Genomic DNA, 87,040 nt, shown 5'->3' with positions numbered 1-87,040 from the left:
TTCGGCCGTAGGGGGGAGCGCGGATCGGAGAAACGCGAGGTATTTATTGAACAGCACCTCGTGCTGGAAGCGGGCCTCGAAGCCAAGCGTGACGTCGGTGCGGTGGGTGATGATCATGAGGCGCTTTCGGTCGACGGTGACGAAGTTGTACTCGTTCCACGGCAGGCTTTGTTCGTGGTGGATGGGGTTTTCCCAGTTAAGTAGCTTGATCGCTGCGATAAAGGCCATGGCCACGGGGCCGATCAGGAACAGCAGTGATCCGGTGAGTATGGCTACGAACACGAACAGCATGATCACTGCGATGGCGATGCCTTTGAAAAGGGAGGAGGCGAAGTCAGGGTAGTGGAGGTAATACTCTACGAGGGCGTGGTGGGGGGTGATGGTGTAGTTGTAGATGGTTTTTTGGCGAACGCCTAACGCAATAATGTATAGAGCGGCACCGGCAAATGTATACACCAGAAATAAAACTTCAGAAGGATTCTCGAGAAAAATTTTCCGGCCAAGCCATATATTAAAGCCCAGCATGATGGCGCATATAACAACGGTGCCTACTTCACCAAGTAGTATTTCGTTAGGGGATCTCGCCATGGTTTTTATTGACCAGTTTAAAATATCTTCACCAATGGATGTTGGGTTGGGCGCTTCAAGAGTTTTTGAGTTTTCAACCATGCTGTTTATGTTGCTCGGCAAAGTAGGAGTCGAGTTTTTGAGGGTCACGGTTTTATTCCGTTATTTCGAGAGTTAAGACGTTGGCTTGTTCGGATGACTTTGTTTCCAGCTCGCTGTCTGAGAGTCCGTCGATCACAAACTTGCCTTTATGACTAAGCTCTACTTGGAAGCGATAGCCTTTATTTGGTTGGCCTGATTTGACCAAGCTATCGGGATACCATAACTTAAGTTCCAGATATGTTGCATCTTTCTCAAGAGGTAACCAGGTTTCCCAGATAATACTTTCACCCTCAGGAGGCATAAGCGGAAATGTGAGGTCCTCATAAGCATTACCGGCGGGCTGATTGAAAAGCACTCCAAAACTGTCGGCCTTTTTGAACTGGCCTCGTGCCAGAAACGGCTCCTGCACCGGAAAGTCTATCTTTTCTACCGGGAGCACGGCCCATGGACGTTTGCTGCTAATGATAGTGAAGTGCACAGTTTGCCCGCGTATCGCGCTTGGCAGAAGAATTTGCACCCCCGCACCGTATTGTACTGGAACGCTGTAGTAATCTCCCTTTCCGAGATAGCGGCTCTCATCACGTGTGGTGCTCTTCACATAAATCTGAGGACTAAGCTGTATAGTAAGTAAGGCAAACTTCTCTTCAAGTTGGCCTTTCTTGCTTGTGGAGTATCGATATTCGATCGACTTTGACCAGCTGCATTTTCGCAGCCACCATCCTATGCTGTCTTGTTTGAAGTGGTTCAACGCCATTGTTGCGAGTAAATACACGGCGCCTGTCAGTAATAAGGCGACACTAAACCACGGCGCCATCGCAAAAGCAGTGAGAAAACTCGATGGGAAAAGACCCGCAATAAGTTGTACAGTGCTGCCTAGCCCCATCATGGCTACCGATGCAATCTTTATCTCCGTAGCTATCCTGTCTTCATTTGTTTTTACCTTGGCCAGATCATCCCATATATCTATCGCTTCGAGCGTAGCCGCTACTATCCCCAATCCGCCCATCGCCACCATCGAAACCCTGAACCCACTTACCGCATCACCCCATGCGACATTGCCCTTAGCCCTCCAATAACCCGCAGAACGATCCAGAATCCCGACATTCTTGCCGTCAATCAGCGCCGGCGTCGCATCTCTGATAACCGCCCACGGCGCTTCAACAAACACCGCCATCAGCAAGTTAAAGCTGTACCCCAACCCATAGGTCACCTTGCCGATGTCCTTGGCGCTGAAGTCTCCGTCCCGAGTAAGGTCGCGATAAGTGAAGGCGGTGTTGATGAAGTTGAGCATGATCACGCCCCAAGTGATCGAGCCGGCAGTGCCGCCCAGGCTTTCGCTCCAGCGTTTGGCGGTGTTCAGCCAGTCTTTGGCGATGGCTTTGCCGGACTGGAAGTGCAGGCGAATCTCGTCCTGCAATTGCTTGGCGTATTGGTTGTTCTGATAGTCGAGCAGGGCGGGCATGTTCAGTTCGTGCAGGCGAAGTTTTTGCTCGAGGGTGCGCAGGTTGCTTGCGATGCTTTTGCGGGGGTTGTAAGCGGTGGGATAGAGCCAGCTGCGGCGGGTATCGCTGATCTGCTTGTTGATTACCTGCCACTCACTGATCCAGCTTTTCAGCTTCGCGAGCATTGTGTGATCGATCGCAATACGCGCCTTCGAATCGAGCAGGATCTGGCCGATCAACAGTGTGCGAATCAGTGCAACGATGTTCTGCTGCTTGCCCACCGCCAGACGGCTGTCTATGGGCACCCAGGCCAGCAGGATACTTTCGAACGTCGCTTTGCCTGCGTTGCTGGCCAGTTGGCCAAGTGCTTTGAAGGTGTCCTGAACGGGTTGTTTCAGCGCCTTCATCCACGGCTTGTCGGCAAAGCCCTGATGATTGAGTGTGCTGTTGAGTTCGCCGATGCGGGTGGCCAGATTGGTGGCGTCACCCATACCGTTCAGGAGCGCGTTGGCCTCCTGGTGCAGCGCGTGTTTGAGCGACGGTGAGACGCCGTAGCGCAACGTGCCAAACAGACTGCTGTCGTTGGTTTCCTGCTCGGCGAGCCAGGCGCTGGCGGCGCTGTCCTGAGCGTAGATGATCTGCAGATTGAGCATGACCGTTTGCAGGTACAGCAGGCTTTCAGGGTGGGTGGTGTCGACAAACAGCTTGATGGGTTCCGTGCCCAGATGGGTCGACCATTGTCGGAAATCGCTTTGCGTGTCACGCACCTGTTGCAGCAGTGTTTCGCCTGTCTGCAGGTGCTGCTGAAGGTACTGACGCGCACCTGTCAGATCGACCTCGCGCCGCCATTTTTGGCGATCCTTCCAGGCTTGCAGAGCCTCGTCAGAAGGCGCGCTGCCGTAACGCATTTCAATCGATCTGCGCATCTCCGGACTCTTGAAAATATCCGGCAGCAATAGCACGCCTCCGGGAGCGGTGTTGTTGCCGATCTGCTCCTGTTCAAAAATGCATTGTTCAAAATAGGCTTCGACGTCGCCCAGGTACTGGTGGGTAAGCGCCGTATTGCCGCGCACCGATGCGGGCAGTTTTTCCGGTTCGCTTTCAGCGCCACACAGTGTGGCAACGGTCTGGGCGATCTGGATCTTGTGTTCGTGCTCGGCTTGCCAGTTACGATAAGCGGCCTGATCAGCGGCCAGTTGCATGCCCAGATCGTTGAAAATGGCCAGCGGGTCATCAAGGGCAATGAGCAGAGAGCTGTCCTGGTGTTCAACACTGCCCTGCCAGAAAACGTCAGCGCCGATGGGCGAAGACAGCGGATTGGCTTCCTCGCTGAAGGCCTTGGAGGTGGGAATCGCCGAGTCTGCAAAACGGTCATCATCAACCACATGCTCCTTGTCGATGTCCGCCACCGCTTCTGCAATACGCTTCAACGGCAAGGTATCCGGCTCGGCCATGGTCATGCAGTAGCGCTTCAGATCCAGCGCTTTCATCCATGACGCGCGGCTTGCCGGATTCGAGCGCAGGTGTTCGCAGATTCGCCACGTCCATTGCTGCGCAGAAAAGGCGATGTGAAGCCGGTTGTTCCGCGGATAGAGCAGGAAGGGTTTGCCATCGTCGGCACCGCTTCGCCGGTCACTGCCGATCTGTGCGTCTGTCCAGATGATGCGGCTCAGATGACCGTTGGCAGCTGACGAGACGTATTCATGAAAGGTCCCGGCAGTCTCGTCATAGACATACACGTAACCGTCATACAGTTGGCGAAGGGTATAGGTGCGTGTTTTCAGCTTCGGCATCACCGCCCATCTGCTGCCCTTGAGCAGCGGCTTCAGCTTCTCGGGCGCGGCATCGTAGCGCGAGCGGTCCAGCGCATAGCGCACTGGCACGATGGCGACGTCAGGCCCTCGGAAGGGACACAGGCTGGTGGCCGTGGCGGGTGTTTTGGCGAACGTTGCCGCACGTCGTTGAGTATGTGTACCGGATTTGTCGGTCATGCATGGAATCTCTGCGCAGAAACGGTCGATATCGCCCGCTGTATGCAGAGATGCATTCCAAGATATGTGCCGACTGTCTCTTTATCCATAAAAAACAAATAGATAGAGATTTAAAGCAAAGATACCGAGTAAATAAACGTGAAATAGTGCGCAAACGTCTGCGCACCTGCGCGGACTCATGCATGTGTGCTGCATCGCTTTGAATATAGAGCCTGGCTCGTTAAGCCCCGGCCATCGGGTGTGCAGAAGTTTGCGCACCTATGTTTTGTATGCAGCCTTTAGCTGAGTAAGTATCGTGTCTGTCGAACCCACTCACCCCCATTCCGCAAATAAAGCACGATACCCGCCCATCGCTCATATCAAGGAATGATCCATGTCGCTGGCTATCGTCCATAGTCGTGCTCAGGTCGGGGTGAAAGCCCCGGCGGTTACTGTTGAAGCGCATCTGGCCAACGGCCTGCCGGCCCTGACGCTGGCGGGGTTGCCGGAGGGGGCGGTCAAGGAAGGCAAGGACCGGGTGCGCAGTGCCATCCTCAATTCCGGGCTGGATTTTCCGGCGCGGCGGATCACGCTCAACCTTGCCACGGCTTATTTACCAGGAATGGCGGACGGTTCGATCTTGCTATTGCGCTGGGTTTGCTGGAGCCGGATGCGATCGCCCGGGCGCTTGTTTATGCGATCGAGTAGCCGGGATGGGGCGGATGTGAGCCAGATTATGGTGTGGCCTACGGGGGTGCTTATTGGGGGGCAGGCCTGACTAAGGTGAGCAGGGCACCGTTGAGGGCGGTGTCGTGATGAGCTGTTCAAGTTTGATCTCGACCAACCTGGCATTGTCTCGTTCGCTCGTCCTGGTTTTGATCGGCTCTTTTGCGAACCCTCGCTGATGGTAGAAATCGATGGCAGGGGCATTGCTCTCCAGCACCCAGACGACAACTCTGGTGCGACCAGCGGATTGAAAGAGAGGCATCACATGGTCGAACAGCTCTCGCCCAATGCCTTGGCGTGTGTGCATTGGGCTGACATAAATGGCCTGTACTTCCGCGACGCCGCGGTCTTCGGGATGTTCCCTGTCAGCCCCCGTGGCCATCCAGCCCAAGACCCGGTCTAACCTGTCGACTTTGACGTACAGGTCCAATTCGCCCGAAGCGATCTCCTTGGTCCAGTGGGACAGCCTCGCCTCAAGCGTTATCCGATTGATATAGGCAGAGGGAATGATGCCCTCATAGGCACTTCTCCATGACTCCAGATGAATCGTCGCTATCTGCAACGAGTCCTCGGGAAGGGCAAGGCGGATGCTCATATCAATGCTCCTGCTCGGTGTGTTTCAGCATTTAAAGCAATATTTATGGCATTTCTACGTAACCAAAACATATATCCGTCTTTCTCGCCCCACTTACACCCTGTATCCATTCCTCCCTCACCCCCACCCCGCAAATAAAGCACCATAACCGCCCATCGCTCATATCAAGGAATGATCCATGTCGCTGGCTATCGTCCATAGTCGTGCCCAGGTCGGGGTGGAAGCCCCGGCGGTTACTGTTGAAGCGCATCTGGCCAACGGCCTGCCGGCCCTGACGCTGGTGGGGTTGCCGGAGGGGGCGGTCAAGGAAAGCAAAGACCGGGTGCGCAGTGCGATTCTCAATTCCGGGCTGGATTTTCCGGCGCGGCGGATCACGCTCAATCTTGCGCCGGCTGATTTGCCCAAGGATGGCGGGCGGTTCGATCTGGCGATTGCGCTGGGTTTGCTGGCCGCCAGCGGACAGGTGCCGCTGGTGGCGTTGCAGGATGTTGAGTGCCTGGGCGAGCTGGCGTTATCGGGGGCGATTCGGCCGATTCAGGGGGTGCTGCCCGCTGCGCTGGCGGCGCGTGCGGCGGAGCGGACGCTGATCATCCCGGCGGTTAACGCTGAGGAAGCGTGCCTGGCGTCGGGGCTGCGGGTGATTGCGGTGAGCCACTTGCTGGAGCTGGTCGCGCATTTCAACGGGCGCACGGTGATTGCGCCGTATCAGTCCGGCGGTTTGCTGCATCAGCCCAAGCCGTATCCGGACCTCAGCGAAGTACAGGGCCAGACCGCCGCAAAACGTGCGCTGGTGATTGCCGCTGCCGGGGCGCATAACCTGCTGTTCAGCGGGCCGCCCGGCACCGGCAAGACGCTGCTTGCCAGCCGCCTGCCGGGTTTGTTGCCGCCGCTGGACGAGCACGAAGCGCTTGAAGTGGCGGCGATTCAGTCTGTCGCCAGCCAGGTGCCGCTGACCAGTTGGCCGCAGCGGCCGTTTCGCCAGCCGCATCACTCGGCGTCCGGGCCGGCGTTGGTGGGCGGTGGCAGTCGTCCGCAACCTGGCGAGATCACGTTGGCGCATCACGGCGTTCTATTCCTTGATGAACTGCCGGAGTTCGATCGCCGCGTGCTGGAGGTTTTGCGTGAGCCGCTGGAGTCCGGGCATATCGTGATTTCCCGGGCGCGGGATCGAGTGCGCTTTCCGGCGAGGTTCCAGTTGGTGGCGGCGATGAACCCGTGCCCCTGTGGCTATCTAGGTGAGCCGACCGGGCGCTGCCGATGTTCCACCGAGCAGGTGCAGCGCTATCGCAACAAGTTGTCCGGGCCGCTGCTGGACCGGATCGACCTGCACCTGACCGTCGCCCGCGAAGCCACCGCCCTCAACCCGGACCCGACCACCAGTGAAAACACTGCCAGTGCCGCAGCCGTGGTCGCTGAGGCGAGAGACCGCCAGCAACGTCGTCAGGGCTGCGCCAATGCGTTTCTCGATCTGCCGGGGCTGCGCGAGTACTGCGCGCTGTCCAGTGTCGATGAAAGCTGGCTGGAGACGGCGTGCGAGCGTCTGACCCTGTCGTTACGCTCGGCGCATCGATTGCTGAAGGTGGCGCGGACTTTGGCGGATCTGGAGCAGGTGGACGCGATCAACCGTAGCCATCTGGCCGAAGCCTTGCAGTATCGGCCTTCAACCAATTGATGGCCGCAAACGCAAAAACTCGCCGTCAACGATCAAGTCGACGGCGAGCCTTGTGGGCCGCTAAAGAAGCTTACATGCTGCTATAGAACGGGAAGATACCCATCAGCAGCGCGGCAACCAGGATGCACATGCACACCAGAATCGCCCATTTCAGGGTGAAGCGCTGGTGGTCACCGAACTCGATACCGGCCAGAGCCACCAGCAGGTAGGTCGAAGGCACCAGCGGGCTGAGCAGGTGGACCGGCTGACCGACGATCGAGGCGCGGGCCATTTCCACCGGGCTGATGCCGTAGTGGGCAGCGGCTTCGGACAGCACTGGCAGTACGCCGTAGTAGAACGCGTCGTTGGACATGAAGAAGGTGAACGGCATGCTCACCAGCGCGGTGATCACGGCGAGGTACGGGCCCAGCGCATCCGGGATCACTGCCAGCAGGCTTTTCGACATCGCGTCGACCATGCCGGTGCCGGACAGGATGCCGGTGAAGATACCCGCAGCGAAGATCAGGCCGACCACCGCCAGCACGCTACCGGCGTGGGCCGATACGCGGTCCTTCTGGTCCTGCAGGTTCGGGTAGTTGATGATCATCGCGATACTGAACGCGATCATGAACAGGACCGGCAGTGGCAGCAGGCCCATGATCAGGGCGACCATCAGGGTCAGGGTCAGGGCAGCGTTGAACCAGATCAGCTTTGGACGGCGCGCGTCAGGAAATTGTGAGACGCTGATTTCGCTGTGGTCGACTTCATCACCCTGCAGGTGCAGTTCACCCAGACGGGCACGCTCGCGTTTGCCGTAGAAGTAGGCAATCGCCAGGATCGCAATCACACCTGCCAGCATGGCGGGGATCATCGGTACGAAGATGTCGGAGGCATCGACGTGCAGGGCACTTGCCGCACGAGCGGTCGGGCCGCCCCAAGGGGTCATGTTCATCACGCCGCCGGCCAGAATGATCAGGCCGGCCATGATGCGCGGGCTCATGCCGATGCGGCTGTACAGCGGCAGCATGGCGGCAACGCAGATCATGTAGGTGGTGGCGCCGTCACCGTCGAGGGACACCACCAGCGCCAGCACGGCGGTACCGACCGAAATGCGCATCGGGTCGCCCTTGACCATTTTCAGGATCTTGCGCACGGCTGGGTCGAACAGACCGGAGTCGATCATCAGCGCAAAGTACAGAATGGCGAACATCAGCATCACGCCGGTCGGCGCCAGCTTGGTGATACCTGCCAGCATCATCGGGCCGATCTGCGACGCGAAGCCACCGAACAGGGCGAAGATGATCGGCACCAGGATCAGGGCGATCAGCGCAGTCAGGCGCTTGCTCATGATCAGGTACATGAACGCAATAACCATGGCAAAGCCAAGGAAAGTCAGCATGGGAATACTCCAGACGTAATACGGCTACAGAACGCGAAATGAACGAATCAGCTCAGCAGATCGGTACGTGGAGTGGGGGCGCAAGGAGAGTGTGGAACGAGAAGTCAGCAAGCATCGGAATCACCATTATTGTTGTTAATTGGGCCTGAAACACCTTGGAGTCCGTTCCTGGCTAACCGGTCTTTTTGCCGGAAGTGGGCTGATGCTAATTGTCCAAGCTTTCACCGACCTTTCATTCGCCAGTTGCGGGAATTTTATTGTCAAAGGGGTTATAGGCATGCACAGGAGAGGCACGGATGAGCGAGATACACTCGGGTGGCTGCCATTGCGGCGGGCTGCGTTACCAGTTCGATGCGCCGTTGCGCGACATCGCTCATTGCCACTGTTCGATCTGCCGACGCACTTCGGGTGCGACGGTCGTGACCTGGATAAGCGTGCCGCTGGCTTCGTTCAAGTGGCTGACCGGCAGCCCTTGCACGTATGACTCCTCACCCAGTTGCGTGCGCTATTTCTGCGGCAAGTGCGGCGCTCACCTGGCGTTGTTCACGCGCAACAGCCCGGACGACATCGACGTCACCATTGCGACGCTTGACCGACCGGAGCTGGCCGCGCCCTCTCGACACATCTGGATAGAGAACCGGCTTCCCTGGCTGCGTCTTGATGAGCACCTGCCAGGGGTTGAAGGCGAGCCCTTCTGAGGTTTGAGGGGACAGTGCCTGGGCGGGAGCCGTAGGCACTATTCGCGTACTGGATCCGTAGGTTACTTGCTGAACTGCGACGCCAGTTCGCGCAGCAGCACTTCTGCCTCGAGCACTTTTTTCACCGATTCGTTGGCCTTGTCGCGAGTCAGGCCCAGGCGTTCGAACAATTCGTCCGGGATATCCTGTTCGGGACCTGAGCCAATACCGTTGGCTCGCAGCAGGCGCACCGCCAGATAGACCAGGTTGGCATAGACGTGATGCTCACCCTTGTAGTGCGGGTCGTGCTGGAAGCGCAATGCGATGGCGAGCTCATCCGGCATGTCCCAATAGCGCATCAGCCAGGCCCCGATCTGCTCGCGGCTGATGCCCAGCAGATGCTGCTCGATAAAGCTGTGGTGCAAATGCGGGTTCACTTCCAGCTGACGGCAAATCAGGGTGAAGTGCGGTGGAAACACGTGTGCCAGCAGCAGGTAACCGAAGTTGTGCAGCAAACCGGCGAGGTAGCTCAGGCCACCTTCCGGCCGGCTGGCGCGCGGAATGGCGCGGGTCAGGCCTTCGATGACGGCGGCGGTGTAAATCGATTGCTGCCAGTATGGCGTGGTCTGTTGTGGCTGATCCTTGGGCAGGCTCAGGGTTTTGCCCAGTGCGAGGCCCAGCGCCAGATTGATCACCAGATCAAAGCCCAGTACACGGACGATTGCGTCTTCGACCGAACGAATCTTGCCGGTCGACGCGTAATACGGCGAAGCGGCCCAGCTGACGACCTGAGCGGCCAGCGCAGGATCGGTTTCGACGACGCCGGTGATGTCATCGATGGTTGCATCGGGGTCGACGCGCAGTTTGATGATTTTCTGCGCAGTGCCAGCCAGCGGCGGAATCTCCAGAGTCGCTTCCAGACGCTGCTGGATGCGGCGCGCCGTGAAGGCATGCATGGCCTGGGTGATTTCTGCAGGATCGTCGTCAGGACGATCGAGGTTCGGCCGGATCGCCGCCACCGACTGACCGAAGTGCGCCGCACTGGCCTTGCTCAGCATGCCCTTGAAGTCCTCGCTGCTGATTTCCAGCAGAACACCGGGTTCACCCGAACCCACCAACAAGGTTGGCTCCTGAAGCAGGCGTTCGTCGTAAAGGCAGGGTGAGCTGGTCAGCGCCGGAAGACCTGGCAGTACGCGCAGGTTGTGCTTGGTCAGCATGCGTTCCAGTCGCTCGTGCGGCACTGCGGTCAGTTGGCGGCCGGTCAGCTCGGTGATGCGGGAGAGGTCGAGCAACTGGCTTTGCGGAAACAGGATAAGCAACGCACCGACAGCATCCTCGACCAGCACAGCCTGCACCTTGCGCGCTGGAGGGAGGTTTTTTTCGTCCACGACTTCGTTGTAGCTGATAGCCAATTTTTCAAGCAACTGCCGGATTACCGACGGCGCATGGTGCGGATCATTGACGTGAGCGACTTCTGTCATGAGCTATGTCCAAATTCCTACATTTTCTGAAGTATAACCACGTTATTCGATTTGGGTCGCACGCGGTTTACAAAGCGTAGTCTGAATCACACCTGGCCATACTGCTGGCCATGACGCAGCCACCTGTCGAGTAGCGGGCTGACGTGTTGCGGCCAGCGCTCCAGCAGGGCCTGAGCCGCGTCGCGTACGGCCGGTAGCAGGTCTGCGTCGCGCATCAGATCGGCGACCTTGAATTGCAGAAGGCCCGTTTGTCGGGTACCGAGCATTTCACCGGGGCCACGCAGTTCGAGGTCTTTTTCGGCGATGACGAAACCATCGTTGGTTTCGCGCATGATGCCCAGCCGCTGCCGTCCGATCTGTGAAAGAGGCGGATGGTAGAGCAGCACACAATGGCTCACTGCGCTGCCGCGCCCGACGCGGCCGCGCAACTGGTGCAATTGCGCCAGGCCAAGACGTTCGGGGTTCTCGATGATCATCAGGCTGGAGTTCGGCACGTCGACACCGACTTCGATGACCGTCGTTGCCACCAGCAATTGCAGCGCACCCTGCTTGAACTCGGCCATGATCGCGGCTTTTTCTGCGGGCTTCATGCGCCCGTGAATCAGCCCGACGCGCACGTCACCCAGCGCACTGCTCAATTCTTCGTAAGTGGTTTCGGCAGCCTTGCAGGTCAGCTCTTCGGATTCCTCGATCAGCGTGCATACCCAGTAAGCCTGGCGACCTTCTGCGCAGGCGGCGCGCACCCGCTCCACGACTTCCAGGCGGCGGCTGTCGGCAACCAGCACGGTATTGACCGGCGTCCGCCCGGGTGGCAGTTCGTCGAGGATCGAAGTGTCCAGGTCGGCGTAGGCACTCATGGCCAGCGTGCGCGGGATCGGTGTAGCGGTCATGATCAACTGATGCGGGCACATCAGACCGCCAACGCCCTTTTTGCGCAGCGCCAGGCGTTGCTGAACGCCGAAGCGGTGCTGCTCGTCGATGATCACCAGCGCCAGGTTCTTGAACTGCACTTCGTCCTGAAACAGCGCATGGGTGCCGACCACCATGGGTGTGCCGCTGGCGATCTGCTCCAGAGACGCGACGCGTGCCTTGCCTTTGAGCTTGCCCGCCAGCCATGCCACACCCACGCCCAAGGGCTCGAGCCAGCGCTGAAAGTTGATGTAGTGCTGCTCGGCGAGAATCTCGGTGGGCGCCATCAGCGCCACTTGATAACCCGCTTCCAGCGCTTGCAAGGCAGCCAGCGCGGCAACCACGGTCTTGCCCGAGCCCACATCGCCCTGAATCAGCCGCAGCATCGGCTCAGGCTGGCTCAGGTCATAGGCCACTTCCTTGCCGACACGCTGCTGCGCGCCGGTGGGGGCAAAGCCAAGGTTGGCGAGAAACTGTTTCGGCAGTTTTTTCGCAACGGGCAATGCCGGTGCGCGCTGTGAACGCAGGCTTTCGCGCAGGCGCTGCTGGGAAAGCTGGTGGGTCAGCAGTTCTTCGAAAGCCAGCCGGTGTTGCGCCCAGTGATGCCCGAGGGCCAGCTCCTCCACGTCGGCATCGGCTGGTGGGTGATGCAGGTAGCGGATCGCGTCATCCAGCGGGGCCAGCTGATAATCGCGGGCCAGCTCTTCAGGCAGCCAGTCCGGCAGGCTTTTGGGGCCGAGCATCGCCAGGCTCTGCTGGCACAGCTGGCGCAGACGCTGTTGGGTCAGGCCTTCGGTCGTCGGATAGATCGGCGTGAGGGTCTGTTCGACGGGCGCGGGCTCATCACCGGTAATCGCCCGATATTCCGGGTGATAAATTTCCAGTCCGGAAGCTCCGGGACGCGCTTCGCCGAAGCAACGCAGGTGCGTGCCACGCTTCATGCTTTCTTTCTGGGCATTGCTGAAGTGATAGAAGCGCAGGCTGACGACCCCGGTGCCGTCGCCCAGCCGTACCAGCAGGCTGCGACGCTTGCCCATCACCACATCGGCACCGCTGACCACGCCTTCGATAACGGCATCCTGACCAGGACGCAACGCACCGATCGGTACGATGCGCGTGCGGTCCTGATAACGCAGCGGCAGATGGAACAGCACGTCCTGCAGGGTTTCCAGCCCGACCTTGGCCAGCTTTTCTGCCATCGCTTCGCCGACACCCTTGAGCGCCGTGACCGAGACCCTGGAAAGCTCGCTCATTTCTGTTCTGCCTAGCTAGCGACTGTTTTCGGACGTGCCACCGAGCACAGACGTGCAGAGTCAGCGAGGATTTCGATGGCTTTGGGTCTCGGGAAGCTTGCACGCCAGGCGATGGCGACCGTGCGGAAAGGCACGGGCGGCGTCAGCGGGCGGACTTCGATCACGCCGGGCGCGTAGTGATGGCTGTCGACTGCCGACAGCGGCAGGATCGAAATGCCCAGCCCGGAGGCGACCATGTGCCGAATGGTTTCCAGCGAGCTGGACTCTACCGTGGTGTGCTTGGAACCTTCGTTGCCTTTGCCCAGCGTCGGGCAGGCTTCCAGGACCTGATCACGGAAGCAGTGACCTTCGCCCAGCAATAGCAGGCTCTTGTCGTTGAGCGCCGAGGCATCGATGGTCTCTTTCTGAGTCCAGGGGTGGTCGGCCGGCATCAGGACGGAAAACGGTTCGTCGTAAAGCGGCAGGGTCAGCACGTCGGCTTCGTTGAACGGCAAGGCGATGATGACGGCATCCAGCTCACCGTTGCGCAGCTTGTCGCGCAGCACATGCGTGAAGTTTTCTTCGATGTACAACGGCATCTGCGGAGCGACCCGGTGCAGTTGTGGGATCAGGTGAGGAAACAGGTAGGGGCCGACGGTATAGATCGCGCCGACTTTCAGCGGGGCAGTCAGCTGGTTCTTGCCGGCCTGGGCCAGCTCGCGGATACCCTGGGCCTGCTCCAGCACTTTCTGTGCCTGCGCAACGATGCCTTCACCGACCGGTGTCAGGCGCACAGCGCTCTTGCTGCGCTCGAAAATGAGCACACCGAGTTCGTCTTCGAGTTTTTTGACACCCACCGACAGCGTTGGCTGGCTGACATGGCAGCGTTCCGCCGCATGGCCAAAGTGCTGCTCCTGGGCGAGCGTAACGATGTAGCGCAATTCTGTAAGAGTCATAACGTGCGTCCATGAAGTTGCGACCCCAGCATAGCGGGTGCGATCGATAGACGCACGTTATCAGAAGTACTTATGGGTAACAAAAGTACAATTCAGCGTTTATCCAGTGAATAAACGAACGGTGCGAGGATTTCAATGGTGCCGTTGTTGAGGATTTCCTTGGGCGGCTTGGGCAACGGTTGAGCGCGACGGATCATTTCCATGGTCGCTCGATCCAGTGCCGGGCTGCCTGAACTGTTGGCAATCGAGTAGGAAAGCACGTTGCCGTCAGCGTCCACCACGAAGCGCAAGCGAGCAACACCCTGCATGCCGCGACGACGCGCATCTTCGGGATACTTCTTGTACTTGCCCAAGTGACTCAGCAGATCACCCTGCCAGCTTGGCAATGCATTGCTGGGTGGCGAAGGCGCAGGAGCAGGCTTGGGTGCAGCCGGTTTTTCCGGTTGCGCCGTGGTCGGCGGTGTATCGACCGGCTTTTCGTCGGCAGGCTTTTCCTTGGGCGGCTCAGGCTTCTTCTGCGGCTTTGGCGGCTGCGGTTTGGGCTTGGGCTTCTCTACCTTCTTGGGCACCACGATTTCCGGCTTCGGCGCCTGCACGACTTCCGGTACCGGTGTCGGCTCTTCCGGGGCTGGCGGCGGAGGCGGCTGAACGACCTTCGGTGGTGGTGGCGGCGCGGGCTCGGGCAGAGGCGCAAGCTCGACCATCATGGCTGCCGGTGGTAGCTCGATCGCCTGAGAGGCGGGCCAGCGAACGGCGATGATGATTGCGATGGCGTGCACGGCCAGCACCAACAACAGACTACCGCTATAGCGCGTCAGTTTTTGGCGCGTACTGATCATTTCTTACCAGCCGTCTCAAGACCTACCAGACCGACCTTCAGGTAACCCGCACCCCGAAGCGTGTTCATGACGTCCATCAGATCACCGTAATCCACGCCCTTGTCGGCCTGGAAGAAGATCGTGGTGTCTTTCTTGCCCTTGGTGCGGGCGTCCAGCACCTGACCGATCTGCTCGCGGGCAACCTTCTCTTCGCCCAGATAAAGGCTCTTGTCGGTTTTAACGCTGAGAAAGATCGGCTTCTCGGGTCTGGGCTGCGGTGTGGCGGTAGACGCTGGCAGGTCGACCTTGATGTCCACGGTCGCCAGCGGCGCAGCCACCATGAAGATGATCAGCAGCACCAGCATGACGTCGATGAACGGCGTCACGTTGATTTCATGGTTCTCGGCGAGATCGTCGCCGCCTTCGTTAAGATGCAGGCCCACGTGTTAGCCCACCTTGACCATGTGCGGTTGTTGTTGATTGCGCTCGGACGGCTCTGGCAGATGATCCAGGTCGCGGCTGACCAGCAGCAGGACGTGCGCCGAGGCATCGGACACCTGAGCCTTGTAACCGGCGATGGAGCGGGCGAATACGTTGTAAATCACTACCGCAGGGATCGCAGCGACCAGGCCCAGCGCTGTGGCCAGCAGGGCTTCGGCGATGCCGGGGGCGACCACGGCGAGGTTGGTGGTCTGGGTCTTGGCGATGCCGATGAAGCTGTTCATGATGCCCCATACCGTACCGAACAGACCCACGAACGGCGCAGTCGAACCGATGGTTGCCAGTACGCCGGTGCCCATGCTCATGTTGCGGCCACAGGCGGCGACCAGACGCTCGAGACGGAAGCTGACACGCTCCTTGATCCCTTCGCGCTCACGGCTGTTGGCCGACAGGCGCATCTCTTCGAGGGCGTCGTGCACCAGCAGGTGCGCGAGGGTGCCTTCCTTGCTGGCGGTGGCGCTTGCTTCAGTCAGGGAGCGGGCTTTTTTCAGGTTGACGATTTCACCGCGCAACCGGCGCTTGGCGCCCAGCAGTTCGAAACCCTTGGAGATCCAGATGGTCCACGTAATGATCGAGGCGATGGCCAGACCGATCATGACTGCTTTGACCACGACGTCGGCATTCTGATACATGCCCCACGGCGACAGGTCATGCGCCATGCCCAGGCTGTTGTCTTCGGCGGCGGGCTCCATGGCCTGCACGGGGGCTGCAGCGTCAGGTGCGGCAGGTGCCGTCGCTGCAGGTGCGGTGGATGTCGCAGGGGCAGCGGTCGGAGCCGATTGATCCGCGAGTGCCATGGGGACGAACATCAGGCTCAAGACAAGGGCTGCGATACTGCGCCATGCACGAGGCAGGCGAGGCATCTGGGTAGGCGAAGCGATTGATTGAATGCGTTTCATGCTGGCCGGACCTGAGAGGAAAATAGGGGAGGGTTCCAGTGCGTCGCTCGGTACTGTCGACGCCTATGGGGAACGAACGGACTGGCATTATTGCAAATCGTTCTTGTTAACAAAAGTAATACAGTATCTTTTTTTACATATTCGCCCGAACGCTTGCCTGTCGATGAGCGTTTTTAACGATACTGACACCGCCTTTTCTGGAGAGACCGAATGACTGCTCCTTCGCTTCTGATCGCCGGCTGTGGCGACATTGGTGCGCGACTCGCTACTCGCCTGCTGCCTCACGGCTGGACCGTGCATGGGCTGCGGCGCACTGTTTCCGAGCTTCCTGCCGGTGTTCACGGTGTGGCGGGCGATCTGTTCGAGACGCAAAAGCCTGCCCAATGGCCTGCTGCGGCACTGGACTATGTGGTGTATTGCGCGACCCCCTCGCAACGTGACGAAGCGGGTTACCGGATGGCTTACGTTGAGGGGCTGCGCAATGTGTTGAGCTGGCTCGAGCAGACCGGGCAGCGGCCAAAGCGCTTGATCTTCGTTTCAAGCAGCGGTGTTTACGGTCAGCAGAATGGGGAATGGGTGGATGAAACCTCCGCCACCGAGCCCACCAACTACACCGGCACCGTGATGCTGGAAGCCGAGCAGGTCGCCCTGAACAGCGGGCTGCCGGCCACGGCGGTGAGACTGACCGGTATTTACGGCCCGGGTCGCAGTGACCTGTCGAACCGGGTCCGCCAGGGGCACAGCGTGAGGATCGATCCGCCGGTCTACGCCAATCGCATTCATGCCGACGATGCGGCCGGCTTGCTGGAACACCTGCTACTGGCGGATCAGCGCGGCGTGGCGCTGGAGAGTTGCTATCTGGGCGTCGATGACGATCCGGCCGCGCTGGCCGATGTGGTGGCGTGGATACGTGAGTATCTGGGGGTGACCGAATGGTCGGAGGAGGCCAGCGTGCAGCGCGTGGGCAGCAAGCGTTGCAGCAATGCCAGGGCGCGGGCATTAGGATGGTCGCCGATTTACCCTGACTATAAAGCAGGTTATGCGGCTTTGCTGGGCTAAAATAGAGGTCGATCAGGAGCGCCGTGAAAGGCGCTCCTGATACCTGAATCGCTTATTGCTGTTCGAGCAACCAGCGACGTGGGCCTGGACGCAGCTCGGGCATCTGGTCCGCACCGGCGTTGTTCACAGCCTGGAATATCTCCAGCTGCTTGCCTTTGCGGGCGAAGATCCACGGGTTGCCTTTCTCGGCTTTCTCCAGCCACATGCTGTCGTATTCGCCGCTCATGGCTGCACAATCGCCTGCCAGGCAGAGCGCGTAACGATCGTTTTCCGGAAGCCCCTGCACACTGCCATCAGGCATGAATTGCACGGTACTGCCCTGACCATCGCCCTCGACGACCGTCCATTTGCCGCCCATGTACGCGCCATACAGGGCTTTCTCGAAGCTGCTGCCTGGCTGAGCGCCATCCGGGGCCGGATCTTCGGGTTTCTGGAAGTGCTGTTCAGGACCCGATTCGCTGGCCGCCTGGACCAGTTCGTCACCCTTGACGCTCAGGTCTTCGAAGAAGTTGCCGTAGAAGTCGATGTGCAGCTTGCCTTCCGCAGCGCTGACAATCTTGCCTTCGCCCAGCTCGAAGCCATTGGAGTAAATGGCCTGATTGGCCTTGGAGTTGATTTTCCACTCCAGATTGGGACCGTTGGCGAGCAGGGCCTGACGCAAGTTGCCTTGCTTGACGGCGGCGTCGATGGCGGTCTGGTTGATCCAGGTGCCGTCCGGATTGCGGTCGGCGTGGCTGGCGCAGCCGCCCAGAATGACGGCGAGCAGCGAGATGGCGAGCGCGGAGCGCATAACGGATTCCTTCCTTCAGGGAGAACGGAGCGCAAGGCACGCTCCGTCGGGGATTTATTCGATGACGAGAATCGCGTCCATTTCAACCTGGGCGCCACGCGGCAAGGCCGCAACGCCGATGGCTGCACGGGCCGGATAAGGCTGAGTGAAGTAGGTGCTCATGAGCTCGTTGACCTTGGCGAAGTGGCCCAGGTCGGTCAGAAAGATGTTCAGTTTGACGATGTCCTTGAAGGATCCGCCCGCCGCTTCGGCAACCGACTTCAGGTTTTCGAAAACCTGCGTGATCTGGGCTTCGATACCCTCGACCAGTTCCATGGTGCTCGGGTCCAGCGGGATCTGTCCGGACATGTAGACGGTATTGCCAGCTTTGATGGCCTGTGAATAAGGGCCAATGGCCGCAGGGGCTTTATCGCTGGTGATGACAGTCTTGGTCATGAGAACTCCTGATAGTGGGATGGCCTACGCGCGCATCCGGGTGATGCGTGTGACACCGGTCAGGGCGCGCAGTTTCTTGATCACACGAGCCAGGTGCACACGGTCGTGCACGCTGACCACCAGTTGGACCACGCTGATGCGACCATCGCGTTCGTCCATGCTGATTTTTTCGATATTGCCGTCCGCCGCATTGACGCTGCTGGCCAGCAGCGCGATCAGGCCGCGCTGATGCTCGAGTTCGACACGCAGCTCGACGTTGAATTCGCCCGTCACGTCCTTGGCCCAGGACAGCTGGATGCATTTTTCCGGGTTGTGGCGGATTTCGCTGATGTTGCGGCAGTTGTCGAGGTGCACAACCATGCCCTTGCCTGCAGACAGGTGGCCGACAATCGGGTCGCCCGGAATTGGCGTACAGCATTTCGCGTAGCTGAGCACCAGACCTTCGGTGCCACGAATCGCCAGCGGACCTTCCGGGCTCGGCAACTGATCGCCTTCGCCCAGCAGGCGGCGGGCAACGACATAAGCCATGCGATTACCCAGGCCGATGTCTTCGAGCAGGTCTTCCAGCACTTCAACCCGGTATTCGTTGAGCACCAGTTGAATGCGTTCCTGGCCGATCTTGTCGAGGCTGCATTCAAAGCCGTTGAGGACCTTGTTCAGCAGGCGCTCGCCCAGATTGATCGACTCGGAGCGGCGTTGCAGTTTGAGCGCGTGACGAATGTGCGTGCGCGCCTTGCCGGTGACGACGAAGTTCAGCCAGGCCGGATTCGGACGTGCGCCGGGAGCGCTGACAATCTCGACGGTCGAGCCGCTCTGCAGCGGTTCGGAGAGTGGTGCCAGTCGGCGGTTGATCCGGCAGGCAATGCAGCTGTTGCCGACATCGGTGTGCACCGCGTAGGCGAAATCCACCGCTGTGGAGCCTTTGGGCAGCTCCATGATTCGGCCTTTGGGCGTGAAGACGTAGACCTCGTCCGGGAACAGGTCGATCTTGACGCTTTCGATGAACTCCAGAGAGTTGCCGGCACGCTGCTGCATTTCCAGCACGCCCTTGACCCACTGTCGGGCTCGGGCGTGAGTGCCCTTGGGCTGCTCGTCATCACTGGATTTGTACAGCCAGTGTGCCGCGATGCCGTTGTTGGCCATTTCTTCCATTTCGCGGGTGCGAATCTGGATCTCGATAGGCACGCCGTGCATGCCGAACAAGGTCGTATGCAGAGACTGATAGCCGTTGGCCTTGGGGATCGCGATGTAATCCTTGAAGCGACCGGGCAGCGGCTTGTACAAATTATGTACAGCGCCGAGCACGCGATAGCAGGTGTCGACCTTGTCGACGATGATTCGGAACGCGTAGACATCCATGATTTCGTTGAAGGCGCGACGCTTGCCGCGCATCTTCTTGTAGATGCCATACAAATGCTTCTGCCGCCCACTGACGTCGCCTTCGATACCATCGACGGCCAAGCAATGACTCAGGGACTCTTCGATCTTGTTGACCAGTTCCTTGCGATTGCCCCTGGCGCGCTTGACCGCCTGGTTGATTCGCGAGGAGCGCATCGGGTACATCGCCTTGAAGCCCAGGTCTTCGAATTCGATGCGCACACTGTGCATGCCCAGCCGATTGGCGATGGGGGCATAGATTTCGAGGGTTTCCTTGGCGATGCGCCGACGCTTTTCGCCGGACAGGACTTCTAGCGTGCGCATGTTGTGCAGGCGATCGGCGAGCTTGACCAGGATGACGCGAATGTCGCGCGCCATGGCCATGGCCATTTTCTGGAAGTTTTCCGCCTGGGCTTCGGCCTTGGTCTCGAAGTTCATCTGGGTCAGTTTGCTGACCCCGTCGACCAGTTCCGCGACGGTCTCGCCAAACTGAGCGCTGAGCGCTTCCTTGGCAATCCCGGTGTCTTCGATAACGTCATGCAGCATCGCAGCCATCAGGCTCTGATGGTCCATGTGCATGTCGGCAAGAATATTCGCCACCGCAAGAGGATGAGTGACGTAGGCTTCACCACTGCGACGGCGCTGGCCATCGTGGGCTTGTTCGGCGTAGAAATACGCTCGGCGGACCAGATTGACCTGGTCCTTGCCGAGGTAGGCCGACAGTCTGTCGGCGAGGGCGTCTATGCTCGGCAAGGCGCTACCCCTTGCCAATGGCTTTTACCCTGCGCCGTACTACGTCGACCTGGCATAGGCTTAGACGGCCTCGTTGGACTCGTCCTCGAACGCTGCGAACAATGGTTCATCTTCAACGATTTCAGCTTCTGCGATTACAGAGTAATCCATCACGCCAGCCGCGATTTCACGCAGGGCCATAACGGTAGGCTTGTCGTTTTCCCAGGCCAGCTTTGGTTCTTTGCCGCCGGTTGCCAGTTGACGGGCACGCTTGGTAGAGAGCATGACCAGCTCAAAGCGGTTATCCACGTGTTCTAGGCAGTCTTCAACGGTTACGCGGGCCATGGGTATTCCTCGTAGCAAATGCGGATGCGCGATGCCCTGATGGGCGAGCGGACTCGGTAGTTTACAAGCGGACAGCACCAGTCATCAAGCGGCATGCCACCAACGGCATGCTTTTAACCTGTTGCCTGATGCCTGGAAACGGTTCGATCAAGCCAGCAACTCCTGAAAAAGCTCGCTGTATTGCTCTTGCTGATGCTGTTGAGTCAGGCGATTGGCGCGGAAAATCGCCTTGAGGTCTTCCAGCGCACCGGCGAAATCGTCATTGACCACCACGTACTCGTACTCGTTGTAGTGGCTCATTTCGCTGACCGCTTCACGCATCCGGGCTTCGATGATCTCGTCGCTGTCCTGGCCGCGATTTGTCAGGCGCTGGCGCAAGGCCTGCTGGGTCGGCGGCAAAATGAAGATGGAGCGGGCCTGCGGCATCTGCGCGCGCACTTGACGAGCTCCCTGCCAGTCGATTTCCAGAATCAGGTCGTGGCCTTCGTCCAGCGTCTGCTGCAGGTGGCTCTGCGACGTGCCGTACAGATTGCCGAAGACCTCGGCCTGCTCGAGAAAGTCGCCGTGCTCGATCATGCTCAGGAACGTGGCACGATCGACGAAGTTGTAGTTCACGCCGTCCACCTCGCCGGGACGCATGGCGCGCGTGGTGTGCGAAACAGAGACGCGAATCTTTGCCTGCGCGCCGTGCTGAGGCTCTTGCTGAGCGTCCATCAACGCCTTGACCAGGCTGGTCTTGCCCGCGCCGGACGGAGCGGAAATGATGTACAGGGTGCCAGTGATATGGGTCATGTCAGGTTCAGCCTTACTCAATATTCTGCACTTGCTCACGCATTTGCTCGATCAACACTTTGAGGTTGACGGCAGCCTGCGTGCTGCGTGGGTCGAAGGCCTTGGAGCCCAGTGTATTCGCTTCGCGGTTAAGCTCTTGCATCAGGAAATCAAGGCGGCGTCCTGCCTGGCCGCCAGCCTTGAGTACGCGACGCACTTCGGTGACGTGTGTGCTGAGGCGGTCCAGTTCTTCGGCGACATCGCTTTTCTGTGCCAGCAGGACCATTTCCTGTTCCAGACGCTGGGGGTCTAGTTCGGCTTTCATGTCGGCAAAGCGATCCAGCACCTTCTGACGCTGGGCTGCGAGCATCTGCGGCACCAGTGTGCGCAAGGTGGCGACTTCTTCGACGATGGAGGACAAGCGTTCGTCGAGCAGCCGGGCCAGGTCTGCGCCTTCGCGCCCACGCCCGCTTTTCAATTCGGTCAGCGCATCATTGAACAGCTTCAGGGCCTCGCTGTTCAATACCTGCGGATCGCTGGCATCGGCGACCAGCACGCCCGGCCATGCCAGCACCTCGAGCGGGTTCAATGCAGCAGGCTGTTTGATCAAGCCGGCAACCGACTCGGCTGCGGCGATCAATTGGCCTGCGCGTTCAAGATCCACCTGCAGCGGCTTGCCGGCGGTTTCCTCGACAAAGCGCAGTGTGCATTCGACCTTGCCGCGCGACAGGCCCTGCCGCAGCGCTTCGCGAATCGCGCCTTCCAGGTCGCGGAACGACTCCGGCAGGCGCAGGTGCGGCTCGAGATAGCGGTGGTTGACCGAGCGCAGTTCCCAGCTCAGTGTGCCCTGGGCACCGGCCCGCTCTACTCGGGCAAAGGCAGTCATGCTGTGCACCATGGGAAATACCTCTTGGTTCGCTTTCAAAGCGTGGTTCGGTTCATGAGCGCGCAGAAGTGGCGGTCATGGGCGTCGTGAAAGCCGGCTGGCTGCAGAGGCGCAGGATTGTAGCGCAGTGCGGCGCAGGCTCCCAATCCGACAGTGTGACAAGTGACGCAAGGCGTTGTTTTACCCGGCATCGGCGCGTCGAAAGCCTTGATCCAGGGCCTTCTGTTTGCGCTGGATCGGCATTGACGGCTTTTAGAGATGCCCAGCGGCAGCTGTGGCCTCTATAATGCCCAGCAGTTTTCCGTCTCAGTACAGGTATCCCAGATGAAACGTCCAAGTGGTCGCGCCGCCGATCAGCTCCGCTCGATCCGCATCACCCGCAACTACACCAAACACGCCGAGGGTTCTGTACTGGTCGAGTTTGGTGATACCAAGGTGATTTGCACCGTCAGCGTCGAAAACGGCGTACCACGCTTTCTCAAGGGGCAGGGCCAGGGTTGGCTGACTGCCGAATATGGCATGCTGCCACGCGCCACTGGCGAGCGTAACCAGCGCGAAGCCAGCCGCGGCAAGCAGGGTGGTCGCACACTCGAAATCCAGCGCCTGATCGGTCGTTCGCTGCGCGCTGCGCTGGACATGTCCAAGCTGGGTGACGTCACCCTGTACGTCGATTGCGATGTCATTCAGGCTGACGGTGGTACTCGTACAGCTTCTATTACCGGTGCGATGGTTGCTCTGGCAGATGCGCTGAAGGTGATCAAGAAGCGCGGCGGCCTGAAAGGCGGCGACCCGCTCAAGCAGATGATCGCGGCCGTTTCGGTCGGCATGTATCAGGGTGAGCCGGTGCTCGACCTGGACTACCTCGAAGACTCGGCTGCTGAAACCGACCTGAACGTGGTCATGACCAGTGCAGGCGGTTTCATTGAAGTTCAGGGTACCGCTGAAGGCGCGCCATTCCAGCCTGAAGAGCTGAACGCGATGCTCGCGCTGGCGCAAAAGGGTATGACCGAGTTGTTTGAATTGCAGCGTGCCGCGCTGGCCGATTGATATAAAGGAGCACTAATGATGAATGACAGTCTGCAGCCCTTGTACAAGCCCAGCAGGGAAGTCTGCCAATGGGCGATGTTCTGTCATTTGTCTGCCCTCATCGGGCTGGTATTTCCCTTCGGTAATCTGCTTGCGCCACTGATTTTCTGGCAAATGAAAAGAGAGTCGGACCCGTTTATCGACTCGCAAGGCAAGGAAGCGCTGAATTTTCAGATTACCGCTGCGATTGCAGGCCTGGTCTGCATAATGTTGATGTTCGTGGTCATCGGCATCGCTCTGTTCATGCTGGTATGCCTGGGCGCGTTCATACTCACGGTTATTGCCGGAGTGAAGGCCAACAACGGGCTGAATTATCGCTATCCGTTCACGTTGCGTTTTATTAAGTAACGCCACACGCGAGCAACGCAAAAAGCCGACTTCGATGTCGGCTTTTTCGTGTTCGCTGTCTGTCTGGTATCAGATAGTCAGGGTCCAGTCGTAATCCACGATCAGCGGTGCGTGCTGCGAGAAGCGCGGCTGGCGTGGCAGACGGGCACTGCGCACGAAGCGGCGCAGGCCTGGCGTCAGGATCTGATAGTCGAAGCGCCAACCCAGATTCAGCATCTCGGCCTGCTCGTTGTCCGGCCACCAGCTGTACTGGTCACCTTCACGGCTGACTTCACGCAGGGCATCGACGTAGCCCATGGTGCCGACGATCTCGTCCATCCAGGCGCGTTCGGGCGCGAGGAAGCCGGGCGACTGCTGGCTGTCGCGCCAGTTCTTGATATCGAGCTTCTGCTGCGCCACATAGAGCGATCCGCAGTAGATGTATTCGCGACGCTTGCGGCGCTGCTTGTCCATGTACTTGCCGAAATCGTCCATGAGCTTGAATTTCTGATTCAGGTCTTCATCACCATTCATCCCCGACGGAAAGAGCAGGGTAGCGATACTGACCTTGTCGAAATCTGCTTGCAGGTAGCGCCCGTAGCGGTCGGCCGTCTCGAAGCCGAGGCCGCTGATTACCGCCTTCGGCTGCAACCGCGAATACAGCGCCACACCACCCTGAGCGGGAACCTCGGCTTCGCAGGCATAGAGGAAGTAACCATCCAGCTGAAAGGCTGGATCGTCCAGTTCAAAGGTGGAGGCGCGGGTGTCCTGTAAGCAGATGACGTCGGCATTCTGAGCTTGCAGCCAGCTGAGCAAACCACGCTCGACCGCAGCCTGAATGCCATTTACGTTCACACTGATGATCCGCATAAATGGCCCCAAAAATCACGTGCGTGTATGATACCCGAGCTCTACCTAATTAGCTAAATCCGTGGTATTCGGAGCTTTTTTCATGCAGGCGTATCAACGCGATTTCATTCGTTTTGCCATCGATCGCGGTGTTCTGCGCTTCGGTGAGTTCACTCTCAAGTCCGGGCGCACCAGCCCGTACTTCTTCAATGCGGGGTTGTTCAACACCGGTTCCGCACTGGCGCAACTGGGGCGTTTCTACGCAGCAGCCGTGGTTGAAAGCGGTATTGCCTTCGACGTTCTGTTCGGTCCGGCCTACAAGGGCATTCCGCTCGCATCGGCCACTGCCGTGGCGCTGGCCGAGCATCATGACCGTGATCTGCCATGGTGTTTCAACCGCAAGGAAGCCAAGGCGCATGGCGAGGGCGGCAGCCTGGTGGGCTCCCCGCTGGCAGGTAATGTGCTGATTATCGACGACGTGATCACTGCAGGCACTGCGATCCGTGAGGTCATGCAGATCATCAAGGACCAGAACGCGACAGCTGCCGGCGTTCTGATCGCGCTCAATCGTCAGGAGCGTGGCAATGGCGAGCTGTCGGCGATTCAGGAAGTCGAGCGTGACTTCGGGATTCCGGTGGTGAGTATCGTGTCGCTGAATCAGGTGCTCGAGTTCCTGGCCGACGATCCGCAGCTCAAGCAGCATCTGCCTGCTGTCGAAGCCTATCGCGCGCAATTCGGAATCTGAGGACGTGCCTATGGCAGTCGGCGGCAAGGCATGGGTTTCGGTTTCAGGCTCGCTGAGGGTTTTGCGGGGCTGGATTGCTGTGGTCATGCTTGCGCCCATGCTCGCTCAGGCGGCCGACGCGCCTGAACCCCGTCTTTATCGCTATGTCGACAGCCGCGGGGTGACAGTGATCGACACGCAGGGCGTGCCGCCGGACTATGTTGGCAAAGGCTACGAAGTGCTCAACAGTCGTGGCAGGGTGGTTCAGGTTGTACCACCTGCGCCTACGGCTGAGCAGATTCGTCAGTCCGAGGCAGACAAGCGCCAGGCCGCCGCCGATGCACAGTTGCTGAGCCTGTACAGCAGTGTCGCGGAGGTGGACCGCATGAAGGCCCGCAAGCTTGGCGAACTGGATGCGCTGGTTGGCGTTGCCCAGGGTAACATTCAGGGGCTGGCGGCCCAGCAGCGCAGTCTGCAAGGCCAGGCCGCCGATCTTGAGCGGGCAGGGCGTCCTGTTCAGCAGGCACTTGTCGAGCAACTGAACGACTTGCGCGATCAGCAGCAGAAACTGCAAGCCGATATCGCCGGGTATCAGGCCGCACGCGTAAAGGCCGAAGCAGACTTCGCCGTCGATCGCGCACGCGTCCAGCGGCTGACTCAATGACCGGACGCAAAGCGTCCAGAAGTGCGTGTCCACGCGTAGCATGGGCACGATAGTGTTCTCCCGGGTACGTTACGCTCGCGATCCCCCAGACACCTATCGTTTCTCACGCTCCAGCGTGGGAATGCATTTCGTGACGCTCCGCGTCACAAATCTGCGCCGCGCCACACATTCAGGATAGGACGCAGAGCGTCCAGAACGGCATACCCACGCGGAGCATGGGCACGATAGCGTTCTCCCAGGCACGTTACGCTCCGTGATCCCTCGGATACCTATCGTTCCTCACGCTCCAGCGTGGGAATGCATTTCGTGACGCTCCGCGTCACAAATCTGCGCCGCGCTACACATTCAGGATAGGACGCAGAGCGTCCAGAAGTGCGTGTCCACGCGGAGCATGGGCACGATAGTTAAGCGCTCGTTCCGCGCGCTCGATGTGGGTACGGATAGCGTTCTCAGTCATCAGCCAACAAAAAGGCCCCGTGAGTATCAGTTCACGGGGCCTTTGGGTGTTACGCCTGAATCAGTGCCGCTTGCGGTTGGTGATCTGGGTGCCGACACCGCTGTCGGTGAAGATCTCCAGCAGGACCGCGTTGGGCACTCGACCGTCGATGATGTGCGAGCTGTTGACCCCGCCCTGAACCGCTTCCAGCGCGCAACGAATCTTCGGCAGCATGCCACCGTAGATGGTGCCGTCGGCGATCAGGCCGTCGACCTGCTCGGTGGTCAGGCCGGTCAGGACTTCGCCCTGCTTGTTCATCAGGCCGGCGATGTTGGTCAGCAGAATCAGCTTCTCGGCCTTGAGGGCTTCGGCAACCTTGCCTGCGACCAGGTCGGCGTTGATGTTGTAGGACTCGCCGTCAGGGCCCACACCGATAGGCGCGATGACCGGAATGAAATCCCCTTTGACCAGCATGTTGAGCAGTCCGGTGTTGACCCCGACCACCTCACCGACCTGACCGATGTCGATGATTTCGGGCTTGGTCATTTCCGGCGTCTGGCGCGTGACGGTGAGCTTCTTCGCACGAATCAGCTCAGCGTCCTTGCCGGTCAGGCCGATCGCGCTGCCGCCATGACGGTTGATCAGGTTGACGATGTCCTTGTTGACCTGGCCGCCCAGTACCATCTCCACGACATCCATGGTTTGCGCGTCGGTAACGCGCATGCCGTCGATGAAGTGGCTCTCGATGGACAGGCGCTTGAGCAGATCACCGATCTGCGGCCCGCCGCCGTGAACCACCACCGGGTTGATGCCCACTGCTTTCATCAACACGATGTCGCGCGCAAAGCCGGTTTTCAGCTCTTCGCTCTCCATGGCGTTGCCGCCGTACTTGATAACCAGCGTCTTGCCGACAAAGCGGCGAATGTAAGGCAGCGCTTCGGAAAGGACCTTGGCTACATTAGAGGCGGCATCGCGTTCGAGGGTCATTCAGGGCTCCAGTCAAAAGGAAAAACAATCAAAATGGCAGGTCGAGGTCCGGCGCAACTTTCTTGAGTTCTGCGTGGAAAACGTCCTTGATACGCTGCAACTCGGCCTCGGTTTCGGCTTCGAAGCGCAGCACCAGTACCGGCGTGGTATTGGAAGCGCGAACCAGACCCCAGCCCTTCGGATAGTCCACACGGACACCGTCGATGGTGGTCAGTTTGGCGTCGCCCCACTGCGCATCCGTTTCAAGGGCCTTGATGATGCTGAACTTGGTGACATCCGTCACCTTGATGTTGATTTCAGGCGTCGAAATATCGTTCGGGAAGGTCTCGAACAGGTCTTCGGCGTTGGCCGACTCCTGGCTGAGGATCTCCAGCAGACGTGCTGCGCTGTAGATACCGTCGTCGAAACCGAACCAGCGTTCCTTGAAGAAGATGTGGCCGCTCATTTCGCCTGCCAGCAGCGCACCGCTTTTCTTCATTTCTTTCTTGATCAGCGAGTGACCGGTTTTCCACATCACCGGACGACCGCCATGTTCGCTGATCAGCGGAGTCAGGCGGCGTGTGCATTTGACGTCGAAAATGATGTCTGCACCGGGATTGCGCTTGAGCACGTCCAGCGCGAACAGCATCAACAGGCGGTCCGGGTACACCACATTGCCTGCGTTGGTCACGACACCGACACGGTCGCCGTCACCGTCGAAGGCCAGACCCAGGTCGGCGCCGGTTTCCTTGACCTTGGCGATCAGGTCCTGCAGGTTTTCCAGCTTGCCCGGATCCGGGTGGTGGTTGGGGAAGTTGCCGTCCACTTCCGCGAACAGGGAAATCACTTCGCAGCCCAGCGCTTCGATCAGTTGCGGGGCGATCACGCCTGCCGCGCCATTGCCGCAGTCGACCACGACCTTCAGTTTGCGCGCCATGACGATGTCGTTCTTGATCTGCTGGAAGTAGCGATCAAGGATGTCGACCTTGGTGATGCTGCCTTTCTGCGACGTCAGGTTGTTGGTCTTGATGCGCTCGTGCAGCGCCTGGATCTGCTCGTTGGCGAGGGTATCGCCCGCGATGACGATCTTGAAGCCGTTGTAGTCCTTGGGGTTGTGGCTGCCGGTGAGCATGACACCGGTCTTGCCTGCCAGCACGTTGGCCGCGTAATACAGCGCAGGCGTTGGCACCAGGCCCACATCGCTGACATGACAGCCACTATCGTGCAGACCTTGAATCAGTTGCTGTACCAGTTCAGGACCGGAGAGGCGACCGTCGCGGCCAACGCTGACGTTGGGTTCGTTCTGCGCCAGGCTTTCGGAGCCAATGGCGCGGCCGATCCAGTAAGCCGTTTCAGCGTTGAGGGTGTCCCCGACCACGCCACGAATGTCGTAGGCGCGAAAAATAGTCTCGGGAAGGTTGGGTGCCACGGATGCTGGGCTGTTCATAGAGAGGTTATGCTCCGATCTCAGGAAGTCCTGGTTTTCGTCGAGAAGGTCGATATCAAGGATATCGGTATCTTGAAACAGCGGATCGGTCCAGTCGGTGCGTGATGCGGCCACGGTGGACGAAGCACTGCCTTTGGCAATATCTGCATCGCGCTGCTCGCCCGCAGCCAGGACAGACGCTGCCTGAGGCTGACTACGAAGCGAGACACGAGCAAGGGCCTGAGCCAGACCACTAAGTGCCGGGAGGCTCAAACCGAAGGGTTTGACGGCTTTTCCACGCGAGAGTTCTTGGAGCAGCTGATCCAGTTGCCGCGCGTCGGCGCAAATACGCTTCTGCAGGGCCCGTTCATTACGGTGCAAGCCAAGCAGCACGCCCGCTGCAGCGATAATCAGTGCCAGCAGCAGAAGCATCATGGACGGCGAGGTTTTCAGCCCGGGACCAGGCGTGAACTCGAGTTTCCAGCCCGGATAACCGGTATCGAAGGCCTGGGGCTTGCCTTCATCGGCCTGACCGCGCTGCAGGAAAACCTGAGCGGGTCCGCTGCCGAACTGCTGGCTGAGCACCACTTGCCCGGCATCGGCAGGCAGCGCCGGCAAGGCGTTGAGCAAGCGCTGCAGGTCAAAGGCCAGCAGCAACGTCCCCACCACCGGCTGAGTGGCAGCGGCACGCACAGGCGCGGCGCTGTAGATCAGCCAGCGCTCGCCTACCTTGCGCGCCTCCGGGGCGACGGCCTCACCTTGTGCGGCCTTGTTGAGCATGTCCAGGGTGGCGAAACTGACGGGCAGTGCGCCTTGCGTATCCACATCGGCCAGCCCCTTGGGGTAAAGCCGAGCGCCGGAGAGGCCGTCCCACTTGGTGAATCGATCCTGAGCGGCTGGCAGGGCAGAGGCATCGTTGCTCTGCAGCGTCTGGACAAGTGCTGCACTGGAGGCTGCCGACTGGGTGTCGGCGTTGATCTGACGCAGCGCCAGACCCACCGCTGCCGCCTGGCTGCCGCCCCAGGCCTGGACAAGCGGGTCTTGTTGCCGGGGGCCGGTGATCAGAGCGATCCAGACCAGTGCTGCAGCGATAAGCAAGCCGATGGCGGCAGGCACCAGGCCAGGGGCAAGGCCTTTGAGGCTCGCAGCCGGAGGCGAGTTATCGGTGGGTACGGCGTGCTGTAAAGCGCTGTGTTGATTACCTTTCACCGACCTCTCCCTGAGCCTTGCCCCGAACCCGGATTATGTGCCGAATGGCGATCAATGGCTGCCGGAATGACCGAAGCCGCCAGCGCCACGCTGACTTTCGTCGAACGTTTCAACCAGCTCGAAGTGCGCCTGTACGACCGGCACCAGTACCAGTTGGGCGATGCGCTCGCCGACTGCGATGTTGAAAGCAGTCTGGCCGCGATTCCAGCAGGAGACCATCAGTTCGCCCTGATAATCCGAGTCGATCAGGCCCACCAGATTGCCCAGCACGATGCCGTGTTTGTGGCCCAGACCGGAGCGCGGCAGGATCAGCGCGGCAAGGCCCGGATCGCCAATGTAAATCGACAGGCCTGTAGGGATCAGCAGGGTCTGGCCGGGCTCGAGGAGCGTGTCCTCCTTGAGCATGGCACGCAGGTCCAGGCCAGCCGAGCCGACAGTGGCGTAGGCCGGCAGCGGGAATTCGTTGCCAATGCGAGGGTCGAGGATCTTGGCTTGTAGAGCGTGCATTCGTAGTTAAACCTGATTCATGCGGTCGGCGATAAAAGTGACCAGCTGGCGAGCGATCTTGGCCTTGCTGGTCTGAGCGAAAAGCGTTGCGTGCAACGCCCGGTCAATCACGCTGCAGGCGTTTTCCTCACTGTTGAAGCCGATGCTCGGGTTAGCGACATCGTTGGCGACAATCAGGTCGAGGTTCTTGTCCTTGAGCTTGCGGGCAGCGTAGTCGAGCAGGTGTTCGGTCTCGGCGGCAAAGCCGACACTGAAGGGGCGATCCGGGCGGGTTGCGATGGTCGCCAGAATATCCGGATTGCGCACCATCTGCAGCAGCAAGCCGTCACCGTTCGAAGGATCTTTCTTCAATTTGTGCGGGGCAACGACTTCCGGGCGGTAGTCGGCCACTGCGGCAGAGGCGATGAACAGGTCGCAGGGGATGGCTGCCTCGCACGCCGCCAACATGTCGCGGGCGCTGACCACGTCGATGCGCGAGACGCGATCAGGCGTAGGCAGGTTGACCGGCCCGGTGATCAGTGTGACGCGGGCGCCGGCCTCTACAGCCGCTTCGGCCAGGGCAAAGCCCATTTTTCCGGAGCTGTGGTTGGTGATGTAGCGCACCGGATCGATGTTTTCCTGGGTCGGGCCTGCGGTGATCAGCACATGCTTGCCGGTCAGGGTCAGGCGCTGGAAGCAGTCGGCCGCGCACTGGGCCAGGTCGTCGGCCTCCAGCATGCGTCCGAAGCCGACATCGCCACACGCCTGACTGCCGGACGCCGGCCCGAACACGCGAAAGTCGCGTTCTTCGAGCAGGCGGGTATTGGCCTGCACCGAGGCGTCACGCCACATCGCCTGGTTCATCGCCGGGGCAATGGCGACAGTCGCGTCGGTAGCCAGCACGATGGTGGTCAGCAGGTCGTTGGCGATGCCTTGCGCCAGGCGCGCGATGAGGTCGGCGGTGGCCGGTGCGATGAGGATCAGATCGGCCCACTTGGCCAGTTCGATATGGCCCATCGCGGCCTCGGCGGCCGGGTCGAGAAGGTCCAGGTGCACAGGGTGCCCGGACAGGGCCTGCATGGTCAGAGGGGTGATGAACTCTGCTCCGCCCCGGGTCATGACCACACGCACTTCAGCGCCCTGATCGCGCAGGCGGCGGACCAGCTCAGCGCTCTTGTAGGCCGCGATGCCGCCGCCGACGCCAAGAACGATGCGTTTTCGATACAGCCGCTGCATAGACCTGCCTTTTTGGTCGAGTGAACACACGACGGCCATGACGCCTCCCCAGGCCAGATCGTCGTGCAAAAAAGATGGGCTAAGATAGCACAGCGACCGCACCGGAACAGCGGTGCCCAATCACATGGAGGTGCTATGAGTATTCGCAGTTGGCCCGCGGCTGAACGCCCCCGGGAACGCTTGTTGGAGTTGGGGGCGGCGAGCCTTTCCGACGCCGAGTTGCTGGCTATCTTTTTACGCACCGGCGTGGCCGGAAAAAGCGCTGTAGACCTTGCGCGTCATCTGTTGAATCAATTTGACGGGCTCAGACCGTTACTGGATGCGGATCTGACAGTATTCACCTCGCAGCTGGGGCTCGGGCCCGCCAAGTTCGCTCAGTTGCAGGCGGTCATGGAAATGGCGCGTCGGCACATGGCCGAGTCCTTGCGTCGGGAATCAGCGCTGGAAAACCCGACCCAGGTTCGCAGCTATCTCAAGGCCCTGCTGCGGCATGAGCCGCACGAAGTTTTCGGCTGCCTGTTTCTCGATAACAAACACCGGGTCATGACCTTCGAGATCTTGTTTCGCGGGACGATCAACGCGTCCTACGTGCACCCGCGTCAGGTGGTGAAACGAGCGATGGCGCACAACGCTGCCAGCCTGATCCTCTGCCACAACCATCCTTCCGGTATCACCACGCCCAGCCGTTCCGACATCGACCTGACCAAGCGCCTCAAGGAGGCACTGATGCTGGTGGATGTTCATGTGCTTGACCACGTGATCGTGGGAGACGGCGAGCCACTTTCGATGGTGGAGCGCGGCTTGATGTAGGGAGTTTTGCGAAGAGCTGACGCAGAGCGATGGGCACGATAGGGCGGCGCTCGGATTATCGTTCCCACGCTCTGCGTGGTAATGCCGGTCTGGACGCTCTGCGTCCGGTCTTCAGGTGAGCCGTGCCAATGCAGGGCATTGGCGCGACGTCATACAGAAAGGTCGAGGTCAGTCTGGCGACTTACTTGACCTGCACCTTGTAGAAATCCTGCCTGCCGAACGGGCTGACCTGGTAACCGGTGACGTCCTTGCGCACCAGGGCTGCAGCCGTCGGGTGGGCGAGGGGGAGCCACAGTGCCTGCTGCTGAATTTGCTGCTGGGCCTGGTGATACAGCTTGCTGCGCTTGGCCTGGTCACTGACTGATTTACCGTCTGCGATCAGCTTGTCCAGTGTCTTGTCGCAATAGCGGGCGAAGTTGGTGCCCGATTGCACAGCTGCACACGAGAACTGCGGGGTCAGGAAGTTATCCGGGTCGCCATTGTCGCCCGCCCAGCCCATGAACAGCAGGTCATGCTCGCCAGCCTTGGCGCGGCGAATCAGCTCACCCCATTCAATGATCTTGATCTCGGCATTGATGCCGATCTGTTTCAAGTCAGCCTGCAGCAATTGAGCGCCCAGGCTCGGGTTCGGGTTCAGCAGGCTCCCGGAAGGTCGCGTCCAGATGGTGGTCTTGAAGCCCTCTTTCACACCGGCCTTGGCCAGCAGCGCCTTGGCCTTGGCAACATCGTGCTGATAGCCAGGCAGATCCTTGGCGTAGCTCCAGGTGTTGGGCGGGTAAGGACCATTGGCCTTTTCAGCGGTGCCTTCGAACACGGCTTTCAGGTAATTGTCCTTGTCGAACGCCAGGTTGATGGCCTGGCGAACTTCCGGCTTGTCGAACGGCGGGTGCTGGCTGTTGATCGCGACAAACGCGGTCATGAACGCTTCAGTCTTCTCGACCTTGAGCGAGTCGTCCTTGCTGGCTGCCTGAATATCCAGGGGTTTGGGCGAGAGCGCTATCTGGCATTCGTCCTGACGGATTTTCTGCAGGCGCACATTGGCGTCCGGAGTGATGGCATACACCAGTGTGTCGATGTCGGATTTGCCGGCGAAGTAATCGTCGAACGCCTCATAGCGCACCGCGGCATCTTTCTGGAAGCGCTTGAACACGAACGGCCCGGTGCCGATCGGCTGGCTGTTGAGTTTTTCCGGCGTGCCCGCCTTCAATAGCTGCGCGGTATATTCGGCTGAATAGATCGAGGCGAAACCCATGCTCAGCGTGGCCAGGAAGGTCGAGTCCGCGTGGTTGAGCGTGAAGCGCACGGTGTGTGCATCAGGCGCTTCGATGCTCTTTATCAAGGCGGGCAACTGCATGGACTGCGCATGCGGGAAACCGCTCTGGGCGATCTTGTGCCACGGGTTCTGCGGGTCGAGCATGCGCTGGAAGCTGAACAGCACGTCATCCGCGCTCAGCTCGCGCGTCGGCTTGAAATAGTCGGTGGTGTGAAATTTCACTCCGGGGCGCAGCTTGAAGTTGTAAGTCAGTCCGTCTTCGGAGACAGTCCAGCTTTCCGCCAGGCTCGGCACCAGCTTGCCGCTCTTGGCATCGAAGTCCACAAGGCGGTTCATCAGCACGTCGGCCGATGCGTTGGTGGTGGTCAGCGAGTTGTACTGTACAACGTCGAAGCCCTCGGGGCTGGCTTCGGTGCAGACCACAAGGTTCGATGCCTGGGCAGCGACGGGAAGCAGGAGTGGAACGAGCAAAAAAGGGAGTGCAGCTAGGCGCATGGCGTTATTTCCTGTTCAGAAAGGGCCCCATCTGCCGGCGCAGTCTGGTGAGGGACTAACCCTAGACCATGTACTGGCGCAGAACAATCGTCACGGCGCGACGAGCGGTCGATTTGCCTGTGCCCCCGCTGTGCTTGAGCATACCGCTGCGCGAGGCGCGATCATTCGGGTCAAAGTGCTTTGCCTGTTGTTGTGCCAAAGGCTTTCTGGTATAAAGCAGCGCTCTTTTCTAGGGGCCCGGTTCCTTCACTGTAGGTGTAGCCGGTAAGACCCTTAAAGAAACGCGGCGCCTGGCGCCAAATGACTGAGAGATTAAGCGGCCAACCCATGCCGGGTTGGGCATGTGGTTTTAGAGGGCTGAGGCATGTCGAGAGTATGTCAAGTTACCGGTAAGGGTCCGGTGACTGGGAATAACATTTCCCACGCAAACAACAAAACCCGTCGTCGTTTCCTGCCAAACCTGCAGCATCACCGCTTCTGGGTTGAAGGCGAGAAGCGTTTTGTTCGTCTGCGCGTATCTGCTAAAGGCATGCGTATCATCGACAAGCGTGGCATTGAAGTTGTGCTCGCTGAACTGCGTCGCGACGGCAAAATTTAAGGGAGAAAATCATGCGTGAATTGATCCGTTTGGTGTCGAGCGCTGGTACAGGCCATTTCTACACCACCGACAAGAACAAACGTACTACCCCGGATAAAATCGAAATCAAAAAATTCGATCCGGTTGTACGCAAGCACGTGATCTACAAAGAAGGCAAAATCAAGTAATTGATTCTGTCGGCTACAAAAAAACCCGCCTTGGCGGGTTTTTTTGTGCCTGCGTCCCTGGCGTAGCTGCCAGGGCGTTACTTATTTATCTGCAGCCGCTTCGAACACCACATAAATCTTGCGGCATGTTTCCAGCACCTCCCAGGTGCCCTTGAAGCCTGCCGGAATCACGAATCGGTCGCCTGCGCGCAGGGTTTTCGCGTTGCCCTGCTCGTCGCGCAGGACTGAGACACCCTGCACAATCTCGCAATACTCATGCTCTGAATAATTCACCTGCCACTGCCCAGGCTCGCCATTCCAGACGCCCGCACTCATCTGTCCGCAGGGGCTGTTGTAGTGGTTGTAGAGGGTTTGTGCCGGGTCGCCCTTGAAAATCTTTTCCGGTGCAGGGCGATAGTGCTCCGCAGCGGTGCTGGCTTCACTGAAGTCGACGATGCTTTCGATGCTCATGATGGGCCCCTTGTCCTGAATGCGTTGAAGGTTTGACGTGCGTGCAGTGCGTTAGTGCCTCGGCGCGCGTGCGGAGCTGTTTAATAAAATCAACATAAAAGCACCGTAGCGGCTATTTATGTCAAATATATTGGTTTTGTCGGGCCGCTGGTTTAGGGTACTGCCGTCCTGAAAATTTCATATTGTGTCTTTAATCAACCATGACACACCCACATTCAACAAGAGGAGGACATGCAAATGACCACCCTGACTCGTGCTGACTGGGAGCAACGCGCCCAGAATTTGAAGATCGAAGGCCGTGCCTTCATTCAAGGCGAATACACCGCAGCCTCCTCCGGCGAGACGTTTGACTGCATCAGCCCGGTCGATGGCCGGATGCTTGCCAAGGTTGCCAACTGCGACACCGCTGACGCGCAACGCGCGGTCGACAGTGCACGCAGTGCCTTCAACTCCGGTGCCTGGTCGCGACTGGCTCCGGCCAAACGCAAGGAAACGATGATCCGTTTCGCCGAGCTGCTCAAGCACAATGCCGAAGAGCTGGCGCTGCTTGAGACTCTGGACATGGGCAAGCCGATTGGCGACTCGTTCGGTGTCGACATCCCCGGGGCCGCCAGAGCCCTGAGCTGGAGCGGCGAGGCCATCGACAAGCTGTATGACGAAGTCGCGGCAACGCCTCATGACCAACTGGGCCTGGTGACACGCGAGCCAGTAGGTGTCGTGGCCGCCATCGTACCGTGGAATTTTCCGCTGATGATGGCCTGCTGGAAACTGGGCCCTGCGCTGTCCACCGGCAACTCGGTCATCCTCAAGCCATCGGAAAAATCTCCGCTGACGGCCATTCGCATTGCACAACTGGCCATTGAGGCCGGCATTCCTGCGGGCGTGCTCAATGTGCTGCCTGGCTATGGCCACACCGTCGGCAAGGCGCTTGCCCTGCATATGGACGTGGACACCGTGGTGTTCACCGGCTCGACCAAAATCGCCAAGCAACTGATGATCTACGCGGGCGAATCGAACATGAAGCGCGTCTGGCTGGAAGCCGGCGGCAAGAGCCCGAACATCGTCTTTGCCGACGCGCCTGATTTGCAGGCCGCCGCCAGCGCAGCCGCCAGCGCGATTGCCTTCAACCAGGGCGAAGTCTGCACCGCCGGTTCGCGCCTGCTGGTCGAGCGCTCGATCAAGGATCGCTTCCTGCCGATGGTGATCGAGGCACTCAGCGCCTGGAAGCCCGGTAACCCGCTGGACCCTGCGACCACCGTGGGTGCGCTGGTCGATACCCAGCAGATGAACACCGTGTTGTCCTATATCGAAGCGGGCCACACCGACGGCGCCAAGCTGGTTGCGGGTGGCAAGCGCATCCTGCAGGAAACCGGCGGCACCTATGTCGAGCCGACCATTTTCGATGGTGTGAACAACGCGATGAAAATCGCTCAGGAAGAAATTTTCGGTCCGGTGCTTTCGGTACTGACGTTCGACAGCGCCGAAGAAGCGATCCAGATCGCCAACGACACGCAGTATGGGCTGGCCGCTGCCGTATGGACCGCGAACATCTCCAAGGCGCATCTGACCGCCAAGGCTTTGCGTGCAGGCAGCGTATGGGTCAACCAGTACGACGGCGGCGACATGACCGCACCGTTCGGTGGCTTCAAACAGTCGGGCAATGGTCGCGACAAGTCGCTGCATGCGTTCGACAAATACACCGAGCTGAAGTCGACCTGGATCAAGCTGTAGTCATTTGCTCATCGCTCCCACGCTCTGCGTGGGAGTGTAGTTCTGGACGCTCCGCGTCCTGGTTTGCATGTGCGCAACGGCACGAATCTATGACGCGGAGCGTCGCGGGATGCATGCCAACGCGGAGCATTGGCACGATGGTCATCTCAAGATTGATCATCGCTCCACACAGGATTTGTACAAGGCGATGAGCGCGTAGCGCAGCGCCGGGCAGGAGCGTGGAAATGCGTTGGGGTACTTATTTTGCTGTGCTGGCGTCTGTGCTGGGCGTCGGTCTGGCAATGGGCGTCAGCATGCCGCTGGTTTCATTGCGGCTGGCGGGCTGGGGCTACGGCTCGTTTGCCATTGGCATCATGGCGGCGATGCCTGCGGTGGGCGTGCTGCTCGGCGCGGCGCTTGCCAGTCGCCTGGCGGCGCGCTTTGGTACAGCTAATCTGATGCGCCTGTGCCTGTGGGCCGGGGCAGTTTCAGTCGGCGCGCTGGCGCTGCTGCCGTATTACTGGATATGGCTGGTCCTGCGCCTGACCCTCGGGGTGATTCTGACCATCGTCTTCGTGCTGGGTGAAAGCTGGATCAATCAGTTGGTCATCGAGCGCTTGCGCGGGCGTCTGGTGGCGCTGTATGGCAGCACCTACGCATTGAGCCAACTCGCGGGTCCGCTGCTGCTGGGCGTGATCGGCACCCAGGCCGACTATGGTTTCTGGATTGGCGTAGTGCTGCTGGTCGGCTCACCGTTTCTGCTGCTGGGGCGTACCGGCGCGCCGTCGACCGAATCTTGCAACGTGACGTTTGCCGATCTGTCCGGCTTCTGTCGCGGCATGCCTGCCATCGCCTGGGCGGTCGCCCTGTTTGCCGCGTTCGAAGCGCTGATCCTCACCCTGTTGCCGCTGTACTGCATACGCCACGGCTTCACTCCTGAAATCGCTCTGCTCATGGTCAGCGTGGTGGTGGTCGGTGATGCGCTGCTGCAACTGCCGATCGGCATGCTCGCCGACCGCATTTCACGTCGTGCGATGTTTACCGGCTGCGCCGCTTTGCTGCTGGCGTCCAGCCTGCTGGTGCCGCTGCTGATCGACACCATTCTGATCTGGCCGCTGTGGACCGTCTTCGGGGCCAGTGCCGGCGGGCTGTTCACCCTGTCGCTGATTCTGATCGGCGAACGCTATCGCGATGATTCACTGGTCCGCGCCAACGCGCATGTTGCTCAACTGTGGGGCATCGGCTGCCTGCTCGGCCCTTTGATAGCCGGCGCGGGCAGCCAGTGGGTCAGCGGTGAAGCCCTGCCGCTGATGATGGCTGCAGGTGCGCTTGGCCTGTTGATACTGATCCGGCGACGCGGCGCGTTCGGGGATGCGCAGGCTGCGCCCGCTTAAAGCATTCTTTCCAGGCCGATGGCGCGGCTCATCCACGCATTGAAACGCCGCCACCAGTCGCCCGGTTCGGTATGCAGAGTGTGGATCTGGCCGTTGTCTTCGGTTACCCACACCACTTTGCCGTCCTCCAGCCGCGCTTCGTAGGTGAGCGACGGGGCCATGCCCTGCAAGGTCAGTTCGCGCAGTTGTTCGGCCAGTTGCGGACTGTCGACCAGTACGCCCACTTCGGTATTCCACAGCACAGAGCGCGGGTCGAAGTTGAATGAGCCGACAAAGACTTTCTGTCGATCAAAGATCATCGCCTTGCTGTGCAGGCTTGATTCGGAACTGGCCAGAGAATGGCTTTTCTTGAACAGGTGCGGACCGCCGCCGCGCATCGTCTCGGTATCGCCAGGCTGTCGGCGCAGCTCGAACAGTTTCACGCCATGCTCCAGCAGCGCCTTGCGGTACGGCGCATAGCCGCCATGCACGGCAGGCACGTCGGTGGCTTCCAGGGAGTTGGTCAGCAGACTGACGTTGACGCCGGCATCGGCACGACCGGTCAGGTACAGCAAGCCTTCCTGGCCCGGTACAAAGTAGGCCGAGATCAGCATCAGTTCCTTGCGAGTGTTCAGCAGTTCAGGCGCCAGTTGCGTGGTCAGCAGCAGGTGCGGATCAGGCTCGCCCTGCGCCAGTACCTTGGTGGGTGCGTCCCACAGCGCCTGGTTGTACGCCCAGACCAGCTCGTTGAGCCAGGTCTTCATGCGCGGCTGAGTCTTGTAGGCCATCAGTCGCTCATACAGCGCCTTGTGCTGCTGGTGCGCCTGCTCCAGCGAGTCGTCCAGCTTGCGCCGGGCCTCGGCCAGATCCTCGCCGTCGGGCAGGAAATACATGAACTCATCGATAGGCTTGCTGAGCGTGCTGTTCCAGTACTGGTCGAAGCTGTGGCCGAGCTGCTCGGCCACCGGCCCCACGCTGAGCATGTCGATATCGGTGAAGTTCAGGTTCGGCTCGGCATCGAAGTATTCATCGCCCAGGTTGCGCCCGCCGACGATGGCCACGCTGCTGTCGGCCAGCCATAGCTTGTTGTGCATGCGCCGGTGCTGGCGCGACAGGTTCATCAAGCGCCCGAGGCTGCGGGTGATGCCGGTTTCGCGCCCCAGGTTTTGCGGATTGAACAGGCGAATCTGAATGTTCGGGTGAGCGGCGAGGGTAGCGATGGCCTGATCCAGGCCATCGCTGGTGGTGTCGTCCAGCAGGATGCGCACACGAACGCCACGGTCTGCCGCCTTGAGCAGTTCGTCGATCAGCGCGCGTGTGCTCAGGCCGTCGTGGACGATGTAATACTGCAGATCAAGGCTGCTCTTGGCGTTGCGGATCAGTTCGGCACGAGCCTTGAAGGCGTCACTGCTGTCCGGCAGCAGGCGAAAGCCAGAACGCCCTTCGTGCGGCATGGCCATGGCCTGGATCGAGCGGCCGAACGCAGAGCCTGAAGACGGCATGGCCTGGCTTGGCTCGCTGGCGACCTGTTGATGCGCGCAACCGCTGACGCACAACGCCACCAGCAAGCAAAAGGGCAAGGCCCATGAATTATTCAAATTGATCTTCCGCGTCTGGACATGGCTCGACTTGGCGATATGACCCGCAAAACCGGGAAAGATTTGCCCGCATCAGTCAGTTTGCGCATTCAGCAGTGCAATTGTCTCGCCCACGATACGCACGGCGCTCTCGATTTCGCGGCTGGATTTGGTCGCGAAGTTCATGCGCATGCAGTTACGGTACTTGCCCGAGGCCGAAAAGATACTGCCCACGGCGATCTGTACACCCTTGCCCAGCAGGGCGCGGTTCAGGCGCAGGGTGTCGAAGCCTTCGGACAGTTCCACCCACAGCATGAAACCGCCTTGCGGCCGGCTGGCGCGGGTGCCCTCGGGAAAATAGCGCATCACCCAGTCGATCATCTGGTCGCGACTGCGCTGGTATTGGGTACGCATGCGCCGCACATGAGGCTCGTAGTGGCCGCCTTCGATGAAATCGGCGATGGCTAATTGAGGTTGCGGGGCGGTCGAGCCGGTGCCGATGTATTTCATGTGCAACACCTGCTCCAGATAACGGCCCGGCGCTACCCAGCCGATTCGCAGCCCCGGTGCCAGGGTCTTGGAAAACGAACTGCACAACAGGACGCGACCGTCTTCGTCGAAGGATTTGATGGTGCGCGGGCGAGGGTAGTTGTAGGCCAGGTCGCCATACACATCATCCTCGATGATCGCCACGTCGAAACGCTGCGCCAGGGTCAGCAGTGCCCGCTTGCGCGCTTCGGGCATGACGTAGCCCAGTGGGTTGTTGCAGTTGGGTGTCAGCTGAATGACCTTGATCGGCCATTGCTCCAGCGCCAGTTCCAGCGCTTCGAGGCTGATGCCGGTCAGCGGGTCGGTGGGGATTTCCATGGCTTTCATGCCCACGCCCTTGAGCGTCTGCATGGCGCCGAAGAAGCTTGGCGAGTCCACCGCCACGATGTCCCCCGGCGAGCAAATGGCCCGGACACTGGCTGAAAGGGCTTCATGGCAGCCATTGGTGATGATCAGGTCATTGGCGGTCAGGTTGCAGCCCGAGTCGAGCATCAGCCTGGCAATCTGTTCGCGCAGCCTGCGCACGCCATAGATGTTGTCGTAATACAGCCCCGGCATGTCCTGATGACGACTCAACTGACTCAGCGCGCGCATCAACGGTTTCAGGGTCGGGCTGGTGACATCGGGCATGCCGCGCCCCAGCTGCGTGACGGCTTCAAGGGGTGCCACGCGAATCAGGTCCAGTACCTGATCCCATTGAGAGATATCCACAGGCCGCTGCACCGGCCTGCCTACCGCTGGCAGCGCAGGTGCTTTTCGGCTGACCGAGACGAAATAGCCGGACTTGGGTTTCGGCGCGGCCAGGCCATTGTCTTCCAGCACCCGATACGCCTGCTGCACGGTACTCAGGCTGACGCCATGTTCGACGCTCAACGCGCGTACCGAGGGCAGGCGGTCGCCGGGACGATAGAAGCCGTTTTCGATTCGCGAGCCGAGCAGTTCGGCGAGGTTGACGTAGAGCGTCATGGCGTACTCTCAGGAATTTTATTGCGTCAAAGCAATACAGATTGGCCGGAAATATAGCATTCAGTAGCGTTTTTGAATCATCTGTATGGAAAATATAAAAGACTTTTGAATCTGTATTGTTTTTGCCGTTCGCTTCATCATGAACCCACACCCACCCAGGATGAGGGAACAGGACATGAACGGGTTCAGCGATGTACGCCTTGCGCTTCACAGCCAGGAATTGAATGAGTATCGGCCTGCGACGCTTAGAACCGTCCGCTCGAACAAGGCCGATCTGTTGGCAGGCATGGGTCGCTGGGCACTGTATCGCCATCGCTGGGCGTCGCGCCGTACCTTGCTGACACTGACTGACGATCAGTTGCGCGACATCGGCCTGGATTTCCGCCAGGCGCGGGTCGAGGCCATGAAGCCGTTCTGGCGGCCTTGAGCCTCTAGCGCAGCTCTTTGAGACGGTGCCAGAGCATGCCCAATGCCAGCAGGGGCGAGCGCAAGTGCTTGCCGCCGGGAAAGGTCATGTGCGGCACTTTGGCGAACAACTCGAAGCCATCGCTGTGTTGCCCGGCGATGGCTTCGGCCAACAGTCGGCCCGCCAGATGCGTGGCATTCAGGCCGTGGCCCGAGTAGGCCTGAGCATAAAACACATTGCGGTGCTGCTTGAGCCGGCCAATTTGCGGAAGGCGATTGGCACCAATGCCGATCATCCCGCCCCACTGGTAATCGATCTTCACGGTGGCCAGTTGCGGAAACACCTCCAGCATCTTCGGTCGCATGTACGCGGCGATGTCCTGAGGGTCACGACCCGAGTAATGGCAGGCACCGCCGAACAGCAAGCGGCGGTCGGCAGACAGCCTGTAATAATCCACCGTCACCCGCTGATCACAGACTGCCATGTCCTGCGGCAACACTTCACGGGCCTGCGCTTCGCTCAATGGCTCGGTCGCGATGATGTAGCTGCCGGCAGGCAACACCTTGCCGCTGATTTCCGGATTCAAGTCGTTGAGGTAGGCGTTGCAACCCAGCACCAGGGTCTGCGCCTGCACCGAGCCGGCAGCCGTATGCACCCTGATTTGCGGGCCATAGTCGATGTTCGTCACTGCTGAATGCTCAAACAGCTGAACGCCTAGCGACTGCGCAACAGCCGCTTCGCCCAGGGCAAGGTTTAACGGATGCAAATGCCCCGAGCCCATGTCGATCAGGCCGCCGACATAGCGCGAGGAGCCCACCACGCTGTGCATCTCTTCGGCTTGCAGCAGTTGCAGTGCATGGCGATAACCCAGGCTGCGCAACTCTTCTGCGTCTTCGGCAAGGCTGTGCAGGTCGCGTGGTTTGTTGGCCAGATCGCAATAACCCCACTTCAGGTCGCAATCGATAGCGTGCCGTTCGATGCGCTGACGCACGATCTCGACGGCCTCGATGCCCAGCAGCTTGAGCTGCCGCACGCCTTCGCTGCCTATGACATTGGCGAACTGTTCGAGACCATGACCGACCCCGCGAATCAACTGGCCGCCATTGCGCCCGCTGGCCCCCCAACCGATCTTGCGCGCTTCGAGCAGCGCAACGCTGAACCCGCGCTCGGCCAGTTCGATGGCGGTATTGAGGCCGGAGAAGCCACCGCCTACCACGCACACATCCACCTTCACCTCACCGTGCAGCGCAGGATGATCCGCTTGCGGATGGCTGCTGGCGGCGTAGTAGGAAGCAGCGTGCTGATCGTGACGAGTCGGGTGCTGAACGCGGGCGTTCATGAGCGTGTCCTGTTGGTGGCGGATGGCGTGTCGGGAGGATAAGCCGCTGTCATGAGCCTGCCAACTGAGGCAAACTCTCGGCCTTGTGCATGAGTGGTCGAGTCAATGAGCTGCAACCGTCAGAAAATAGCCGATCTGCGTCGCCAGATTCCCTCGTTCGAGTGTGTGCCTGGCTGCCACGACTGCTGTGGGCCGGTGACCACGTCGCCAGAAGAAATGTCGCGTCTGCCGCGCAAGACGGCCGCCGAGCAGGAAGCTGCGCTGGACGAACTCAATTGCGTACACCTTGGTCCGCAAGGCTGCACCGTGTATGACGAGCGTCCGCTGATCTGCCGCCTGTTCGGCACCACCGCAAGCCTGCCATGCCCGAATGGACGTCGCCCGGTCGAACTGATCCATCCCCGCGTCGAAAAGCAGATTCACGAATATATGGCGTCGACCCGCCAGGTGCTCGTGTAGCAAGCAATCAGTCGGCAATCGGCAGATTCAGGCTTTCTTTGACTTCCTCCATGACGATGTAGCTCTTGGACTCACGCACATGCGGCAGTTTGAGCAGGATATCGCCCAGCAGTTTACGGTAGGACGCCATTTCGGAAATCCGCGCCTTGACCAGATAGTCGAAGTCGCCGGACACCAAGTGGCACTCCAGCACATGGGGAAGCTTCAACACGGCGCGGCGGAATTCCTCGAAGGTGTCACCGGACTTGTAGTCCAGGCTGATCTCGACGAAAACCAGCAGGCTGGCCTTGAGGCTTTGCGGGTTCAGTCGGGCGGTGTAGCCCATGATGATCCCCTCGCGTTCCAGCCTGCGCACCCGTTCTGTACAGGGCGTGGTAGACAGGCCGACCCGCTCGCCAAGCTCGGTGAACGAGATGCGCCCGTCGGCCTGCAGGATGCGCAGGATGTTGCGGTCGATCTTGTCCAGCTCACGATTTGACTGGTGTTGAGTGCGCACGGGTCATTTCCCCTCTAGCAAAGCGTTTATCGCCGCGAATAAACACCAAATATAGATCGTTATACAGTGAGAAGCACTGCCCATTGCTCAATATACTGCGCACATCCTTGCTTAAAACTTCGAATTATCAGCGGATATCCGCGATGAGGTCATCGACATGCGCGTTCTGGTCCTTGGTAGTGGCGTCATCGGTACAACCAGTGCTTATTATCTGGCGCGTGCCGGTTTCCAGGTGACCGTCGTCGACCGTCAGCCTGCTGCCGCCATGGAAACCAGTTTTGCCAATGCCGGCCAGGTTTCTCCGGGCTATGCATCGCCATGGGCTGCGCCGGGTGTTCCGCTGAAAGCGCTCAAATGGCTGCTGCAGCGTCATGCGCCATTGGCGATCAAGGCGACAGCGGATATCGATCAGTACCTTTGGATGGCGCAAATGCTGCGCAACTGCACGGCCAGCCGCTATGCCGTCAACAAAGAACGCATGGTACGCCTGTCCGAATACAGCCGCGATTGTCTGGACGAACTGCGCCTCGAGACCGGCATTGCCTACGAAGGGCGCAGCCTGGGCACCACGCAGTTGTTCCGTACCCAGGCCCAGCTGGATAACGCCGCCAAGGACATCGCCGTGCTCGAGCAGTCCGGTGTGCCCTACGAACTGCTGGATCGCGAAGGCATCGCCCGCGTCGAGCCAGCGCTGGCCGGTGTGACCGGCATCCTCAGCGGCGCATTGCGCCTGCCCAACGACCAGACGGGTGACTGTCAGCTGTTCACCACGCGCCTGGCAGAAATGGCCGTGGCGCTGGGTGTCGAGTTCCGCTACGGGCAGAACATCGAACGCCTCGATCACGCTGGTGACCGCATCAATGGCGTGTGGATCGACGGCAAGCTCGAAACCGCCGATCGTTACGTGCTGGCGCTGGGCAGTTACTCGCCGCAGCTGCTCAAGCCGCTGGGCATCAAGGCACCGGTCTATCCGCTGAAAGGCTATTCGCTGACCGTGCCGATCACCAACCCGGACATGGCACCGACTTCGACCATTCTCGATGAAACCTATAAAGTCGCGATCACCCGTTTCGACAACCGGATCCGCGTCGGCGGCATGGCGGAAATCGCCGGTTTTGACCTGTCGCTCAATCCACGTCGACGCGAAACACTGGAGATGATCGTCGGTGACCTCTATCCTCAGGGCGGCGACCTGACCCAGGCCGATTTCTGGACCGGGTTGCGTCCGACCACTCCCGACGGCACACCGATTGTGGGTGCAACACCGTTCCGCAACCTGTTCCTCAATACCGGCCATGGCACTCTGGGCTGGACGATGGCGTGTGGTTCCGGTCGCTTGCTGGCAGACCTCATTGCCCGCAAGACACCCCGTATCAGTGCTGAAGGCCTTGATATCTCTCGTTACGGCAACACTCAGGAGAATGCACAGCATGTCAATCCAGCGCCAGCTCACCAATGAGCGCATGAGTCAGGTCGTTGTCCACAATGGCACCGTCTATTTGTCGGGCCAGGTCGGCAATGACATGACCGCGGGTGTCGAGCAGCAGACCCGAGAGGTTCTGAACAGCATCGAGCGCCTGCTCGACCTGGCCGGCACCGACAAGACGCGTATCCTGTCGGTCACCATTTACCTGAAAGACATCGATGCCCACTTCGCCGGCATGAACAGCGTCTGGGACAAATGGCTGCCCAAGGGTTTCGCGCCTGCACGCGCAACGGTCGAGGCCAAACTGTGCGAGCCGGAAATCCTCGTTGAACTGTCGGTGGTTGCCGCGCTGCCTTGACCCTTTTACCCGGCGCGTCCCTGCGTCGGGTTCGTCCTCCCTCTTTCCATCCTTTCAGGCAAGTAACGTCATCATGCGTCCAGCCCGCGCCTTTATCGATCTTCAGGCACTGCGTCACAACTACCAATTGGCCCGTGAAAACAGCGGCGGCAAAGCGCTCGCCGTCGTCAAGGCCGATGCCTACGGTCATGGCGCGGTGCGCGTCGCTCAGGCAATGGAGGCGCAGGCCGACGGTTTTGCAGTGGCCTGCATCGAAGAGGCGCTGGAGCTGCGTGCGGCCGGTATCCGTGCGCCCGTCCTGCTGCTCGAAGGTTTCTTCGAGGCCGATGAGCTGGCGCTGATTGTCGAGCATGACTTGTGGACCGTTGTACACGCGACCTGGCAACTGGAGGCCATCGAGCAGGCGCATCTGGGCAAGCCGATAACGGTCTGGCTCAAGCTCGACACCGGCATGCACCGGGTCGGCCTGCATCCTCATGAGTACCAGGCAGCTTATCAGCGTCTGCTGGCAACCGGCAAAGTGGCCAGAATTGTCCTGATGAGCCACTTCTCTCGCGCCGATGAGCTGAACAGCGGCTGCAGTGATGAGCAGCTCGCCGTATTCGAGACCTTTCGCAAGGGGCTGGCGGCAGAAACCAGCCTGAAAAACTCCCCGGCAGTGCTGGGCTGGCCACAGATTCCGAGCGACTGGTCGCGCCCGGGCATCATGCTCTACGGTGCTACGCCGTTTGAACAGGTGCACCCTCTGGCGGATCGCCTGCAACCGGTGATGACCCTGGAATCGAAGATCATCAGCGTGCGTGAACTGCCGGTGGGCGAGCCTGTGGGCTATGGCGCGACATTTGTCTGTGACCGGCCGTCGCGTATCGGGGTAGTGGCGATGGGGTACGCCGATGGCTATCCGCGTCACGCGCCGACCGGCACCCCCGTGCAGATCGACGGCCAGCCATCCAGGCTGCTCGGACGAGTGTCCATGGACATGCTCTGCGTGGACCTCACCGACGTGCCGAAGGCCGGGCTTGGCAGCCGTGTCGAGCTGTGGGGCAAGCAGGTGCTCGCCAGTGAAGTCGCCCAGGGTGCAGAAACCATTCCCTATGAAATCTTCTGCAATCTGCGTCGCGTTCCGCGCATCTATTCCGAAGACTGATTCCGCCCTCTGTGCGCCAGTCCGTGGTGTGTCAGGTGTTGGTCGAAGTGTTGTAAATATCGAACGCTGTTGCCATGATGGCGCTCATATCGACTAGACCTGACAAAACCTGGGGGAATATCGCATTGGACGTGGGTGAACGACTGCAATCGATTCGCAAGCTCAAGGGACTGTCCCAGCGTGAACTCGCCAAGCGCGCAGGTGTGACCAACAGCACCATCTCCATGATCGAAAAAAACAGCGTCAGCCCTTCGATCAGCTCGCTGCGCAAGGTGCTCGGCGGTATCCCCATGTCCATGGTCGAATTTTTCTCGGAAGAAACCGTGCCCGAGAACGCGGCTCAAGTGGTGTACAAGGCCAGCGAGCTGATTGATATTTCGGACGGCGCCGTGACCATGAAGCTGGTCGGCAAATCGCACCAGGGCCGCGCCATCGCCTTTCTTACCGAAACCTACCCACCGGGTGCCGATACCGGCGAAGAGATGCTCGTTCACGAAGGCGAGGAAACCGGAATCCTTGTCGAGGGACGGCTGGAGCTGGTGGTCGGGCTTGATACCTACGTGCTCGAAGCGGGTGACAGCTATTATTTCGAAAGCACCCGGCCGCATCGTTTTCGTAACCCGTTCGACGTCCCGGCACGATTGATCAGTGCGGCCACCCCGGCCAATTTCTGACCCGCCCCCTTGCGATGAGTGACGCGTGAAACTGACCCGGAAGATTCTGAGCATCGCAGGCGTTCTGACGTTGTGGGCGTTCAACGTGCAAGCCGCCGATACCGCCCGAGCCCCTGACGACATCATCGCCGCCCACTGCGTTGCCTGTCACAGCGTCGGCCTGCTCAACGCGCCGAAGATCGGTGACACGGCGGCCTGGGAACAGCGCGCCGGCCAAAAAGGCGGCCTTGATGGACTGCTGGCCAGCACCATCAAAGGCATCGGCATCATGCCCCCGAAAGGCACCTGCGGCGATTGCACGAACGACGAACTGAAGAACGCCATCCAGAGCATGTCCGGGCTGAAGTGAGGTGCACCCTCGCTTCCACAAGACTTATGTATGCGGGAACGATAGTTGCGTGGCGAGCATGCAGCACTTTGACGTTGTCACCGGTCCAACCTGCACCCAATAACAATTCAGGAGAGCTGGGATGCCGTATTCCTGTTCCATCGAGCATGCCGTCGATCACGTTCTGGCGCAGCTACCCGAGCACATCCACCTCGGCATGCCGCTGGGTCTGGGCAAGCCCAACCGGTTCGTCAACGCGCTGTACCGGCGCATCAGCGAGCTGCCCGAACGACGGCTGACGATCTACACCGCGCTGACACTCGGGCGGCCGACGCCCGGGGAAGGTTTGCAGGCGCGGTTTCTCGAACCGTTCCTGGAGCGCGTCTTCGCTGACTATCCGGAACTCGATTTCCTGGCTGCACTGCGCCGCGACAAACTCCCTGACAATATTCATGTGCAGCAATTCTTCATGCAGCCGGGCAGTTTGCTCAACAGCCAGTCAGCCCAGCAAGACTACGTCAGCAGCAATTACAGCCATGCCGCGCGCGACATCAACGCCAACGGCCTGAATCTGGTCGCGCAACTGGTGGCCCGTGACGAGCAGCGCCCTGGCACGCTGAGCCTGAGCTGCAACCCGGATGTGACTCTCGACCTGCTGCCGATGATCGCCAAGCGTCGGGCCGCCGGAGAAACCATTCTGATGCTCGGCCAGGTGCACGCCGACCTGCCTTACATGCCGGGCGACTCGGAGCTGGATATCGACGCCTTCGATGTGCTGATCGACGAAGACGAGCGCAGTACGCTGTTTTCCACTCCCAACATGCCAGTGGGCTATCAGGACCACCTGATCGGCCTGCACGCCAGCACACTGGTGCGTGACGGTGGCACGTTGCAGATCGGCATCGGCTCGATGGGCGATGCACTGACCGGCGCGCTGCTGGCCCGCCAGGCCGATAACGAAACCTGGCGCGGCCTGCTGGCAGAGCTGAACATGAGTAACTGGCAGACCCTGATCGATCGCGAAGGCGGCGTTCAGCCGTTCGCCAGCGGCCTTTACGGTTGCAGCGAAATGTTCGTCAACGGCCTGCTGGTACTCGCCGACGCCGGCATTGTGCGGCGCAAGGTGTATGCCGATGCAGAACTGCAACGGCTGGCCAATATGGGCACGCTGGATGAGGATGCCCATCCTGGTGGCGTGGTGGTGCATGGCGGCTTTTTCCTCGGCCCGCGCAGTTTCTACGTGCGGCTGCGCGAGCTGCCCGCCGAGCGGCTGGCACAGTTCAACATGACTGCCATCAGCTACATCAACGAGCTTTACGGCCAGGAAGAACTCAAGCGTCTGCAACGCCGCGATGCGCGCTTCATCAACAGTGCGTTTACCGTCACCCTGATGGGCGCGGCAGTGGCTGATCAACTGGAAGATGGCCGGGTGCTCAGTGGCGTGGGCGGTCAGTACAACTTCGTGGCGCAGGCCCATGCACTGGAAGGCGCCCGTTCGATTCTGATGCTGCGCAGCTGGCGTGAGTCGGGCGGCGAGGTCAGCTCCAACATCGTCTGGCAGTACGGCCACACCACCATCCCCCGACACTTGCGCGACATTGTCGTGACCGAATACGGCATCGCCGATCTGCGCGGGCAGACCGACGCGACGGTGATCGAGCGAATTCTGAACATCACCGACTCGCGGTTTCAGTCGGGCCTGATCGAGCAGGCACAAAAGGCTGGCAAGCTGCCCAAGGACTTCCGTCTCGATCCGCGCTTCACCGACAACACGCCCGAGCGCCTCAAGGACACTGCATCACGCTACCCGTCACTGTTCACCGAATACCCGCTGGGGTGCGACTTTACCGCCGAGGAGCGCGACCTGCTGAGAGCCTTGAACTGGTTGAAGAGCAAGCTCAAGCTCACTGAAATCCTCGAACTGGGCAAGGCGACCCTCGACGCTCCGGACCCGGAGGCCTTCCTCGTGCACTTGCAACGCATGCAGCTCGACGAGCCACAGGGCTTGCGCGAAGAGTTGTATCAGCGGCTGTTGCTGGCCGGGTTGCAGAACAGCACTGGGCTTGCCGGCTGAGAAGCGGGCACCGATCGTTGCCGCTGGCGACGATCGGTGCCCGGCGCTTGGCGCCTAGGTCGTCGCCTTGCGAGTCGCACGCCCCACCGGGCCGACGCGCTCTTCAATGGCGTTCTGCAGAACCTTGCGCTGGCCCATCAGAAACGCCAGCTCGGCGACCACAAACAGCGGGCCGATGATCAGCCCGGTCAGGTCATCGATAAAGGCCGGTTTGCGCCCCTCGTAGTAATGGCCGATGAACTGGATGATCCAGCCAATCACAAACAGCCCGACGCCCGCACTCAGCCAGACCATGGTTGCCTGCTGCGCAAGGTTGGCCCCGGCCCAGATGCACAGCGCCAGTGACACCGCCATGACGATGCCCAGGGCGCGGTCGAGTCGCAGGTAAAAGATCGTCGAGCCCAAGGCCAGCAGCGCCGCAGGTGAAAGCCACAGCCCGCTTATAGTCCAGCCCGGTCGCGAGAGAAGCACCGCTACGGCCAGCACGATCAGTGGAATACCCACGAAGTGCGTCACGATATTGCGTGAATCACGGTGATAAGCCGCGTATTGGCTGAGATGATCGACAAGGGTTTTCATTATTATTCCTGCCTGAGACGATGGCCGGCTTGAGCCTGATTTCTTGTACAACATGCATGGCTGAAAGAGAAGGGAGCAAAAATGACAAATGGAGTGTCGTGGCGGTCACGATTGCTATCCGATTACTGGTTTTCCCATCTGCCTGCCGGTCTGCAGGATAGCCTGCTGGACGCTGCCCGCCAGCGACGCAAGACGCCCGGCCAGCGGCTGTTCGACAAGGGCGATCTGCCCTGCGGTGTTTATGTGCTGCTGGAGGGCAGCGTGCGGATCGGCGGCGCTCACGAGCAACGGTTGCTGACACACAGGGAACCGGCGAGCGCGCCGTGCTGGTTTGGCGAAGTCTCGCTGTTTGACGGGCTGCCGCGCCGTTTCGAAGTCTGCTCGCTTGAACAGAGCATCTTTCTGCACATCCCCCAGCCATTCCTGACCCGGCTGCTCGACAGGCACCCCGAATACTGGCGCTGGTTTGCCGCACTGCTCAGCCAGAAAGTCGGGTTGCCGCTGCAGAGCCCCGAGAAAATGCGTCACCTGCCGCCACGGGCGAGGGTTGCCTGGCGCCTGCTGATGCTCAGCGAGGGGTATGGACCGTTGAGCCAGGCACGGCGCCTGATTGCGCTGGATGACATTCAGGCGGCGGAGCGTCTCGCGCTTGCTGCCCCGGCCTTGCTGGAAGTGCTTCAGGACCTGCATGAGCGCAGGATCGTGCGCCTGGGAGAGGAGCAGTTGGAAGTGTTCGATGTGGACAAGCTGCGCAGGGTTGCGAACTTTTCCAGAGCCAGGGCTGTGTGCTGATCACTGGTGATGATCAAGTCTGGAAACATCCGGTAACGGCTCCGCTGCCGCTTCGATTGAGATAGCAAATGGGATTCACTACCATTTCGCCTCATTTGCGAACGCGAGATACCCCGATGCAGGCAAGCAAGCGTCTTCTGGCTGCTCTGACACTGACTTTACTGGGCGGCACCGCTCAGGCTGCCGATGAAGTGGTGGTGTATTCGTCGCGGATCGACGAGCTGATCAAGCCGGTGTTCGATGCGTACACGGCCAGTACCGGGGTAAAGATCAAATTCATCACCGACAAGGAAGCGCCGTTGATGCAGCGCATCAGGGCCGAGGGTGAGAATGCCACCGCCGACCTGTTGCTGACGGTCGATGCGGGCAACCTCTGGCAGGCCGAGCAGATGGGTATCCTGCAGCCATTCACCTCGCCGGTGATCGAAGCCAACATTCCGCCGCAGTATCGCTCGTCGACCCACGGCTGGACCGGCCTGAGCCTTCGCGCGCGCACCATCGCCTACTCCACCGACCGGGTGAAGCCTGCCGAGCTGACCACTTACGAGGCATTGGCCGACAAGAACTGGGAAGGCCGTCTGTGCCTGCGTACGGCGAAGAAGGTCTACAACCAGTCGCTGACCGCCACGCTGATCGAAACCCACGGCGCCGAAGCATCCGAGAAAATCCTCAAGGGCTGGGTCAACAACCTGTCCACCGACGTGTTCTCCGATGACATCGCGGTGCTTGAGGCGATCAATGCCGGGCAGTGCGACGTGGGCATCGTCAATTCCTATTACTACGGTCGCCTGCACAAGGAAAAACCGGATCTGGCGGTGAAGCTGTTCTGGCCGAACCAGGCTGATCGCGGTGTGCACGTCAACCTGTCGGGTATCGGCCTGACCAAATACGCTCCGCACCCTGAAGCCGCCAAGGCGCTGGTCGAATGGATGACCGGCCCCGAGGCGCAGAAGATTTTCTCCAGCGTCAATCAGGAATTCCCGGCCAACCCGAACGTGGCGCCTTCAGAAGAAGTGTCGAGCTGGGGGCAGTTCAAGGCCGACACCATCCCGGTCGAGGTGGCAGGCAAGCGTCAGGCAGAAGCGATACGCATGATGGATCGCGCGGGCTGGAATTGATTTAATACCCAGTGCCTTATCGCTCCCACGCTTTAGTGCTCAGCGTTATGCACAGGTCCTGACTAGCCAGGAACACGGGGCTTTCAGGATTCTGCCCGCAGGGCGTAGGAGCGGACTTGTCCGCGAAGACGGTATTTCAGACGATGCACTTTCGGCTTTTATACCTGACCTTTCGCGAACAAGCTCGCTCCCACGGCCTTCGGCCAGAATCAAAAACAGCCTTGTGTATTACGCTGATCGCTCCAGCGTGAGTGGGCCGTGCCGCATAGATGTATGACTTAGAAACTGATCACTCCTCATTTCGAGAACACCGTGGCCCATCCTGTGCAACGCCGCTGGTACCCCCTGGTCTTTGCCATCGCTGCGCTGGTCGTGCTGCCGCTGAGCGTTCTGCTGCTGTCGTGGGAGACCATTGACCAGCAGATATGGTCACACCTGCTCGAAACCCAGATGATGCGCCTGCTGGGCAATACGCTGATTCTGGTACTGGGTGTCGGCGTGGGCGTGACGCTGCTGGGAGTGAGCCTGGCGTGGCTCACCAGCCTGTGTGAATTCCCTGGTCGCCGCTGGCTGGACTGGGCGCTGATGCTGCCTTTCGCGATCCCCGCCTACGTGCTGGCGTTCGTGTTCGTCGGGCTTCTGGATTTTTCCGGCCCGGTGCAGACGTTGATGCGCGAATGGTTCGGCTCCGGCCTGCGTCTGCCTCGGGTGCGTTCCACCGGTGGGGTGATCATCGTGCTGGTGCTGGTTTTCTATCCCTACGTCTACCTGTTGGCGCGCACGGCGTTTCTGGCGCAGGGCAAAGGCTTGATGGAAGCTGCGCGAGTGCTCGGCAACACGCCCTTGCAGGCGTTCTGGCGGGTGGCGCTGCCAATGGCACGTCCGGCCATCGGCGCGGGGGTAGCGCTGGCGCTGATGGAAACCCTGGCCGACTTTGGTGCGGTATCGGTGTTCAACTTCGACACCTTCACCACCGCTATTTATAAGACCTGGTATGGCTTCTTCAGCCTGTCCAGCGCCGCGCAACTGGCCAGCCTGCTGCTGTTGGCCGTGCTGGTGCTGCTGTACGGCGAACGCCGCGCCCGCGGTGCAAGCCGACCGGCCAACGAGCGTCCGCGTGGCGCTGCGCTTTACCGATTGCGCGGCATCAAGGCATTGGCCGCCAGCTTCTGGTGTGGGCTGGTGTTTCTCTGCGCTTTCGTGGTGCCGATGCTGCAATTGATCGTCTGGGTCTGGCAGCGCGGCCGCTTCGATCTGGATGAGCGCTACACCGGTCTGATTCTGCACACGCTCTATCTGGGTTGCATGGCGGCGTTGATCACCGTCAGCGTGGCGCTGATTCTGGCATTTGCCCGACGTATGGCGCCCACGCCTGCGATCCGCTCCGGTGTCAGCCTCGCCAACCTGGGCTACGCGTTGCCAGGCTCAGTACTGGCCGTTTCAATCATGCTGGCGTTCAGTTATCTGGACCGTGAACTGGTCATTCCGCTGTCCGGCTGGCTGGGCGGCGCAGGCAAGCCTTTGTTGCTGGGCAGCCTCTCGGCCCTGCTGCTGGCTTATCTGGTGCGTTTCATCGCAGTGGCCTTCGGTCCGCTGGAGCACAGCCTGTCGCGTATCCGCCCCTCATTGCCGGAAGCGGCGCGCAGTCTGGGGGTCAGCGGACCAAAGTTGTTTCTCAACGTGTATCTGCCGCTGCTGGTGCCCGGGGCGTTGAGCGCGGCGCTGCTGGTGTTCGTCGATGTGCTCAAGGAAATGCCGGCAACCCTGCTCATGCGCCCGTTTGGCTGGGATACGCTGGCGGTACGTATCTTCGAAATGACCAGCGAGGGCGAGTGGGCACGAGCCGCATTGCCGGCTTTGTCGCTGGTGCTTGTAGGATTATTACCCGTCATTGGGCTGATTCGTCGCTCTGCCCGTCAGATTGGCTAGGTGCGGGGCCCTCACCTTGCGGCTACAATGCGCCGCAATTGGTGCGGTCTGTCAGATAATTCGGTCAGCTGTTACGTGCTGCAAACTCCGGTTTATTGGGGGCTTGCCGATGTCTTCTGCCCGCACCTTCGCCACGCCCGGAAGGAGAAACCCATGGGACAGCGTACCCCCCTGTTCGACCTGCACCTCGCCCTTGGCGCGAAAATGGTCGATTTTGGTGGCTGGGACATGCCGTTGCATTACGGATCGCAGGTCGAGGAACACCATCAGGTGCGCCGCGACTGTGGGGTCTTCGACGTCTCGCACATGAACGTGATCGATGTGCTCGGCCGTCAGGCCCGGGTCTGGCTGCGTCGTCTGCTGGCCAATGATGTAGACAAGCTCAAAACTCCCGGTCGTGCCTTGTACAGCGCCATGCTCGACGAGAGCGGCGGGGTGATCGATGACATGATCGTCTACCTCACGCCTGAAGGTTATCGGCTGGTCGTCAATGCGGCGACCGGCGTCAAGGATCTTGCCTGGATGCAGGCGCAACTGGGCGACTTCGACGTGCAACTGGTCGAGCGCAGTGAAATGGCAATGCTCGCCATTCAAGGCCCCAAGGCCAGAGCCCGTATTGCCGAGCTGGTTTCAAGCGCCCGCGCCGAACTGATTCACCAGCTCAAGCCGTTCGAAGGGCTTGATGATGGCGACTGGTTTATCGCGCGCACCGGCTATACCGGCGAGGATGGCCTGGAGATCATGCTGCCTGCCGAAGAGGCGCAAAGCTTTTTCAATGAATTGGTCGGCGCGGGTATTTCGCCGATCGGCCTGGGCGCTCGCGACACGCTGCGTCTTGAGGCCGGCATGAACCTGTATGGCCAGGACATCGGTGAGCATGTTTCGCCCTTGGCTTCGAATATGGCCTGGAGCATCGCCTGGGAGCCTGCCGACCGTGATTTTGTCGGTCGCAAGGCGCTGGAGAGCGAGCGGGCTGAGGGAACTGCCTTCAAACTCGTGGGACTGGTGCTCGAAGAGCGCGGTGTCTTGCGGGCGCATCAGGTGGTACGTGTCGCAGAAATTGGCGAAGGAGAGATCACCAGTGGTAGTTTCTCTCCTACGTTGAGCAAAGCCATTGCACTGGCTCGCGTTCCGATGGCGACCGCTGACCGGGCCGAGGTGGAAATCCGCGGCAAATGGTATCCGGTGCGGGTGGTGCAGCCTGCGTTCGTGCGCCATGGCAAAACCTTGATCTAACCTATGGCGGGTTTTCCGCTGACCCGATGTTGAGGATGACTAAATGAGCAATATTCCCGCCGAGCTGCGTTTCGCCGAAAGTCATGAATGGGCACGTCTGGAGTCAGACGGCACCGTGACCGTCGGCATCTCGGACCATGCACAGGAAGCACTGGGCGATGTGGTCTTCGTCGAACTGCCGGAAATCGGCAAAGTGTTCGCTGCCGCTGACACCGCCGGTGTCGTCGAGTCGGTCAAGGCCGCTTCGGATATCTACTCGCCGGTCGCGGGCGAGGTCATCGAAGTCAACACAGCGCTGGGCGATGCCCCCGAGTCGCTCAACAGCGAACCGTACAGCGCCTGGATCTTCAAGCTCAAGCCAAGCGACGCCAACGGCGATCTGGCCAAGCTGCTGGATGCAGCGGGTTACAAGAGCGCCATCGGCGAATAACCGATTGCCGCTCAAAAAAATGCCGCTCATTGAGCGGCATTTTTGTGCGCGAAGCTAACCGGCAAGGCTTACTGGTTTTCAGCGACGAGGTTTTTATCCAGGATCGCGTTGGCCAGTTCCATGTCGGTGGCTTTCAGGCCGGGATTGTCTTTGCGCACTTGCTCGATGGCCGCTTCCAGGAACGGACCGCGAATGCCACCGTCGCTGGCGACGAAGCTGCCTGCGTCGTCCTGGGCGGCCACGATCAGTTTGTGATCCTTGAAGGTCAGATAAGTCGAGCCGGTGGTTGCACCGGACGACAGCACATTACGCCAGAAGGTGTCAGCCATCGCTGAACCCATTGGGATGGAAAGCAAGGCTACGGTGGCGACAGCAAACTTGAGACGCATGATGAGTTACTCCAGCTGTGGTTGTTCTGAGGGGTTGGATAGCCAAAGGCATGAACTAGTTCAATCAAGGTGTACCGCATAGTTCACTTTAGCTGGCTGGCCATGCTGCGCGGCCTTCTGGAACAACGTTCTCGACCCTGATCAGCGTTGTTCGCTCTGCGGTGTCACCCGCAGCACTTCTTCAAGTGTAGTCAGGCCTGCCGAGACTTTCTGCGCGCCGGACAGACGCAGGCTGCGCATCCCTTCCTTGAAGGCCTGACGACGCATGGCGTTCAGGTCCAGGTCGGCCGAGATCAATGCCTTGATGTTGTCGGACATGACCATGATCTCGTAGACACCCGCCCGGCCCCGGTAGCCTGTATCACGGCATTCCACACAGCCGACCGCCTGATGCGCGCCGGGTGGCACCGGTGCCTGCCAGGGGCGCGTCAGGGTTTGCCAGTCGGTCTCGTTGAGGTTGATGGGCGCCTTGCAATGTGGGCAAAGGGTGCGCACCAGACGCTGGGCCATGACCCCGAGAATGGTCGCCTTGAGCAGGTAATGCGGTACACCCAGTTCGAGCATCCGGCTGATGGCGCTGGGCGCATCGTTGGTGTGCAGCGTCGACAGCACCAGGTGACCGGTGAGCGCCGCCTGGATCGCCATTTCGGCCGTCTCCAAGTCGCGAATCTCGCCGATCATGATGATGTCCGGGTCCTGTCGCATCAGCGCACGCACGCCGGCGGCAAAGCTCAGTTCGATGTTGTGCTGCACCTGCATCTGGTTGAAGGCCGGCTCGACCATCTCGATGGGGTCTTCGATGGTGCACAGGTTGACCTCGGAGGTCGCCAGCTTTTTCAGGGTGGTGTACAGCGTAGTGGTCTTGCCCGAACCGGTCGGGCCGGTGACCAGAATGATGCCGTTGGGCTGGCGGGTCATTTCCTGCCAGCGCCGCAGGTCGTCACTGGAAAAGCCCAGTTGGTCGAAATCCTTGAGCAATACCTCGGGGTCGAAGATCCGCATGACCATTTTTTCGCCGAACGCGGTCGGCAGGGTCGACAGGCGCAACTCCACTTCGCGATTTTCAGGCGTGGTGGTCTTGACCCGCCCGTCCTGCGGTTTGCGTTTTTCGGCGACGTTCATCCGCCCAAGGCTCTTCAGGCGGCTGACAATCGCCATGATCACCTGCGCCGGAAACTGGTAAACGTTGTGCAGTACCCCGTCGATGCGAAAGCGCACGGTGCCCTGTTCGCGGCGCGGTTCGATGTGAATATCGCTGGCGCGTTGCTGGAAGGCGTACTGGAACAGCCAGTCGACGATATTGACGATGTGCGCGTCGTTGGCGTCAGGTTCCTGATCGCTGGCACCGAGCTTGAGCAACTGTTCGAAGTTGCCCATGTTGCTCATTTTCTGTTCAGAGGCGCTGGCCCCGCTGACCGACTTGGCCAGCCTGAAAAACTCCATCGCCATGCGCTGGATGTCTGTCGGGTTGGCGACCACACGTTTGATCTGCAGCTTGAGCACATGCGCCAGGTCGGCTTCCCATGAGCGCACATAGGGCTGCGCGCTGGCGATGGTCACCGATTCGCGATCGACCGCCACGGCCAGAATCTTGTGGCGCTGGGCAAAGGCGTAGGACATCAGTGGCGTGACCGCCGCGACGTTGATCTTCAGCGGATCGATACGCATGTAAGGCTGGCCACAGGCTTTGGCCAGCCAGGCCGCCAGGGTTTCCACGTCCAGCTTCTTGCCCGGCCGTTTGAGGTCGTCAAACTGCAGCGCAGCGAGAAACTCGATGGGGTGCAGCTGGATGTTCACCGCACTGCGACGTTGGGTGAGTGCCGTTTCCGCGTCGTCCTGGCCGAGATAGCCTTCGGCAACCAGATCACGCAACACATCGTTCAGATCAAGCCAGCGATCCTGTGAAGAGGGGGCCAGGGCTGCCATGTGCGCTCCTTGAGGCAATTCGTCATTGGACGATGAACAAGAGTAGACGCCAAGCGTGACAGCGTTGCTCGTTCTATGCGACCGGGAATTGCCGGAGCAGGCGAATTGATTCAGCCCGTTGCCAGGGCGACTCGGGATTGCACGGTATTGCAGGCGTCGACCTGCTCGACCTCCACCGAGCAGACGTCGATCAGGTTGCGCATTTTTTCACCAATCACCTGTGCCCGGTGCCAGCTCAATCTGGAAACCTGAAGGTCGATGAGCAGCAGGTTCTCTTGTTGCACAGCACTCAATTGGTCGGGAGTCAGGTACTGCATGGCAAACAGGTTCAACACCTGACAGAGCAAGGCAGGCTCGGCTTCGGCGCAGACACGGTAGCGTGCGCAGCACTGTGCATTGCTGGACGACCAGCTGTCCGGGCGCTGCGAAGGGGTGGTGACGGCTTCGAGATTGGGCATGCTGATACTCCAGAAGGATGCTGGAAATCTTTGCATGCCTGAAAAGAAATTTCTGGTCCATCATTGGGTGAATTAGTCTTTGTAAGACTTGTTAATGCGCGATAGGCTATTTCGGAAAATTAATTATGCAAATCGAGCTGGATAATTACGATCGCAGGATTCTGGCGCTGCTCCAGGAAGACGCTTCGCTTTCCAGTGCGCAGATCGCCGAGCAGGTCGGCCTTTCGCAATCACCCTGCTGGCGCCGCATTCAGCGGCTCAAGGATGAAGGGGTGATTCGCCGTCAGGTGGCGTTGCTGGACCGCAAGAAAATCGGTCTGAACACGCAGATATTCGCGGAGGTAAAACTCAACGCCCACGGACGCTCCAACTTCACCGAGTTCACTGACGCGATTCGTGGCTTCCCGGAGGTGCTGGAGTGCTATGTGCTGATGGGGTCGGTGGATTTTCTGCTGCGCATCGTGACCCCGGATATCGAGGCATATGAGCGGTTCTTCTTCGAAAAACTGTCGCTGGTGCCCGGCATTCAGGAAGTGAACTCGACAGTGGCCCTCTCAGAGATCAAATCCACCACCAGCCTGCCGCTGCTGCGCCAGGGAGGCTGAGCGTGCGCTTTTGACTATCGTGCCGCGCCGCATGTTCAAGATCGGACGCAGAGCGTCCAGAACGGCGTTCCCACGCTGGAGCGTGGGAACGAGAGTCGCGACGGTCAGCCAGTTTCGTCTTCGATGACTATCGTGCCAATGCTCCGCATTGGCATGCAGTTCGTGACGCTCTGCGTCACAAACTTGCGCCGCGCCGCATGTTCAAGATCGGACGCGGAGCGTCCAGAACGGCGTTCCCACGCTGGAGCGTTGGAACGATAACTTGCGCCAGAGCATGGAAACAGGAATCCAGGCTTACAAGCGCAGCAGGGTTTTCCAGGCGCGGCTCTGGAAGACGGTGATTGCCTGTTGCACACGGGCATCGAGGACTTCGTCGCTGATGTCCAGATGCGCCAGTTCTTCGAGCTTGCGCAGTTCGCCGTACAGACGGTCCAGCTCCGGCAGGTCCAGCGCGCCGCGTGCCCAGTGCAGCCAGGACTGAATGCGCTCGATGCGTGGCAGTTGCTCGGCCAGGTCTTCCGGCTGCTGCTGATAACGGCTCAATTGCAGGGACGTGGCTTCTTCGCCCAGCAGGCGTGGCAGCCAGCTGCTCAACAGCGCGGCGCCTTGACGATTGCCGCGGGTGTTGCGTTCGGTGGTCCAGCTGCGGCCCAGCAACCAGCGTGAGGTATTCAGCGAGAACTCGCCCCAGCGCGTGTCCTGCAATTCCTCCAGGAATTGCTCGTGGGCGGCACCGCGTACATCGGCATCATCCTGCCCGGCCTGAACCAGCGGCCGCCAGTCTTCCAGCAAGGCGTCCAGCGCAGTACGCAGTTGTGCGGTCGAGGTGCGTGGCGCGGCCTGGCCGAGGCTGCTGGTCAGAGCACGCAGTTCGGCGAGCATCTCGACCCAGTCCTGCAGCAGACGCCAGTGGCCGTTGAAACGGTATTGTTCGGCCAGGCGCTGACTGCTGCCCAGCAGATGCCAGGCCAGCGCGGAATAAGCGTCGTCCAGCGGCGTTTCAGCATTCAGGGCGGGCGCATGCAGGCTCAGCGAGTAGCTGCTGGCATCGAGCAGGCGGTAGCCGCGTTCGGCCTTGCTGATATCGCATGGCATCAGCGGCAGCGTTGCAGCCAGTTCGGCGGCCAGTTCCAGCAGCGCGGCAGGCTCGCCTTCACGCAACTCGAGTTCCAGCTCGCAGATCTCTTCCTTCTGCTTGCCTGCCACCACCTGGCCCAGGTCCAGTGCGGCTTCGATCACCACTTTGGCCTTGCCACGGCCCCAGGCAATCTCGGCTTTCTCACGCACGAAATCGGTGGTGAACAGCGGCTTGATGGTTTTCTTGTCCAGATCGGCCAGTTGCTCGGGCCAGCAATCGCCGTCGAGCTTCTTCAGGTCCAGCTTGGCCTTGCTCAGGTCCCAGTTGTACTCATTGCGCTCGGACAGGCCGGCCACGCTTTGCCCGCGCGTCTTCATGGTCTGGATGATCTGATCGCCGTCGCGACGGATGCGCAGGGCGACTTTGGCCTGCGCCAGCTCGCCTTCGGGGGTATCGAAATACTGGTTCGACAGTTCAAGGCGCTCCCAGCCACTCTTGTTGCGCTTCTTGAGCAACGGGTGTTCACGCAGTGCAGCGAGGGTCTCGCGGCTGACGCGGAGTTTGATTTCAGTTTCTTTTTGCATGGCCGGGGGAATCCAAACGCTGATACGGATAAACGGGAGCGCAGCCCATGATTGAACGACTGCTGAGGCCGTCAGTGTACAGGACATGGCCCGAAACGGTTTATTCCTGGGTTGCTATGGCCCTATGATGGGCCGTGTTCCGTCTCGATTACAGGAAGCGTCCATGCCGTTGCCGTCCATGAAAGAACAGTTCGCCGCCCTGATCGCCGCACCCTCGGTGAGCTGCACTCAGCCTTCTCTGGACCAGAGCAACCGTCCCGTCATCGATCTGCTGGCCGGATGGCTCGGCGATCTGGGGTTTGTCTGCGATATCCAGCAAGTGTCCCCCGGCAAGTTCAATCTGCTGGCGACCTACGGAACAGGCCCGGGCGGTCTGGTACTGGCGGGGCACAGCGATACCGTGCCGTTCGACGAGGCACTGTGGAAGACCGACCCCTTGAAGCTGACCGAGGTGGATGGTCGCTGGGTGGGGCTGGGCAGTTGCGACATGAAGGGCTTCTTTGCGCTGGTCATCGAAGCGGTGCGTGGTCTCGTTGACCAGCCGTTCAAGCAGCCGCTGCTGATCCTCGCCACCTGCGACGAGGAAAGCTCGATGGCCGGTGCCCGCGCACTGGCCGAGGCCGGACGCCCGCTAGGTCGTGCGGCTGTTATCGGCGAGCCGACCGGGCTCAAGCCGATCCGCCTGCACAAGGGCGTGATGATGGAGCGCATCGACATTCTCGGGCGCAGCGGCCATTCCTCCGACCCTAGTCTTGGGCACAGCGCACTCGAAGCCATGCACGACGCCATCAGCGAACTCAAGGGCCTGCGCACGCAGTGGCAGGCGAAGTACCGCAACCCGCAATTCACGGTGCCGCAGCCGACGCTGAACCTGGGCTGTATTCATGGCGGCGACAACCCGAACCGGATTTGTGGCCAGTGCTCGTTGGAATTCGACCTGCGTCCGCTGCCGGGCATGGACCCGGAAATGCTGCGCTCGGCCATTCGGCAGAAGCTGCAGCCGCTGGCCGAGCTGCATCAGGTACAGATCGACTACGCGCCATTGTTCCCCGAGTGCGCGCCTTTCGAGCAGGTCGCTGACGCTGAACTTGTGCGTGTCGCTGAACGTCTGACCGGTCATACGGCCGCAGCAGTAGCATTCGGCACCGAAGCGCCTTATCTTCAGCGCCTCGGCTGCGAGACACTGGTGCTCGGCCCGGGCGACATCGCCTGTGCGCATCAGCCGGGGGAATACCTCGAAATGTCACGTCTTGACCCTACAGTGCGTCTGTTACGTCAATTGATCGAACATTACTGCCTGACGCCCCAGTGAGTCAGACATAACCCGTGTCTGCTAATGAAAGTATCTTGAGTAGAAGGAGACTGCGCGTGCTGCCAAGCCTGTTCCGACGATAACCACCACACCGTTGTGCGTGCTTCTTTTCTTCGTCCATTTTTTCTACAGGCTCTTGTTGTCATGCCCGAATACGTCAACTGGCTTCGCCACGCGTCTCCGTACATCAATGCTCACCGCGATTGCACCTTCGTCGTCATGCTGCCCGGCGACGGCGTTGCGCACCCCAATTTCGGCAATATCGTCCACGACCTGGTGCTGCTGCACAGCCTGGGCGTGCGTCTGGTGCTGGTTCACGGTTCCCGCCCGCAAATTGAAAGCCGTCTGGCCCAGCGCGGCATCACCCCGCGTTTTCATCGCGATATGCGTATCACCGATACCGAAACGCTGGAGTGCGTGATCGATGCCGTGGGTCAGCTGCGCATTTCGATCGAGGCGCGTCTGTCGATGGACATGGCCGCCTCGCCCATGCAGGGCTCGCGGTTGCGAGTGACCAGCGGCAATGTGGTAACCGCACGACCTATCGGCGTGCTTGAGGGTGTCGATTATCAGCACACTGGCGAAGTGCGTCGGGTCGACCGCAAGGGCATCAATCGCCTGCTGGACGAGCGTCATATCGTGCTGTTGTCACCCCTGGGTTATTCACCGACCGGGGAGATTTTCAACCTGGCCTGTGAAGACGTCGCCACCCGCGCGGCCATCGATCTGGCCGCCGACAAACTGCTGCTGTTCGGTGCCGAAACCGGCTTGCTGGACGAGCAGGGCCGGTTGGTGCGCGAACTGCGTCCTCAACAGGTGCCCGCGCACCTGCAGCGACTGGGCGCCAACTATCAGGCGGAACTGCTGGACGCTGCGGCCGAGGCCTGCCGTGGCGGCGTGGCGCGCAGCCATATCGTCAGCTATGCCGAGAACGGCGCGTTGCTGACTGAGCTGTTTACCCGTGACGGTGGCGGCACGCTGGTCGCACAGGAGCAGTTCGAACTGGTACGCGAAGCGGCCATCGAGGATGTCGGCGGTTTGATGGACCTGATCACGCCGCTGGAAGAGCAGGGCATTCTGGTGCGTCGTTCCCGCGAAGTACTGGAACGCGAGATCACGCAGTTCAGCGTGGTCGAGCGTGAAGGGCTGATCATCGCCTGTGCCGCGCTGTATCCGATTGCCGATTCGGAGTCGGGCGAGCTGGCGTGTCTGGCCGTCAATCCGGAATACCGGCACGGCGGCCGTGGCGACGAGTTGCTGGAGCGCATTGAAAACCGCGCCCGGGCTCTGGGTATCAAAACCCTGTTCGTCCTCACCACCCGCACTGCGCACTGGTTCCGCGAACGCGGTTTTGAACCCAGCAGCGTCGACCGCCTGCCAAGCGCCCGCGCCTCGCTGTACAACTACCAGCGTAATTCGAAGATCTTCGAAAAGGCGATATAAGCTCGGGAGCGGACGCAGAGCGTCCAGAACTGCGAGCGTGGGCACGATAGGTGTTCTTGCGGACGCCTATCGTTCCTCACGCTCCGCGTGGGAATGCCGTTCGTGACGCTCTGCGTCACCTGAGCATCAGTTGCTGATCGACAGAATGCTCGCCTGATACGAACCCACGAACGTGTCGAAATCCACCACTTCCTCGGTCGCTTCCAGCTCTGCCTGGTCTTCGATCGAGGTTTTGGCCTGGGCTTCGAAGTCTGCCTGTTCCTGAGCGCTCAGCGGGTGAGTACGGAAGTATTCGGCGTGGACCTGGCTCTGGCGCAGGGAGAACGCGGTAAAGCCTTCGTTATGCGCTTCCATGCTGGCCAGCACTTGTGCAGACGGTGTGAGCGCTGAATCATCGATCTTGGCCTGTTGCACGGCAATCGACCTGAGGTGCTCATCGGTGCCCTGAGCCTGGTCGAGCAAGCGGGCAATCGGCGTGATCTTCTCCACCAGCTCGGTGGCCCAGGTCTTGAGATCGACAGGGCGGTTGTCACGCATCAGGCTCAGGCCCGGGCGACGCCCTTCCTTGACCACTGACAGGAAGTTCGAACTTGCGTTGGAGCACTCGTGGCTGGCCAGTTGCCGGCTTTCCTCGAGGGCGCAATACAGCACGAACGCATCGATGAAACGCGACTGCTCCAGGCTGATGCCGGTAGGCAGAAACGGGTTGATGTCCAGGCAGCGCACTTCGACGTATTGCACGCCACGGGCCACCAGCGCCTGAATAGGGCGTTCGCCGCTATAGGTCACACGCTTGGGGCGAATATTGGAGTAGTACTCGTTCTCGATCTGCAGCACGTTGGTGTTGAGCTGCACCCACTCGCCGTTCTGGTCATGAGTGCCGACATCGACGTAAGGCTTGTAAGGCGTGGCCACGGCCTTGCGCAGGCTGTCGGTGTAGCTGACCAGATCGTTGTAGCAAGGGGTCAGGTCGGCCTGGGCGTCACTCTGATAACCCAGGTCGCTCATGCGCAGACTGGTGGCGTACGGCAGATACAGGGTATCGGCGTCGAAGTGTTGCTCGAGCTGATGCTTGCGGCCGCGCAGGAAACCCGCGTCGAGTGCCGGTGAAGCACCGAACAGGTACATCAGCAGCCAGCTGTAGCGGCGGAAATTACGAATCAGCGCGATGTATGAATGCGACTGGTAGTCCCGCGCGTCGCCCGCAAAGTCTTCGGTCTGCTTGAGCAGCGCCCAGGCGTCTTCCGGCAACGAGAAGTTGTAGTGAATGCCGGCAATGCACTGCATGGTCTTGCCATAACGCAGCGCCAAGCCCTTGCGGTACACGTACTTGAGCTTGCCGATGTTCGACGTGCCGTAATAGGCAATCGGTATGTGCTCTTCGTCCGGCAGCGGGCACGGCATCGACGGGCTCCACAGCAACTCGTCGCCCAGCTTGCTGTAAACGAAGCGGTGGATCCGGTCCAGGTTGTCGATGGTCTCGGCCGGATTCTTCAAGGCTGGTGTGATGAACTCCAGCAGCGATTCGGAATAATCGGTCGTCACCTGACCATTGGTCAGGGCGGCACCCAGAGCTTGCGGGTGTGGCGTCCGGGCCAGTTCTGCCGTTGCGGTAACGCGCAGGCACTCACGCTCGATACCGTGCAGGCACTGCTCCAGCAGAGAGAGGTTGTTACGCTCGCCGAGCAATGCAAGACGACGGTTTAAAAGTTCGCTCAAGGTGTAATCCTTCACGCATCGGTCGCCCCGATATGGGGGTGGACTTGACGGTCTACAAGGGTGAAGAAAGGAACTGGCGTAGTCGCCTGGTTGGTCGGTAGCGCCTGTTCACAATCACTGCTCTTTGTCGTACTACCCAAATGGACTCGGCACCACGCTAATGGTGCCGAAATTAACCCAAATGATGTAGGTACGGCTAGGTTCAGTTCGCAGGGATGCTTTTCATCAGCCCTCGATCAAGCCTGGATCACCGCAAATGTGCCTTGCGCTTTCGCCACAAGCTTGTCGCCCTGAACGACTTCGGCCTCGACCACCAGCGTGCGGCGACCTGCGTGCAGCACCTTGGCGATGCACAGGACTTCGCCCTCGGAGACGCCACGCACGTAGTTGATCTTGCACTCGATGGTCACGCTGCGCTGGTCGAAGCCGTGAACGCTGGAACAGGCCAGGCCCATGGCGATATCGACCAGGCTGAAGATTGCACCGCCGTGCATCACGTTGCCGCGATTGCGCAGGTGCGCCTCCAGCGGCAACGCAACTTCGGCAACACCCTCGTCCAGACGCCGCAGCTCGCAGCCGAGCATCTTGAAGTAGGCGCTATGGGTCAGATCTTCAGGAATATCCATCTCAGCGCTTCTTCAGTTGCTTGGCATTGGCGAACAGCGACGCCATCGCATTGTTGGCGGGCGCTGGTGCAGTGGTTTCCTTGCGCGGGGCACTGTTCTGGCGAGGCGAAGAACCTGGACGGGCACCGCGTGCACCATCGATTTTCTCGCCGGGCGTGTCGCTCATGCGCATCGACAGGCCGACGCGTTTGCGCGGGATATCGACCTCCATGACCTTCACTTTCACCACATCACCGGCCTTGACCGCTTCACGCGGGTCCTTGATGAACTTCTCGGACAACGCCGAGATGTGTACCAGACCGTCCTGATGCACGCCGATATCGACGAATGCACCGAAGTTGGTGACGTTGGTGACCACGCCTTCGAGGATCATCCCCAGTTGCAGGTCCTTGAGGTCTTCGACGCCGTCCTGGAACTCTGCAGTCTTGAACTCCGGACGCGGATCGCGACCCGGTTTTTCGAGTTCCTGAAGGATGTCGGTCACGGTCGGCAGACCAAAGGTCTCGTCGGTGAATTTCTTCGGGTCCAGACGCTTGAGAAAACTGGCGTCGCCGATCAGCGAGCGAATATCGCGGTCGGTTTCAGCCGCAATGCGCTGCACCAGCGGGTAGGCTTCCGGGTGGACGGCGGAAGCGTCCAGCGGGTTGTCACCGGTCATGACGCGCAGGAAGCCGGCGGCCTGCTCAAAAGTCTTTTCGCCCAGGCGGCTGACTTTCTTCAGCGCCGCGCGGGTCTTGAACGCGCCGTTTTCATCGCGATGCGCAACGATGTTCTGCGCCAGCGTGGTGTTGAGGCCGGAAATGCGTGCCAGCAGCGCCACGGAGGCGGTGTTAACGTCCACGCCCACCGCGTTCACGCAGTCTTCCACCACCGCATCCAGGCCGCGTGCCAGCTTGAGCTGCGAAACGTCGTGCTGGTACTGGCCGACGCCGATGGATTTCGGGTCGATTTTCACCAGTTCGGCGAGTGGGTCCTGCAAGCGACGGGCAATGGACACCGCGCCACGGATCGACACGTCGAGGTCCGGGAATTCTTTGGCGGCCAGTTCCGATGCCGAGTACACCGAAGCGCCTGCTTCGGAGACCATGACCTTGGTCATTTTCAGGCCTGGGTATTTTTTGATCAGATCGGCAGCCAGCTTGTCGGTTTCGCGGCTGGCGGTGCCGTTGCCAATGGCGATCAGGTCGACCGAATGCTTGGCGCACAGTGCGGCCAGTACGGCGATGGTCTGGTCCCACTGGTTTTTCGGTACGTGCGGGTAGACGGTGGCATAGTCGAGCAGCTTGCCGGTGGCGTCGACCACGGCGACCTTGCAGCCGGTGCGCAGGCCAGGATCGAGCCCCAGCGTGGCGCGCTGACCGGCCGGTGCGGCGAGCAACAGGTCGTGCAGGTTGTGGGCGAACACATTGATCGCTTCGGTTTCCGCGCCGTCACGCAGCTCACCCAGCAGATCGGTTTCAAGGTGGCTGTACAGCTTGACCTTCCAAGTCCAGCGCACCACTTCGGCCAGCCATTTGTCGGCCGGGCGGTTCTGGTTCTGGATGCCGAAACGCTCACCGATCATCAGTTCGCACGGGTGCATGGCGCCCGGCAATTCTTCACCGACTTTCAGTGCTGAGCTCAGGAAGCCTTCGTTGCGACCGCGGAAAATCGCCAGCGCACGGTGTGACGGCATGCTCTTGAGCGGTTCGTCGTGTTCGAAATAGTCGCGGAACTTGGCGCCTTCCTCTTCCTTGCCCGGCACCACGCGTGCACTGATTACCGCTTCCTGCTTGAGGAAGCCGCGCAGCTTGTCCAGCAGCGAGGCATCTTCGGCAAAGCGTTCCATCAGAATGTACTTGGCGCCTTCCAGCGCCGCCTTTACGTCAGCGACGCCTTTTTCCGCGTCGACGAAGCGGGCTGCTTCTGTTTCAGGTGCCAGGCCCGGGTCGTTGAACAGGCCGTCGGCCAGTTCGCCCAACCCGGCTTCAAGGGCGATCTGGCCCTTGGTGCGGCGTTTCTGCTTATAAGGAAGGTACAAGTCTTCGAGGCGGGTCTTGGTGTCGGCCAGCTTGATATCGCGCGCCAGCTCCGGGGTCAGCTTGCCTTGCTCTTCGATGCTGGCAAGAATGCTGACGCGCCGGTCGTCCAGCTCACGCAGATAACGCAGGCGCTCTTCCAGATGGCGCAGTTGCGTGTCATCAAGACTGCCGGTCACTTCCTTGCGGTAGCGGGAAATGAAGGGCACGGTCGAGCCTTCATCCAGTAGTGCTACGGCCGCGGCGACCTGTTGTGGGCGTACGCCGAGTTCTTCGGCGATGCGGCTGTTGATGCTGTCCATAAAACCACCTGGAGTTGTGAGCAAAAAACTGGGCTATGTACGAATTGCCTTGCCTGGGTATCGTGCGCCAGCATTTATTTTCAGGGCTGGCGAACCGCCACAAGTCCGGCGTTGCCTGACTTCGAGGGCGGCGCATTATACCCAGCGAAGCCGGATTAGGGGATCGGCCGACAAATGTGGTGTTTTTTCGGCGAAAAAGCAGCCACAAGTGTCGCCTCCGGTAAAATCTGCTAACAATGCACAAGGTGCGCATCACCGCAGCTACGCCATAATGCGCCCCGAGATCAGAGGAGCATCCGATGAGCAGCACCGCACAAAATGCCGAAGGCGAAAAAATCCTTATTGTCGATGACGATCCGGGGCTGAGCAGTCTCCTGGAGCGTTTTTTCACCAGCAAGGGCTATCGTGCCCGCGCCGTGGCAAATGTGGAACAAATGGACCGGCTGCTGGCCCGTGAGGTTTTCAACCTTGTGGTGCTGGACCTGATGCTGCCCGGCGAAGACGGCCTTTCAGCCTGTCGCCGTCTGCGTGCCGCGAACAATCAGGTGCCGATTATCATGCTGACCGCCAAGGGCGATGAGCTGAGCCGCATCAAGGGGCTCGAACTGGGTGCTGATGATTATCTGGCCAAGCCGTTCAATCCGGACGAGTTGATGGCGCGCGTCAAGGCTGTGTTGCGTCGTCAGGCGGCACCGGTGCCCGGAGCCCCCGGCAGCGAAGACGAGTCGGTCAGTTTCGGTGACTACGTGCTGTCTCTGGCAACTCGCGAGCTCAAGCGCGGTGAAGAAGTGCACATGCTTACCACCGGGGAATTCGCGGTACTGAAAGCGCTGGTCATGCACGCTCGCGAGCCGCTGACCCGCGACAAACTGATGAACCTGGCGCGTGGCCGGGAGTGGGATGCGCTGGAACGATCCATCGACGTACAGATTTCCCGTCTGCGTCGCCTGATCGAGCCTGACCCTTCCAAGCCCCGTTATATTCAGACGGTCTGGGGCGTGGGCTATGTATTCGTTCCGGATGGTGCCGGAAGTCGCTGATAACCCGGTTGTCGACCCAGACATCCGTCATTTCTGCCAGTTACGTCGATAATCTTTTACAGGTTTGTCGACGTACTGGTTTTTTGCGTTCGTCCATCGGGTCCGGCCCGCGTTCGGCAAACCTGCGAGCCTCGCTCGCCCTGCAAAGTGTATGGCTGCAGTTATGAAGACTCCGCTCTGGTTCCCGCAAAGCTTTTTCTCCCGCACGCTCTGGCTGGTGCTCATCGTCGTGCTGTTTTCCAAAGCCCTGACGCTGGTTTATCTGCTGATGAACGAGGACGTGCTGGTCGACAGGCAATACAGCCATGGTGTTGCTCTGACACTTCGCGCGTACTGGGCAGCCGGTGAAAACGACCGCGAGGCCATTGCCGAGGCGGCGGGGCTGATTCGGGTAGTGGGCGGTGGTGTGCCGGAAGGGGAGCAGCACTGGCCTTACAGCGAGATCTATCAGCGGCAGATGCAGGCCGAGCTGGGGGCCGATACGGAAGTGCGTCTGCGCGTACATGCGCCCCCTGCGCTGTGGGTGCGAGCGCCGAGCCTGGGCGACGGCTGGCTGAAAGTGCCGCTTTATCCGCACCCGTTGCGCGGTCAGAAAATCTGGAACGTGCTGGGCTGGTTCCTGGCCATCGGATTGCTCTCCACGGCATCAGCCTGGATTTTCGTGCGCCAATTGAATCAACCGCTCAAGCGTCTGGTCTTTGCGGCGCGTCAGCTGGGGCAGGGGCGCAGCGTGCGGCTGCCGGTCAGTGACACGCCGAGCGAGATGACCGAGGTCTACCGGGCCTTCAATCAGATGGCCGAAGACGTCGAGCAGGCCGGGCAAGAGCGCGAGCTGATGCTGGCCGGGGTTTCCCACGACCTGCGCACACCGCTGACGCGCCTGCGCCTGTCTCTCGAACTGATGAACGACAACGAGTTCTCCGAAGGCATGGTGCGCGATATCGAGGACATGGACGCCATTCTCGATCAATTCCTCGCGTTCATTCGCGATGGGCGTGACGAAGAGATCGAAGAGGTCGATCTGGGGCACCTGGTGCGCGATGTGGTTGCCCCCTTCAATGACGATGAAGACAGTATCCGTCTGTGCCTGGAGCCCATTCCTCCCTTCCCGCTACGCCGCGTCTCGATGAAGCGGCTGCTGACCAACCTGATTGGCAATGCCAAGCACCATGCCGGCAATGGTATCGAAGTCGCCGCCTATGTATCGGGTGACCGAAATGCGCCCTACGTGGTGTTGAGTGTGCTGGACAGAGGGGCGGGCATCGATCCTTCCGAGCTGGACACCATCTTCAACCCGTTCATTCGCGGTGATCGCGCACGCAGTGGCAAGGGCACCGGCCTCGGCCTGGCCATCGTCAAGCGTATCGCGGCCATGCACGGCGGCAACGTCGAGTTGAGGAATCGTTCGGGAGGTGGTCTTGAAGCACGAGTAAGGTTGCCGCTGGGGCTGATGCTACCGAGGGATGCAATTTAAGACGAGGGCGAAGCAGAAAGGAAACATAAAGCGCCGTGCAGGATCATGGGAAGCGTTCTGAAGGTTGACGCATCCTCGTGGGCTTGCACGGCGGCTTGCCTGACCCGGCCCTTGGCGGAGGTACTCCCTGTACCCCTAGGTCACGCCGATCCAATTGATCAACGCGTCCCGGCCCCCTGGTCATGCGCGTACCTTCCTCAGGCCGCGCAAAGCCGAAAGGTGTCGACTTCTGGAGTCGACGCCTTTCTTCTGGATCAATACCAGTTCGGGTCTTTGCGCAACTCTTCATTCAAGAGCTTTTGCATACCCTCGTCAGGCTTACCCAGGTAGCGGTAAGTCGCGTGACGGGTTGGCGACTTGTCTGCAGGAAGACCTGCAGGCACTTCAACCAACATGGCGTAAGCATCTTCCTTGTCGAGGCTGAAAGCCACGATCAGGCGCTTGCTTTTGCACGTATCGGCCGTTTCGCAAAGCGGTCCAACCAAATAGTTGCCACCGTCTTCAGTGGCCGCTGTCATCTGCTGCTCGGAAGCACCGGACAGGTTTAACACCCATTCCGGCAACCGCTCTTCCTTCTTGACGACCTTCGCCCAGGTTGTGCGGTACTCGGGAGCAGAACTCAAAAGCTCATTAACCCGAGACTGTCCATCATTGGCTGCCATGACCATGGCACTGCCGCCCATCAACAGGGCGGCGGCCAGTGTGCGAAATGACGTGTGCATTATCAGCCTCGACCGCGACGACCGAAGAAGAACGACACAACGAACATCACCAGGAAGACGACGAACAGGATCTTGGCGATACCAGTAGCCGTGCCCGCGATACCACCGAAGCCCAGTACTGCAGCGACGATTGCGATGATCAGAAACGTGATTGCCCAACTCAACATGGTGATACTCCTTTTGATGCCGTTTTAATAAGGGGTGCTGCTTTTAAGGTCGGGTCAGAAAACCCATTTTTGCTGCGGAGCCACTTCATCTACAGATACCAGGCCGTCGACGTTGCGCAGGCTTGAAGACATGTCCTTGACTGCCGGGGCGCTGACGCCGCGATAGGAGATGCTGCTGGTCTGGATGAATTGCTGTCTCGGTTGAGTTGCCTCGTTGGCTTGATTCCAACGCTGGAACTGCTGAATGGCGATCAGAGTGACGAGCAAGGCAAGGAGCAAAAAAAGACCTTGCTGAACGTGCAGGGGAGAAATACGCAATTGTGCAAAACGCTGGCTGTTCATTTGCAAAATCCCCTGGCCTGAGTGGGCATTCAATCTGATGGGTCGTTGTGGGTCGACCTTTGTTGAATGGGTTATTGCAGACTGCATGCCAGTTTTTTGTTAGATATAAATCCCTTAATAATCAATAAGTTAGTAAGTTAGGTGTGAGCGTGCTGCCAGCAAGCTGCACGATTACCCCTTTGTAATCGTGCGTTCTGCACGAAGCGCTCAACGCTCTTGCTCTGAACCCTCAGCCTGCGCTGCGCGCCATGACCTTAAGCGCGTCGCCGTTGACCCCTTTGACGCCACGAATATTTCGCGCTATTTCCACCGCCAGCTCTTTCTCGGCGAAGTTGGCCACCACGCCGTTCAGGCTGACAACACCGGCCTTGGTGTCTACTTTAATATTCAGCCCATCCAGTGTCCGGCTATAGATGAGGCTCGCCTTGACCTTGCTGGTGATCCAGGCGTCACTCATTTCCTCGGTCGGGGTCAGCGACTGTGGCTGGGTCTTGGCCGCAATCGAGTCGGCCGCGCTCAGGCTGATCAGGTTGTTGACGCTGACCACGCCATCGGTGTTGCTGGCCAGGCTACCCGCCAGCTCCTTCGCTTCGGGGCTTTGTGCTCGGCCCTTGAGGGTGATTACGCCGTCCTTGCTGTCGACATCGATGGTCAGCGCTTCGGTTACGCTGCTCCATAGCAGTTTGGATTTCACCGTCGCGACCAGCGTCGCATCTTCGAACCGCTGAGCCATGTTGGTCCGTGTGCCAGGCTCACTGGCGACAGCAGGATCTACCTCCAGCTGGTTGTCGACCTTTTCGATGCCTTTGGTATCCAGCGCGATGCGCTCAGCCAGCTCGCGGTCCACCTCGTTTTCAACCTTGCCCTTGAGCGTCGCAGTGCCCTGTTCGACACCCACATCGATCTTGAACGGGCTCAGATGCTTGTTCAGCGCGAAAGCTGTCCAGATCGAGCCTTCCTGACGCGCCTCGTTGAGCTGAGTGGGCAGGTCAGGCTGGGCGAGTACCGGGCCGCTGCCCAGTAGCGCAGCGGTGGCGGTGATCAGAGCAATCTTTTTAAGTGAAAACATATGAGCGTTCCTTTTGCGGTGAGATTTCGTCTCCGAATAGACGGTTTTAACGGCATAAACGCGGATTAATCAGGCTGTTCGCCATTAGCTGATCAGAAAGCTACCATGCATGCCGAAGAATCAATCAGAATTGACCATGCAACTTGCCCGATGATTCCGAGACTAACTGAGACAATTCATTAAGGAGCGTAGGAAAAATGGAAGCAGCCACTGAGAATCAGGGCCGTATTCTGCTTGTGGACGACGAGTCCGCCATCCTCCGCACTTTCCGGTACTGTCTGGAAGACGAAGGCTACAGTGTCGCCACTGCCAACAGCGCAGCCCAGGCTGACACGCTCATGCAGCGTCAAGTATTCGATCTGTGCTTTCTCGATTTGCGTCTGGGCGAAGACAACGGCCTGGACGTGCTGGCGCAGATGCGGATTCAGGCGCCGTGGATGCGTGTGGTGATCGTGACTGCCCATTCGGCGGTGGATACGGCTGTCGATGCCATTCAGGCTGGCGCAGCCGACTATCTGGTCAAGCCGTGCAGTCCTGACCAGTTACGTCTTGCGACGGCCAAGCAGCTTGAAGTTCGACAACTGTCTGCACGTCTCGAAGCACTGGAAGGCGAGGTTCGCAAGCCCAAGGACGGCCTGGACTCCCACAGCCCTTCGATGATGGCCATTCTGGAAACCGCCCGCCAGGTTGCCGTAACCGACGCCAACATCCTGATTCTGGGTGAGTCGGGTACCGGTAAGGGTGAGCTGGCCAGGGCGATTCATGGCTGGAGCAAGCGGGCCAAGAAGTCCTGCGTCACGATCAACTGCCCGTCGCTGACGGCAGAACTGATGGAAAGCGAACTGTTCGGCCACAGCCGCGGCGCCTTTACCGGTGCCAGCGAAAGTACGCTGGGCCGAGTCAATCAGGCCGACGGCGGTACCCTATTTCTCGACGAGATTGGCGACTTTCCACTGACGTTGCAGCCCAAGTTGCTGCGCTTCATTCAGGACAAGGAGTACGAGCGGGTCGGTGACCCGGTGACCCGGCGTGCCGACGTGCGCATCCTGGCGGCGACCAACCTCAACCTTGAGGACATGGTGCGCAGCGGACGTTTCCGTGAGGATCTGCTGTACCGCCTGAACGTGATCACCCTGAATCTGCCGGCCTTGCGTGAGCGCAGCGAAGACATTCTGACCCTCGCAGACCGCTTTCTGGCGCGTTTCGTCAAGGAGTACGCCCGTCCGGCCCGAGGCTTCAGCGAAGAGGCCCGTGCTGCGCTGCTCAATTACCGCTGGCCGGGCAACATTCGTGAGCTGCGCAACGTGATCGAGCGTGCCAGCATCATCTGTCCGCAGGAGCGCGTGGAGGTCAGTCATCTGGGCATGGCTGAACAACCGACCAACAACGCACCGCGGGTGGGAGCGGCCTTGAGTCTGGACGAGCTTGAAAAGGCACACATCGGGGCCGTACTGGCAACCAGTGAGACCCTTGATCAGGCCGCCAAGACCCTGGGTATCGATGCTTCGACGCTTTACCGCAAACGAAAACAGTACAACCTATGAAATACCTCAAATGAAACTGGCCATGAAGCTGCGCACCCGCCTCTTTCTGAGCATTTCGGCGCTTATCACGGTCGCTTTGCTCGGACTGCTGCTGGGGCTCGTCAGTGTCATGCAGATGGCCCGGACTCAGGAATCACTGATTCAGCATAACTTCGCCATCCTCGATCTGGGCCTTAAGTTGCGCCAGAACATGGGTGATCAGTTGGTGTTGATGACCGGTTCCAATCGCAATGAGCCTGAGCTGGAAAGAGTCCAGAAGCAGTTCGAAGAGCTGCTGGAAGAGGGGTCGGCGCAGGACACCCAGCAAGATGTGCGCAACGGTTTTGAAAAGACCCGAGGCGATTATCAGCGATTCATTGCGGCCTGGCAGCAGTATGGCAATGATCCGCGAGGCATACGCGGTAACGCGCAACTGAGCGAAAGTTTCGACACTCTGCGTAACGGTCTGATGGATGTGCATCGCAAGGCGCTGGAGAACATCAGCAACGCCGAGATCAATTCCAGGGATCGTGCATTGTGGATCGCCGGCTTGCTGGGCTTGGTCGGGCTGGCTGTGCTGTGCATCGGCTTTGTGACCGCGCATGGCATCGCCCGTCGTTTCGGTGCGCCGATCGAGGCGCTGGCCAAGGCTGCCGATCGCATCGGTGAGGGGGATTACGAGGTCACGCTGCCGATTTCCTCGGCCGCTGAAATGAACCTGCTGACCCGGCGCTTCGGCATCATGGCCGAAGCCCTGCGTCAGCATCAGGCGACCAACGTCGATGAGCTTCTGGCGGGCCAGCAGCGCCTGCAAGCGGTTCTCGACAGTATCGACGATGGCCTGTTGATGATCGATCGCCAGGGCCATCTGGAGCACCTGAACCCGGTTGCGCAGCGCCAGCTCGGATGGGACGAGAGTCGCCTCGGGCACAGTCTCGGCGAGGCGTTGGGCCGTCCCGAGCTGGATGAGCAATTGCATCTGGTGCTGCGGGGCGGAACGCTGGAACGCGCGCCGGAAGACCTGGCCATCGAAATCGACGGCGAGTCGCGCCTGTTGACCTACAGCATGACGCCGGTCAGCCACACCAAGGGCCACATCCTGGGGGCGGTGATGGTGCTACACGACGTGACCGAGCAGCGTGCTTTCGAGCGGGTACGTAGCGAGTTCGTCCTGCGGGCCTCGCATGAGTTACGCACGCCGGTCACCGGCATGCACATGGCGTTCGGCCTTCTTCAGGAGCGTCTGCACTTTGCCCCCGAGTCCCGCGAGGCCGATCTGCTCAATACGGTCACCGAAGAAATGCAGCGCCTGATGCAGCTCATCAACGACCTGCTGAATTTCTCGCGTTACCAGAACGGTCTGCAGAAGCTCAAACTCGCGCCATGCTCCATCGAGACCTTGCTGCAAGAAGCCAAGGCGCGCTTCGAGGATCAGGCCCAGGAACAGGATATCGTGCTGATGCTGGATATGCAGGAGCCGATGCCGCGCCTGCATGCCGATCAGTCCCAACTGGAGCGGGTGCTGGATAATCTGCTGGACAATGCGTTGCGTCACACGCCGCCCAACGGCCTGATTCGCCTGCAGGCCAGGCGTCACGGCGAGCGGGCGATCATCAGCGTCGAGGATAACGGCGAGGGCATTGCCTACGGACAGCAGGGGCGGATCTTCGAACCCTTCGTCCAGGTCGGTCGCAAGAAAGGCGGTGCCGGACTCGGGCTTGCGCTGTGCAAAGAGATTGTCCAGCTGCACGGCGGGCGCATGGGCGTTTATTCCCGGCCGGGGCAGGGCACGCAGTTCTACATGGCTTTACCGCTCTGAGGGCTTGAGCGCCAAGCCCTCACTCACTTCAATTCGAGTGATTGAGCACCTGCAGAATGGCCGCGCTCTGTGCGTCAGGCTCGCCGTCGAAGCGTGCCGGACGATAGTGCATCTGGAACGCGGCCAGTACCTGACGTGTCGCGACGTCCAGCTCGCCGGTCTGCGGGGTGCTATAGCCCAGGTGCGCCAACTGCTGCTGGAACCAGCTGATGCTCGGCAGGTTGACTGCCAGCTGTGCCTGACGCTGGGCAACCTGGCGTTCGTCCGGCCAGTTTCCCAGACCTTCGGCAGCGAGGCGTTTCCACGGGAACAACGGTCCCGGATCCTGCTTGCGCAGCGGGGCGATGTCGCTATGACCAATGATGTGTTTGGGGTCGATCCTGTTGCGTTTGACGATGTCCTTGAGCAGGACAATGATCGATTGGGTCTGTGCTTCAGTATACGGATACCACAGGCGACCTGTCGGCGTTTCCTTGAAGCCCGGATTGACGATCTCGATGCCGATCGAGCTGGAGTTGAGCCAGGTTCGGCCTTCCCACTCGCTTTCGCCGGCATGCCAGGCACGCGCGCTTTCATCGACCAGCTTGTAGATAGTGGCCTTGCTGTCGTCACCGATCAGGTAGTGGGCGCTGACCTCGCCATGGGTCAGCAACTGCAGGGAGCGTTCCAGCGAAGTCGAGGTGTAATGCATCACCACGTACTGGGCACGGCCGTCGAAATTTACCGAGGGATGGCTGGTGTCCAGCCTGGGACCGCTGGCGCAGGCAGTGAGGAGGAGCATGAGCAGGGCAGAGAAATACAGCTTCATGAGGTCGGCAGCGTCGGCAGGAAATGAAACATCATAACAAAATGTGTGCGAATAGCATGGGGCACCCGCTATTTGTTCAGGTCAAAATGTTTCAGTCAGCCCTGTTCGATGCGGTTCCGACCGTTCTCCTTGGCCTTGTAAAGCGCCTGGTCGGCACGTTTGATGGCGGTGTCGCTCTTCTCTGAAGTGCGAAAAGCCGTCAGGCCAATGGATACGGTGATGGTGACTCGCTCACCCTTGAAGTGGAAAGGGCATGACTCAACGGCGGCGCGCAGTTCATCGAGCAGCGTCAGCCCGGTAGCAGGAGGTGTCGCAGGCAGCAGCATGACAAATTCTTCGCCGCCAAACCGTGCCATGAAGTCATCGGCGCGCAGGCGTTTGCTGAGGACATTGGCGACGATCTTCAACACCTTGTCACCAGCCAGGTGCCCATAGCCGTCGTTGATGCGTTTGAAATGGTCCAGATCCAGAATGCAGACCAGCAGGCTGTTTTTTTCTTCCTTCCACCGAGCCATTTCCAGTTCGAGGCGCTCGCCCCAGGCTGCACGATTGGGCAGTCCGGTGAGTGGATCTATCAGGGCCTTTTGACGCTGTTCTTCCAGGTGGGTCCTGAAACCCAGGGCTTCCTGCTCCATGCTCGCGACGCGCGCCGCCAGACCTTGCAGGCGCGAGGCCACTTCGCGCTCGCGGGCATCGCGCTTGAGCTGGTAGTGATCCATGGTGCCGAGCAGGGCCTCAAGCCGATTGTCGAGCACCCGCTTGAGGCTGGGCAGATCGGAGGCGTCCTGAACACTGCTTTGCAGGCCGCCCACTTGTTCGCGCAACTGGTCGTTCAGGTCGCGCGCGGTGGACTGATCCTCGGCGTGATCTTCACTGGCTGCCTGCAAGTGGCTCTGAAACGATTCGAGCCGCTCGTTGAGCTGCTTGAGGTAAGTGCCGAACTCATGCTGGCCGCCGTTGTTGATCGCCAGCATCAACACCGCAAGATCGTCGAGGATCGGCAGTAATTCGTACCAGTTAAGCCCATGTTTCAAGCGCAACTGCATGTCCTCGACCTGCGGGCGAAAGTGCTCGGACAGGGTCAGGTCGTCCAGCAGGCCCAACAGGGTTTGTTCAATGTGTGCTGCCACCGAGCTGTAACTGGGCTCAGGTGAGGAGGGTAGCGCATAGCCTTCTTCGCCTTCTGCCGACTCGGGCTGCTGCTCGGCTTCTGCGTAGGGGGTTTCAACGGTCACGTCAATTGGCGCTGGCCGCTGTTGATAAGGCACTGATGGGACAGGCGCCAGGATATCCGCGAAATCGATGGGGTCGACTGCGGCAGGTACAGGTACAGGTTCGGCGACGGCCTCTGCCGATACCGGAGCAGTGTCCGTAGCGGTGGCCGATGGTGCAGGTTCTTCAGGTGTCACTGCGGCGGGTATCACTGCGGCAGGCGCAGCGGTTTCCGGGGCAGGCGTTGGCAGCGTGCTGTCTGCGGCAGCGGGGGCTGCGGCAGGGGAATCAATAGCCTCGGCTTCGACAGGAACGGCGTCTGGCGTGGCGTAAGTGTTCGCTGCTTGCGGCTCGGCATCGGGTTCGTGCGGTTGCGGTGCGCAGGCGTCTTCTTCGGGGGGAGCAGCCTCGGGATGGGACTCGTTGCCGTGGCCCTCGCGTGAACCGAACAGGCGTTGCAGCAACCCTTGGCGGGGGCCTTCTTCGGGCTTTTCAACCTGGGTCAGGGCCTGGCCCTGCAAATTACTCAACTCGCCGAGCAACAGAGGCAGCTCGCGGGCCTGGGAGGCGCGCTCTTCAAGCTCCTTGGCAAAGCGCTTGAGCGGCTTGCGTACGTCGCGTGGCAGCGGCAGTGACTGCAGTTGTGCGACCAGTGCGGTCAGTGCCGAACTGATTTGCGCGGCCCGTACTTCGCGGCGTTGCTCTGAGTCCAGTACGGCTTTTTCAAGGCGCGGGATCAGGGCTGCCAGGCCCGCGTCCATATCGTCTTTGCGGACGATCTCGCGCATTTCCTTCATGCATTCATCGACGGCGCGGTCAGAGCCCTCTGCCGCCAGACTGCTGCGCACCAGACCGCGTCGCAACAAATCGAGCCGCGCATCCCAGCGCTTTTCGAGCTTGTCCTGTTGCTCGATCCCCTTGAGGTATTTCTCTTTCCAACGCTCCGCGTCGTCGCTCATGCAAGGCTTCCACCAGAGGGCACAGGCAGTGAGTCCCCGCGCAGTGAGTCAGGCAGGCGAATCTCGACAGCGACAGGCAGGTGATCTGAAATGGGTTGCGCCAGCACCTGTACGCGTTCGAGCGTCAGGGTCGGGCTAAGCAAAATGTGATCGAGGCAGCGCTGTGGCCGCCAGCTCGGAAAGGTCGCTTCTATCTGCGGGGCCAGAAGCCCGAGATCACGCAGCGGCGAGTGTTCCAGCAGGTCATTGGCGTGGGTGTTCATGTCGCCCATCAGCACCTGATGGCGATAACCGCCGATCAGTTCGCGAATATAGGCGAGCTGTCGGGTTCGGGTTCGGGTCCCCAGCGCGAGGTGCATCATGACCACGACCAAAGCATCTTCGCCCTCGCCGAAACGCACTAGAATCGCACCGCGCCCGGCTGGACCCGGCAGCGGGTGATCCTCGATCTTGGTCGGGCGCAGACGGCTCAACACACCATTGCTGTGCTGCGCCAGGCGCCCGAGATTGCGATTGAGCTGTTGATACCAGTACGGAAAGCCGCCCAACTGGGCGAGATGCTCGACCTGATTGACGAAGCCGGAGCGCATGCTGCCGCCGTCGACTTCCTGCAGCGCTACAAGATCGAAATCGTTGATCAGGTCGCCGATCTTCTGCAGGTTGCCAGCCCGGCCGCCATGCGGCAGCAAGTGCTGCCAGCTGCGCGTCAGGTAGTGATGGTAGCGCTGGGTACTGATACCCACCTGGATATTGAAACTGAGCAAACGCAGCCTGCCGTCTTCCGGCAGGCCGTTTTGCAGCAGATGATGTTCGTTGACCTGCGGATCATGCAGGCCAACGATACGGGTACTGCCTTTGCCCCAGCGGCGCATTACGTGCGCTTACTTGGCGGCTGCAGCAGCCGCTCGCTCTTTGGCAATCAACTGGTCGGCAACTTCCAGGGTCTTTTCCGGACCACCGGCAGAACCCAGGTCAAAGCGGTATTTGCCGTTGACGATCATGGTCGGAACGCCAGTCACTTCGTACTTCTTGGCCAGTTCCTTGTACTGGGCGATCTTGCCCTTGACTGCGAAGGAATCGAAAGTCTTCAGGAAGTCGTCCTTGTTCACGCCCTGAGTGGCGACGAAATCAGCCATGTCATTCTTGTCGGTCAGACGCTTGCCGCCCTTCTGGATAGCTTCGAATACGGCCGCGTGAACCTTGTGCTCGACGCCCATGGTGTCGAGGGTGATGAACAGTTGGCCGTGAGCGTCCCAAGGGCCGCCGAACATGGCAGGAATGCGTACGAACTTGACGTCGGACGGCAGTTTTTCAACCCACGGATTGATGGTTGGCTCGAACGCGTAGCAATGCGGGCAGCCATACCAGAACAGCTCGACGACTTCGATCTTGCCTGGCTCGGCGACAGGCACAGCGCTTGCCAGCTCGACGTATTGCTTGCCGGCCTCGATGGGCGTGGCGGCCTGGGCGGACATACCGAACAGACTGGCGGCAACCAGAGCGGCGCTGATGATCAGATTACGCATGCTTTACTCCTGAGCAGATTGAATCGCCTTCAAGCGACGGTGGTTTCGACCGGACGCGAAAGCCTGAGTTCGTTAGTGTAACGCTGAGGTTGTAAAAATGGGCGACCGAGAACGGCCTTTTTGCACAAGGAGTGAAGCAGGTCATGTCTGAATGTTCCAGCACGTCGGTCAGAGCGGCCCGATACGGTGTGAGTGTGGGCTGGGGGACAGGTGTGTCATTATATGCGCACGCATCCAAACGAAACCGACACCTCTTGCCGCACCCCTTGCAGGCAGGTCTTCACCGGAAATCACATGCAACTCAAAAACCCCATTCTCGGTCTGTGCCAACAGGCCACGTTCATGCTCAGCGCCGCCAAGGTCGACCAATGCCCCGACGACGAAGGTTTTGAAGTCGCATTTGCCGGTCGCTCCAACGCGGGCAAATCGAGCGCGCTGAACACCCTGACCCACGCCAGCCTGGCGCGTACATCCAAGACACCGGGGCGTACCCAGTTGCTGAACTTTTTCGGTCTGGACGAGGATCGACGTCTGGTCGACCTGCCCGGTTACGGCTACGCCAAAGTGCCTATCCCGCTCAAGCTGCACTGGCAGCGTCACCTGGAAGCCTACCTGGGCAGCCGCGAAAGCCTGAAGGGGCTGATCCTGATGATGGATATCCGTCATCCAATGACCGACTTCGACGTGCTGATGCTCGATTGGGCCATCGCCAGCAACATGCCGATGCACATTCTGTTGACCAAGGCCGACAAGCTGACCTACGGCGCTGCCAAGAACACGCTGCTCAAGGTTCAGGCCGAGATTCGCAAAGGCTGGGGCGATGCAGTGAGCATCCAGTTGTTTTCGGCCCCCAAGCGTATGGGGCTGGAAGAGGCTTACACCGTGCTGGCCGACTGGATGGAGCTGGAAGACAAGGCTCCTGCTGAGTAAATCGCAGGCAAAAAAGACCCCGGACTTCGCATGGGGAGGGGGAAGTTCCGGGGCTTAAGGTCCAGACCTTAGGGTGGGATCTGGATAACTGCCAACACTTAACACAACTAGGAGCACGATCGATTTTTCAACCAATCGACACATCCGACTCCTGTCCAAACGGTTAAGTTCCAGCAGTGAAGAAAAGTTCACATTTCCTACAATATTTGACGAACCTGCGTACAGGTTCGCCATTTCAGGCTCAGTGAGCCTCGTCCCAATTGTTGCCAACCCCCACTTCCACCAGCAACGGCACTGCCAGTTCCGCTGCGCCGCTCATGTGTGGACGGATCTGTGCACTGATCTGATCGACCAGGTCTTCGCGCACTTCAAGCACCAGTTCGTCGTGAACCTGCAGGATGACCCGTGCATCCAGACCGGACTCGTCCAGCCAACCATTCACCGCCACCATGGCTTTCTTGATGATGTCCGCTGCAGTGCCCTGCATCGGCGCGTTGATCGCCATGCGCTCCGCGCCTTTGCGCAGGGACTGGTTCTTGGCGTTGATGTCCGGCAGGTACAGGCGACGACCGAAGATGGTCTCGACGAAACCTTGCTCGGCAGCCTGGGCGCGGGTGCGCTCCATGTAGTTCAGCACGCCGGGGTAGCGGGCGAAGTAGCGGTCGACATACGCCTGTGACTGCTTGCGGTCCACGCCAATCTGCTTGGCCAGGCCGAATGCGCTCATGCCGTAGATCAGGCCGAAGTTGATCGCTTTGGCGCTGCGACGCATGTCAGTGGTGACGTCTTCCAGTTCGACGCCAAACACCTCCGCAGCCGTCGCGCGGTGAACGTCCAGGTCATTGCGGAAGGCATGCAGCAAGCCTTCGTCCTGAGCCAGATGCGCCATGATCCGCAGTTCGATCTGCGAATAGTCGGCCGCCAGCAGCTTGTAGCCCTTGGGGGCCACGAATGCCTGACGGATGCGCCGGCCTTCAGCCGTACGAATCGGAATGTTCTGCAGGTTCGGATCGCTGGAGGACAAGCGCCCGGTAACAGCCACCGCCTGATGATAGGAGGTGTGAATACGCCCGGTGCGCGGGTTGATCTGCTCCGGCAGGCGGTCGGTGTAGGTGCTCTTGAGCTTGCTCATCGAGCGGTATTGCATCAGCACCTTGGGCAGCGGGAAATCCTGCTCCGCGAGTTCGGCAAGCACCGCTTCGGCAGTCGATGCCTGGCCGGTGGCGGTCTTGCTGAGAATCGGCATGCCGAGTTTTTCGTAGAGAATCACGCCCAGCTGCTTGGGTGAACCGAGGTTGAATTCTTCGCCGGCAATGGCGAAGGCTTCGCGCTCCAGCGCGGTCATCTTGTCGCCCAGCTCGACGCTCTGGATGCCCAGCAGATTGGCATCGACCAGCGCGCCCTGGCGCTCGATACGCGCGAGCACAGGCACCAGCGGCATCTCGATATCGTTCAGTACCGGTTGCAGGGTTGGAATCGCGGCCAGCCGCGCGTCGAAGACTTCATGCAGACGCAGGGTCAGGTCCGCTTCTTCGGCGGCGTAATTGCCGGCCTGCTCCAGGGCTATCTGGTCAAAGCTCAGCTGTTTGGCGCCTTTGCCGGCAATGTCCTGGAAATTGATCGGCGTGTGCGTCAGGTACTTGGCCACCAGGCTGTCACGGTCGTGGCGGGTGGCGGTAGAGTCCAGTACGTAGGATTCCAGAATGGTGTCGAAGCGCACGCCCTGCAGGTCGATGCCTTGAGCCTGGTCGCCGTCGATGGCGCAATTGGCAAGCAGGTTGATGGCGAACTTGGCGTGCTGGCCGACCTTGATTTTGTCCGGGTCTTCCAGCAGCGGCTTGAGCGCCTTGAGCACGGTGTCGCGGTCCAGCTGCTGCGGCACGCCCATGTACGAGTGGGTCAGCGGAATGTAGGCGGCTTCGTGGGTCTGAATGGCGAAGGACAGGCCGACCAGTTGCGCACGCTGGGCATCGGTACCGTTGCTCTGGGTAACGAAGGCAAACAGCGGCGCGGCCTGCAGCTTCTTCAGCCAGGCATCGAACTGGCTCTGTTCAAGAATGACTTCATAAGCCGCTTCCCTGGCCTCAACGGTCGGCTCTTCGACGGTCAGCTCCTGACCTGCACGCTTGGCGTCGCGTTGCAGGTCTTCGATCCAGCTCTTGAATTCCAGCTCGGCGTACAACTCCATCAACGTGTCGCGGTCGGGCTCGCCGCAGTGCAATTGATCCAGCTCGATGTCTAGCGGTACGTCGATCTTGATGGTCGCCAGTTCGTAAGACAAAAAGGCCATCTCACGATGCTCTTCGAGTTTGGCGGCCAGGGTCTTGGCGCCACGGATCGGCAGGGTCGCGACCTTGTCGAGGTTCTCGTAAAGCTCCTTGATGCCACCGCCGATGCCGACCAGTAGGCCGACCGCGGTCTTCTCGCCCACGCCGGGCACGCCGGGAATGTTGTCGACCTTGTCGCCCATCAGGGCCAGGTAATCGATGATGTGCTCCGGACCGACGCCGAATTTCTCTTTCACGCCAGGCACATCCAGCACGCTGCCGGTCATGGTGTTGACCAGGGTGATATGGCCGTCGACCAGTTGCGCCATGTCCTTGTCGCCGGTGGAGATCACCACTGGACGATCGGCCGCCGCGCTGCTGCGTGCCAGCGTGCCGATCACGTCATCGGCTTCGACACCTTCGACGCACAGAAACGGGTAACCCATGCCTTTGACGCAAGCGTGCAGCAGATCGACTTGCACACGCAGATCGTCCGGCATGCTGGGCCGGTTGGCTTTGTAGTCGTTGTACAGCGCATCACGGAACGTCCCCCCCTTGGCGTCGAACACCACGGCGAGCGGGCTGTCCGGGTACTGGCGCCGCAGGCTTTTGAGCATGTTGAGCACGCCCTTGACGGCACCGGTCGGCAATCCTTTGGAGGTGGCCAGTGGTGGCAGTGCGTGGAAGGCGCGGTAGAGGTAGGAGGAACCGTCTACCAGGACGAGTGGCGCTTGGGTCATGAGCAGAATCAACCTTTTCGGCGGGGTCGGCGCTAGAATGCGCGGACCATTGACGACAAAGGGACAAGGTTATCATGCGCAAGGTAAATCGACTGATATTGACCGGCCTGTTGGCCTTTGGCCCTTTGCTCGCTGTTGCAGCAGAAGATCCACCTTCAGCGGCGCCGGACGTTACTATTCGCACCGACGGCGACAGAACCATTCAGGAATATCGCCAGAACGGCTTTCTGTATGCGGTTAAAATCACCCCGAAACACGGCAAACCCTATTTTCTGGTGCGCGCCGATGGTACAAGCCCCAATTTCATTCGTTCGGACCAACCGGACATGCTGATCCCGCAGTGGGAAATATTCAGCTGGTAGCACCCTACATTCACTTCAATCGTTGGCAGTCCTGATATGTCCGTTTTTACCCCACTGGCTCGGCCCGAGCTGGAAACATTTCTCGCCCCTTACGGGCTCGGCCGTCTGCTTGACTATCAGGGCATCGCTGCCGGTAGTGAAAACACCAATTACTTCATCAGTCTGGAGCAGGGCGAGTTCGTGCTGACGCTGGTCGAGCGCGGCCCGGTTCAGGAGATGCCGTTCTTCATCGAGCTGCTCGATGTGCTGCATGACGCCGACCTGCCGGTGCCTTATGCGCTGCGCACCACCGACGGTCAGGCGCTGCGCGAGCTGGCAGACAAACCGGCGCTTTTGCAGCCGCGTCTGCCGGGCAAGCACATCAGTGAGCCGAACACCCAGCATTGCGTGCAGATTGGTGAGTTGCTGGCCAACCTGCATCTGGCGACCCGAGGGCAGATCGTCGAGCGCAAGACTGACCGCGGCCTGGACTGGATGCTGAGCGAGGGGCGCAATTTTCTGTCGCACCTGGGCGAGACTCAGCGAGTGCTGCTTGAAAAGAGCCTTGAGGAGATCGAGGCTTTAAAGCCGCAGATCATGGCGCTGCCGCGCGCCAACCTTCATGCCGACCTGTTTCGCGACAACGTACTGTTCGAAGGTACGCACCTGACCGGGTTGATCGATTTCTACAATGCCTGCTCGGGTCCGATGTTGTACGACTTGGCGATTGCTCTCAACGATTGGTGTTCCCGCGAAAACGGCCAGCTCGACGCCGTCCGCGCCCGTGCCTTGCTGGGGGCCTACGCGGGCTTGCGACCATTCACCGCTGCGGAGTCGAAGCTTTGGGCGGCGATGTTGCGTATCGCTTGCGTGCGTTTCTGGCTGTCACGTTTGATCGCTGCCGAAACCTTCGCCGGGCAGGATGTGCTGATTCATGATCCTGCGGAGTTCGAGCGCCGCCTGGCCGAGCGTCAGGAAGCGCATATTGCGTTGCCGTTTGCGCTCTGAGACCAGACCTGTCTTCGCGAGTCGATTGTCGTCCCCACGCTCTGAACTGACCCCAAAAAGCTGGACAGTTGACTATCGTTCCCATGCTCCGCGTGGGAATGCAGTTGGTGACGCTCTGCGTCGCAAGAGGACGCGGAGCGTCCAG

General features: G+C 60.1%; 79 protein-coding genes and 1 pseudogene. 36 read left to right on the top strand and 44 right to left on the bottom strand.

Annotated features, from left to right (window positions below; translation table 11 throughout):
* Together BLR20_RS17230 and BLR20_RS17225 are read right to left on the bottom strand one after the other, a co-directional pair.
* Window positions 1-669, bottom strand: a 669-nt coding sequence (locus tag BLR20_RS17230) for a permease (protein WP_074594893.1), incomplete at its 3' end; no start/stop codon positions are given.
* Between the two features lie 52 nt (window positions 670-721).
* Window positions 722-4,102, bottom strand: coding sequence for a toxin VasX (locus BLR20_RS17225; protein ID WP_074594880.1), 3,381 nt, complete (start codon window positions 4,100-4,102; stop codon window positions 722-724).
* A gap of 373 nt (window positions 4,103-4,475) precedes the next feature.
* Between BLR20_RS17225 and BLR20_RS17220 the strand changes: the two are divergent.
* Window positions 4,476-4,744 (top strand): annotated as a pseudogene (locus BLR20_RS17220) (magnesium chelatase domain-containing protein); the annotation flags it as partial.
* 115 nt (window positions 4,745-4,859) lie between these two features.
* Here the strand turns inward: BLR20_RS17220 and BLR20_RS17215 are convergent.
* The gene (locus BLR20_RS17215; RefSeq protein WP_054993975.1) at window positions 4,860-5,402 is read right to left on the bottom strand and encodes a GNAT family N-acetyltransferase; all 543 of its coding nucleotides are present in this window, start codon (window positions 5,400-5,402) and stop codon (window positions 4,860-4,862) included.
* A 178-nt stretch (window positions 5,403-5,580) separates the two neighbouring features.
* Between BLR20_RS17215 and BLR20_RS17210 the strand changes: the two genes are divergently transcribed.
* Complete coding sequence (locus BLR20_RS17210; protein WP_054993976.1) at window positions 5,581-7,074, top strand: YifB family Mg chelatase-like AAA ATPase; 1,494 nt, start codon at window positions 5,581-5,583, stop codon at window positions 7,072-7,074.
* Window positions 7,075-7,144: 70 nt separating this feature from the next.
* Here the strand turns inward: BLR20_RS17210 and BLR20_RS17205 are convergent, their stop codons facing one another.
* Window positions 7,145-8,452 (bottom strand): CitMHS family transporter, encoded by a 1,308-nt coding sequence (locus tag BLR20_RS17205; RefSeq protein WP_003313973.1) that lies wholly within the window; start codon window positions 8,450-8,452, stop codon window positions 7,145-7,147.
* A gap of 296 nt (window positions 8,453-8,748) precedes the next feature.
* Here BLR20_RS17205 and BLR20_RS17200 point away from each other — a divergent pair, with 296 nt between their 5' ends.
* Window positions 8,749-9,150, top strand: a complete 402-nt coding sequence (locus tag BLR20_RS17200; protein WP_054993977.1) for a GFA family protein — start codon at window positions 8,749-8,751, stop codon at window positions 9,148-9,150.
* A gap of 62 nt (window positions 9,151-9,212) precedes the next feature.
* Here the strand turns inward: BLR20_RS17200 and BLR20_RS17195 are convergent, their stop codons facing one another.
* The 6 genes from BLR20_RS17195 to exbB form a co-directional block, all read right to left on the bottom strand.
* On the bottom strand, window positions 9,213-10,610 hold the full coding sequence (locus BLR20_RS17195) for an aminoacyl-tRNA deacylase and HDOD domain-containing protein (RefSeq protein ID WP_054993978.1): 1,398 nt from the start codon (window positions 10,608-10,610) through the stop codon (window positions 9,213-9,215).
* Window positions 10,611-10,696: 86 nt separating this feature from the next.
* Entirely contained in the window at window positions 10,697-12,772 is a 2,076-nt protein-coding gene (recG, locus tag BLR20_RS17190) for an ATP-dependent DNA helicase RecG (RefSeq protein ID WP_054993979.1), read from the bottom strand.
* A gap of 11 nt (window positions 12,773-12,783) precedes the next feature.
* Window positions 12,784-13,707, bottom strand: a complete 924-nt coding sequence (locus BLR20_RS17185; RefSeq protein WP_032614425.1) for a hydrogen peroxide-inducible genes activator — start codon at window positions 13,705-13,707, stop codon at window positions 12,784-12,786.
* Window positions 13,708-13,799: 92 nt separating this feature from the next.
* A complete protein-coding gene (locus BLR20_RS17180) occupies window positions 13,800-14,546 on the bottom strand; it encodes an energy transducer TonB (RefSeq protein WP_054993980.1) in 747 nt (248 codons plus the stop codon).
* Window positions 14,543-14,968: a TonB system transport protein ExbD gene (exbD, locus tag BLR20_RS17175; protein WP_010438030.1), complete on the bottom strand. Its 426-nt coding sequence runs from the start codon at window positions 14,966-14,968 to the stop codon at window positions 14,543-14,545. The genes BLR20_RS17180 and exbD overlap by 4 nt, the downstream gene beginning before the upstream one ends.
* Before the next feature lie 3 nt (window positions 14,969-14,971).
* Complete coding sequence (gene exbB, locus BLR20_RS17170) at window positions 14,972-15,925, bottom strand: tonB-system energizer ExbB (protein WP_032614423.1); 954 nt, start codon at window positions 15,923-15,925, stop codon at window positions 14,972-14,974.
* Between the two features lie 210 nt (window positions 15,926-16,135).
* Here exbB and BLR20_RS17160 point away from each other — a divergent pair, with 210 nt between their 5' ends.
* Window positions 16,136-16,984, top strand: a complete 849-nt coding sequence (locus tag BLR20_RS17160; protein WP_054993981.1) for an SDR family oxidoreductase — start codon at window positions 16,136-16,138, stop codon at window positions 16,982-16,984.
* Between the two features lie 52 nt (window positions 16,985-17,036).
* Here BLR20_RS17160 and BLR20_RS17155 read toward each other — a convergent pair whose 3' ends face one another.
* The 6 genes from BLR20_RS17155 to BLR20_RS17130 all read right to left on the bottom strand — a co-directional run bounded on the left by BLR20_RS17155 (window position 17,037) and on the right by BLR20_RS17130 (window position 22,332).
* Window positions 17,037-17,774 (bottom strand): hypothetical protein, encoded by a 738-nt coding sequence (locus tag BLR20_RS17155; RefSeq protein WP_010438039.1) that lies wholly within the window; start codon window positions 17,772-17,774, stop codon window positions 17,037-17,039.
* A gap of 54 nt (window positions 17,775-17,828) precedes the next feature.
* A complete protein-coding gene (locus BLR20_RS17150) occupies window positions 17,829-18,209 on the bottom strand; it encodes a RidA family protein (RefSeq protein WP_003367486.1) in 381 nt (126 codons plus the stop codon).
* Between the two features lie 24 nt (window positions 18,210-18,233).
* Entirely contained in the window at window positions 18,234-20,339 is a 2,106-nt protein-coding gene (gene spoT / locus BLR20_RS17145; protein WP_003404001.1) for a bifunctional GTP diphosphokinase/guanosine-3',5'-bis pyrophosphate 3'-pyrophosphohydrolase, read from the bottom strand.
* A gap of 60 nt (window positions 20,340-20,399) precedes the next feature.
* On the bottom strand, window positions 20,400-20,663 hold the full coding sequence (gene rpoZ / locus BLR20_RS17140; RefSeq protein WP_003320174.1) for a DNA-directed RNA polymerase subunit omega: 264 nt from the start codon (window positions 20,661-20,663) through the stop codon (window positions 20,400-20,402).
* Between the two features lie 147 nt (window positions 20,664-20,810).
* Window positions 20,811-21,455 (bottom strand): guanylate kinase, encoded by a 645-nt coding sequence (gene gmk, locus BLR20_RS17135; protein ID WP_003344442.1) that lies wholly within the window; start codon window positions 21,453-21,455, stop codon window positions 20,811-20,813.
* Between the two features lie 13 nt (window positions 21,456-21,468).
* Window positions 21,469-22,332, bottom strand: coding sequence for a YicC/YloC family endoribonuclease (locus BLR20_RS17130; RefSeq protein WP_010438047.1), 864 nt, complete (start codon window positions 22,330-22,332; stop codon window positions 21,469-21,471).
* 312 nt (window positions 22,333-22,644) lie between these two features.
* On the opposite strand from BLR20_RS17130, the gene rph reads away from it, so the two are divergent.
* Window positions 22,645-23,367, top strand: coding sequence for a ribonuclease PH (gene rph, locus BLR20_RS17125; RefSeq protein ID WP_003313989.1), 723 nt, complete (start codon window positions 22,645-22,647; stop codon window positions 23,365-23,367).
* An 18-nt stretch (window positions 23,368-23,385) separates the two neighbouring features.
* Window positions 23,386-23,754 (top strand): DUF4870 domain-containing protein, encoded by a 369-nt coding sequence (locus BLR20_RS17120; protein WP_010438052.1) that lies wholly within the window; start codon window positions 23,386-23,388, stop codon window positions 23,752-23,754.
* A gap of 69 nt (window positions 23,755-23,823) precedes the next feature.
* Here the strand turns inward: BLR20_RS17120 and BLR20_RS17115 are convergent, their stop codons facing one another.
* Window positions 23,824-24,603, bottom strand: coding sequence for an exodeoxyribonuclease III (locus BLR20_RS17115; RefSeq protein WP_002551505.1), 780 nt, complete (start codon window positions 24,601-24,603; stop codon window positions 23,824-23,826).
* 82 nt (window positions 24,604-24,685) lie between these two features.
* Here BLR20_RS17115 and pyrE point away from each other — a divergent pair, with 82 nt between their 5' ends.
* The gene (gene pyrE, locus BLR20_RS17110; protein WP_003313993.1) at window positions 24,686-25,327 is read left to right on the top strand and encodes an orotate phosphoribosyltransferase; all 642 of its coding nucleotides are present in this window, start codon (window positions 24,686-24,688) and stop codon (window positions 25,325-25,327) included.
* 10 nt (window positions 25,328-25,337) lie between these two features.
* The gene (locus BLR20_RS17105; RefSeq protein WP_010438056.1) at window positions 25,338-25,970 is read left to right on the top strand and encodes a hypothetical protein; all 633 of its coding nucleotides are present in this window, start codon (window positions 25,338-25,340) and stop codon (window positions 25,968-25,970) included.
* Window positions 25,971-26,487: 517 nt separating this feature from the next.
* Here the strand turns inward: BLR20_RS17105 and argB are convergent.
* The 4 genes from argB to coaBC are packed head-to-tail and all read right to left on the bottom strand — an operon-like array spanning window position 26,488 to window position 31,729.
* A complete protein-coding gene (gene argB / locus BLR20_RS17090; protein ID WP_002551508.1) occupies window positions 26,488-27,393 on the bottom strand; it encodes an acetylglutamate kinase in 906 nt (301 codons plus the stop codon).
* A gap of 28 nt (window positions 27,394-27,421) precedes the next feature.
* Window positions 27,422-30,007 (bottom strand): phosphomannomutase/phosphoglucomutase, encoded by a 2,586-nt coding sequence (locus BLR20_RS28290; RefSeq protein ID WP_054993982.1) that lies wholly within the window; start codon window positions 30,005-30,007, stop codon window positions 27,422-27,424.
* A 51-nt stretch (window positions 30,008-30,058) separates the two neighbouring features.
* The gene (dut, locus tag BLR20_RS17080) at window positions 30,059-30,514 is read right to left on the bottom strand and encodes a dUTP diphosphatase (protein WP_003313999.1); all 456 of its coding nucleotides are present in this window, start codon (window positions 30,512-30,514) and stop codon (window positions 30,059-30,061) included.
* A gap of 6 nt (window positions 30,515-30,520) precedes the next feature.
* Window positions 30,521-31,729 carry a bifunctional phosphopantothenoylcysteine decarboxylase/phosphopantothenate--cysteine ligase CoaBC gene (coaBC, locus tag BLR20_RS17075; RefSeq protein ID WP_003314000.1) on the bottom strand — a complete coding sequence of 403 codons (1,209 nt, stop codon included), beginning with the start codon at window positions 31,727-31,729 and terminating at the stop codon, window positions 30,521-30,523.
* Between the two features lie 135 nt (window positions 31,730-31,864).
* On the opposite strand from coaBC, the gene radC reads away from it, so the two are divergent.
* Window positions 31,865-32,539: a RadC family protein gene (radC, locus tag BLR20_RS17070; RefSeq protein WP_010426859.1), complete on the top strand. Its 675-nt coding sequence runs from the start codon at window positions 31,865-31,867 to the stop codon at window positions 32,537-32,539.
* A gap of 181 nt (window positions 32,540-32,720) precedes the next feature.
* Here the strand turns inward: radC and BLR20_RS17065 are convergent, their stop codons facing one another.
* Entirely contained in the window at window positions 32,721-34,307 is a 1,587-nt protein-coding gene (locus BLR20_RS17065) for an ABC transporter substrate-binding protein (protein WP_054992808.1), read from the bottom strand.
* A 364-nt stretch (window positions 34,308-34,671) separates the two neighbouring features.
* On the opposite strand from BLR20_RS17065, the gene rpmB reads away from it, so the two are divergent.
* Complete coding sequence (gene rpmB, locus BLR20_RS17055) at window positions 34,672-34,905, top strand: 50S ribosomal protein L28 (protein WP_002551514.1); 234 nt, start codon at window positions 34,672-34,674, stop codon at window positions 34,903-34,905.
* Window positions 34,906-34,916: 11 nt separating this feature from the next.
* Complete coding sequence (gene rpmG, locus BLR20_RS17050) at window positions 34,917-35,072, top strand: 50S ribosomal protein L33 (RefSeq protein ID WP_002551515.1); 156 nt, start codon at window positions 34,917-34,919, stop codon at window positions 35,070-35,072.
* 81 nt (window positions 35,073-35,153) lie between these two features.
* Here rpmG and BLR20_RS17045 read toward each other — a convergent pair whose 3' ends face one another.
* Window positions 35,154-35,522: a cupin domain-containing protein gene (locus tag BLR20_RS17045; RefSeq protein ID WP_054992809.1), complete on the bottom strand. Its 369-nt coding sequence runs from the start codon at window positions 35,520-35,522 to the stop codon at window positions 35,154-35,156.
* A gap of 237 nt (window positions 35,523-35,759) precedes the next feature.
* Here BLR20_RS17045 and BLR20_RS17040 point away from each other — a divergent pair, with 237 nt between their 5' ends.
* Complete coding sequence (locus BLR20_RS17040; RefSeq protein ID WP_054992830.1) at window positions 35,760-37,253, top strand: aldehyde dehydrogenase; 1,494 nt, start codon at window positions 35,760-35,762, stop codon at window positions 37,251-37,253.
* A gap of 224 nt (window positions 37,254-37,477) precedes the next feature.
* Complete coding sequence (locus tag BLR20_RS17035) at window positions 37,478-38,626, top strand: MFS transporter (RefSeq protein WP_054992810.1); 1,149 nt, start codon at window positions 37,478-37,480, stop codon at window positions 38,624-38,626.
* Here BLR20_RS17035 and BLR20_RS17030 read toward each other — a convergent pair.
* Together BLR20_RS17030 and BLR20_RS17025 are read right to left on the bottom strand one after the other, a co-directional pair.
* Window positions 38,623-40,203, bottom strand: coding sequence for a phospholipase D family protein (locus BLR20_RS17030; protein ID WP_074594872.1), 1,581 nt, complete (start codon window positions 40,201-40,203; stop codon window positions 38,623-38,625). The genes BLR20_RS17035 and BLR20_RS17030 overlap by 4 nt on opposite strands.
* A 72-nt stretch (window positions 40,204-40,275) precedes the next feature.
* Window positions 40,276-41,697, bottom strand: coding sequence for an aminotransferase-like domain-containing protein (locus BLR20_RS17025; RefSeq protein ID WP_054992811.1), 1,422 nt, complete (start codon window positions 41,695-41,697; stop codon window positions 40,276-40,278).
* Window positions 41,698-41,872: 175 nt separating this feature from the next.
* Here BLR20_RS17025 and BLR20_RS17020 point away from each other — a divergent pair, with 175 nt between their 5' ends.
* Entirely contained in the window at window positions 41,873-42,124 is a 252-nt protein-coding gene (locus BLR20_RS17020) for a DUF1127 domain-containing protein (RefSeq protein WP_010426852.1), read from the top strand.
* Between the two features lie 4 nt (window positions 42,125-42,128).
* Here the strand turns inward: BLR20_RS17020 and BLR20_RS17015 are convergent, their stop codons facing one another.
* Window positions 42,129-43,442 carry an NAD(P)/FAD-dependent oxidoreductase gene (locus BLR20_RS17015; RefSeq protein ID WP_054992812.1) on the bottom strand — a complete coding sequence of 438 codons (1,314 nt, stop codon included), beginning with the start codon at window positions 43,440-43,442 and terminating at the stop codon, window positions 42,129-42,131.
* 105 nt (window positions 43,443-43,547) lie between these two features.
* Here BLR20_RS17015 and BLR20_RS17010 point away from each other — a divergent pair, with 105 nt between their 5' ends.
* Window positions 43,548-43,901 carry a YkgJ family cysteine cluster protein gene (locus tag BLR20_RS17010; protein WP_003403950.1) on the top strand — a complete coding sequence of 118 codons (354 nt, stop codon included), beginning with the start codon at window positions 43,548-43,550 and terminating at the stop codon, window positions 43,899-43,901.
* 7 nt (window positions 43,902-43,908) lie between these two features.
* Here BLR20_RS17010 and BLR20_RS17005 read toward each other — a convergent pair whose 3' ends face one another.
* A complete protein-coding gene (locus BLR20_RS17005) occupies window positions 43,909-44,397 on the bottom strand; it encodes an Lrp/AsnC ligand binding domain-containing protein (RefSeq protein ID WP_010426849.1) in 489 nt (162 codons plus the stop codon).
* A 157-nt stretch (window positions 44,398-44,554) separates the two neighbouring features.
* Between BLR20_RS17005 and dadA the strand changes: the two genes are divergently transcribed.
* From dadA to BLR20_RS16975, 6 genes are all read left to right on the top strand, one after another.
* Window positions 44,555-45,856 (top strand): D-amino acid dehydrogenase, encoded by a 1,302-nt coding sequence (gene dadA, locus BLR20_RS17000; RefSeq protein ID WP_003367454.1) that lies wholly within the window; start codon window positions 44,555-44,557, stop codon window positions 45,854-45,856.
* Window positions 45,828-46,181, top strand: a complete 354-nt coding sequence (locus BLR20_RS16995) for a RidA family protein (protein WP_003314012.1) — start codon at window positions 45,828-45,830, stop codon at window positions 46,179-46,181. The genes dadA and BLR20_RS16995 overlap by 29 nt, the downstream gene beginning before the upstream one ends.
* 73 nt (window positions 46,182-46,254) lie before the next feature.
* Window positions 46,255-47,328 carry an alanine racemase gene (alr, locus tag BLR20_RS16990; protein ID WP_054992813.1) on the top strand — a complete coding sequence of 358 codons (1,074 nt, stop codon included), beginning with the start codon at window positions 46,255-46,257 and terminating at the stop codon, window positions 47,326-47,328.
* Window positions 47,329-47,453: 125 nt separating this feature from the next.
* On the top strand, window positions 47,454-48,002 hold the full coding sequence (locus BLR20_RS16985) for a cupin domain-containing protein (protein WP_010426847.1): 549 nt from the start codon (window positions 47,454-47,456) through the stop codon (window positions 48,000-48,002).
* A 25-nt stretch (window positions 48,003-48,027) separates the two neighbouring features.
* Window positions 48,028-48,351, top strand: a complete 324-nt coding sequence (locus tag BLR20_RS16980; RefSeq protein WP_054992814.1) for a c-type cytochrome — start codon at window positions 48,028-48,030, stop codon at window positions 48,349-48,351.
* A 121-nt stretch (window positions 48,352-48,472) separates the two neighbouring features.
* Entirely contained in the window at window positions 48,473-50,404 is a 1,932-nt protein-coding gene (locus BLR20_RS16975) for an acetyl-CoA hydrolase/transferase C-terminal domain-containing protein (protein ID WP_054992815.1), read from the top strand.
* Between the two features lie 54 nt (window positions 50,405-50,458).
* On the opposite strand, the gene BLR20_RS16970 is transcribed toward BLR20_RS16975, so the two are convergent.
* Window positions 50,459-50,983, bottom strand: coding sequence for an Mpo1 family 2-hydroxy fatty acid dioxygenase (locus BLR20_RS16970; RefSeq protein WP_010426844.1), 525 nt, complete (start codon window positions 50,981-50,983; stop codon window positions 50,459-50,461).
* 81 nt (window positions 50,984-51,064) lie between these two features.
* Between BLR20_RS16970 and BLR20_RS16965 the strand changes: the two genes are divergently transcribed.
* The 5 genes from BLR20_RS16965 (at window position 51,065) to gcvH (ending at window position 56,488) form a co-directional block, all read left to right on the top strand.
* Window positions 51,065-51,775 carry a Crp/Fnr family transcriptional regulator gene (locus BLR20_RS16965; RefSeq protein ID WP_054992816.1) on the top strand — a complete coding sequence of 237 codons (711 nt, stop codon included), beginning with the start codon at window positions 51,065-51,067 and terminating at the stop codon, window positions 51,773-51,775.
* A gap of 116 nt (window positions 51,776-51,891) precedes the next feature.
* Window positions 51,892-52,893, top strand: a complete 1,002-nt coding sequence (locus BLR20_RS16960; protein WP_054992817.1) for an extracellular solute-binding protein — start codon at window positions 51,892-51,894, stop codon at window positions 52,891-52,893.
* Window positions 52,894-53,205: 312 nt separating this feature from the next.
* A complete protein-coding gene (locus tag BLR20_RS16955) occupies window positions 53,206-54,822 on the top strand; it encodes an ABC transporter permease (protein ID WP_054992818.1) in 1,617 nt (538 codons plus the stop codon).
* A 153-nt stretch (window positions 54,823-54,975) separates the two neighbouring features.
* Window positions 54,976-56,058 (top strand): glycine cleavage system aminomethyltransferase GcvT, encoded by a 1,083-nt coding sequence (gene gcvT / locus BLR20_RS16950; protein ID WP_054992819.1) that lies wholly within the window; start codon window positions 54,976-54,978, stop codon window positions 56,056-56,058.
* Between the two features lie 43 nt (window positions 56,059-56,101).
* The gene (gene gcvH / locus BLR20_RS16945) at window positions 56,102-56,488 is read left to right on the top strand and encodes a glycine cleavage system protein GcvH (RefSeq protein WP_010426839.1); all 387 of its coding nucleotides are present in this window, start codon (window positions 56,102-56,104) and stop codon (window positions 56,486-56,488) included.
* Window positions 56,489-56,556: 68 nt separating this feature from the next.
* Here gcvH and BLR20_RS16940 read toward each other — a convergent pair whose 3' ends face one another.
* From BLR20_RS16940 to BLR20_RS16930, 3 genes are all read right to left on the bottom strand, one after another.
* Window positions 56,557-56,877, bottom strand: a complete 321-nt coding sequence (locus BLR20_RS16940; protein WP_002551535.1) for a DUF2388 domain-containing protein — start codon at window positions 56,875-56,877, stop codon at window positions 56,557-56,559.
* A gap of 141 nt (window positions 56,878-57,018) precedes the next feature.
* On the bottom strand, window positions 57,019-58,803 hold the full coding sequence (gene tfpB, locus BLR20_RS16935) for a type IV pilus assembly ATPase TfpB (protein ID WP_010426838.1): 1,785 nt from the start codon (window positions 58,801-58,803) through the stop codon (window positions 57,019-57,021).
* Window positions 58,804-58,913: 110 nt separating this feature from the next.
* Window positions 58,914-59,261: a hypothetical protein gene (locus BLR20_RS16930; RefSeq protein WP_054992820.1), complete on the bottom strand. Its 348-nt coding sequence runs from the start codon at window positions 59,259-59,261 to the stop codon at window positions 58,914-58,916.
* A gap of 125 nt (window positions 59,262-59,386) precedes the next feature.
* On the opposite strand from BLR20_RS16930, the gene BLR20_RS16925 reads away from it, so the two are divergent.
* Complete coding sequence (locus BLR20_RS16925; protein WP_010426836.1) at window positions 59,387-59,866, top strand: Lrp/AsnC family transcriptional regulator; 480 nt, start codon at window positions 59,387-59,389, stop codon at window positions 59,864-59,866.
* A 294-nt stretch (window positions 59,867-60,160) separates the two neighbouring features.
* On the opposite strand, the gene BLR20_RS16915 is transcribed toward BLR20_RS16925, so the two are convergent.
* Window positions 60,161-61,528 (bottom strand): CYTH domain-containing protein, encoded by a 1,368-nt coding sequence (locus BLR20_RS16915; RefSeq protein WP_054992821.1) that lies wholly within the window; start codon window positions 61,526-61,528, stop codon window positions 60,161-60,163.
* Window positions 61,529-61,691: 163 nt separating this feature from the next.
* Here BLR20_RS16915 and argE point away from each other — a divergent pair, with 163 nt between their 5' ends.
* Complete coding sequence (gene argE / locus BLR20_RS16910) at window positions 61,692-62,840, top strand: acetylornithine deacetylase (protein ID WP_032614118.1); 1,149 nt, start codon at window positions 61,692-61,694, stop codon at window positions 62,838-62,840.
* A 144-nt stretch (window positions 62,841-62,984) separates the two neighbouring features.
* The gene (gene argA / locus BLR20_RS16905) at window positions 62,985-64,283 is read left to right on the top strand and encodes an amino-acid N-acetyltransferase (RefSeq protein WP_003367421.1); all 1,299 of its coding nucleotides are present in this window, start codon (window positions 62,985-62,987) and stop codon (window positions 64,281-64,283) included.
* Window positions 64,284-64,409: 126 nt separating this feature from the next.
* Here argA and gshA read toward each other — a convergent pair whose 3' ends face one another.
* The 3 genes from gshA to BLR20_RS16890 all read right to left on the bottom strand — a co-directional run bounded on the left by gshA (window position 64,410) and on the right by BLR20_RS16890 (window position 68,948).
* Complete coding sequence (gene gshA / locus BLR20_RS16900) at window positions 64,410-66,002, bottom strand: glutamate--cysteine ligase (protein ID WP_032614117.1); 1,593 nt, start codon at window positions 66,000-66,002, stop codon at window positions 64,410-64,412.
* Window positions 66,003-66,238: 236 nt separating this feature from the next.
* Entirely contained in the window at window positions 66,239-66,628 is a 390-nt protein-coding gene (locus BLR20_RS16895; RefSeq protein WP_010437205.1) for a PaaI family thioesterase, read from the bottom strand.
* Between the two features lies 1 nt (window position 66,629).
* Complete coding sequence (locus BLR20_RS16890; RefSeq protein WP_010437207.1) at window positions 66,630-68,948, bottom strand: Tex family protein; 2,319 nt, start codon at window positions 68,946-68,948, stop codon at window positions 66,630-66,632.
* A 299-nt stretch (window positions 68,949-69,247) separates the two neighbouring features.
* Between BLR20_RS16890 and ompR the strand changes: the two genes are divergently transcribed.
* Together ompR and BLR20_RS16880 are read left to right on the top strand one after the other, a co-directional pair.
* Entirely contained in the window at window positions 69,248-69,988 is a 741-nt protein-coding gene (gene ompR, locus BLR20_RS16885; RefSeq protein ID WP_003318889.1) for an osmolarity response regulator transcription factor OmpR, read from the top strand.
* Between the two features lie 163 nt (window positions 69,989-70,151).
* Entirely contained in the window at window positions 70,152-71,462 is a 1,311-nt protein-coding gene (locus BLR20_RS16880; protein WP_003403907.1) for an ATP-binding protein, read from the top strand.
* 254 nt (window positions 71,463-71,716) lie between these two features.
* Here BLR20_RS16880 and BLR20_RS16875 read toward each other — a convergent pair whose 3' ends face one another.
* From BLR20_RS16875 to BLR20_RS16860, 4 genes are all read right to left on the bottom strand, one after another.
* Window positions 71,717-72,184 carry an inhibitor of vertebrate lysozyme family protein gene (locus BLR20_RS16875; protein ID WP_054992822.1) on the bottom strand — a complete coding sequence of 156 codons (468 nt, stop codon included), beginning with the start codon at window positions 72,182-72,184 and terminating at the stop codon, window positions 71,717-71,719.
* A gap of 2 nt (window positions 72,185-72,186) precedes the next feature.
* On the bottom strand, window positions 72,187-72,351 hold the full coding sequence (locus BLR20_RS16870) for a DUF1328 domain-containing protein (RefSeq protein ID WP_002555679.1): 165 nt from the start codon (window positions 72,349-72,351) through the stop codon (window positions 72,187-72,189).
* A gap of 54 nt (window positions 72,352-72,405) precedes the next feature.
* On the bottom strand, window positions 72,406-72,693 hold the full coding sequence (locus BLR20_RS16865; RefSeq protein WP_032614113.1) for a hypothetical protein: 288 nt from the start codon (window positions 72,691-72,693) through the stop codon (window positions 72,406-72,408).
* A 229-nt stretch (window positions 72,694-72,922) separates the two neighbouring features.
* A complete protein-coding gene (locus tag BLR20_RS16860) occupies window positions 72,923-73,762 on the bottom strand; it encodes a BON domain-containing protein (protein WP_032614111.1) in 840 nt (279 codons plus the stop codon).
* Window positions 73,763-73,959: 197 nt separating this feature from the next.
* On the opposite strand from BLR20_RS16860, the gene algB reads away from it, so the two are divergent.
* Together algB and BLR20_RS16850 are read left to right on the top strand one after the other, a co-directional pair.
* Window positions 73,960-75,306: a sigma-54-dependent response regulator transcription factor AlgB gene (gene algB / locus BLR20_RS16855; protein ID WP_003318895.1), complete on the top strand. Its 1,347-nt coding sequence runs from the start codon at window positions 73,960-73,962 to the stop codon at window positions 75,304-75,306.
* Between the two features lie 10 nt (window positions 75,307-75,316).
* Entirely contained in the window at window positions 75,317-77,104 is a 1,788-nt protein-coding gene (locus BLR20_RS16850) for a KinB sensor domain-containing domain (protein WP_054992823.1), read from the top strand.
* A gap of 28 nt (window positions 77,105-77,132) precedes the next feature.
* Here the strand turns inward: BLR20_RS16850 and BLR20_RS16845 are convergent, their stop codons facing one another.
* The 4 genes from BLR20_RS16845 to BLR20_RS16830 all read right to left on the bottom strand — a co-directional run bounded on the left by BLR20_RS16845 (window position 77,133) and on the right by BLR20_RS16830 (window position 81,609).
* Window positions 77,133-77,912: an N-acetylmuramoyl-L-alanine amidase gene (locus BLR20_RS16845; protein WP_054992824.1), complete on the bottom strand. Its 780-nt coding sequence runs from the start codon at window positions 77,910-77,912 to the stop codon at window positions 77,133-77,135.
* A gap of 95 nt (window positions 77,913-78,007) precedes the next feature.
* On the bottom strand, window positions 78,008-80,083 hold the full coding sequence (locus BLR20_RS16840) for a GGDEF domain-containing protein (protein WP_054992825.1): 2,076 nt from the start codon (window positions 80,081-80,083) through the stop codon (window positions 78,008-78,010).
* Window positions 80,080-80,955 carry an endonuclease/exonuclease/phosphatase family protein gene (locus BLR20_RS16835; protein WP_003414076.1) on the bottom strand — a complete coding sequence of 292 codons (876 nt, stop codon included), beginning with the start codon at window positions 80,953-80,955 and terminating at the stop codon, window positions 80,080-80,082. Before BLR20_RS16835 ends, BLR20_RS16840 begins: the two co-directional genes overlap by 4 nt.
* A gap of 9 nt (window positions 80,956-80,964) precedes the next feature.
* Window positions 80,965-81,609, bottom strand: coding sequence for a thiol:disulfide interchange protein DsbA/DsbL (locus BLR20_RS16830; RefSeq protein WP_010437268.1), 645 nt, complete (start codon window positions 81,607-81,609; stop codon window positions 80,965-80,967).
* A 294-nt stretch (window positions 81,610-81,903) separates the two neighbouring features.
* Between BLR20_RS16830 and yihA the strand changes: the two genes are divergently transcribed.
* Window positions 81,904-82,539, top strand: a complete 636-nt coding sequence (gene yihA / locus BLR20_RS16825) for a ribosome biogenesis GTP-binding protein YihA/YsxC (RefSeq protein WP_003341625.1) — start codon at window positions 81,904-81,906, stop codon at window positions 82,537-82,539.
* 241 nt (window positions 82,540-82,780) lie between these two features.
* Here yihA and polA read toward each other — a convergent pair whose 3' ends face one another.
* Window positions 82,781-85,546, bottom strand: coding sequence for a DNA polymerase I (gene polA, locus BLR20_RS16820; RefSeq protein ID WP_054992826.1), 2,766 nt, complete (start codon window positions 85,544-85,546; stop codon window positions 82,781-82,783).
* 74 nt (window positions 85,547-85,620) lie between these two features.
* Between polA and BLR20_RS16815 the strand changes: the two genes are divergently transcribed.
* Together BLR20_RS16815 and BLR20_RS16810 are read left to right on the top strand one after the other, a co-directional pair.
* Window positions 85,621-85,908, top strand: a complete 288-nt coding sequence (locus BLR20_RS16815; RefSeq protein ID WP_054992827.1) for a DUF2782 domain-containing protein — start codon at window positions 85,621-85,623, stop codon at window positions 85,906-85,908.
* 36 nt (window positions 85,909-85,944) lie between these two features.
* Window positions 85,945-86,895, top strand: a complete 951-nt coding sequence (locus BLR20_RS16810; RefSeq protein ID WP_054992828.1) for a homoserine kinase — start codon at window positions 85,945-85,947, stop codon at window positions 86,893-86,895.
* Window positions 86,896-87,040: the final 145 nt, after the last annotated feature.

The sequence above is a fragment of the Pseudomonas congelans genome, assembly GCF_900103225.1.
Classification (GTDB): Bacteria; Pseudomonadota; Gammaproteobacteria; order Pseudomonadales; family Pseudomonadaceae; genus Aquipseudomonas; species Aquipseudomonas congelans.
The sequence above is the reverse complement of the archived record's forward strand: the minus strand, read 5'-3'. Positions and strand labels throughout refer to the sequence as shown.

Excerpts from the sequence above, each read along its gene's own strand:
- BLR20_RS17225 (WP_074594880.1), bottom strand. The coding sequence starts at position 4,102 with ATGACCGACAAATCCGGTACACATACTCAACGACGTGCGGCAACGTTC.
- BLR20_RS17215 (WP_054993975.1), bottom strand. The coding sequence starts at position 5,402 with ATGAGCATCCGCCTTGCCCTTCCCGAGGACTCGTTGCAGATAGCGACG.
- BLR20_RS17210 (WP_054993976.1), top strand. The coding sequence starts at position 5,581 with ATGTCGCTGGCTATCGTCCATAGTCGTGCCCAGGTCGGGGTGGAAGCC.
- BLR20_RS17205 (WP_003313973.1), bottom strand. The coding sequence starts at position 8,452 with ATGCTGACTTTCCTTGGCTTTGCCATGGTTATTGCGTTCATGTACCTG.
- BLR20_RS17200 (WP_054993977.1), top strand. The coding sequence starts at position 8,749 with ATGAGCGAGATACACTCGGGTGGCTGCCATTGCGGCGGGCTGCGTTAC.
- BLR20_RS17195 (WP_054993978.1), bottom strand. The coding sequence starts at position 10,610 with ATGACAGAAGTCGCTCACGTCAATGATCCGCACCATGCGCCGTCGGTA.
- recG (WP_054993979.1), bottom strand. The coding sequence starts at position 12,772 with ATGAGCGAGCTTTCCAGGGTCTCGGTCACGGCGCTCAAGGGTGTCGGC.
- BLR20_RS17185 (WP_032614425.1), bottom strand. The coding sequence starts at position 13,707 with ATGACTCTTACAGAATTGCGCTACATCGTTACGCTCGCCCAGGAGCAG.
- BLR20_RS17180 (WP_054993980.1), bottom strand. The coding sequence starts at position 14,546 with ATGATCAGTACGCGCCAAAAACTGACGCGCTATAGCGGTAGTCTGTTG.
- exbB (WP_032614423.1), bottom strand. The coding sequence starts at position 15,925 with ATGAAACGCATTCAATCAATCGCTTCGCCTACCCAGATGCCTCGCCTG.
- BLR20_RS17160 (WP_054993981.1), top strand. The coding sequence starts at position 16,136 with ATGACTGCTCCTTCGCTTCTGATCGCCGGCTGTGGCGACATTGGTGCG.
- BLR20_RS17155 (WP_010438039.1), bottom strand. The coding sequence starts at position 17,774 with ATGCGCTCCGCGCTCGCCATCTCGCTGCTCGCCGTCATTCTGGGCGGC.
- BLR20_RS17150 (WP_003367486.1), bottom strand. The coding sequence starts at position 18,209 with ATGACCAAGACTGTCATCACCAGCGATAAAGCCCCTGCGGCCATTGGC.
- rpoZ (WP_003320174.1), bottom strand. The coding sequence starts at position 20,663 with ATGGCCCGCGTAACCGTTGAAGACTGCCTAGAACACGTGGATAACCGC.
- gmk (WP_003344442.1), bottom strand. The coding sequence starts at position 21,455 with ATGACCCATATCACTGGCACCCTGTACATCATTTCCGCTCCGTCCGGC.
- BLR20_RS17130 (WP_010438047.1), bottom strand. The coding sequence starts at position 22,332 with ATGGTGCACAGCATGACTGCCTTTGCCCGAGTAGAGCGGGCCGGTGCC.
- rph (WP_003313989.1), top strand. The coding sequence starts at position 22,645 with ATGAAACGTCCAAGTGGTCGCGCCGCCGATCAGCTCCGCTCGATCCGC.
- BLR20_RS17120 (WP_010438052.1), top strand. The coding sequence starts at position 23,386 with ATGAATGACAGTCTGCAGCCCTTGTACAAGCCCAGCAGGGAAGTCTGC.
- BLR20_RS17115 (WP_002551505.1), bottom strand. The coding sequence starts at position 24,603 with ATGCGGATCATCAGTGTGAACGTAAATGGCATTCAGGCTGCGGTCGAG.
- pyrE (WP_003313993.1), top strand. The coding sequence starts at position 24,686 with ATGCAGGCGTATCAACGCGATTTCATTCGTTTTGCCATCGATCGCGGT.
- BLR20_RS17105 (WP_010438056.1), top strand. The coding sequence starts at position 25,338 with ATGGCAGTCGGCGGCAAGGCATGGGTTTCGGTTTCAGGCTCGCTGAGG.
- argB (WP_002551508.1), bottom strand. The coding sequence starts at position 27,393 with ATGACCCTCGAACGCGATGCCGCCTCTAATGTAGCCAAGGTCCTTTCC.
- dut (WP_003313999.1), bottom strand. The coding sequence starts at position 30,514 with ATGCACGCTCTACAAGCCAAGATCCTCGACCCTCGCATTGGCAACGAA.
- coaBC (WP_003314000.1), bottom strand. The coding sequence starts at position 31,729 with ATGCAGCGGCTGTATCGAAAACGCATCGTTCTTGGCGTCGGCGGCGGC.
- radC (WP_010426859.1), top strand. The coding sequence starts at position 31,865 with ATGAGTATTCGCAGTTGGCCCGCGGCTGAACGCCCCCGGGAACGCTTG.
- BLR20_RS17065 (WP_054992808.1), bottom strand. The coding sequence starts at position 34,307 with ATGCGCCTAGCTGCACTCCCTTTTTTGCTCGTTCCACTCCTGCTTCCC.
- rpmB (WP_002551514.1), top strand. The coding sequence starts at position 34,672 with ATGTCGAGAGTATGTCAAGTTACCGGTAAGGGTCCGGTGACTGGGAAT.
- rpmG (WP_002551515.1), top strand. The coding sequence starts at position 34,917 with ATGCGTGAATTGATCCGTTTGGTGTCGAGCGCTGGTACAGGCCATTTC.
- BLR20_RS17045 (WP_054992809.1), bottom strand. The coding sequence starts at position 35,522 with ATGAGCATCGAAAGCATCGTCGACTTCAGTGAAGCCAGCACCGCTGCG.
- BLR20_RS17040 (WP_054992830.1), top strand. The coding sequence starts at position 35,760 with ATGACCACCCTGACTCGTGCTGACTGGGAGCAACGCGCCCAGAATTTG.
- BLR20_RS17035 (WP_054992810.1), top strand. The coding sequence starts at position 37,478 with ATGCGTTGGGGTACTTATTTTGCTGTGCTGGCGTCTGTGCTGGGCGTC.
- BLR20_RS17025 (WP_054992811.1), bottom strand. The coding sequence starts at position 41,697 with ATGACGCTCTACGTCAACCTCGCCGAACTGCTCGGCTCGCGAATCGAA.
- BLR20_RS17020 (WP_010426852.1), top strand. The coding sequence starts at position 41,873 with ATGAACGGGTTCAGCGATGTACGCCTTGCGCTTCACAGCCAGGAATTG.
- BLR20_RS17015 (WP_054992812.1), bottom strand. The coding sequence starts at position 43,442 with ATGAACGCCCGCGTTCAGCACCCGACTCGTCACGATCAGCACGCTGCT.
- BLR20_RS17010 (WP_003403950.1), top strand. The coding sequence starts at position 43,548 with ATGAGCTGCAACCGTCAGAAAATAGCCGATCTGCGTCGCCAGATTCCC.
- dadA (WP_003367454.1), top strand. The coding sequence starts at position 44,555 with ATGCGCGTTCTGGTCCTTGGTAGTGGCGTCATCGGTACAACCAGTGCT.
- BLR20_RS16995 (WP_003314012.1), top strand. The coding sequence starts at position 45,828 with ATGTCAATCCAGCGCCAGCTCACCAATGAGCGCATGAGTCAGGTCGTT.
- alr (WP_054992813.1), top strand. The coding sequence starts at position 46,255 with ATGCGTCCAGCCCGCGCCTTTATCGATCTTCAGGCACTGCGTCACAAC.
- BLR20_RS16975 (WP_054992815.1), top strand. The coding sequence starts at position 48,473 with ATGCCGTATTCCTGTTCCATCGAGCATGCCGTCGATCACGTTCTGGCG.
- BLR20_RS16970 (WP_010426844.1), bottom strand. The coding sequence starts at position 50,983 with ATGAAAACCCTTGTCGATCATCTCAGCCAATACGCGGCTTATCACCGT.
- BLR20_RS16965 (WP_054992816.1), top strand. The coding sequence starts at position 51,065 with ATGACAAATGGAGTGTCGTGGCGGTCACGATTGCTATCCGATTACTGG.
- BLR20_RS16960 (WP_054992817.1), top strand. The coding sequence starts at position 51,892 with ATGCAGGCAAGCAAGCGTCTTCTGGCTGCTCTGACACTGACTTTACTG.
- gcvT (WP_054992819.1), top strand. The coding sequence starts at position 54,976 with ATGGGACAGCGTACCCCCCTGTTCGACCTGCACCTCGCCCTTGGCGCG.
- gcvH (WP_010426839.1), top strand. The coding sequence starts at position 56,102 with ATGAGCAATATTCCCGCCGAGCTGCGTTTCGCCGAAAGTCATGAATGG.
- BLR20_RS16940 (WP_002551535.1), bottom strand. The coding sequence starts at position 56,877 with ATGCGTCTCAAGTTTGCTGTCGCCACCGTAGCCTTGCTTTCCATCCCA.
- tfpB (WP_010426838.1), bottom strand. The coding sequence starts at position 58,803 with ATGGCAGCCCTGGCCCCCTCTTCACAGGATCGCTGGCTTGATCTGAAC.
- BLR20_RS16930 (WP_054992820.1), bottom strand. The coding sequence starts at position 59,261 with ATGCCCAATCTCGAAGCCGTCACCACCCCTTCGCAGCGCCCGGACAGC.
- BLR20_RS16925 (WP_010426836.1), top strand. The coding sequence starts at position 59,387 with ATGCAAATCGAGCTGGATAATTACGATCGCAGGATTCTGGCGCTGCTC.
- BLR20_RS16915 (WP_054992821.1), bottom strand. The coding sequence starts at position 61,528 with ATGCAAAAAGAAACTGAAATCAAACTCCGCGTCAGCCGCGAGACCCTC.
- argE (WP_032614118.1), top strand. The coding sequence starts at position 61,692 with ATGCCGTTGCCGTCCATGAAAGAACAGTTCGCCGCCCTGATCGCCGCA.
- argA (WP_003367421.1), top strand. The coding sequence starts at position 62,985 with ATGCCCGAATACGTCAACTGGCTTCGCCACGCGTCTCCGTACATCAAT.
- BLR20_RS16895 (WP_010437205.1), bottom strand. The coding sequence starts at position 66,628 with ATGGATATTCCTGAAGATCTGACCCATAGCGCCTACTTCAAGATGCTC.
- BLR20_RS16890 (WP_010437207.1), bottom strand. The coding sequence starts at position 68,948 with ATGGACAGCATCAACAGCCGCATCGCCGAAGAACTCGGCGTACGCCCA.
- ompR (WP_003318889.1), top strand. The coding sequence starts at position 69,248 with ATGAGCAGCACCGCACAAAATGCCGAAGGCGAAAAAATCCTTATTGTC.
- BLR20_RS16880 (WP_003403907.1), top strand. The coding sequence starts at position 70,152 with ATGAAGACTCCGCTCTGGTTCCCGCAAAGCTTTTTCTCCCGCACGCTC.
- BLR20_RS16875 (WP_054992822.1), bottom strand. The coding sequence starts at position 72,184 with ATGCACACGTCATTTCGCACACTGGCCGCCGCCCTGTTGATGGGCGGC.
- BLR20_RS16870 (WP_002555679.1), bottom strand. The coding sequence starts at position 72,351 with ATGTTGAGTTGGGCAATCACGTTTCTGATCATCGCAATCGTCGCTGCA.
- BLR20_RS16865 (WP_032614113.1), bottom strand. The coding sequence starts at position 72,693 with ATGAACAGCCAGCGTTTTGCACAATTGCGTATTTCTCCCCTGCACGTT.
- BLR20_RS16860 (WP_032614111.1), bottom strand. The coding sequence starts at position 73,762 with ATGTTTTCACTTAAAAAGATTGCTCTGATCACCGCCACCGCTGCGCTA.
- algB (WP_003318895.1), top strand. The coding sequence starts at position 73,960 with ATGGAAGCAGCCACTGAGAATCAGGGCCGTATTCTGCTTGTGGACGAC.
- BLR20_RS16850 (WP_054992823.1), top strand. The coding sequence starts at position 75,317 with ATGAAACTGGCCATGAAGCTGCGCACCCGCCTCTTTCTGAGCATTTCG.
- BLR20_RS16845 (WP_054992824.1), bottom strand. The coding sequence starts at position 77,912 with ATGAAGCTGTATTTCTCTGCCCTGCTCATGCTCCTCCTCACTGCCTGC.
- BLR20_RS16840 (WP_054992825.1), bottom strand. The coding sequence starts at position 80,083 with ATGAGCGACGACGCGGAGCGTTGGAAAGAGAAATACCTCAAGGGGATC.
- BLR20_RS16835 (WP_003414076.1), bottom strand. The coding sequence starts at position 80,955 with ATGCGCCGCTGGGGCAAAGGCAGTACCCGTATCGTTGGCCTGCATGAT.
- BLR20_RS16830 (WP_010437268.1), bottom strand. The coding sequence starts at position 81,609 with ATGCGTAATCTGATCATCAGCGCCGCTCTGGTTGCCGCCAGTCTGTTC.
- yihA (WP_003341625.1), top strand. The coding sequence starts at position 81,904 with ATGCAACTCAAAAACCCCATTCTCGGTCTGTGCCAACAGGCCACGTTC.
- polA (WP_054992826.1), bottom strand. The coding sequence starts at position 85,546 with ATGACCCAAGCGCCACTCGTCCTGGTAGACGGTTCCTCCTACCTCTAC.
- BLR20_RS16815 (WP_054992827.1), top strand. The coding sequence starts at position 85,621 with ATGCGCAAGGTAAATCGACTGATATTGACCGGCCTGTTGGCCTTTGGC.
- BLR20_RS16810 (WP_054992828.1), top strand. The coding sequence starts at position 85,945 with ATGTCCGTTTTTACCCCACTGGCTCGGCCCGAGCTGGAAACATTTCTC.